The organism is Streptomyces sp. NBC_00076 (assembly GCF_045041235.1).
Taxonomy (GTDB): Bacteria; Actinomycetota; Actinomycetes; order Streptomycetales; family Streptomycetaceae; genus Streptomyces.
Window position 1 is genome coordinate 6561568 of the sequence record NZ_CP108242.1, and the last position, 113044, is coordinate 6674611.

General features: G+C 70.3%; 105 protein-coding genes (2 of these 105 running past the window's edge). 57 read left to right on the top strand and 48 right to left on the bottom strand.

Features of this window, described 5'->3' with window-relative positions; all coding sequences use genetic code 11:
* The 3 genes from OHA64_RS29965 to OHA64_RS29975 form a co-directional block, all read left to right on the top strand.
* Positions 1 to 991, top strand: partial view of a polymorphic toxin-type HINT domain-containing protein gene (locus tag OHA64_RS29965; RefSeq protein ID WP_405618248.1) — the final stretch only. 6305 nt of this gene lie to the left of the window's left edge; only the last 991 of its 7296 coding nucleotides appear in the window; its start codon lies beyond the left edge, outside the window; its stop codon occupies positions 989 to 991.
* A 94-nt stretch (positions 992 to 1085) separates the two neighbouring features.
* On the top strand, positions 1086 to 1547 hold the full coding sequence (locus OHA64_RS29970; protein ID WP_405618250.1) for a hypothetical protein: 462 nt from the start codon (positions 1086 to 1088) through the stop codon (positions 1545 to 1547).
* Positions 1548 to 2286: 739 nt separating this feature from the next.
* Entirely contained in the window at positions 2287 to 2637 is a 351-nt protein-coding gene (locus tag OHA64_RS29975; protein WP_405618252.1) for a hypothetical protein, read from the top strand.
* 769 nt (positions 2638 to 3406) lie between these two features.
* Here OHA64_RS29975 and OHA64_RS29980 read toward each other — a convergent pair.
* Positions 3407 to 4006, bottom strand: coding sequence for a lytic transglycosylase domain-containing protein (locus OHA64_RS29980; RefSeq protein WP_405618254.1), 600 nt, complete (start codon positions 4004 to 4006; stop codon positions 3407 to 3409).
* A 288-nt stretch (positions 4007 to 4294) separates the two neighbouring features.
* Positions 4295 to 5197 carry an alpha/beta hydrolase gene (locus OHA64_RS29985; protein ID WP_405624171.1) on the bottom strand — a complete coding sequence of 301 codons (903 nt, stop codon included), beginning with the start codon at positions 5195 to 5197 and terminating at the stop codon, positions 4295 to 4297.
* Between the two features lie 291 nt (positions 5198 to 5488).
* Between OHA64_RS29985 and OHA64_RS29990 the strand changes: the two genes are divergently transcribed.
* Entirely contained in the window at positions 5489 to 6106 is a 618-nt protein-coding gene (locus tag OHA64_RS29990) for a Uma2 family endonuclease (protein WP_405618257.1), read from the top strand.
* Between the two features lie 65 nt (positions 6107 to 6171).
* Here the strand turns inward: OHA64_RS29990 and OHA64_RS29995 are convergent, their stop codons facing one another.
* From OHA64_RS29995 to OHA64_RS30015, 5 genes are all read right to left on the bottom strand, one after another.
* Positions 6172 to 6951 carry a succinate dehydrogenase iron-sulfur subunit gene (locus tag OHA64_RS29995; RefSeq protein WP_356772996.1) on the bottom strand — a complete coding sequence of 260 codons (780 nt, stop codon included), beginning with the start codon at positions 6949 to 6951 and terminating at the stop codon, positions 6172 to 6174.
* Positions 6951 to 8705: a succinate dehydrogenase flavoprotein subunit gene (gene sdhA, locus OHA64_RS30000; RefSeq protein ID WP_405618259.1), complete on the bottom strand. Its 1755-nt coding sequence runs from the start codon at positions 8703 to 8705 to the stop codon at positions 6951 to 6953. Before sdhA ends, OHA64_RS29995 begins: the two co-directional genes overlap by 1 nt.
* A 19-nt stretch (positions 8706 to 8724) precedes the next feature.
* Positions 8725 to 9207, bottom strand: a complete 483-nt coding sequence (locus OHA64_RS30005) for a succinate dehydrogenase hydrophobic membrane anchor subunit (RefSeq protein ID WP_405618261.1) — start codon at positions 9205 to 9207, stop codon at positions 8725 to 8727.
* 5 nt (positions 9208 to 9212) lie between these two features.
* Positions 9213 to 9593, bottom strand: a complete 381-nt coding sequence (gene sdhC, locus OHA64_RS30010) for a succinate dehydrogenase, cytochrome b556 subunit (RefSeq protein ID WP_280887440.1) — start codon at positions 9591 to 9593, stop codon at positions 9213 to 9215.
* A 172-nt stretch (positions 9594 to 9765) separates the two neighbouring features.
* Entirely contained in the window at positions 9766 to 10362 is a 597-nt protein-coding gene (locus OHA64_RS30015; protein WP_405618263.1) for a 2-oxo-4-hydroxy-4-carboxy-5-ureidoimidazoline decarboxylase, read from the bottom strand.
* 273 nt (positions 10363 to 10635) lie between these two features.
* On the opposite strand from OHA64_RS30015, the gene OHA64_RS30020 reads away from it, so the two are divergent.
* The 7 genes from OHA64_RS30020 (at position 10636) to OHA64_RS30050 (ending at position 17822) form a co-directional block, all read left to right on the top strand.
* Complete coding sequence (locus OHA64_RS30020) at positions 10636 to 12195, top strand: beta-N-acetylhexosaminidase (protein ID WP_405624172.1); 1560 nt, start codon at positions 10636 to 10638, stop codon at positions 12193 to 12195.
* 193 nt (positions 12196 to 12388) lie between these two features.
* Entirely contained in the window at positions 12389 to 13120 is a 732-nt protein-coding gene (locus OHA64_RS30025) for a hypothetical protein (protein ID WP_405618265.1), read from the top strand.
* 129 nt (positions 13121 to 13249) lie between these two features.
* A complete protein-coding gene (locus tag OHA64_RS30030; protein WP_405618267.1) occupies positions 13250 to 13645 on the top strand; it encodes a hypothetical protein in 396 nt (131 codons plus the stop codon).
* A 185-nt stretch (positions 13646 to 13830) separates the two neighbouring features.
* Complete coding sequence (locus tag OHA64_RS30035) at positions 13831 to 14448, top strand: RNA polymerase sigma factor (protein WP_405618269.1); 618 nt, start codon at positions 13831 to 13833, stop codon at positions 14446 to 14448.
* Positions 14449 to 14581: 133 nt separating this feature from the next.
* Complete coding sequence (locus tag OHA64_RS30040) at positions 14582 to 15442, top strand: hypothetical protein (RefSeq protein ID WP_405618271.1); 861 nt, start codon at positions 14582 to 14584, stop codon at positions 15440 to 15442.
* A gap of 602 nt (positions 15443 to 16044) precedes the next feature.
* Positions 16045 to 16707 carry an RNA polymerase sigma factor gene (locus OHA64_RS30045; protein ID WP_405618273.1) on the top strand — a complete coding sequence of 221 codons (663 nt, stop codon included), beginning with the start codon at positions 16045 to 16047 and terminating at the stop codon, positions 16705 to 16707.
* Complete coding sequence (locus OHA64_RS30050) at positions 16707 to 17822, top strand: hypothetical protein (RefSeq protein ID WP_405618276.1); 1116 nt, start codon at positions 16707 to 16709, stop codon at positions 17820 to 17822. Before OHA64_RS30045 ends, OHA64_RS30050 begins: the two co-directional genes overlap by 1 nt.
* 254 nt (positions 17823 to 18076) lie before the next feature.
* On the opposite strand, the gene OHA64_RS30055 is transcribed toward OHA64_RS30050, so the two are convergent.
* Complete coding sequence (locus OHA64_RS30055) at positions 18077 to 19006, bottom strand: L,D-transpeptidase family protein (RefSeq protein ID WP_405618278.1); 930 nt, start codon at positions 19004 to 19006, stop codon at positions 18077 to 18079.
* A 178-nt stretch (positions 19007 to 19184) separates the two neighbouring features.
* On the opposite strand from OHA64_RS30055, the gene OHA64_RS30060 reads away from it, so the two are divergent.
* Positions 19185 to 20765, top strand: coding sequence for a methylmalonyl-CoA mutase (locus OHA64_RS30060; RefSeq protein WP_405618280.1), 1581 nt, complete (start codon positions 19185 to 19187; stop codon positions 20763 to 20765).
* 34 nt (positions 20766 to 20799) lie between these two features.
* Here OHA64_RS30060 and OHA64_RS30065 read toward each other — a convergent pair whose 3' ends face one another.
* Complete coding sequence (locus OHA64_RS30065) at positions 20800 to 21348, bottom strand: phenolic acid decarboxylase (protein WP_405618282.1); 549 nt, start codon at positions 21346 to 21348, stop codon at positions 20800 to 20802.
* Between the two features lie 70 nt (positions 21349 to 21418).
* Here OHA64_RS30065 and OHA64_RS30070 point away from each other — a divergent pair, with 70 nt between their 5' ends.
* A complete protein-coding gene (locus tag OHA64_RS30070) occupies positions 21419 to 21910 on the top strand; it encodes a MarR family winged helix-turn-helix transcriptional regulator (RefSeq protein WP_405618284.1) in 492 nt (163 codons plus the stop codon).
* Here the strand turns inward: OHA64_RS30070 and OHA64_RS30075 are convergent.
* Positions 21873 to 23306, bottom strand: coding sequence for an FAD-dependent oxidoreductase (locus OHA64_RS30075; protein ID WP_405618286.1), 1434 nt, complete (start codon positions 23304 to 23306; stop codon positions 21873 to 21875). The two genes, OHA64_RS30070 and OHA64_RS30075, sit on opposite strands and share 38 nt — an antisense overlap.
* 74 nt (positions 23307 to 23380) lie before the next feature.
* Between OHA64_RS30075 and OHA64_RS30080 the strand changes: the two genes are divergently transcribed.
* A complete protein-coding gene (locus OHA64_RS30080) occupies positions 23381 to 24031 on the top strand; it encodes a TetR/AcrR family transcriptional regulator (protein WP_405618288.1) in 651 nt (216 codons plus the stop codon).
* 74 nt (positions 24032 to 24105) lie between these two features.
* Here the strand turns inward: OHA64_RS30080 and OHA64_RS30085 are convergent, their stop codons facing one another.
* A complete protein-coding gene (locus OHA64_RS30085; protein WP_405624173.1) occupies positions 24106 to 25230 on the bottom strand; it encodes an acyltransferase family protein in 1125 nt (374 codons plus the stop codon).
* A 223-nt stretch (positions 25231 to 25453) separates the two neighbouring features.
* Between OHA64_RS30085 and OHA64_RS30090 the strand changes: the two genes are divergently transcribed.
* The 6 genes from OHA64_RS30090 (at position 25454) to OHA64_RS30115 (ending at position 33930) form a co-directional block, all read left to right on the top strand.
* Positions 25454 to 26920, top strand: coding sequence for a glycosyltransferase family 29 protein (locus tag OHA64_RS30090; RefSeq protein ID WP_405618290.1), 1467 nt, complete (start codon positions 25454 to 25456; stop codon positions 26918 to 26920).
* The gene (locus OHA64_RS30095; RefSeq protein ID WP_405618292.1) at positions 26917 to 29247 is read left to right on the top strand and encodes a glycosyltransferase; all 2331 of its coding nucleotides are present in this window, start codon (positions 26917 to 26919) and stop codon (positions 29245 to 29247) included. Before OHA64_RS30090 ends, OHA64_RS30095 begins: the two co-directional genes overlap by 4 nt.
* A 3-nt stretch (positions 29248 to 29250) precedes the next feature.
* A complete protein-coding gene (locus tag OHA64_RS30100) occupies positions 29251 to 31020 on the top strand; it encodes a hypothetical protein (protein ID WP_405618294.1) in 1770 nt (589 codons plus the stop codon).
* A gap of 852 nt (positions 31021 to 31872) precedes the next feature.
* A complete protein-coding gene (locus OHA64_RS30105) occupies positions 31873 to 32376 on the top strand; it encodes a hypothetical protein (RefSeq protein ID WP_405618298.1) in 504 nt (167 codons plus the stop codon).
* A 224-nt stretch (positions 32377 to 32600) separates the two neighbouring features.
* Complete coding sequence (locus tag OHA64_RS30110) at positions 32601 to 32897, top strand: peptidoglycan-binding protein (protein ID WP_405624174.1); 297 nt, start codon at positions 32601 to 32603, stop codon at positions 32895 to 32897.
* 190 nt (positions 32898 to 33087) lie between these two features.
* Positions 33088 to 33930 (top strand): IS5 family transposase, encoded by an 843-nt coding sequence (locus OHA64_RS30115; RefSeq protein ID WP_405618300.1) that lies wholly within the window; start codon positions 33088 to 33090, stop codon positions 33928 to 33930.
* Positions 33931 to 33934: 4 nt separating this feature from the next.
* On the opposite strand, the gene OHA64_RS30120 is transcribed toward OHA64_RS30115, so the two are convergent.
* Positions 33935 to 34648, bottom strand: coding sequence for an SDR family oxidoreductase (locus OHA64_RS30120; RefSeq protein WP_405618302.1), 714 nt, complete (start codon positions 34646 to 34648; stop codon positions 33935 to 33937).
* 71 nt (positions 34649 to 34719) lie between these two features.
* Here OHA64_RS30120 and OHA64_RS30125 point away from each other — a divergent pair, with 71 nt between their 5' ends.
* Positions 34720 to 35535, top strand: a complete 816-nt coding sequence (locus tag OHA64_RS30125) for a helix-turn-helix transcriptional regulator (RefSeq protein ID WP_405618304.1) — start codon at positions 34720 to 34722, stop codon at positions 35533 to 35535.
* Between the two features lie 350 nt (positions 35536 to 35885).
* On the opposite strand, the gene OHA64_RS30130 is transcribed toward OHA64_RS30125, so the two are convergent.
* Positions 35886 to 36425 (bottom strand): GNAT family N-acetyltransferase, encoded by a 540-nt coding sequence (locus OHA64_RS30130; protein ID WP_405618307.1) that lies wholly within the window; start codon positions 36423 to 36425, stop codon positions 35886 to 35888.
* On the bottom strand, positions 36410 to 37678 hold the full coding sequence (locus tag OHA64_RS30135) for an XRE family transcriptional regulator (RefSeq protein ID WP_405618309.1): 1269 nt from the start codon (positions 37676 to 37678) through the stop codon (positions 36410 to 36412). Before OHA64_RS30135 ends, OHA64_RS30130 begins: the two co-directional genes overlap by 16 nt.
* Positions 37679 to 37896: 218 nt before the next feature.
* Between OHA64_RS30135 and OHA64_RS30140 the strand changes: the two genes are divergently transcribed.
* Positions 37897 to 38319 carry an ATP-binding protein gene (locus OHA64_RS30140; protein WP_405618311.1) on the top strand — a complete coding sequence of 141 codons (423 nt, stop codon included), beginning with the start codon at positions 37897 to 37899 and terminating at the stop codon, positions 38317 to 38319.
* Here the strand turns inward: OHA64_RS30140 and OHA64_RS30145 are convergent.
* The 5 genes from OHA64_RS30145 to OHA64_RS30165 form a co-directional block, all read right to left on the bottom strand.
* Positions 38294 to 39568, bottom strand: coding sequence for an NAD(P)/FAD-dependent oxidoreductase (locus tag OHA64_RS30145; protein WP_405618313.1), 1275 nt, complete (start codon positions 39566 to 39568; stop codon positions 38294 to 38296). The two genes, OHA64_RS30140 and OHA64_RS30145, sit on opposite strands and share 26 nt — an antisense overlap.
* Positions 39565 to 39981 (bottom strand): GtrA family protein, encoded by a 417-nt coding sequence (locus tag OHA64_RS30150; RefSeq protein WP_405618315.1) that lies wholly within the window; start codon positions 39979 to 39981, stop codon positions 39565 to 39567. The genes OHA64_RS30145 and OHA64_RS30150 overlap by 4 nt, the downstream gene beginning before the upstream one ends.
* Entirely contained in the window at positions 39971 to 41008 is a 1038-nt protein-coding gene (locus tag OHA64_RS30155; protein ID WP_405618317.1) for a glycosyltransferase family 2 protein, read from the bottom strand. Before OHA64_RS30155 ends, OHA64_RS30150 begins: the two co-directional genes overlap by 11 nt.
* Before the next feature lie 203 nt (positions 41009 to 41211).
* On the bottom strand, positions 41212 to 42558 hold the full coding sequence (locus tag OHA64_RS30160) for an alpha-2,8-polysialyltransferase family protein (protein WP_405618319.1): 1347 nt from the start codon (positions 42556 to 42558) through the stop codon (positions 41212 to 41214).
* Complete coding sequence (locus OHA64_RS30165; protein WP_405618321.1) at positions 42558 to 43544, bottom strand: glycosyltransferase family 2 protein; 987 nt, start codon at positions 43542 to 43544, stop codon at positions 42558 to 42560. The genes OHA64_RS30160 and OHA64_RS30165 overlap by 1 nt, the downstream gene beginning before the upstream one ends.
* Before the next feature lie 198 nt (positions 43545 to 43742).
* Here OHA64_RS30165 and OHA64_RS30170 point away from each other — a divergent pair, with 198 nt between their 5' ends.
* From OHA64_RS30170 to OHA64_RS30185, 4 genes are all read left to right on the top strand, one after another.
* Positions 43743 to 45131 carry a DUF6716 putative glycosyltransferase gene (locus tag OHA64_RS30170; RefSeq protein ID WP_405618323.1) on the top strand — a complete coding sequence of 463 codons (1389 nt, stop codon included), beginning with the start codon at positions 43743 to 43745 and terminating at the stop codon, positions 45129 to 45131.
* Positions 45132 to 45154: 23 nt separating this feature from the next.
* Positions 45155 to 46399: a cytidylyltransferase domain-containing protein gene (locus OHA64_RS30175; protein WP_405618325.1), complete on the top strand. Its 1245-nt coding sequence runs from the start codon at positions 45155 to 45157 to the stop codon at positions 46397 to 46399.
* A gap of 11 nt (positions 46400 to 46410) precedes the next feature.
* Complete coding sequence (locus tag OHA64_RS30180; protein WP_405618327.1) at positions 46411 to 47349, top strand: N-acetylneuraminate synthase family protein; 939 nt, start codon at positions 46411 to 46413, stop codon at positions 47347 to 47349.
* A gap of 125 nt (positions 47350 to 47474) precedes the next feature.
* Positions 47475 to 48581, top strand: a complete 1107-nt coding sequence (locus OHA64_RS30185) for a hypothetical protein (protein ID WP_405618329.1) — start codon at positions 47475 to 47477, stop codon at positions 48579 to 48581.
* A gap of 143 nt (positions 48582 to 48724) precedes the next feature.
* On the opposite strand, the gene OHA64_RS30190 is transcribed toward OHA64_RS30185, so the two are convergent.
* Positions 48725 to 49384, bottom strand: coding sequence for a class I SAM-dependent DNA methyltransferase (locus OHA64_RS30190; RefSeq protein WP_405618331.1), 660 nt, complete (start codon positions 49382 to 49384; stop codon positions 48725 to 48727).
* A gap of 419 nt (positions 49385 to 49803) precedes the next feature.
* Between OHA64_RS30190 and OHA64_RS30195 the strand changes: the two genes are divergently transcribed.
* The 8 genes from OHA64_RS30195 (at position 49804) to OHA64_RS30230 (ending at position 58953) form a co-directional block, all read left to right on the top strand.
* Positions 49804 to 51027, top strand: coding sequence for a M20 family metallopeptidase (locus OHA64_RS30195; RefSeq protein ID WP_405618333.1), 1224 nt, complete (start codon positions 49804 to 49806; stop codon positions 51025 to 51027).
* 295 nt (positions 51028 to 51322) lie between these two features.
* A complete protein-coding gene (locus OHA64_RS30200; protein WP_405618335.1) occupies positions 51323 to 52384 on the top strand; it encodes a BMP family protein in 1062 nt (353 codons plus the stop codon).
* A 166-nt stretch (positions 52385 to 52550) separates the two neighbouring features.
* The gene (locus OHA64_RS30205) at positions 52551 to 54110 is read left to right on the top strand and encodes an ABC transporter ATP-binding protein (protein WP_405624175.1); all 1560 of its coding nucleotides are present in this window, start codon (positions 52551 to 52553) and stop codon (positions 54108 to 54110) included.
* A complete protein-coding gene (locus OHA64_RS30210; protein WP_405618337.1) occupies positions 54107 to 55234 on the top strand; it encodes an ABC transporter permease in 1128 nt (375 codons plus the stop codon). Before OHA64_RS30205 ends, OHA64_RS30210 begins: the two co-directional genes overlap by 4 nt.
* Positions 55231 to 56517, top strand: coding sequence for an ABC transporter permease (locus tag OHA64_RS30215; protein WP_405618340.1), 1287 nt, complete (start codon positions 55231 to 55233; stop codon positions 56515 to 56517). The genes OHA64_RS30210 and OHA64_RS30215 overlap by 4 nt, the downstream gene beginning before the upstream one ends.
* Positions 56514 to 56906, top strand: coding sequence for a cytidine deaminase (locus OHA64_RS30220; RefSeq protein WP_405618342.1), 393 nt, complete (start codon positions 56514 to 56516; stop codon positions 56904 to 56906). Before OHA64_RS30215 ends, OHA64_RS30220 begins: the two co-directional genes overlap by 4 nt.
* Before the next feature lie 102 nt (positions 56907 to 57008).
* Entirely contained in the window at positions 57009 to 58286 is a 1278-nt protein-coding gene (locus tag OHA64_RS30225; RefSeq protein ID WP_405624177.1) for a thymidine phosphorylase, read from the top strand.
* A gap of 76 nt (positions 58287 to 58362) precedes the next feature.
* Entirely contained in the window at positions 58363 to 58953 is a 591-nt protein-coding gene (locus OHA64_RS30230; protein ID WP_405618344.1) for a Uma2 family endonuclease, read from the top strand.
* A gap of 1 nt (position 58954) precedes the next feature.
* Here the strand turns inward: OHA64_RS30230 and OHA64_RS30235 are convergent, their stop codons facing one another.
* Positions 58955 to 59878: an AEC family transporter gene (locus OHA64_RS30235; protein WP_405618346.1), complete on the bottom strand. Its 924-nt coding sequence runs from the start codon at positions 59876 to 59878 to the stop codon at positions 58955 to 58957.
* Positions 59879 to 60030: 152 nt separating this feature from the next.
* Between OHA64_RS30235 and OHA64_RS30240 the strand changes: the two genes are divergently transcribed.
* Positions 60031 to 60417, top strand: coding sequence for an STAS domain-containing protein (locus OHA64_RS30240; protein ID WP_405618348.1), 387 nt, complete (start codon positions 60031 to 60033; stop codon positions 60415 to 60417).
* On the opposite strand, the gene OHA64_RS30245 is transcribed toward OHA64_RS30240, so the two are convergent.
* Both OHA64_RS30245 and OHA64_RS30250 read right to left on the bottom strand, forming a co-directional pair.
* A complete protein-coding gene (locus tag OHA64_RS30245) occupies positions 60301 to 61311 on the bottom strand; it encodes a sigma-70 family RNA polymerase sigma factor (RefSeq protein ID WP_405618351.1) in 1011 nt (336 codons plus the stop codon). The genes OHA64_RS30240 and OHA64_RS30245 overlap by 117 nt on opposite strands.
* Before the next feature lie 430 nt (positions 61312 to 61741).
* On the bottom strand, positions 61742 to 63019 hold the full coding sequence (locus tag OHA64_RS30250) for an MFS transporter (protein WP_405618353.1): 1278 nt from the start codon (positions 63017 to 63019) through the stop codon (positions 61742 to 61744).
* Between the two features lie 62 nt (positions 63020 to 63081).
* On the opposite strand from OHA64_RS30250, the gene OHA64_RS30255 reads away from it, so the two are divergent.
* Positions 63082 to 64044, top strand: coding sequence for a LysR substrate-binding domain-containing protein (locus OHA64_RS30255; RefSeq protein WP_405618355.1), 963 nt, complete (start codon positions 63082 to 63084; stop codon positions 64042 to 64044).
* Positions 64045 to 64138: 94 nt separating this feature from the next.
* On the opposite strand, the gene OHA64_RS30260 is transcribed toward OHA64_RS30255, so the two are convergent.
* Positions 64139 to 64897 carry an alpha/beta hydrolase gene (locus OHA64_RS30260; RefSeq protein ID WP_405618357.1) on the bottom strand — a complete coding sequence of 253 codons (759 nt, stop codon included), beginning with the start codon at positions 64895 to 64897 and terminating at the stop codon, positions 64139 to 64141.
* Positions 64898 to 65010: 113 nt separating this feature from the next.
* On the opposite strand from OHA64_RS30260, the gene OHA64_RS30265 reads away from it, so the two are divergent.
* Together OHA64_RS30265 and OHA64_RS30270 are read left to right on the top strand one after the other, a co-directional pair.
* Positions 65011 to 66174, top strand: a complete 1164-nt coding sequence (locus OHA64_RS30265; RefSeq protein WP_405618359.1) for an adenosine deaminase — start codon at positions 65011 to 65013, stop codon at positions 66172 to 66174.
* 138 nt (positions 66175 to 66312) lie between these two features.
* Positions 66313 to 66648, top strand: coding sequence for an ATP-binding protein (locus OHA64_RS30270; RefSeq protein ID WP_405618361.1), 336 nt, complete (start codon positions 66313 to 66315; stop codon positions 66646 to 66648).
* A gap of 73 nt (positions 66649 to 66721) precedes the next feature.
* On the opposite strand, the gene OHA64_RS30275 is transcribed toward OHA64_RS30270, so the two are convergent.
* From OHA64_RS30275 to afsQ1, 5 genes are all read right to left on the bottom strand, one after another.
* Positions 66722 to 66925 (bottom strand): PspC domain-containing protein, encoded by a 204-nt coding sequence (locus OHA64_RS30275; RefSeq protein WP_405618363.1) that lies wholly within the window; start codon positions 66923 to 66925, stop codon positions 66722 to 66724.
* 93 nt (positions 66926 to 67018) lie between these two features.
* Positions 67019 to 67570 (bottom strand): VanZ family protein, encoded by a 552-nt coding sequence (locus OHA64_RS30280; protein ID WP_405618365.1) that lies wholly within the window; start codon positions 67568 to 67570, stop codon positions 67019 to 67021.
* Between the two features lie 116 nt (positions 67571 to 67686).
* On the bottom strand, positions 67687 to 68289 hold the full coding sequence (locus OHA64_RS30285; RefSeq protein WP_405618367.1) for a hypothetical protein: 603 nt from the start codon (positions 68287 to 68289) through the stop codon (positions 67687 to 67689).
* Positions 68289 to 69857: an ATP-binding protein gene (locus tag OHA64_RS30290; protein ID WP_405618369.1), complete on the bottom strand. Its 1569-nt coding sequence runs from the start codon at positions 69855 to 69857 to the stop codon at positions 68289 to 68291. The genes OHA64_RS30285 and OHA64_RS30290 overlap by 1 nt, the downstream gene beginning before the upstream one ends.
* A complete protein-coding gene (gene afsQ1, locus OHA64_RS30295; protein WP_030682803.1) occupies positions 69854 to 70531 on the bottom strand; it encodes a two-component system response regulator AfsQ1 in 678 nt (225 codons plus the stop codon). Before afsQ1 ends, OHA64_RS30290 begins: the two co-directional genes overlap by 4 nt.
* Before the next feature lie 254 nt (positions 70532 to 70785).
* Here afsQ1 and OHA64_RS30300 point away from each other — a divergent pair, with 254 nt between their 5' ends.
* Positions 70786 to 71529 (top strand): SigE family RNA polymerase sigma factor, encoded by a 744-nt coding sequence (locus tag OHA64_RS30300; RefSeq protein WP_405618371.1) that lies wholly within the window; start codon positions 70786 to 70788, stop codon positions 71527 to 71529.
* A gap of 237 nt (positions 71530 to 71766) precedes the next feature.
* Here OHA64_RS30300 and OHA64_RS30305 read toward each other — a convergent pair whose 3' ends face one another.
* Entirely contained in the window at positions 71767 to 72402 is a 636-nt protein-coding gene (locus OHA64_RS30305) for a uridine kinase (RefSeq protein WP_405618374.1), read from the bottom strand.
* 127 nt (positions 72403 to 72529) lie between these two features.
* Between OHA64_RS30305 and OHA64_RS30310 the strand changes: the two genes are divergently transcribed.
* Entirely contained in the window at positions 72530 to 72934 is a 405-nt protein-coding gene (locus OHA64_RS30310; protein WP_405618376.1) for a hypothetical protein, read from the top strand.
* Positions 72935 to 73009: 75 nt separating this feature from the next.
* On the opposite strand, the gene OHA64_RS30315 is transcribed toward OHA64_RS30310, so the two are convergent.
* The 3 genes from OHA64_RS30315 to deoC are packed head-to-tail and all read right to left on the bottom strand — an operon-like array spanning position 73010 to position 76342.
* Positions 73010 to 73930, bottom strand: a complete 921-nt coding sequence (locus OHA64_RS30315) for an aldehyde dehydrogenase family protein (protein ID WP_405618378.1) — start codon at positions 73928 to 73930, stop codon at positions 73010 to 73012.
* Positions 73923 to 75383 (bottom strand): aldehyde dehydrogenase family protein, encoded by a 1461-nt coding sequence (locus OHA64_RS30320; RefSeq protein ID WP_405618380.1) that lies wholly within the window; start codon positions 75381 to 75383, stop codon positions 73923 to 73925. The genes OHA64_RS30315 and OHA64_RS30320 overlap by 8 nt, the downstream gene beginning before the upstream one ends.
* A gap of 5 nt (positions 75384 to 75388) precedes the next feature.
* Positions 75389 to 76342 carry a deoxyribose-phosphate aldolase gene (gene deoC / locus OHA64_RS30325; protein WP_405624178.1) on the bottom strand — a complete coding sequence of 318 codons (954 nt, stop codon included), beginning with the start codon at positions 76340 to 76342 and terminating at the stop codon, positions 75389 to 75391.
* Between the two features lie 220 nt (positions 76343 to 76562).
* Here deoC and OHA64_RS30330 point away from each other — a divergent pair, with 220 nt between their 5' ends.
* On the top strand, positions 76563 to 77270 hold the full coding sequence (locus OHA64_RS30330) for a PH domain-containing protein (protein WP_405618382.1): 708 nt from the start codon (positions 76563 to 76565) through the stop codon (positions 77268 to 77270).
* A gap of 69 nt (positions 77271 to 77339) precedes the next feature.
* On the opposite strand, the gene OHA64_RS30335 is transcribed toward OHA64_RS30330, so the two are convergent.
* The 4 genes from OHA64_RS30335 to OHA64_RS30350 all read right to left on the bottom strand — a co-directional run bounded on the left by OHA64_RS30335 (position 77340) and on the right by OHA64_RS30350 (position 82339).
* Positions 77340 to 78551, bottom strand: coding sequence for a hypothetical protein (locus tag OHA64_RS30335; protein ID WP_405618384.1), 1212 nt, complete (start codon positions 78549 to 78551; stop codon positions 77340 to 77342).
* Positions 78552 to 78787: 236 nt separating this feature from the next.
* Complete coding sequence (locus OHA64_RS30340) at positions 78788 to 80464, bottom strand: phospho-sugar mutase (RefSeq protein ID WP_405618386.1); 1677 nt, start codon at positions 80462 to 80464, stop codon at positions 78788 to 78790.
* 515 nt (positions 80465 to 80979) lie between these two features.
* Positions 80980 to 81804 carry a purine-nucleoside phosphorylase gene (locus tag OHA64_RS30345; RefSeq protein ID WP_405618388.1) on the bottom strand — a complete coding sequence of 275 codons (825 nt, stop codon included), beginning with the start codon at positions 81802 to 81804 and terminating at the stop codon, positions 80980 to 80982.
* A gap of 97 nt (positions 81805 to 81901) precedes the next feature.
* Positions 81902 to 82339: a gamma-glutamylcyclotransferase gene (locus OHA64_RS30350; protein ID WP_405618390.1), complete on the bottom strand. Its 438-nt coding sequence runs from the start codon at positions 82337 to 82339 to the stop codon at positions 81902 to 81904.
* Positions 82340 to 82490: 151 nt separating this feature from the next.
* On the opposite strand from OHA64_RS30350, the gene OHA64_RS30355 reads away from it, so the two are divergent.
* Positions 82491 to 83939, top strand: a complete 1449-nt coding sequence (locus OHA64_RS30355; protein ID WP_405618392.1) for an NAD(P)H-quinone dehydrogenase — start codon at positions 82491 to 82493, stop codon at positions 83937 to 83939.
* 175 nt (positions 83940 to 84114) lie between these two features.
* Positions 84115 to 85080 carry a DeoR/GlpR family DNA-binding transcription regulator gene (locus tag OHA64_RS30360; protein WP_405618394.1) on the top strand — a complete coding sequence of 322 codons (966 nt, stop codon included), beginning with the start codon at positions 84115 to 84117 and terminating at the stop codon, positions 85078 to 85080.
* Between the two features lie 543 nt (positions 85081 to 85623).
* Here the strand turns inward: OHA64_RS30360 and OHA64_RS30365 are convergent.
* Positions 85624 to 87396 carry an acetyl/propionyl/methylcrotonyl-CoA carboxylase subunit alpha gene (locus OHA64_RS30365; RefSeq protein WP_405618397.1) on the bottom strand — a complete coding sequence of 591 codons (1773 nt, stop codon included), beginning with the start codon at positions 87394 to 87396 and terminating at the stop codon, positions 85624 to 85626.
* 340 nt (positions 87397 to 87736) lie between these two features.
* On the opposite strand from OHA64_RS30365, the gene OHA64_RS30370 reads away from it, so the two are divergent.
* On the top strand, positions 87737 to 88273 hold the full coding sequence (locus OHA64_RS30370) for a hypothetical protein (protein WP_405618399.1): 537 nt from the start codon (positions 87737 to 87739) through the stop codon (positions 88271 to 88273).
* Between the two features lie 24 nt (positions 88274 to 88297).
* On the opposite strand, the gene OHA64_RS30375 is transcribed toward OHA64_RS30370, so the two are convergent.
* The 4 genes from OHA64_RS30375 to OHA64_RS30390 form a co-directional block, all read right to left on the bottom strand.
* Positions 88298 to 88918 (bottom strand): Maf family protein, encoded by a 621-nt coding sequence (locus OHA64_RS30375; protein WP_405618401.1) that lies wholly within the window; start codon positions 88916 to 88918, stop codon positions 88298 to 88300.
* 36 nt (positions 88919 to 88954) lie between these two features.
* Positions 88955 to 89083: a morphogenic membrane protein MmpB gene (gene mmpB / locus OHA64_RS30380; protein ID WP_010045609.1), complete on the bottom strand. Its 129-nt coding sequence runs from the start codon at positions 89081 to 89083 to the stop codon at positions 88955 to 88957.
* A gap of 161 nt (positions 89084 to 89244) precedes the next feature.
* Positions 89245 to 89454 carry an acyl-CoA carboxylase epsilon subunit gene (locus OHA64_RS30385; RefSeq protein WP_405618403.1) on the bottom strand — a complete coding sequence of 70 codons (210 nt, stop codon included), beginning with the start codon at positions 89452 to 89454 and terminating at the stop codon, positions 89245 to 89247.
* Between the two features lie 17 nt (positions 89455 to 89471).
* Positions 89472 to 91082 carry an acyl-CoA carboxylase subunit beta gene (locus OHA64_RS30390; protein ID WP_405618405.1) on the bottom strand — a complete coding sequence of 537 codons (1611 nt, stop codon included), beginning with the start codon at positions 91080 to 91082 and terminating at the stop codon, positions 89472 to 89474.
* A 110-nt stretch (positions 91083 to 91192) separates the two neighbouring features.
* On the opposite strand from OHA64_RS30390, the gene OHA64_RS30395 reads away from it, so the two are divergent.
* Both OHA64_RS30395 and OHA64_RS30400 read left to right on the top strand, forming a co-directional pair.
* Positions 91193 to 92059: a biotin--[acetyl-CoA-carboxylase] ligase gene (locus OHA64_RS30395; protein ID WP_405618407.1), complete on the top strand. Its 867-nt coding sequence runs from the start codon at positions 91193 to 91195 to the stop codon at positions 92057 to 92059.
* Between the two features lie 214 nt (positions 92060 to 92273).
* Complete coding sequence (locus OHA64_RS30400; protein ID WP_405618409.1) at positions 92274 to 93473, top strand: adenylate/guanylate cyclase domain-containing protein; 1200 nt, start codon at positions 92274 to 92276, stop codon at positions 93471 to 93473.
* Between the two features lie 112 nt (positions 93474 to 93585).
* On the opposite strand, the gene OHA64_RS30405 is transcribed toward OHA64_RS30400, so the two are convergent.
* Positions 93586 to 94365: a hypothetical protein gene (locus OHA64_RS30405; protein WP_405618412.1), complete on the bottom strand. Its 780-nt coding sequence runs from the start codon at positions 94363 to 94365 to the stop codon at positions 93586 to 93588.
* A 226-nt stretch (positions 94366 to 94591) separates the two neighbouring features.
* On the opposite strand from OHA64_RS30405, the gene OHA64_RS30410 reads away from it, so the two are divergent.
* From OHA64_RS30410 to hutH, 3 genes are all read left to right on the top strand, one after another.
* A complete protein-coding gene (locus OHA64_RS30410) occupies positions 94592 to 95392 on the top strand; it encodes an enoyl-CoA hydratase/isomerase family protein (RefSeq protein WP_405618414.1) in 801 nt (266 codons plus the stop codon).
* A 268-nt stretch (positions 95393 to 95660) separates the two neighbouring features.
* Positions 95661 to 96806 carry a diguanylate cyclase domain-containing protein gene (locus tag OHA64_RS30415; RefSeq protein WP_405618416.1) on the top strand — a complete coding sequence of 382 codons (1146 nt, stop codon included), beginning with the start codon at positions 95661 to 95663 and terminating at the stop codon, positions 96804 to 96806.
* A 127-nt stretch (positions 96807 to 96933) separates the two neighbouring features.
* A complete protein-coding gene (hutH, locus tag OHA64_RS30420) occupies positions 96934 to 98472 on the top strand; it encodes a histidine ammonia-lyase (protein ID WP_405624179.1) in 1539 nt (512 codons plus the stop codon).
* A 67-nt stretch (positions 98473 to 98539) separates the two neighbouring features.
* On the opposite strand, the gene OHA64_RS30425 is transcribed toward hutH, so the two are convergent.
* Together OHA64_RS30425 and OHA64_RS30430 are read right to left on the bottom strand one after the other, a co-directional pair.
* Positions 98540 to 99343 carry a hypothetical protein gene (locus OHA64_RS30425; RefSeq protein WP_405618418.1) on the bottom strand — a complete coding sequence of 268 codons (804 nt, stop codon included), beginning with the start codon at positions 99341 to 99343 and terminating at the stop codon, positions 98540 to 98542.
* A gap of 42 nt (positions 99344 to 99385) precedes the next feature.
* Positions 99386 to 99700 carry an LAETG motif-containing sortase-dependent surface protein gene (locus OHA64_RS30430; protein WP_405618420.1) on the bottom strand — a complete coding sequence of 105 codons (315 nt, stop codon included), beginning with the start codon at positions 99698 to 99700 and terminating at the stop codon, positions 99386 to 99388.
* 109 nt (positions 99701 to 99809) lie between these two features.
* Here OHA64_RS30430 and OHA64_RS30435 point away from each other — a divergent pair, with 109 nt between their 5' ends.
* The 7 genes from OHA64_RS30435 to OHA64_RS30465 all read left to right on the top strand — a co-directional run bounded on the left by OHA64_RS30435 (position 99810) and on the right by OHA64_RS30465 (position 109014).
* Entirely contained in the window at positions 99810 to 100160 is a 351-nt protein-coding gene (locus OHA64_RS30435; RefSeq protein WP_405618422.1) for a hypothetical protein, read from the top strand.
* A 205-nt stretch (positions 100161 to 100365) separates the two neighbouring features.
* Complete coding sequence (locus OHA64_RS30440; RefSeq protein WP_405618425.1) at positions 100366 to 101631, top strand: Ig-like domain-containing protein; 1266 nt, start codon at positions 100366 to 100368, stop codon at positions 101629 to 101631.
* A gap of 135 nt (positions 101632 to 101766) precedes the next feature.
* Positions 101767 to 103239 carry an ABC transporter permease gene (locus OHA64_RS30445; RefSeq protein ID WP_405618427.1) on the top strand — a complete coding sequence of 491 codons (1473 nt, stop codon included), beginning with the start codon at positions 101767 to 101769 and terminating at the stop codon, positions 103237 to 103239.
* 133 nt (positions 103240 to 103372) lie between these two features.
* Complete coding sequence (locus tag OHA64_RS30450) at positions 103373 to 104056, top strand: ABC transporter ATP-binding protein (RefSeq protein ID WP_405618429.1); 684 nt, start codon at positions 103373 to 103375, stop codon at positions 104054 to 104056.
* 321 nt (positions 104057 to 104377) lie between these two features.
* Positions 104378 to 107623, top strand: coding sequence for a S8 family serine peptidase (locus OHA64_RS30455; RefSeq protein ID WP_405624181.1), 3246 nt, complete (start codon positions 104378 to 104380; stop codon positions 107621 to 107623).
* 101 nt (positions 107624 to 107724) lie between these two features.
* On the top strand, positions 107725 to 108495 hold the full coding sequence (locus OHA64_RS30460; RefSeq protein ID WP_405618431.1) for a group II truncated hemoglobin: 771 nt from the start codon (positions 107725 to 107727) through the stop codon (positions 108493 to 108495).
* A gap of 99 nt (positions 108496 to 108594) precedes the next feature.
* A complete protein-coding gene (locus OHA64_RS30465) occupies positions 108595 to 109014 on the top strand; it encodes a hypothetical protein (protein ID WP_405618433.1) in 420 nt (139 codons plus the stop codon).
* 72 nt (positions 109015 to 109086) lie between these two features.
* Here OHA64_RS30465 and OHA64_RS30470 read toward each other — a convergent pair whose 3' ends face one another.
* Positions 109087 to 110019 (bottom strand): helix-turn-helix domain-containing protein, encoded by a 933-nt coding sequence (locus OHA64_RS30470; RefSeq protein WP_405618435.1) that lies wholly within the window; start codon positions 110017 to 110019, stop codon positions 109087 to 109089.
* A gap of 172 nt (positions 110020 to 110191) precedes the next feature.
* Between OHA64_RS30470 and OHA64_RS30475 the strand changes: the two genes are divergently transcribed.
* On the top strand, positions 110192 to 111232 hold the full coding sequence (locus OHA64_RS30475; protein ID WP_405618437.1) for an NAD(P)-dependent alcohol dehydrogenase: 1041 nt from the start codon (positions 110192 to 110194) through the stop codon (positions 111230 to 111232).
* 53 nt (positions 111233 to 111285) lie between these two features.
* Here OHA64_RS30475 and OHA64_RS30480 read toward each other — a convergent pair whose 3' ends face one another.
* On the bottom strand, positions 111286 to 112269 hold the full coding sequence (locus tag OHA64_RS30480) for a FecCD family ABC transporter permease (RefSeq protein WP_405624182.1): 984 nt from the start codon (positions 112267 to 112269) through the stop codon (positions 111286 to 111288).
* Positions 112270 to 112472: 203 nt separating this feature from the next.
* Positions 112473 to 113044, bottom strand: the 3' portion of a protein-coding gene (locus OHA64_RS30485; RefSeq protein ID WP_405618439.1) for a FecCD family ABC transporter permease. The gene runs 442 nt beyond the window's last position; only the last 572 of its 1014 coding nucleotides appear in the window; its start codon lies beyond the right edge, outside the window; its stop codon occupies positions 112473 to 112475.

The window sequence follows — 113044 nt, forward strand, 5'->3', positions numbered from 1 at the left end:
GGAGCTCTACTTCCGTGAGCGGTGCAGCTTCAGCTTCACGGACGGGTGCGGTGAACTCCGCAAGTTCTATGACGGTTGGAAGCATGTCGACAGCATTGACGCCGTTGACACCTGCCCCATATGCGGAAATGTTGGCTTCCAATTCATCATGGACCGCCTCGGTGCGGGCAGAGCTGGGAAAGTCAGATGGGGTTCTCCTTGCGCCCAGTGCTTCCTGGCCGGCACGGACGTCCTCATGGCCGACGGCACCACCAAGGACATCGAGAACATCAGAGTCGGCGACAAGGTCCAGGCCACTGACCCCAAAACAGGCGAGTCGGGCCCCAGGAATGTCACCCGCCTCATCATCACCGAGGACGACAAGCACTTCAACGAGCTGTCCATCGCAACAGAGGACGGCATCGAGAAGCTGACAGCCACGCACGAGCACCCGTTCTGGTCCCCATCAGAGCGACGCTGGGTCGAAGCGCAAGCCCTGAAGCCGGGCATGACTCTGCTCACCGACGAGGGCACGACCGTCGTCATCACGGACAATCGCCCGTTCATCAGGCACGCACGGACTTACAACCTCACGGTCGATGACCTCCACACGTACTATGTGCTGGCGGGAGCGACCCCGGTCCTGGTTCACAATTCAAACTGCTCCAGTAACGCTAAGATTCTTGGCGAAAACCTCGAAGCTTCTGGAGTAACCCGGCCTGCGGAGACTGCTGCACATCACATTGTGGCCAGTACCTCTCCGAAGGCGGCAGCGGCGAGGCAGCAGCTTGCGAGATTTGGAATCGACATCAACGACGCGAGTAATGGTGTTTTCTTGCCGCGCGGGTCAGCGTCGGTTAACCCATCAGGCGCATCAGTACATTCGCGAATCCATACGAATGACTACTATGCCAATGTCAACAACCTGATTGGCGGCGCGAGAAATGCCAGTGAAGCCCGAGATGTTCTAGAGCATCTACGAAGGCAATTGCAAGGTGGGTACTGGCCGTAGGTGAGTGTGTAACCTTGCCGTGGTGCGGCCGCGCCTCTGCGGCCGCACCACGGCAAGGTGGTAGGGATCTTGAAGCGAGTTAGGGAGACAAGCGGTGAGGCGACCGATCGACTCTGCGCTTAGCGTGGCGCAAGGCGTTGTTGACCAGCTGGGATCGAGTCGAGAGGTTCCAACTGTCGAGGAAGTTATGGCGGCCGTCAACAACTTCGAGCGGGTTGAGTTCGATGTCCCGAGCGGAGCCGACTCCGATGGATTCCTTTTTCAGTATGGCGAAGTGAACTGGTTTCCCGAGCCGACATTCACGGTGGGCTTCGTGCGTCAAATGGAACTCGTTGATGCCGAGGGGGAGCATGAAGGGTACTCGCAGGTGCAGCTTGAGTACCGATATCTAGTTGATGCTGACCTGCGGTCGCTTAAAAGCCATAACTCCTGGTGGTTCCGTGGCGATGGGACGCCGTTCGAGGAATGGCTCAAATTGGTGAAGCGGGATCCCGTTTGGCGAGTCATTCGAGAGAAAGCTCCTATGGAATTTTGTATCTCGCAGGAGTTGGCCTGAATTCGATAGTTCAGTGAATTGCTGCGCTTACGCATCGCATTTTGTGGCTGAATTCGAGATCGCCTCACGCGGCAAAGCAATGGACCCCTTCTGGAGATCCTAATTGATGGGGAATTTAAGGTCCTTGGTCGGCAGCGTCAGTGGGCGGAGGCGGTGCAGGGTGCCGAGTGTGTAGATGGCGTCTCGCAGAGACGGAGTCCGGCCGCTGTCTACTGATTTTCATGAGAAGTCGCGTCGCCTGGTCGTGGGGCTTGCGCCTGTTCGTGAACACGCCGTGGCATCTTCGGAATGGGGTGGAAATTTCGCTCTAGGTCGACTTCTGCCAGGTCGGTTCGGTCACGTGGTCTTCTCTAGATGTCTCGGGCGATGTGGTGGATGAGGTCGCAGGATGCGATGGGCCTCAGCGCGACTCGCGATAGTTCCCCTGGTGCGATCCGTCACCACGATATAAAGGCGAACTCGACGATAAAAAACTGAGAGAGAATGCGCTTTCAGTGGACCGGGCGGTCTGCGCGGTGCAGCGTGGGCCGGGGCGTCGTGCTCTAATCCAGGCTACGGCGCTGGGGTCAGGGTCAGCGAATTAATGGGGGAATGAGAAGTGGCTGTGCGGATCGTGCGTATCGCCGTGATGCTTACGATGATAGTGGCTGTGCCGTTGACCGGCTGCGGCAGCAGCGGTTCCGGGAGTGAGGGCCGAATAACGTCTGCGGTAGAGGCAGCCCGGCGATATCAGCAGGCCATGCTGGACAAGGAATGGAAGGTGGCCTGCGAGGCGCGGACCGAGCGCCTACGGGGAGGGACTGTCGCCGCGTGTATCAAGGAAACCGACGTGCCCCGTTTTAACAAGTACCCGGACGCTCGGGTGATCACTGGTGAGCCGTTCGAGATGAAGGCCGGTGGTGCCCACGTGGCGGGGGTGGGGCTGCGAGTATCCGTGGAGCTCGATCCGACGACGGGTCTGCGGATAGACAGCGCCCTCCGACTCGTACCCGGAGAAGACGAAGATTGGCTCGTCGATCAAGCGGTCAACCTCGACGAATCCACGGGTACAGACCCAGATGCTGTCCGCGCCGCGCTGCAACGCAGGTAGCCGAGCCGGGAGAACGGGCGGTCGGTCGGCCCGTCTCGAACATCCTGGGGAAGCTCGGTGTCTCCGGCCGGGGCGAAGCGGCGGCGGTGGCCCATGCACGGAGCAAGACCCGCCGGGCAGACCCTGGACGACGCCTCAAGTGTCGCCAACAGGACCACGTCCCAGCCGTTCCGTCCCAGCGGCCCCGCTTGAGCGGTACGCCGATGTGGGCGTGGTCCAGATGTTGTTCTGGTCACGGCGAGTCGATGGAGTGCTGGAGCTTGAGGGCGGATATCAGTGCTCCGAACTGTCGGGGACTGATCGCTAGGGTCAGCCGTCTGGAGCAGACCAGGGACGTTGATCACATGTGCCACCCGCAGGGCCGTGGCGTGATGCTCGACCTCGGTCAGATCCAGTACGCGCGGGGACAGGGTGTCCCGGTACTCCTCCCCCCCCCGGGCGCCAAGCCCCAGACGGGGGTGGGTACTTCTTTCCAGCACCAGCCGCCCGACCCCTGTCGGCAGTAGCGACGTGTTCGCACCCGCACAGAGGACTGGCGACCGCCGCCCCCTGATGTCTGACCGTCACGCGCAGGAACCCAGGAACGCGTCGTCCACCCACCCTGCCAAGGCAGTTGGCGAGAGTGCCGTCGTCCGCCTGCATCGGCGAGAACGGAGAACACTCGTAGCCGGGCGCCGCACCGGATCGGTGAGGACACGACACGCTCGTAACCGGGGCGCAGCGGCACGGGATCGGTGAGGCCGCCGAAACCACCCACGACCGCGACAGCTCAACCAGCCACGGCATCACGGGGCTTGCCGCAGTCCGCCAGGATCTCGGCGGCCCGGCTCCGGTGTTCGCGGAAACGGCGCAGGTACGACCGCGCGAGGGGGCCCGGCGGGACCCCGCGGGCGAAGGCTCGCATGTTGCGTTCGCCCGCGTTGTAGCCGAGGGCGAGGAGTTCGTCGCGGGTGTAGCGGTGCACGTGCCGCTGGGGAAGGCTCCGGTCGAGGTCCTTCAGGTGCAAGGCCGCCGCGTGGACGGCGAAGGCGGGATCGTCGCGAAGGTCCTGCCACCGCTGCGACAGGCCGTGCGTGCGCCGAACCTCCTCGAACGCCGCGCGGTGCATGTTGGCCACGCCGAAGGACGCCCCGGGCTTCCACCACTGCCACAGCCGCTCCAGCAGCGGATGGTGCGGCTTGTACGCCTCATTGTGGAGCACGGTCATCACGAGCAGGGGCGACACTCCTGCCTCCTCCGCGCTGCGCACCACATGCGTGGCGTAGTCGGCCGGGTCGTAGCCGCCAGGACGCAACGGGGGCGTCCGCACGTCCCCGCGGTCCGCCGGTTGTGACCGTTGCTTCCCCGCCGCCGTCGACCGCTCAGCCATCCCCACGCACCTCTCCGTTGCCGCCCGCCCCGCCTGGACAGCAGGGCGTCCACCATCCCGAGGTCCGCATGCCCGCGCGGACCGGCCTCAATCCGAGCGCCGGACCCGCCGTTCCGCATCCCGCTCCGGGCTCGGAACGGAGTACGGCTGGAAGGGTCCGCCCCCGTAGTCCTGGTGTCCGGTCTGGTCGCAGTGTCGGGCGCACCCTGCCGAGCACGGCCTGGTGGGAGTCGGGGGCGAGGGCGTCGAGCGGCCGAGAAATGTACGGCCTTCAAGGATGTTGACCGGTCATTCGGCGGCACGGACCACGGCTTCGCCTTCGGCGACGTCCGCGGCACACCCGTCCGGGCGATCATCCGACCGCCACAACCAGCGCAAGGCGTCAGGGAGCAGGACTCCGCCGTGGTTGGGGTTGTGGCCGCCGTCGCCCAGAACCAGGCGGAAGTCGTATCCGGCTTCCGCGAGCGCGGCCGCGACACGCAAGTTGTTGGCGAGCCAGTTCGCTTCGGGCTCGTTCCAGCGCAGGTCACGATGGCCCGCTTGCAGGAAGACGCGCAGTGGCTTGCGGGGAACGCCGGGGATCAGTTCGGGGTAGGGGTTGCCGCCCGGCATCTGCGTGAAGCTGGACAGGTACCCGATGACGCGGCGGAACCTGTCCGGGCGCAGCCACGCCGCGGTGAAGGCGCAGTTGCCGCCGCTGCTGCCACCGCAGATGCCCCACCGGTCAGGGTCCTCGGCGATCGTGTACCGCTGGGTGACCTCGGGGATGATCTCGTCCAGGAGGAAACTGACGTACCGGTCGTCGAATGCGTCGTACTCGGTGTTGCGGTTCTTCGGGTCCTCGGCGTCGGGGAAGACGCCGGGGGCGACGAACACGCCGATGGTGACCGGGATGTCGCCGCGGTGGACGAGGTTGTCCAGGACGATCGCGCCGCGCACCTCTCCTTCCGGGTCCAGGTACCACCATCCGTCCTGGAACACCATCAGCGACGCCGGCTGTGCGGGGTCGTACCGGGCGGGCACGTGAACCCAGAACTTGCGGAACGTGCCCGGGTAGATCGCACTCTCGTTCCAGTCGAACTCGATTGTCCTGCCTACAGGCACGCCGGGCTGGACAGCCGAGTCGGGGCCGTGGGCGTAGCGAACGTCCGACTGGTCACGCGGAAGCGACTGGTAGGGCACCTCGATCATCACGCGGCCAACCTAGGAGAGATCCGGAACCCTCTCAAAGGGATTCTCTGCGGGCAAGCCTGGGATGTCGATCACGTGCGCCACCCACAGAGCGGTGGCGTGATGCTCGCCCTGGGTCAGGTCGAGTACACCGAGCTGCTCGACCTCGGTCAGATCCAGCACACGGGGGCCAGGATGTCCCGGTCGTGACCGGAGGCGACCGTCTGATGATCACTCGTTGAGGTGAGGCGGCTGTCATTCCCCCTGGGTACGCTGAGCCCACAGGCGAGACTCCGTCGCATGGGAGCACTGATGAGCGCCGCATCCGAGAACGGGCTCGACGACGAGCCGGCGTACCGGTGGCCGATCCCGCCCCCCGAGGGCTGGACCGCGGACGACCTCGACCGGATTCCGGGCCTCCCGCCGCACACGGAGTTGATCGACGGGAGTCTCGTCTTCATGAGTCCGCAGACCCGGTTTCACCTGCGCTGCATGCGCCTGCTGGAGTACAGCCTGCTGAGTCAGGCACCGGATCACATGGATGTAGACCGCGAATTCACAGTGCGGCTGGATGACAAGAACCGGCTGGAGCCGGACCTACTTGTGATTCCCGCCGAGGCGGCCACCGGCCCGTCCCAGACCTGGCACAGACCGGAGGACGTCATCCTCGCGGTCGAGGTCGTCTCGCCGGACTCCCGTGAACGTGACCGCGAGGTCAAGCCCCGCAAATACGCGGCAGCTGGGGTGCCGCATTTCTGGCGTGTCGAGCAGGACGACGACAAGGGCTTCCCCGTCGTCTACGTCTACGAACTCGACCCGGCCACCAAGGCCTACGCCCTCGCCGGCATCTTCCACGATCGGCTGAAGATCTCCGTGCCCTTCGACGTCGAGATCGATCTGACCGCCATCAACCGGCGTCCAGGCGCATAACGGCGCGAGGGCCCCGCATCCAGAAAAGGAAACGGGGCCCTCACACACGTACGGAAGACGACGTGTCAGAAGCGGCGCGTGATCAGCGCCCGCTTCACCTCCTGGATCGCCTTCGTGACCTCGATGCCTCGCGGGCACGCGTCCGTGCAGTTGAACGTCGTGCGGCAGCGCCACACGCCGTCACGGTCGTTGAGGATCTCCAGGCGCTGTTCGCCCGCCTCGTCGCGGCTGTCGAAGATGAAGCGGTGGGCGTTCACGATCGCGGCCGGGCCGAAGTACTGGCCGTCGTTCCAGAAGACCGGGCACGACGAGGTGCAGGCGGCGCAGAGGATGCACTTCGTGGTGTCGTCGAAGCGCTCGCGGTCCTCGGCGGTCTGCAGGCGCTCGCGGGTCGGCTCGTTCGTGTCCTTCGTGATGAGGAAGGGCATGACGTCGCGGTACGCCTGGAAGAACGGGTCCATGTCGACCACGAGGTCCTTCAGGACCGTCAGGCCCTTTATGGCCTCGACCGTGATCGGCTTCTCGGGGTTGATGTCCTTGATCAGCGTCTTGCACGCGAGGCGGTTCTTGCCGTTGATCCGCATGGCGTCGGAGCCGCAGATGCCGTGGGCGCAGGAGCGGCGGAAGGTCAGGGTGCCGTCCAGTTCCCACTTGATCTTGTGGAGGGCGTCGAGGACACGCTCCTTCGGGTCGATCTCCAACTGGAAGTCTTCCCAGGTCGCCTCGGCGGAGACCTCCGGGTTGAAGCGGCGCACCCGGAAGGTGGCGGTGATGTAGGGCGAGTCGGCGAAGCCGGGCTCGGGCGTGCCGGCCGCGTCCGCCTTGTCCAGGGTCGGGGTTGCCATCAGTACTTACGCTCCATCGGCTGGTAGCGGGTCTGGACGACCGGCTTGTAGTCCAGGCGGACGGTCTCGCTGCCGTCGTCGCCCACCTCGCGGTACGCCATGGTGTGGCGCATGAAGTTGACGTCGTCGCGGTTCGGGTAGTCCTCGCGGTAGTGACCGCCGCGTGACTCCTTGCGGGCCAGCGCGGACAACGCCATGACCTCGGCCAGGTCGAGCAGGTTGCCCAGCTCGACGGCCTCCAGCAGGTCCGTGTTGAACCGCTTGCCCTTGTCCTGGATCGAGACGTTCAGGTAGCGCTCGCGCAGCTCCGCGATCTTCTCGACCGCTGTCTTGATCGTCTGCTCCGTGCGGAACACCATGACGTTCGCGTCCATGGTCTCCTGCAGCTCGCGCCGCAGCACCGAGACCCGCTCGGTGCCGGTGGCGTCGCGCAGGCGCTCCACCTGGGCGACTACCAGCTCCGCGGGGTTCTCCGGCAGCTCGACGAAGTCGGCCTTCTGGGAGTACTCGGCGGCGGCGATGCCCGCGCGCTTGCCGAACACGTTGATGTCCAGGAGGGAGTTCGTGCCCAGGCGGTTCGCGCCGTGCACCGACACACAGGCGACCTCGCCGGCGGCGTACAGGCCGGGCACGACCGTCGTGTTGTCCGCCAGGACCTCGCCCTCGACGTTCGTCGGGATGCCGCCCATCGCGTAGTGCGCGGTGGGCTGGATCGGGATCGGGTCCGTGTACGGCTCGATGCCCAGGTAGGTGCGCGCGAACTCGGTGATGTCCGGGAGCTTGGCGTCGAGCTGCTCCGGCGGGAGGTGGGTGAGGTCCAGGTAGACGTGGTCGCCTTCCGGCCCGCAGCCTCGGCCTTCCCGGATCTCCGTGTAGATGGACCTCGATACGACGTCTCGCGACGCCAGGTCCTTCATCACCGGCGCGTACTTCTCCATGAAGCGCTCGCCGTCCTTGTTGCGGAGGATGCCGCCCTCACCACGGGCGCCCTCCGTCAGCAGGATGCCCATGCGCCAGATGCCGGTCGGGTGGAACTGGAAGAACTCCATGTCCTCCAGGGGCAGGCCCCGGCGGTAGACCGCGGCCTGGCCGTCACCGGTCAGCGTGTGCGCGTTCGACGTCACCTTGAAGAACTTGCCGCAGCCGCCGGACGCGTAGATCACGGCCTTCGCCTGGAAGACGTGGATCTCGCCGGTCGCCAGTTCGTAGGCGACGACACCGGCCGACCGCTTCACGCCGTCGACCTCGGTGATCAGCTGGTCCAGGACGTAGAACTCGTTGAAGAACTCCACGCCCTCCTTGACGCAGTTCTGGTACAGCGTCTGGAGGATCATGTGGCCGGTGCGGTCGGCCGCGTAGCAGGAGCGGCGGACCGGGGCCTCGCCGTGGTTCCGGCTGTGACCGCCGAAGCGGCGCTGGTCGATCGTCCCGTTGGGCGTCCGGTTGAACGGCAGGCCCATCTTCTCCAGGTCGAGGACCGAGTCGATGGCCTCCTTCGCCAGGATCTCGGCGGCGTCCTGGTCGACCAGGTAGTCACCGCCCTTGACCGTGTCGAAGGTGTGCCACTCCCAGTTGTCCTCCTCCACGTTGGCCAGCGCTGCGGCCATGCCGCCCTGCGCGGCGCCCGTGTGGGAGCGGGTGGGGTAGAGCTTGGTGAGCACCGCGGTGCGGCTGCGCTTCGTCGACTCGATGGCCGCGCGCATGCCCGCACCACCGGCGCCGACGATGACGGTGTCGTACTTGTGGATCTTCATGATTCTCGCAGCCCCGTGCCTAGCGGATGTTCGGGTCGAAGGTGAAGATCACCAGCGTGCCCAGCAGGATGGTGAACACCGTGGCCGTGTAGAGCAGGCCCTTCAGCCACAGCCGGGTGTTCGCGCGCTCCGCGTAGTCGTTGATGATCGTGCGCAGGCCGTTGGCGCCGTGCAGCATCGCGAGCCACAGCATCAGCAGGTCCCAGACCTGCCAGAACGGGGACGCCCAGCGGCCCGCCACGAAGGCGAAGCCGATCTTGGAGACGCCGCCGTCGAGCACGAGCTGGATCAGCAGGTGGCCGATGACCAGGACGACCAGCACGATGCCGGACAGGCGCATGAACAGCCAGGCGGCCATCTCGAAGTTGCCCCGTGTGGTCTTCGGGGTCTTCTTGGTGCGCTGACGCGGGGCCTCGATGAACGGGGCGGGGTTGTCGACGCTGTAGAGGGACTGGCCCTCGACGGGGCCGATACCGGCCGCGGTCTTCTCAGTGGTGGACATGGGGGTCAGCTCCCGAACAGTTCACGAGCGGCGTGGCCGAGGACGGGGTAGATGGCCCCGAGCATCAGCACGACCCACACGCCGGCGACGGCCCAGAACATCTGCTTCTGGTAGCGCGGGCCCTTCGACCAGAAGTCGACGGCGATGACGCGCAGGCCGTTGAGAGCGTGGAACAGGATGGCGGCGACGAGGCCGTACTCCAGGCACGCGACGAGCGGGGTCTTGTAGGTGGCCACGACCTTGTCGTAGTCCTCTGGGGAGACACGGACGAGCGCGGTGTCCAGGACGTGAACGAACAGGAAGAAGAAGATGAGGACGCCGGTGACTCGATGAGCCACCCAGGACCACATTCCTTCCCGGCCGCGGTACAGCGTTCCAGCCGGCACGGAAGAACCCTCCGGGAGCGGGGATTGGGGGGCCGGCCGGCTTCGGTGTCGGACGGGCCCGGCCGGGTACGGTCCACCGGCCCCCAGCATCGTAGCGACGCGCTGCCGCTGGGCTTACGCCGGGCCTGACGGTGTGATCAAAGTGGCACGCGTATGGGTGAGCGTTCGCGGGTTATGGGGTGGAGTGTTCTGTTATCTGCCGGGTGGCGCCGTGGGGGCTGGTCGCGCCGTTGCCCGCGCCCCTGAGGTGGGCCACCAGTCGTCCTCGCGCGAGGCGCCGGAGTTCCTCTGCCGTGACCACCCGTTCTTCGTCCGCATCGTTTGCCAATCGTGACCGGATGGCTGCCATGAGGTGGTCGGCGAACTCCGAGGCGGGAACTCCGTCCAGGCATATGGCGAACGTGTGTCCGAATCGGATCTCGTAGGCCGCTCGAGCCGCTTCCAATGCCATGTGGGCGGCCGAATGCGCACTCTCGGGCAGTGTCGGCGGTGATTCTCCGGCCAGGGCCTCGGCCAGATCCCCCGGCGTCAGGTCGTACGCCGCCTCGTCGGACGCGGCCAGCAGGGCGTCCAGGGTCGGGTACGGGCGGTGGGCGCTGATGCGGTGGGCCCAGCGGGGGCTGCGGAGGCAGTCGGCGAGGAAGGGTTCCAGCTCGTCGGCGGGGGCGGTGTTGAACTGCTCCAGTGGGGAACGCGGGCCGGGTGTGTCCCGGGTCTGCGCGGGCAGCGACGGTATGGCTACTTGGCCAGGGAGGTGTGTGGGCGTCACGTGTGTTTCGGCAGATGATGGCGTGAGGTGATGTGAGAGATGTGACGTCACGGTATCGAGAGCGGTCATCGCGTGTCCGACGGATGCCCGAATTTCATCCGAACGGGAGAGTTTCAGAACGTGTGGTGGACACATGCGGATGTCCCTAGGGCCTAGGTTGGCGCCGTGAGTGGGCACAGGCGCCGGACGCGGGCGAAGAGCGCGTTGAAGCAGACGTGGGTGCTGATCGTCGCGGTGATTGTCGTGACGGTCGCGGCCGGCGTGAGTCTCGGGATGTGGGCCACCAGCGGGGACGGCGGTGACAGCGGGCCCACGGTGTCGGCGCAGCGGCAGCCCTCCCAGAGCGCCTCCGCCTGCTCCTCGGCCGACGGCTCGACGGCCCCGAGTCCCACGCCCACCGGCTCGTACCCGCTGTCGAACGCGCCGCGCACCATCCCCGCCGTCCGTGCGCACACCCCCGCGCGCGGCCCCGGCTGGAAGCCGGCGAAGGGACTGCGGGTCGTGGTGAGCGACCGGGAGCTGGCCGACGAGGGCCGGCTGGTCGCCGGTGAGCTGGGGCTGGCGTACGGGGGCGAGCGGGACGACGTGTGCGCCGGGGACGTACGACTGGCGCTGAACGACGACGAGGGCGCGGACCCGGAGTCGTACGCCATGACCGTGCGCGGCGGGCGGGTGACCATCAGCGGGCCGGACGAGGCCGGGGTGTTCTACGGGACCCGCACGCTCAAGCAGGAGGTGCGCGGCGGGGGCGCGGCGCCGGAGGGCGCGGTGCGTGACGAGCCGGCCAAGCCGGTGCGCGGGCTCATGCTGGACATCGCGCGCAAGCACTTCACGGCGGACTGGATCGAGGACCGCGTCCGGGAGCTCGGCGATCTCAAGTTCAACCAGCTGGGGCTGCACTTCTCGGACGACCAGGGATTCCGGATCGAGTCCGACTCGCACCCCGAGATCGTCTCCCAGCAGCACCTGACGAAGGCAGAGGTCAAGAAGATCGTCGACCTCGCTGCCAGTCGGCACATCACGGTCGTGCCGGAGATCGACTCGCCGGGGCATCTGGGCGCCGTGATCGCCGCGCACCCGGACCTCCAGCTGCGCAACGCGCAGGGCGTGGCGACGCGGGGCGCGGTCGACATCTCCGATCCCGAGGCCGGGGAGATCGTCGACGACCTGCTGAACGAGTACGCAGGTCTCTTCCCCGGCACACCGTGGCATCTCGGCGGCGACGAGTACCAGGCGCTGACGGTGTCCGACCCGCAGGCGTCCTACCCGCAGCTGGCCAGTGCCGCCGCCGAGGCCTACGGCTCCGGCGCGACCGTCGCCGACCTCACCACGGGCTGGCTCAACGACCGGGCCGACACGGTCCGCGCCCACGACAAGAGCCCCCGCGCCTGGAACGACGGCTTCTTCCGCGGTACGTCCGTGCAGCCCGACAAGGACATCCAGGTGGCCTACTGGACGGGCAAGGAGATCGGGGCGCGGCAGCCGTTGGAGTATCTGCGCGAGGGACGGAAGATCGTCAACTACAACGACGAGTTCCTGTACTACGTCCTCGGGGAGCCGCTGAGCTTCGTCTATCCGACCGGGCAGCGGATCTACGAGCAGTGGACACCGCTCGTCGTGCGCGGCACGCAGCCGGTGCCCGCGAAGTACGACGACCAGATCCTCGGCGGGTCCTTCGCGGTCTGGTGCGACCTGGCGAACTCCCAGACCCAGGCGCAGGTCGCGGACGGGATCCGGATGCCGCTGAGGGCGACCGTGCAGAAGCTGTGGGACCCGGGGAAGCCGGAGCTGTCCTGGACGGAGTTCAAGGCGCTCGCCGACCGGCTGGGCTGAGGCTGGGCTGAGCTGGGAGGTACGGCGGGTGTGCCTCCGCCGTGAACGGGGGTGGGCCGAGTTGGCCGAAACCCCTTCTTCCGGTTGCTCGACCGGCTCGGCGTGCTCCCCCTGTGACACTCCCGGTCCGTCGCACGCAGTAAGGGGCAATGCGGGTTCCGTTAGGGATGACCGCCCGGCGTGGGAGGCGCGGATGAGCCTGGTGGAACTGATCGCTCAGGCCGACGAGCGCGGACTGGCCGCGAGTGGGCTGGCTTGTTTGGACCGATGTCTGCCCTTGCTGGGCGCCGACGACGAGATCCTGCGGCCGCTGTGGGCCGGGCTCGCGGACGAGGTGGACGCCGACGACTGGAGCGAACGGCTCGAGCAGGTGCGCGGTCGGCTCGGCCCCGCCCTCGCGAGCACTGCGGTGACGACCTTGGGCGGGGAGGCCGCCGGCAGATGGTTCGGTGGTGGCGGCGGCTCCGGGCCGGTCGGTAGGACGTTCGTGGGCGGGGAACGCGGTGGCGGGAAGCCCGGCGGCAGGGAGTCGGGAGGCGGGGAGCCCGTCGATGGGGAAGCCGTCGACGGGGAGGCCGTGCTGCTCGCCCGTCGGATGCTCGCAGCCACCCCGTCCGCGCCCGGCGCCGCCGAGGTTCGGTTGTGGGCCGACGCCTGCTCGGTCGCCGCGCTCCGGATTCACCGGCTCCTCGAGGGCGCGGCACCCGAGGACGCCGACGTCGCGTCGGTCGGCGCCCGCCGGGAGGGCCGTACGGAGGGCATGTCACCGCTCGTCGCCGCCGAGCTGCGCCGCCAGGTCGCCGTACTGGAGCTGCTCTCCGAACACGGCGCGGGCGGACTGCGCCGGGCGCTGGAGGTGTCGACGGAGGGTCGGCGTGTGCTGCGCGCGGTGGTGTCGCGCCGGGCCCGGGGGAAGCGGGGCTGAGCGGCGCAAACCTCGGCGCTGGGCGAGTCCTGTGACTGTCGTGCGGTGGAGGTGGGGCGGTCCTGCACCGGTCCCGGGCACCCCCCGGATCCGGGTGACGAATCCCTGTGCCGAGGCGCTTTCCGGGGTGTGACGACCTACCAGGAAACCAGGCCCTCAGCCGCCGCGAAGCCCGTGCGGTGGGCGGCGGACGCGGTGGCGACGATGCGCGAGGGGGCGCGACTGCGGCTCGACTACTCGGCGCAGAGTCTGTGGCGCGTCGACCGGATGATCGACGGACTGCGCCGGGAGGAGACGCCGTACGCCGCCGTGGACAGCGTCCTGCGCGGCTTCGGCGCGTACGCCGGTGAGGTGATCGCCCGCCAGTCGGGCGCGGAGTGGTGGGCGACCGGCGGCGACCACTGGATCCGCACCCCGGACGGCAGGCTGTGGGACCCGATCGACGAGGCGCGCCGCTGCTTCACGGGAGACGGATCGCTGCGGCTGCTGTGCCGCGACGCGACCCACGGGGCGGCGCTGCGGTAGCTCCGCGCTCTCGCGGTCGCCAGGCAGCGGCGGCCGGTTCGGTCGGACGCGTGAGCCCGGCGGCCGAGGGCCCGAGGTGACACTTCTGCCGGTTCCGGCGCTGTTGAGCGTGGGGGGCGGAGGCAGACGGCGGCTGTGCCGGGGGCCGCGGATCCGCACGGACTCGGTACGAACGAGGACAGTTCTTGGGCCAGGGAGGCGTACCCCGCCGCGCGCAGGCGCACGACGGGGAACTGGGCGCGGCCGTCGCGCGGGCCCAGCAGGGTGACGAGGCGGCCTTCGCGGTCGCCTACCGGATCGTGCAGCCCGGACTGCTCGGGTATCTGCGCGGGATCGTCGGTGACGACGCCGAGGACGTGGCCTCCGACGCCTGGCTGGAGATCGCCCGGGACCTCGGGAGGTTCAAGGGCGACGGCGCGGGGTTCCGTGGCTGGAGCGCGACCATCGCCCGGCACCGTGCGCTGGACCATCTGCGTCGGCAGAAGGTGCGGCCGCGGCCGACGACGCTCGAACAGGACGTACTGGAGCTGCCCGGGACCGGCAGCACGTACGACCAGGCGCTGGAGTCCATCTCCACGGAGCACGCCCTCGCCCTGGTCCGGGGTCTGCCCCGCGACCAGGCGGAGGCGGTGCTGCTGCGGGTGGTCGTGGGCCTGGACGGCCCCGCCGCCGCGCGCGTCCTCGGCAAGCGGCCCGGCGCGGTGCGGACGGCCGCGTACCGGGGTCTGAAGCGGCTGGCCGACCAGCTGGGCGGCGAGGGTGTGACGGATGACGGCCCCCGGACGCTGGGGGAGTCGACATGACAGGCGACGGTCGCGGGACGCCGACCGGCCGGGTGGGCCGTCGGACGACCGAACGATGCGGGACGAACGGGGCCGGCCAGGGGCGGACAGAGACGGACAGAGACGGACAGAGACGGACAGGGACGGACACGGCATGGGTGAGCGACACAACGGCAACCGGACACCGGGCCGTCAGCGTGTGCACCGCGCCTCCGACACCGCGCCCGGGTCCGCCCCCACCGTGGAGCTGGAGGACCTGCTCGGCGCCGCCCTGCGCGGGGGTCGGGTCGATGACGAGGGCGAGTCGCGGGCCGTGGCCGCCTTCCGGACCGCACGGGACGCGGGGGCGCACCGGACGCGGACCCGGCGCCGGGACGACTGGCGGCCCCGGGAGCGGCGGCGGGGTGCCTGGTCGGTGCGGGCGACGCTCTCCGTGGTTCTCGCGAGCCTCACGCTGGGCGGTGTCGCGTTCGCGGCGATCGGTACGGCAGGCGGCGACACGCACGGCGCGGGGGACGGGGCCGCCCGTCCGCATCCGCCGACGAGCACCGAGTCCCGGCCGAGCGCCCCGCACTCTCCCCCGCACCCGGACTCCCGCACCGTCACCGCGCCCTCGGACCGGCCGGGCACCGCGAAGGACACCCTGGCCCACTGTCGGGCGTACGCGAAGGTCGAGACCCAGGGCAAGGCGCTCGACTCGACGGCCTGGCAGCGGCTCGTCACGGCAGCGGATGGCGAGGCGAACGTCCGCGCCTACTGCGCGCAGCGACTGGCGGAGGCGACGTCCCAGGCCAAGGGCGACAGCAAGGACAAGGCGGACCTCAAGGGCAAGGCCGAACCGAAGGTCGATCCCAAGGCCGAATCCACCGCCGGCCCCAACGCCGGACCCAACGCCGAACCCAAGGCCGACTCCTCACCCGGATCCAGCGCGGAACCCAAGGCCGAATCCACAGCCGGACCCAACGCAGAACCCACAAACGGGCTCAACGCCGATCCCAAGGCTGGGAAGAAGTAGTCGTACGGCCTCGTGGGCGGGTGGCCAAGGCAACGTCCGGAGCGGCCGGTCTTCTGACCGGGCGAGTCCGATTGCCTGCGGTTGGGCCGCGCGGGGGCCTGGACTTCCAGCACCGCGCACGCCGACTGCGCTAGATGTGGTCGGGTTGGGCGGGCCTCCAGGTGTGGCGCACCGCTGCCAGGTATCGGATTTCGCCGGGTCTATGGTCACCGGCGGTTCACAGGTTCCGTGCCTCGTCGCAGGTCAGAGGTCGAAAACCACGGAGACGGCCGGGGCCGCCACCCCCCACAGGAGAGGCCCCGGCCGTCGCGCGGTACGGGTCGCGCGGCGGCCCGTACTTCCTACAGCGCCTGGGCTGCGTTTTCTGTCACACCGATCCTGGGCATCCCCCGTGCCACTCGCCACATCACGAGGTAGTTGCATCGTGGACGGACATGGACGAGCAGTGGTTTCAGGTCGTAACGTGCCTTTCGCGCCGGACGTGAAGTTGCATGATCATCGCAACTATCGCGGTCGAAGGCGGCGCGAAGCCAGCCGTGAAGCCGGCCCGGAAGCCGGCTCGAAGCGACCATCGACTCGACCATCTCTTGAGGTAAGCACGGGTGCTGGGGGACGACGCGGAGCTGACCGTCGCGGTGCTCGCGGCACAGGGTGGGGACGAGACCGCGTTCCGGACCGTGTACCGCGCCGTGCACCCGCGGCTGCTCGGGTACGTCCGGACACTGGTCGGAGACCCGGACGCCGAGGACGTGACCTCCGAGGCCTGGCTGCAGATAGCCCGTGACCTGGAGCGGTTCAGCGGCGACGGAGACCGGTTCCGCGGCTGGGCCGCCCGGATAGCCCGCAACCGCGCCCTGGACCACATCCGCATGCGTGGGCGCCGCCCCGCGACGGTCGGCGACGAGACCGAGCTGACCGGCAAGCCCGCCGAGTCCGACACCGCGGGTGAGGCCATCGAGTCCCTCGCCACCGACACCACGCTGTCCCTCATCGCCCGGCTGCCGCAGGATCAGGCGGAGGCCGTCGTGCTGCGCGTGGTCGTGGGCCTCGACGCGAAGAGCGCGGCCGAGACGCTCGGCAAGCGCCCGGGCGCCGTACGGACGGCCGCGCACCGCGGTCTGAAGCGGCTCGCCGAACTGCTCGACGAGGATCCGGAATCGGCCGGGGTGCTCGACGCCCTGCCGCCCCCGCGAGAACCGCGCGGAGGTGCGGTGACGTCCGCTGGTGTGACGCATACGCGCGCGCGGACGCAGAGGGACATGTGATGGCCGACGAGCAGTACAGGTGGCTGGACCGCGAAACGGCGGAGCGTTTGCTGAGCGGAGAGTCCCTCGAAGCCGTCGACGTGACCGACCGCGACCGGGCCGAGAGGCTCGCCAAAACCCTGGACGCGCTGTCCGTGGAAACCGCACCCACCAGCGCCGAACTCCCCGGTGAGGCCGCCGCGTTGGCCGCTTTCCGCACGGCGCGCACGGCGCGCACGGCCCGCGCGGAAAGCCTGCCCGAGGGGTCAGCCGAGCAACGGACCGGCGGGCGGACCGGCCTCGGCGAGCGCGCTCGCGGCGGTGCCCCGGCCACCCCCGACATCGGTGTCGTGCGCATCGGCGGACCTGGCCGGGGCGACCCGCGCCCCCGCCGGGGCCGAACGATCCGCCTGGGACTGGCCGCCGCGCTGGCTGTCGGCATGGTCGGCTCAGCAGCCGCCGTCGCGGTCGGAACCGGAGTCCTGCCATCGCCGTTCGGCCGGGCCGAACCGGATCCCGGTTCCTCGGCCTCCGCCCCGGTGACACCGAACCGCCCGCTCGTCCCACCGTCGCCCGGGGCCTCCCGGAGCGAGCCCTCGCCCGGCGGCGCCACCGGCTCCGGCCAGGGCTCCTCGCGCGACACCGCACGAGAGGGGTCCACCCCGGACCCCGGCACGAGCGCCGGCTCCGACGGCCGGGTCGGTCGCCCGGGGAACGCCTCGCGCGGCTCCCTCTCGGCCTGCCGTGACATGCGTGACGGCAAGGGGCTGACCGCCGACCGCAGGAACGCCCTGGAGGGCGCGGCGGGCGGCTCCTCGCACGTGAAGAAGTACTGCAAGGCGATGCTGGCCGACAGCGCGTCCGCTGACAACGACGTCAAGAACGGCAAGAACGGCAAGAACGGCAAGAAGGACCGCGAGGAGCGCACGAAGAAGGCCGGCCAGGGCGACAAGGACGACGACGGCCACGGTGACGGCAGAGGCCAACGGGGCAGAGGTGCGGGCGGTACCGGAAGCCTGGGCGGCGAGCACGGCGAGAGCGGCAAGCACGGGGACAGAGGCGGCGACGGGCCGCACTGGGGCTCCGGCGGCAACCGTCACGACCCCGATGCCGGCACCCGCACCCGCATCGTTTGAGCGTCACACCCTTCTGACCTGCGGTTTCTCAAGTGGTGAAAATTCCTGCGGGCGGGGTGTGACGTTTCTGGGGGCCGGGGCGCAGTAATGAGTGTGCCGACTGGTCATCGGCCGTCGCACTGAGCCGGGGTTCCCCCCGTACTCACGGCTCGTGCACCTGGCGCGGGCGGGACACGTTCCCCCGGTCCCGCCCGCGCCCCATACGTCTCCCGCTCGGCAACCACACGTCTCCCGCTCGGGGAGCGCCACGGGACTCACCAGTACACGACGACCTTGTCGCCGTTCCGCACCCGCCCGAACAGGTCCGCGATCGCCGCCTCGTCCCGTACGTTGACGCAGCCGTGCGAGCCGCCGGAGTAGCCACGGGCGGCGAAGTCGTACGAGTAGTGCACGGCTTGGCCGCCGCTGAAGAACATGGCGTACGGCATCGGTGAGTCGTAGAGCGTCGACACATGGTGCCGGGACTTCCAGTAGACGCTGAACACACCCTCGCGGGTGGGTGTGTACTGCGAGCCGAAGCGGACCGGCAGGGTCATGAGTGTGCGGCCGTCGACCATCCAGCGCAGGGTGCGGCTGGACTTGCTGACACAGAGCACCCGGCCGGTCAAGCAGCGCGGGTCCGGCGCGGCGGCCGGCTGTCCGCCCATCAGGTACAGCTCCCACTTGCCCGGCTCGTGCGTCATCCCGAGCAGCCGCTGCCAGGTGACGCTGTCCGTCCGCCCCGTCTTCGGCAGCCCGCGCTTGCCCTGGAAGCCCTCCACCGCCTGCTCGGTCAGGTCGTCGTACGTCCCCGTCGGCCCGTCGTACAGCCAGGCGACCTGCCGCAGCCGGGCCTGGAGCTCGCGGATGTCCTGTCCGCTGTCGCCCCGCGACCACAGGACGACGGGCGCGGGCGAGGCGGGCGCGGGCGAGGCGGGCGTCGCGCTCGGCTCGCCGCCCTTCGTGTCCTCGCCGGAGTCGGTGTCCCTGCCGGTACCGGTGCTCTCATCCGTACCGGCATCCGTGCCGGCGTCCGCACCTGCGTCCGTGTCGGCGGAGGCCTTGGGAGGGGTGCTGCCGGAGACGTCGATGTGCACCGGCGAGCGGGACTTCCCGTCCTCGTCGGAGGGTTGCACCGTGCAGCCGCACACCGTGGCCAGCGCCAGCAGCGCGACGATCGTTCTCCCCACGCCCGTAGTACGCATCCCAACCCCCGTCGTCTCACCGATCTGCCCGGGGCAACCGAACGTGCCGCCGAACCAGCCACCGAAGATGCTCCCCCCGAATCTCCCCCCGAATGACGGCTCGCGAACGGCACGGCATTGTTGTTTCAGGAACTGGCGAGTGACTGGCGAGTGACTGCTCAGACGGAGGCAACAGACCATGACGCGCGAGTCGGAGTCCGGACTGCCCATCGAGCCGGCCTACGGGCCTGAGGACCTGGCGGGCTGGGACCCGGCCGAGAAGCTGGGCGAACCGGGGGCGTACCCGTACACCCGCGGCGTCTACCCGTCGATGTACACCGGCCGCCCCTGGACCATGCGCCAGTACGCCGGCTTCGGTACGGCGACGGAGTCCAACGCCCGCTACCGCCGGCTGATCGCCCACGGCACGACGGGCCTGTCGGTCGCCTTCGACCTGCCGACCCAGATGGGCCACGACTCGGACGCGCCGATCGCGAGCGGCGAGGTCGGCAAGGTCGGCGTGGCCATCGACTCGATCGACGACATGCGGGTGCTGTTCGGCGGGATCCCGCTGGACCAGGTCTCGACGTCGATGACGATCAACGCGCCCGCCGCCCTTCTCCTGCTCCTGTACCAACTGGTCGCCGAGGAGCAGGGCGTGAGCGCCGACAAGCTCACCGGCACGATCCAGAACGACGTACTGAAGGAGTACATCGCGCGCGGGACGTACATCTTCCCGCCGAAGCCGTCGCTGCGGCTGATCGCGGACATCTTCAAGTACTGCGGGGCCGAGATCCCGAAGTGGAACACGATCTCGATCTCCGGCTATCACATGGCGGAGGCGGGGGCCTCCCCGGCGCAGGAGATCGCGTTCACCCTCGCGGACGGCATCGAGTACGTACGGACGGCGGTCGCGGCCGGCATGGACGTCGACGACTTCGCCCCGCGCCTGTCGTTCTTCTTCGTCGCCCGAACGACGCTCCTGGAAGAGGTCGCCAAGTTCCGAGCCGCCCGCAGGATCTGGGCGCGGGTGATGAAGGAGGAGTTCGGCGCGAAGAACCCCAAGTCGCTGATGCTGCGCTTCCACACGCAGACGGCGGGCGTGCAGCTGACCGCCCAGCAGCCGGAGGTGAACCTGGTCCGGGTGGCGGTGCAGGGGCTCGCCGCGGTCCTCGGCGGCACCCAGTCGCTGCACACGAACTCCTTCGACGAGGCGATCGCCCTGCCGACGGACAAGTCCGCGCGGCTGGCGCTGCGCACGCAGCAGGTGCTGGCCTACGAGACGGACGTGACCGCGACCGTCGACCCCTTCGCCGGCTCGTATGTCATCGAGAGGATGACCGACGACGTCGAGGCGGCGGCCGTCGAGCTGATGACGAGGGTCGAGGAACTCGGCGGCGCGGTCGACGCGATCGAGCACGGCTTCCAGAAGGGCGAGATCGAGCGCTCCGCCTACCGGATCGCCCAGGAGACGGACTCCGGCGAGCGGGTCGTGGTCGGGGTCAACCGCTACCAGCTCGACGAGGAGGAGCCGTACGAGCCGCTCCGGGTGGACCCGGCGATCGAGGCCCAGCAGGCGGAGCGCCTCGCGAAGCTGCGGGCCGAGCGGGACCGGGCGGCGGTGGACTCCGCCCTGGACGCCCTGAAGAAGGCGGCCGAGGGCGAGGACAACGTCCTGTACCCGATGAAGGACGCGTTGCGGGCCCGGGCGACGGTGGGCGAGGTGTGCAACGCGTTGCGGGGGGTCTGGGGGACGTACGTGCCCTCGGACACCTTCTGAGTGGCGTGCCGCGAGGGCGAGCGGCTCCCCGAGGTCAGTTCGCGCGGTCCGACCAGCCCGTCGGCAGGTCGCCCGGCGCCACCGACACCACGTCCTCGTCGTCCTCGCCGACGTACTCGAAGAGCGTGATCCGGGCGAACTCCGGGACGACGTAGATCGGGTAGGTCGGGCCCTCGTCGCGGTAGCCGCGCATCTCGTCGAGGTGGTCGTTCTGGAAGAGGACGGTCCGCTCGCCGTGGGTGCGGATCCACTCCGGGAAGAAGATCACCCCGTGCAGCACCCGCTCGGCGGGCAGCACGTTCACCGACACCGACGTGCCGGTCGGCTCGGTCCAGGAGACCTTGTAGATGCCCTCGGTGAGCGCGACCAGATCGACTTCCTGGTCCTTCACCCAGCGGCCGCCCACATGGCCGGAGTGGATGCGGTAGTCGATGGTCGTCGCGTTCTTGACGTACATCTCGTACTGCCAGCCGTTGGCATACGTGTAGATGAAGCGGTGTCCGACGATGCCGGAGAGGTCCTGGTGGGGGACCGGGTCGGTGACTGTGGTCTGGTGCCTCGTGGTCGTGTGCGTCGTACTCATGCATTTCATTTTGCCACAAAATAATTTTGTGGCAAAACCGCTAGGTCGGAGGGGCGGGCAGAATGGGCGCATGGACAGCACGGCCGACCGCGACCCGCAGGATGTCGCCCACGAACTCGGGCGGCTGCTCGGCCCGTTGCGCCGCGCGGTGCTCCGGGCGACCCGCACGACCGAAGGGCTGCCCGAGCTGCCCGAGGCGCAGATCGAGCTGCTGCGCGTGCTGACCGGCGACGGTCCGCTCGCACCGCGCGAGGCGGCGGCCCGGCTGCGGGTGGCGCCGTCCACGGTGAGCAACCTCGTGAAGGCGCTGGCGGCGGCCGGTCTGGTCGAGCGCACGGCCGATCCCGACGACGCCCGGGCCGTCGTACTGACCCCCTCGGCCCGGGCCCTCGACCTGCTCGCCCGCTACGACCGTGCCAGCACCTCGGCCCTGGCCGCGGCCGTGGCCGGCCTCCCGCCCGCCGACCGGGCGACCCTGGCCGCCGCGCTGCCGGTGCTCGACGGACTGGTGCCCGCCCTGGAGGTCAGGGCCGGTGGTCCCGGCCCGGCCCGAACCGCGTGAGGTACTCCGCCGACCCCGCCGCCGTGTCCCCGGCCCAGCCGACGTAACCGTCCGGGCGGACGAGGAACAGGCCCGCCCCGTACGTCTTGTGCGCGGGCCCGCGCACGACACGGACCGGCGCTCCGGGTTCCGGCGCCTCGGTGTCCAGGGCGAGCAGCGTCCAGTGCGGCCCCCGGAACGCGTCGAAGAGGCGGACGCCGGCGACCGTGGCGTCCGGGGCGCGGTCACCGGCCCGGAGCCCGTCCGCCGTCGGCCGGGTCTCCCGTGTGAGCGTCGACTCCCGGTATCCCAGGCCGAGTTGCCGGGTCGCCCCGCCCCGCCTGGTCTCGCCGCGATGGACGCTCGTCGACAGTCCGAGCACCTCCGCGGCGACGGGACGCCGCTCCTCCTCGTAGGTGTCCAGCAGGGCCGCCGGTGCTCCGTCCCGCAGGACCGCGCCCAGTTTCCAGCCCAGGTTGTAGGCGTCCTGGACGCTGGTGTTCAGGCCCTGGCCGCCGGCGGGGGAGTGGATGTGGGCCGCGTCCCCGGCGAGGAAGACCCGCCCGGCGCGGAAGCGGTCCGCGAGAGCCGCCCGGGGGCGGAAGTCCGAGGCCCAGCGCACCTCGGTGACGTCCTCGGGGGCCAGGTGGGAGCGGGTCGCGACGACCTTGCGGATGGCGTCGAGCGAGAGGTCCACCGAGGTCCCCTCCGGGAACTGGGCGACCATCTGGAAGTCCTCCGTGCCGGCCAGCGGGCAGATCGCGAGGTAGCCCTCGGCTTCCCCGCCCGGCGGGAAGGCGTGCCAGTGGTCGCGGTCCAGGCCGGCGATCCGGACGTCCGCCACCAGCAGGGGGTTCGGGTCGACGGTCTCCCCGGTCATGCCGATGCCCAGCGCGCGGCGCACGGTCGAGCGGCCGCCGTCGGCGGCGACCACGTAGCGCGCGCGGAGGCTGTCCCCCGCCCCGGATCGCGCGGTCGCGCCGAACCGTACGGTCACGCCGTCCTCGTCCTGGTCGAGCCCGGTGACCTCCCGGCCGAAGGCGACCCGCCCGCCGAGCTCCGTCAGCCGGGCGAACAGGATCTCCTGGGTGCGCCACTGCGGCACCATCAGCGGCTCGGTGTACGGCGCGTCCTCACTGACCTCCACCGGTTCGAACATCCGGTGCTCGCCCACCCGCCGTCCGTCCTGCCAGATCATCTGGACCGGGTAGCCGCCCCCGGCCTCGCGGATCGCGTCGAGCACGCCGAGGTCGTCGAAGACCTCCATCGTGCGCGGCTGGATGCCCTTGCCGCGTGAACCGGGGAACAGCGTGTCCGCACGCTCCACCACCAGCGCGGCCACGCCCTGCCGGGCGAGGTCGATCCCCAGGGCGAGCCCGGTCGGGCCCGCACCCACGATCAAGACGTCCGTATCCATGGCGCCCACCTTCCTTAACGTTGTTAAGTTCCGTCGGCCATGACGATGCCCTTAACGTTGTTAAGCTGTCAAGCGTGAACACGGAACGACGAGCCCCACTCGACCGCCGACGAGTCGCGGACGCCGCACTGACGCTCCTGAACGAGGTGGGTCTGGACGGACTGACCCTGCGCGCCATCGCCAAGGAGCTGGACGTCAAGGCGCCCGCCCTGTACTGGCACTTCAAGGACAAGCAGGAGCTGCTCGACGAGATGGCGACGGAGATGTACCGCCGGATGGTCGCGGGGACGCCCCTGGCCCCCGGCGACAGCTGGCGGGAGCGGTTGCTGAAGTCCAACCGCGGACTGCGTGCGGCGCTGCTCGGCTACCGGGACGGCGCGAAGGTCTTCAGCGGCTCACGCTTCACCGGCATCGTCCACGCCGAGCAGATGGAGGACAACCTGCGCCTGTTCACGGGCGCCGGCCTCAGCCTCGCGCAGGCCGTGCGCGCGACCGGGACGACGCACGTCTACACCCTCGGTTTCGTCACCGAGGAACAGGGAGTCCAGCCGCTGCCCGGCGAGCGCCGCGAGGGCTACGACATCGAGGAACGCGCCCGCCTCATGGCCGACTTCCCGCTGTCGGCCCGGGCGGGCGCGGAGCTGTTCCAGGACTACGACCAGCACTTCGAGGAGGGGCTCGCGCTGGTGATCGCGGGGATCGGGGCGCAGTACGGGATCGAGTAGGCGGAACGGCGCCGGAGCGAGAGACACACACGGCAGCCGGGGAACGAGCCCGAGCCACGGACCCGAGTGAGCCGTCAGCGCACCTTCGCCAGTGCCGCCCGCAGCCTCGGCGTCAGCGGCTTCTCGACGTACCGGTTCAGCAGCCAGGCCAGCAGCAGCATCGACAGGACCGTCAGGACGAAGGTCGCCGCCGACGGCAGGCCCAGGCTGACGTGCAGGGCGCGCACCACGACCCAGCCGAGGTGCTCGTGGACCAGGTAGAACGGGTACGTCAGCGCCCCGGCCACCGTCAGCCAGCGCCAGTCGGCCCAGCCGAACCAGCCGAGCGCGATGGCCGCGACCGCGACGAAACCGAAGGCGACTACGAGGACGATCCCGAGCGAGGTGCGGTGGGCGAAGGCGTTCGGGTCCGCGGCGTTCCACAGGCTGCGCACCGCGTAGTGCTGCCCGATGAGGAAGCTCACGGCCACGATGCCCCAGGCGTAGACGTCCTTGCGGTCGCGGTGGACGAGGTAGAGGCCGACGCCGCCGATGAAGAACGGGGCGTACTCCGGCATGAACACGATGTCGAGCAGCGGCTGGTGCGCGCCCTGGGTGATCGCCGCCGCGAGGGTCCAGCCCGCGCAGAACATGATCACGCGCCGGCGTGAGGCCCCGGGCAGCACGACGCACAGCGCGAACAGGGCGTAGAAGCGGACCTCCGCCCACAGCGTCCAGCACACGCCCAGCACCCGGTCCACGCCCAGCGGGTACTGGAGCATCGTCAGGTTCACCAGCGTGTCGCTCGGCGACAGCGCCTTGTAGGTGACCATCGGCAGCGCGAACACCGCCGTCACCAGCAGGACGGCCGCCCAGTAGGCGGGCAGCAGCCGGGAGGCGCGGGAGGCGAAGAACGACTTCAGGGGTCGGCCCCAGCCGCTCATGCAGATCACGAATCCGCTGATCACGAAAAAGATTTGGACGCCGAGACAGCCGTACGCGAAATAGGTGTGCAGCGTGGGGAACTGTTTGTCCGGCGAACTTCCCCAGGCGTGGGTGATCTCGCCGCCCCGGCCGCCGTAGTGATAGGCGGCCACCATCAGCGCGGCGACGAGCCGCAGTCCGTCGAGGGCGCGCAGCCGGGGCTTTCGCCGGGCGCCGGTCCGTTCCGCCGGGGGCAGCACGGGCGCGGACGCGTCGGGCACCGGCCGGACGGTCATGCTGGTCACGAAATTCCCCTCGACGGGCGTTCCTTCGGGTGCTTGCCAGCACGTTAGTCCGAATCGCAGGGAGGTCCGTGTCGACCGGTCAACGATTAGCCGCCTGGTCCCGGTGAGTTCACCTGAATGTCGTTTTGACTTCCTAAGTTTCCCCAGAATCCCCCCACGCAGCGGTAAACCCAAGAACACAGCTAAAGCTGGGTAAAAAGAACACAGGAGTGCCATGACGACGGTCCAGAAGAGACGTGCACGTGCGCGTGGAGGGGAGCTGGACGACTGCCTGCGTGCCTGTGCCGCACACAGCGGGAAACTCGTCGGCAGCATCGACCGCCGCCGCGTCGAACTCGCCGAACAGCTGCGCAAGCTGCTCGTCGTGTGGGGCACGACCTCTGTCACCGCCCCCGTGCCCGCCCCGGCCGGCGGGGCCGCCGCCCTGCTCAAGCGGGCCGTCAAGGGCCCCGCGACCCCGTCGGTGAGCATCGGCAACGACCTGCTTGACGCCCTGCTGGCCGTCGCCAACAAGGCCCTGGAGTGCGGCTACGACGACGAGTTGAACCTCGCCCTCGTCATCAGCGACACCGTCCTGGCCCAGCGCAAGAACTCCCGCGCCGGCTGGCGGCTGCGCGCGCGTCTCCTGGAGGCCCTCGGCGAGGAGACCGAGGCACTGGAGGCGTACGAGCGCTACCTCGCCCTCACCGACGACGACGGCTTCGGCGTCCGCGCCCGGATCGACGGCCTGAAGATCGCGGCGGACAAGGAGCGGGAGCTGTTCGCCCTCCTCGGCCGCCAGGTGCCGCGCGCCCAGGACTTCACGCGTCGCCCCGCCACCGACGTATGGGCCGAGGGCCTCGCCGCGCACGCCGTGGGCGACTGGACTCAGGCCGAACCCCGCCTCGTGGGAGCGCTCCTAACGCTGGCCGCCGAGGACGCCCCGGTGCAGGACCGGCAGGAGCTGCTCAGCCAGTACCTCGACCTGCGCACCGCCGTCCCCGGCGTCGACCTGCCCGCGCTCACCGAGGCCGTCGCCCTCTACGCCGAACAGCGCCGCAGCCGGATGCGCGGCCCGGTCACCGACCCGACCGTCGGCGGAGTGCGGTGGATCACCCTGGGCGAGTTCCGCAACCAGATCGCCGGCAAGTCGATCTGCCTGATCGCCAACTCCGGTCGGGTCGGCGCCAGTTCGATGGGCGCCGAGATCGACGCGTACGACCTGGTGGTGCGCTTCAACTCGTACCGGATCGACCCGAAGCACACCGGCGGCCGCACCGACATCCACGCCACCATCCACAAGCACGGCTTCAACTGGGACCAGCGGGTCACCACCCGGCTCGTCTTCGGCGGCGTGTCCGGCGACTGGAAGTACTCGCTGCGCAACCGCCTGGTGCCCGGCGCCCAGGCCCACCTCGGCGACGAGTCGCTGCGCTGGCCCGTGCGCAACATCGGCAAGCTCGGCAACGACGTCTGGTCGGGCATTCCGACCACCGGCTTCAACATGCTGTGGCTGCTGGACTTCCTGGACGTCAGCCCCACCCTGGACCTGATCGGCTTCGACTTCTACGAGAGCGGCGCCTACCGCGTCCCGGAGGCCATGAAGCTGGCCATCACGTCCGTGCACGAATACACCAGCGAGAAGGACTGGGTCATGCAGCGGGCCCAGAGCGTGACCGACACGAGGATATCCCTGCGATGACCATGACCTTCCCGGCCACGGCCGCCCCCCTGGCCCCGGCGACCGACGCGCACGCGCTCACCGGCAAGCGCCGCATCGCCTTCGCCAGTTACGTCGACGAGAACTACCTGCCCGGCTTCCTCGTGCTGCTGCGCAGCCTCGCCCTGTCCAACCCGGGCGTGTGCGAGGACTTCGTCGTCCTCTACGACGACCTGCGCCCCGGCTCGATCGCCCAGATCCGCGCCCTGCACCCGCGAATCGTGCTGCACCGGGTGAACGACGCCCACTACGACTCGTACAAGAAGGGCGACCAGGACAACTACCTGGTCCGCAAGGCGTACTTCATCCTCGACGTCTTCCGGCTGCGCGAGTACGACACCGTCATCACGCTCGACACCGACATGGTCGTCCTCGGCGACCTGGGCGAACTGCTGCGACTGCGCGAGGGACTGGCAGCCGTCTCGCAGTTCTTCTACGGCCAGCACAAGCTCAACTCGGGTCTGCTGGTCATCCAGCGCGAGTACCTGTCCGACGCGTTCTGCGCCAAGCTCGACGCCACCGGCCGCAGCGGCGACTACGAACTCGACAAGCACGACCAGGGCATCCTCAACGCCGTCCTGGACGGCGACTTCGTCCGCCTCGACCCGCGCTACAACTTCGTCAAGCGGCGGCTGTCCGGCGACCTGCCCGTCCCCGACGACACGGCGATCCTGCACTTCACCGGCCGCCACAAGCCCTGGCAGGGCGGCGAGGCCGGCTACAGCCAGGCCGAGGCCCGCTGGCGCGAGTTCGACCTGTCCGACGCCGACTTCCACGCCGCCTACCTCGCCGGACAGGGCGGCCTCCACCACGACCTGCTGGTCCACTACGGCACCCCGCACGTCGCCCGCACCGCGGACGTGGACGTGGCCCGCAAGGTGGCTGCCGCGCACATCTCCGCCGGCGACTACCAGGACGCCGTCGACGTCCTCAGCAGCGTCCGCATCCCGCTCGACGAGGCCTGGCCGCACGAGGTGTACGGGCACGCCCTGATGAGCGTCTCCCGCTACGACGAGGCGAAGACGCAGCTGCTGCTGGCCACGGCCGCCCCCAACCGGGCCGCCACCGCCTACGCCCGCCTCGCCCAGATGGCCTGGGTGCACGGCGACAACAACGAGGCCCTGACGTACGCGACGGCCGGCATGGCCGTCGACCCGACCCACCGCTCCAGCCGGCTGTGGGCGCAGCGCGCGGCCGCCGTACCCGCCCAGGAACCGGGCGCCGCCGAGGACCAGCTCGCGCACGTCGCGTTCTACATGGACCGCCAGGGCAACGCGGGCGACAAGCTGCTGCCTCAGAGCGTCCGTTCCGCCTTCGGGCCGGACACCACCTCCCGCCGCTGGCACTCCGTGCACGCCCACCGGTTGTTCGACGAGGCCGCCCTGCAGCGGGTCAACCGCCGCCGGGGCCTGGTCATCGGCGGTGGCGGGCTGTTCATCCCGGACACCATGCCGAACGGCAACAGCGCCTGGCAGTGGAACGTCCCCGACGAACTGCTGAACCGCATCGACGTCCCCATAGCGGTCTTCGCCGTCGGCTTCAACGCCTTCGACGGCCAGTCCTACCGGGCCAACCGGTTCCGCGAGTCGCTGCGTCAACTCGTCGAGCAGTCCTCCTTCTTCGGGCTGCGCAATCACGGCTCGATCGAGAAGGTGCGGGCCATGATCCCGGCCCACCTGCACGACAAGGTGCGCTTCCAGCCGTGCCCGACGACGGTCACCCGCCAACTGGTGCCGGGCTGGCGGGACCCGGTGAAGCGCGACGACACCATCCTGATCAACGCCGCCTACGACCGGGCGGGCCTGCGCTTCGGCCACGACTACGGCTACTTCCTGGACCAGATGGCGCGGGCCGTGCGGGACCTGGGCGAGCTGGCCGAGGTGCGGTGCGTGGCGCACTCGCTCGACGACGAGAAGATCGTCTTCGACCTGCGCCGCGAGCACGGCATCTCGCTGCCGGTCATCCCGATGTACGACTTCGAGAACGACCAGATCACGGACCTGTACGCCCGCACCAAGCTGGTGATCGGCATGCGCGGCCACGCGGGCATGATCCCGTTCGGCTGCGGCACGCCCATCATCAGCCTGATCTCGCACCCCAAGATGGCGTACTTCCTGCGGGACATCGAGCGCCCCGAGTGGGGTGTCTCGGTGCACGACCGGCACCTCGCCGCGCGCCTGGTGGAGCGGTCGGGGGAACTGCTCGCCGACCACGACGCGACGGTCGCGGACGTGCACGGACGGCAGCAGGAACTGTGGAAGGTCACCGAGGCGAACGCGGCCGACCTCCGGGTCATCCTGGGCGGCTGACGAATGGCGACCGCCCTGGCCGACGACACCTCCGCCGAGGCACGGTCGCGTGCGGACGGCCGCCGGTCACCCCTGTGGTGGCCGGTGGTCGCCCTGCCCGCCGTGGTGGCCGTGGTGTACACCGCGGCCACCCGCCGCCTCACCGGTGACCTGCACTACGTCCTCGGTGCCCTGCGCACGGGCGCCAAGGCCGGCCACTCGCCGTCGGAGGTCTTCACCCACCGGCCGTACTTCTACCGGTGGTTCGTCGCCGGCCTCGACCGGGTCTCCTTCGGCGGTACGCCGGCGGCCCGCGAGGCCGTGATCGGGGCGACGGGCATCCTGCTCGCCGCCGCATCGGCCTACGCCCTCCACCTGGCGCTGACCCGCCGGGTCACCGGACGTGAGGCGGCCCTCACCGCGGGCGCCACCGGCCTCGCCCTGATCCTGGCGCCCCGCAACGACTTCCTGCAGCCGGAGTGGGCGGCGGTGGTGCTGACGGTGGTCGCCGTCGCCGCCGCGCTCGGCCCGTCCCGGCCGTGGCCGGCGGCCCTGCTCGCCGCGCTGCCACTGGGCCTCGCGGTGATGATGAAGTACTCCACCGCCGCCACGGCCGCCATCGGCGTGCTCCTCGTGTACGCCGTCGACCGGGGCCGGGCCGTACGCCTCGCGCTGGTCGGGGTGCCCGCGGCGGTGGTCCTGTTCGGGCTGAGCGTGCTCGGCGGGTCCCACGAGTGGCAGTGGACCGAGGACATGCCGCGGATCAACCAGTCGGCGATCGGCCGCACCGGCATCCACCCCGGCTTCATCCTGGACCGCACGGTGGGCTTCCTGGCCGACCGGGCGGTGGAGAGCCCGGTGCTGCTCCTCCTCCCGGGGGCACTGATGCTGGTGCTGGCCCGGGTGCCCGGCCGGGGCCGACGCATCGAACTGGCCCTGGTGGCACTCACCATCGGCCTGGGCGCACAGGCGGTCGTGGTCGTCCAGGGCAACTGGTTCCTGTACCACGGCGCCCAGATGCCGGTGCTCGCCGCCGCCCTGTGGGGCATCGCCGTGGGCGGCGCCCGCCGCTCGCCGCCCTGGTGCTTCGGCGTCGTGTCCCTGCTGTACGGCGCGCTGCCGGTGCTGTACGCCGGAGCGGACGGATCACTGCAACGTCCGTCCCTGGTCTGGGCGTTGGGGTTCCTCGCCCTGATCGCGGCCGTGCTGGACGTGATGCTGGAGGCCCGAGCCCGAGCCATGGACCGAGCCCGAGCCCGGGCTCGGGCGACGGAACGCCGCCCCGCGCGCGGAATCCGGCCCGCCGCCCTGGTCACCCTCGCCCTCACCGGAGTCGTCTGCCTGGCCGCGAGCATGTGGCCCGGCTCCCCGCACCTGGTGCAGTTCGGCAAGGTCCGGATGACCAACGCCGGATACCTGAGCGGGATGCGCGACACCGAGGCGGAGGCCGACCGGCTCCGTTCCCGGATGCCCGCCGACGCCCCGGTCCTCTACCTGGCCTTCGGCGACACGACGTACTACGTCGACCACCCCGCCCGGTGCCGCTACCCGATCGCCACGTTCCTCCAGCGCACCCGCTACCTCCCTGACGTCACCCAGCTGAAGTCGTTCCGCGAGAACGAGAACTGCGTCGACCACGACCCGGCCCCCTACGCCATCCTGGACCGCACCTGGTTCCGCCCCGCCAGGGTCGACAAGGAACTGTGGCGGCGCGTCACCGCCGTGTACGACTGCCCGCGTTCGACGGGCGGCCTGTCGACAGTGCTCTGCGTGCGCAGAACGGAAGCTCCCTGAGCTTGTCACCAGAGCTGAGCCGACCCCGCCGTGGAGTTGACGGGATCAGACTCACGGGGCTGGCTCCGTCGGGACGAGCATCGCTATCGACACGTCCTCACCGTGAGACTCACGGGGCCAGAAGGTCTTCCGTCAGCTTGACGTCGCCAGGGCCGAGAGGATCTGTTCGGTCCTGGGAAAAGTGGGGAATGAGGAATTCGACAAGGCGCTGGGCTGCGTCAGCGCGCTTGCGGAGCAAAGGTAGAGATCGCCATGGCCAGTGCACGAATCGATCTCTCAAGATGCGCCCGGCCCGGTGGAAGCGCACGATGATTCAAGGGCAATCATCAGTGAGTCGAACTGCGAGGTGGAGCTATGTGCTGGACTCCTCCAGCCAAAGGTGTTCCTACCGGCACATCTATGCTTGCCTCATGGGCCACAGCGGCCCCCGCCCTCACCCAGGTCGACATTCAAATTTAATCTCCCTCAGCTGAGTTGGCAACCCGTTCAAGGAAGCTGCCCGGCGACATCAGCCTCACTCAGGCCAAGGAGATCGTCGAAGCGAAGGGCTACCACCCGTATGAGCAGGGCGATGAAGGCGGCTGGGTAAATTACACTCTCCGCGTCCTCTCTGTGGACTGGGGTAATGCTGTGCCACTCGAACCGATCCCAAAGGGCGACTGGTCGCGCGCTGTGAGGGTCCAAATTAAAGAGTCACCTGAGTAGAGAAGACGTCTGCCCACGGAGGTATGGACCATGCGACGTCTAGTTGCGACGGCTGCCCTTGCAGTCCCTCTCGCCTTGGCAGGAACTACCGCCACCGCGGCGTCACCTGGGAACTTCCAGACAGCTACCCGCACGCCGCCTACCGCAGTGCAAGCCGGAACCGCCACCACGCAAAAATCGGTCCAGATCACCGAGCAGCCACAACAGGAAGCGTCGGCCCTCAATGATCTCCTTGATCGCAGTGCTGAACAACGCCGGAGAGTTGCCGCACTCACGGGACAGGTCAGCAGGTGCGAGAGTCTCTCCTCGGCCAGTCAAGAGCTCCAAGACCTGGCCACAGACCGGCAGGATCTCGTTGACGAGCTGGATCAGATGGACATCTCGGACCTACCCGGTAGCCAGACGCTGACCGTTGACCTTGAAGACGCGTTGGATGCATCACGCGATTCTGACCGCAACTACGCCGACTGGGCCGACGAGGCCGGCGACGCCGGATGCCCGAGGGGAGGCCCAGCTCCGCATACCGCCGCCTACCGAGCCGCTCAGTCCACCGACCAGTTGGCCACCGAAAGCAAGGAAGATTTTGTGGACCTATGGAATCCGATAGCCTCCAGCTACGGGTTTCCTGAGCGCAGCGCGCGCGAGATTTAACCGGCCCGTACGTGAAAAATGGCACGGTTAGTCAGAGTCGGGCCCTCAAGAGCGGCGCCTGTGGGAGTTACGTTATAGGCGCGGCGAAACTTGGTGCGATGGAGTGTTTCATGAGAAGGCGAATAGTCATCGCTGCAACGCTAGCAGTCCCCCTTGTGTTTGCAGGCGGCACCGCCACTGCGACACCCGAAAGCCACTTGCCTGCGCGGGGCGCCTCGATAGCTATGTCGCTGCCCGGCAGTGCTGTGGGGCATGGGAGCGTCGATGTCTGCAACTACACAAAGCTGCGCCCCAACCTGCGTCTCGATTCTTCAGGGTCAGCGGTGCAGCAAGCTCAGTGTTATCTGAACAATTCCATGACAGACACAAACTTGGCGGAAGACGGCGACTTCGGATCACAGACGGACGCGGCGGTGAGGCAGTTCCAGCAGTGCGCCGGCATTGTTGTGGACGGACTCATCGGGTCCCAGACATGGTCGTTCCTCGTCTTCTGGGCCAACTCGAACACGTCTGTCTGCTGATCGGCAGAACGGGGCTGAAAACGGCGGCGGCCCAACCGTTCGCTGAATCGACGCCCTTGCGGGCGATGCGCTTGCCGCGTATCCACTTAGAGGTCGCGCGGATAGGTGCGGTTGGGGACCCCGGCAACAGAACGGGCACAGGTCCTGGTGATCATGGAGTTGCGACGCTCTGTGACCACTGAGGAGACCTGTGCCCGCGTTGCCATCATGGCTCACCGAACCGCTCTGGGACCAATTCGTAGCTCTGCTGCCCGAGCGGCCGGAGTTCCATCCGGACCATCCACTCGGCTGTCACCGCCGGCGCATCAGTGACCGGAGCATCTTCGACAAGATGCTGCAGCTGCTGCGCTTCGGCTGCTCCTACGAGGCGATCGCCGACACGACCTGCTCGGCCACCACGATCCGCAGCCGCCGCGATGAGTGGATACAACTCGGCGTGTTCGCCCAGATCAAGCAGATCGCGCTGGACTCCTACGACCGGATCGTCGGCCTCGTCCTCGATCAGATCGCCGTGGACGGATCCATCACCAAGGCGCCCGGAGGCGGCGAGGTGGCCGGTCGCTCACCGGTCGACCGCGGCAAACAGGGCCTGAAACGCTCGGGCATGACGGACGGGTACGGCATTCCACTGGGTCGTGTCCTGGCCGGTGCCAACCGCCACGACTCCCCGTTGCTCGCCCCGACCCTGGATCGTCTGAACGACCTGGGGCCGTTACCCGACAACATCACCGTGCACCTGGACGCCGGCTACGACTCGGACAGGACCCGCGCACTGCTCAACGAACGCGGCCTGCACGGACGCATCGCGCACAAGGGGGAGAAGGCGCCCATCCAGGCCAGTCGGCGTTGGCATGTCGAACGCACCCACGCCTGGCAGAACGCCTTCTACCGGCTCGCCCGCTGCTACGAGCGGCGCACCACCGTCATCGACGCCTTCTTCGACCTCGCCGACACGATCATCACCGTGCGCAGTCTGATCCGGCAGGCATGGACCACACACCGCTGGGACACCCGTCCTCGACGCCGCCCATGACTGATCACCAGGGCACGGGCGTTCCGTCCCACGAGAAGAAGCCACCGGTGGGGCCGTCGTCCGGCAGCAGGGCCAGGCGGAGGGCACCCTGCGCGGCCTCGGCCGGGTCGCCGCCGGCAGCGGCGGCCCGGGGGTTGAGATCAGTGGCCCGCAAGCCGGGGGCGAGCGCGTTGACCTTGAAGCCGTCCTCGGCCAGCGTCTGGGCGTAGAGGACGGTGAGGGCGTTGAGGGCGGCCTTGGACGACCGGTAGGCGCCGCCGCCGCTTCCCGGGGTGAACTGGGGGTTGGGGGTGGTGCTCCAGGTCAGCGACGCGGTGCCACTGGAGATGTTGACTATGCGCGGGCGCGGGGACCGGCGCAGGGCGGGCAGGAAAGCATTGGTCACCGCCACTACCCCGAACACATTGGTCTCGTATGTGCGCCGGTACTCCTCGACGCCGGTGTGGGTCGGCGGGGCGAGTGACGGCGAGATGCCGGCGTTGTTGACCAGCACGTCCAAGCGGTCCATCTGAGCCGCGGCCTGTGCGACGCCGTCGGGATCTGTCACGTCGAGGACCAGCAGACGGGCCCCGGCTCCGATCTCCTCGACGGCCCGCTGCCCGCGCCCGGGGTCACGGGAGCCCACGTACACGGTGAGGCCCTCGGCGGCGAGCAGCCGGGCGATATGCTTGCCGATGCCCTTGTTGGCACCAGTGACCAGAGCTGTGCGTTCGTTCATGGCAGCCACACTTCCCTGGTCGCGGGTGCCCTGCCAGGGACAGCCTGTACCAGGCAGTGGGAGGAGGCGACATGGCGCGGCAGGAGCTGGCCCACTACCTGCGGGACCGCCGGGCGGCCCTGCGTCCGCACGAGATCGGCCTGGCCGCGACGGGCACCGACCGCCGCACACCGGGTCTGCGCCGCGAAGAGGTGGCGGAGCTCGCCCACATGTCGGTCGACTACTACACGCGGCTGGAGCAGGCCCGGGGGCCGCGGCCATCGGCCCGGATCCTGGACGCGCTGGCCCGCGCGCTGCGGCTCACGCCGGCCGAGCGCAGCCATCTGTTCCGCCTGGCGGGTTCGAGCGCGCCGCCTGGCATCAGCGCCGTGCGGCGGGTGCGCCCGCACGTGGCCCGGATGCTGGAGCGGCTGCCGGAGACCGGTGCCGTCGTCACTGACGCGGCGTACGACGTCGTCGCCTGGAACCCCCTGGCCCGGGCACTGCTCGGCACCGACCTTGGAGGCGGGACGACGAACCTGGCCCGACGCCGCTTCCTGGGCCAGGGGCGGACGTGCGAGAGCTCCAGCGCCGAGGAATTCGGGCACATCGTGGTGGCGCGACTGCGCCGGGCCGCGGACCGCTACCCGCATGACCCGCACCTGGCCGCGCTGCTGGCCGAACTGCACGCCGGCAGTGAGGAGTTCCGGCAGATCTGGGAGACACGTCCGGTCCATGCTCCCGGGCATCGCACCAAGACCCTGAACCATCCGGAGGCCGGTGCGCTGCGGTTGAACTGCGACGTCCTGCTCGTGCCCGAGGATGACCAGGAGGTTGTCCTGATGACGGCCGACCCAGGATCACCTGCCGTGCGGGCCCTGCGCAGGCTGGCCACGCAGGCGACCTGAAACGAAGGATACGCACAGGTCTCGCCAACGGTCACAGAGCGTCGCAACTCAATATTCACTCGGGCCTGCGCCCACCTTGATGCCGAGGCTTTCCACGCCGCCTATCTGCGCGCGCTCTTAGTAGCTCGGGGATGACGTAGGCATCGTCGACATGCAGGCGTGGGGCTTGAAGTAGCGCCCGTTTATGGGGGTTGTGCCCCTGTTTGGCGGCCATCGACTATGGGCTTCAGCCTGTCGTGGACGTTCTTGGCGGAGACAGCGATGACCCCAGGGGGGTGTCCGTTCGCGTCCGACAGGACGTGCATTCGGAACCCGGCTTGCCCCTCTCCACGAGGCTCCGCCCGAACGCCTCATCCCAACGGCAGCTCCGCGAGCATGACGGCATAGACCGGGGAGTCCGGGAAGGGTTGGCGGTCCCCGACCTTCTGGAAGCCCCAGGACTCGTACATGGCCTGGACCCGCGGGTGTTCAAGGTCGACCAGCAGGACTACCAAGTCCTCGTCCCGGCCCTCCAGGAGCGCCCGGGTCACCAGCTCCGCCGTCCCGGTCTTGCGCCATGTCGTGCGGACTGCCAGTTCGGAGAACGAGAAGGTCCGGTGCCTCTCCGGAGCGGGCTTCACGTGCTCCCGCCACCACTCCCGCTTCGGGGTGGCTGGAGCCCCGTAGGCGAAGGCCACCGGCTCGCCTCCGTCGAAGGCGATCACGCAGGTGAAGTCCGGGTTACCGCCCCAATGATCCACGAACCAGGGGAAGCGCTGGTTGAACTCGTCATCCATCGCATCGGCGTAGGCGTCGGAGTGCACGTCGATCAGGGCCTGGCGGATCTGCGGGAGGTCGTCGTGGGTGAAGCGACGAACGTCCAGGTCGGTGGCGCTCAAGCTCGCCTCCATTCGGTTCGGTAGCGGTCTCCCCACTCTTGTGCGACCGTCGCGTCCGGCGCAAGAGTGATCAAGTCCCGGTAGTAGTCGCCCAGGAGGGAACGCATCCGGCCGGGAATCGGAGAGCCGTTCATCAGCTCGAAGACGCTGGAGGCCGTGGAGCAGGCCTGGTCGATGTCCCGCTGGTGGAGCTGGGCCAGGGCGAGCCGTGCAGTGGCCAGGGCCCGGTTTCTGCGGAACTGCCCGGGGATCGTCCCGAGGGCTTTGTGGGAGGCCGCCTCAGCCTCGGCGGAGTCCCCGATCCGGTCCCGGACGATCGCGGTCATGGCGGTCAGCTCAGCCGGCCCGTAGAAGGCGATCCAGCTCGGACGGGGCTGGTCCGGGTCCGCCTTGCCCAGAGCCTCCTGGGCGTGCCCCAGGGAACGGATGGCGGCCTGGCGGTCGCCGAGGTTCGAGTGGCCGATGGCCGTGCGGGCGTGGGCCAGGGAAGCGAAGAGGGGGTCCCGCTTGGTGATCGAGGCGGATTGGGCGGCCCAGGCGGAGTCGACAGCCTTCACGTGCTCCCCGCGCTGGTGGGCCAGCATCGCGTAGGAGTTCCAGACCCTCAGCTCCGCCACGGGGTCCTGACCCATCCCGGCCAGGTACAGAGCCTTGCTCAGCAGGGTGTACGCGCGGTTCGGCTGACGGGCGTCCAGGGCGCTCCAGGCGGCCGTGGCGGTGTAGTCGGCGGCCACCGAGAACAGCCGGAGCCGGACTCGTTGGGTAGCCCCGAGCTTCTGCTTCTGCAGGGCCTCGGCGGCTCCGGCCAACGCGGCCTGCTCCAGGCCCTCGTGACCTCCCCTGGTGTCGTCCAGGGCCATCAGGGAGTCCAGGCCACTGCGAAGCCGGATGACGTCGGAGGTGCCCACCCGGGGAGGGGCGCCGACGAAGGGGACCGCGACGGAGGCCGTCGTGCCGCTGGCGGCTGTGAGGAAGTTCCTGCGCCTCACGGAGTCCTCCGCAGGGGACGAGGGGTGTCGTTGTCTCGCCGGTGGCGGGCTGAAGCCCAGTTCCTCGGCGGTACAGCCGAATACTGCCTCTAACGCCTTGCGCTGCCTGGGGTGGGGCCACCTCGTTTTTCCGGTCAGCCAGTTGCGGACGGTGCGGTCGCTGACCGTGCCTTCGTGCCCGGCACAGATCAGGTGAGTGTTCACCTTGTCGGTCAACTCGACCTGGGTGAGCCCGCTCTCCCGCATGGCGCTGTTGAGGCTTTCGTTCCCCTCCACATACCCACGGTAGTGACTGAGTCCCCGTCAGTGAGCGCGGCGCAGGAAATTTCCGGTCGGGGCGGATGTGGAGCGGGCGGGTTTTTCCTGCCTTCGGACGGTCCGGCGCCGTTCACTCGGGTGAGGCCAGATCGCACCACACCCCCGAGGTCCTGATGACTGTGATGGCAACGCCACGCCCCACGGGGCACCCCGGATACTCCGAGACGCTCGATCGTGTGCCCGAGAGCGCGGCCGTCGCTCGCAGGCTCGTCCGTACGGCCCTGACCGCTTGGGGCCTGGAGGACCTGATCGAGGACGCCACCCTGGTCATCACCGAGTTGGTCTCCAACGCCGTGGACCACGGCTGCCTCCCCTCGATCCGCGTGATCGTCTCCCGCCCCATCGAGAACGGGGTCCGCCTCGGCGTCGTCGACCGCTCGAAGGTCATCCCGAGGTTGCGGACCGACTCCAACGGCGACCAGATCCGGGGCCGTGGTCTCCTCTTGGTCGACGCCGTCACGGAGCGCTGGGGCACCGACCTGTACCGCTGGGGCAAGCAGGTCTGGGGGGAGCTGGAGCGCGAGCCGGCCCAGTTCCCCGAGCAGCAGGAACCGCACCCCCGCCGACTGGGTCCTAGCGCAACCCCAGTGACCCGCTGACCTCGCGGGCCAACGCCACCGAGTAGCTCTGCCCCCGGTCCTGGGGGTAGATCTGGGCCATCGTCACCAGCGTGACGCGGCTCATCGGGGTCTCGTGGGGCGGGATCAGGGCGCGGTACTCGGGGGTCACCACCGGCTGGGCGAAGCCTGCCTTCGAGAAATGCCAGTCCTTGATCCAGGACTCGTCGAAGTCCGGGTTCACACGGCGCAGGTAGGGCAGGAACTTCGCCAGCAGTTCGGCCGGTTCGGTGGTGAAACGCCAGTCCTCGCGCTCGACGTAGTTGCCGACGTAGAGGATGTGCCGGCCGCCGTACACGGACGGGTCGATCATGCGGGTGTGTTCGACCACCGCGAGGAACGGGAAGCCCGGCTCGTTGATGTTGAGCCAGTAGTACGGGATCACGCTGCGGTCCAGCTCCAGCACGAAGCAGGTCGCGCCCAGGTACTGGTTCTTCCACGCCGTGTGGTCGGCGGGCAGTCCGGCCGCCTTGGCGAAGGCGGGCTGCGGCGTGGTCACGATCAGCCGCTCGAACTCGTACGTCGAGCCGTCCGCGCAGGTCACCACGGCGGGCGCGGCGTCGTCCTCGGCGTCCTGTCGGATCGACTCCACCGCCTTGCCGAACTCGACCTTTCCGCCACGCTCCTCGATCCCGTCCCGCAGCGCCGTGTACACCCGCTCGAACCCGCCGTCCACATAGCCGAGTTCGAACGTCCGGCAGTGGATCCGGGCCCACAGCCAGGCCATCGACACCCGTTCGGCTCGGTCTCCGAACTTGCCCCGCAGCAGCGGCTCCCAGATCGCCGCGGTGGCCTTCTTGCCGGCCCAGCGGCGCAACCAGGCGAGAGCGGTCAGGTCGTTGAAACGCTCTCCGCCCCGGACCGCCTTCAGCAGCGCCGACGAACCGGCGAAGCGGACCGCGTCCACCGGGGAGAACTCCGGGAAGCGCAGCATGTCCAACGGGGTGGTGAAGTCGATGAGTTCGCCGCCCCGGTAGATGCCCGTGGTCGGCTTGTGGAAGCGCAGCGCGTCCCCGAGCCCCAGCTCCTCGATCAGGGCGATCATCGCCTTGTCGCTGCGGAAGATGTGGTGGTAGTAGCGCTCCAGCGGGACCCCGCCCACCTCCAACGAGGCCGCCAGACCGCCCAGTTCGGAGGCCGCCTCCAGCAGGGTCACCTGGTGGCCCGCCCGTACGGCGTCCCAGGCGGCGGTCAGGCCCGTGGCACCCGCGCCGATGATGCCGAGGTTCATGCGAAACTCCATTTTTTGTTGAGCACGAACTGGAGCGCCAGGACCAGCGGCAGTGAACCCGCCTTGACCAGGTTGGCGTCGATCCCCAGCCCGTCGGTGAAGACGAGGAAGAGCAGGTACGTCAGGGCGATGCCGGTCAGACCCACGGCGTAGAAGCGCAGGAAGCGCAGGACGATCCGGTCGCGCCGCTCGAAGGTGAACCGGGCGTTCAGGACGAAGTTGTTGGCGATGCCGAGGGTCGTGCTGAGCACGTTGGCGAGCTGCTCGTCCATCCCGGCGAGGTTGTGCAGCAGCAGGAACACCACGAGGTCCAGGGCGACCCCGCTGCCGCCGATCAGGGTGTACCGGACCAGCTGGCGCAGGGTCCGCGGCGCGGGCGCGGTCGCCGGTGGTGCCGCGGTCTCAGCGGTCATCGTCACCGCCCCGCCCGTCCCCGTCGGCGCGGAGCACCTCGCGCACCAGGTACAGCGGCCGCCCCTGAGCCTCGCTGTAGATGCGCCCTATGTACGCGCCGATCACACCCAGCGACAGCATCTGCGTGCCGCCCAGGAAGAGCACGACACACATCAGCATCGTCCAGCCGGACACCGTGATGTCGGGCCGGAAGAACTTCATGGCCAGCGCGTAGACGATCCCGACCAGGGAGAGTGCCAGCACCACGAAGCCCAGCCGCGTGATCATCTTCAGGGGGGCCGTGGAGAAGCTGGTGACGCCGTCGACCGCTAGGCGGGCCATCTTGCGCAGCGGGTACTTCGTCTCGCCCGCGAACCGTTCGTCGCGGTCGAAGGACACCTCCCGCTGCCGGTAGCCCATCGAGGCGACGATGCCGCGCACGAAGCGGCTGCGTTCGCGGTACCTGCGCAGCTCGTCGGCGACCTTGCGGTCCAGCAGCCTGAAGTCCCCGGTGTCCAGCGGGATGTCCACGTCGGTGGAGGCGCGCAGGACGCGGTAGTAGGCGTGCGCGGTGGCACGCTTGAACGCGCTGTCCTGCCGGCTGCGGCGGCGCGCGTGCACGATGTCGGCACCCTCGCGCCAGGCGTCGACCAGCTCCAGGCTGACCTTCGGCGGGTCCTGGAGGTCGGTGTCCATCACGATCACCGCGTCGCCCTCGGCGTGGTCGAGGCCCGCGGTGATGGCGATCTGGTGCCCGAAGTTACGGGCGAAGTCGACGACCCGGACCCGCGGATCCTGCTCGGCGAGGTCCTTGAGGATCGCGAGCGAGCCGTCGGTGGAGCCGTCGTTGACGTACACCAGCTCCGCGTCGAGTTCCGGGCGGGTGGCGAGGGCGGCGGCCAGCTCGGCGTGGAAGGCCGCGATGCCGTCCTGCTCGTTGTAGACCGGGAGGACGTACGAGATGAGCGGCCGCCGCGCGGGCCCCGGCTCCACCGCCGTGAGGACGACGGGTGCCGGGGCGGGCGGTCGTATGTCCTGCTGGGTCATATCGACCCGGCCGAGGAATCGAACGGGATTGACCCGAAAACTGTCTGACGCATTGGGGGAAGCTATGGAGCCTTTGTGAACCCCGGCCGAACAGATTCCGTCCGGCAGTCGACTTCCCTGTTTCTCTTCGCTCCCGGTGTTATCGGAAGGATCAATTCCGAGGAGTGGCGAGCGAAGTGGACAACAGATTCAGGTTGATCCGCTCAGCGGCGTACGGCCTTCTTCAGGGCCCGCGCCCGCCGCACCACCCGCCGTGCCGTGGCGTTGCGGGGCAGGAACGCCAGCCGCTTCGGGACACCGCCCGGCAGCCCCAGCGCGGTAAGCCGCTTGCGCTTGAAATAGCGCCGGGTACGCGGCCTGAAGCGCTTCGAGAGATAGTTTTCCGCGGCCGGCCGCAGGGACGGGTAGATCTTCGGCTGCATGCTGAAACCGACCGCGGTGACCAGGCCTCCCAGTTCGTCGGCCGGGACCGCGTCCTCGCCCTGCCCGTCCTCCAGGTCCGGCAGTACGGCGTCGGCCAGCAGAGCGGGCACCCGGTTGCTGTTCTGGTAGGGCGTGAGCCGCTCCAGCAGCGGCTCGGTGCCGATGCGGGCGACCGGCAGGTCGTAGAACGTGGCCGCGGTGAACAGCGCGGTGGAGAAGCAGCCGACGACCAGCGCGGGCCGGGCCTTCTCGAACAGCACCTCGGCCAGAACGGGCGTGTCCAGGACGGTGAGGTCCACCCCGAGCTTCTCGGCCTCGGTCTCCAGGGCGCGGCTGTAGCGGGCCGGTGCGGTGGGATGCGGCTTGAAGACGACGGACCGGTGCCCGCGCCGCACCGCCCCGCGCATCATCCGCACATGCAGGTCCTCCTCCTCGGCGGGGGAGAGTATGTTCAGCGCGGACAGGTACTGGCCAAGCAGCAGCGCGGCGTCGTCCGGCGGGACCGGCAACTCGTCCACGGAGGCCGTGAGTTCGCCCATCACCTTCAGGAAGGCGTCCGTCGGCACCAGGTGCGCGGGCACGTCGAACTCGGTCAGCAGCATCGGCGTCAGGCCCGGCACCAGGTCCAGGTGCAGCAGCCGGCGCACCCGGGTGCCGACCAGCGGGTCGAGCTTGTTGCGGGTCGGTCCGTAGCTCATCAGGCCGTCGGCGTAGACGTCGACGGGGGCGTCGGTGAACAGCTGTGCCACCGCGAGGGCCGGGGTGACCTGGATGGACTCCAGGACCAGCTCGACCCGGTCGTCGCCCAGCCCCCACAGCAGCCGCAGATAGCGCTCCAACAGCGGGACGTCGTCGGGGCGCGGGGACCAGGCCCCCGGGTGGAAGGGGCGGATGGCCTCGTTCCACGACAGCACCTCGTCGAAGTGCCTGCGCAGCGGCTCGAAGCCCGGCATGGTGTCGAGCGCCGGCGTGGTCTCCGGGGTGGTGGAGTTGTTGAAGACCAGCAGCACCCGGCGGTCCGGCTCCGCGAACAGGTCGGAGTCGATCGCGGCGGCCAGGGTGGCGGCCCCGTACAGGGTCGAGGCGCAGAGGATCTGGGTGGTGCCACGAGGGCTGGTACGGGGCATCAGGCGGCCGCCTTCGCTGTGGTGACCCGGCGCCGCAGCCGCCGCAGTGTGGAGGAGCGGCGCATGTCCATGGTCTCGAGTACGTCACCGAGCGCGTCCTGCGGCATGCGCTGTATCGCCGCCGCGCTCATCGCCCGCAGCTGCTTGGCCACGGCCGGTTCCCACTTGGACTCGTCGGACAGATGGTGGGCGATGATCGCGCAGTAGGTGCGCACCGCCTTCGGCAGCAGCCGGTCGGCGTCCGGGTCGCCGGCCGTCTCCTCGATCACCTGGTCGAAGGCGCGGATGAAGTCGAGCTGGCGGGCATCGCCGATCTGGGTCAGCGACGAGGCGACCCCACGCCGGTAGAACACGCCCAGCAGGCTCACCACCGCGAACGACTCCGCCTCGCGGTGCAGCTTCCAGATCCACGGCCGGTCCTCGGCCGTACGCAGGCCGTCGGTGAAGTGCAACAGGCCCCTGTCCAGCAGGCGACGGTGGTAGGCGCCGGCCCAGGCGAAGGCGTAGTCCACGGAGGTGGTGCGGTCGGCGGGCAGGATCGCCTCGCGCGGGTTCAGTACCTCGTAACGGCGGCCGACCGGGGCCCGGTGCACGGTCCGGGCGCGGGCGGTGGCCTGCACATGGTCGGTGCGGACGAAGTCGACGTCCAGCTCCTCGATGGTCGACACCAGTTCGGAGAGGTAGCCGGGGGCCAGCCAGTCGTCCCCGTCCAGGAACGTCAGGTACTCGCCCTGTGCCGCGTCCAGGCCGGTGTTGCGCGCGGTGGCGAGCCCCCCGTTCTCGTCGTGGCGGACGAGACGCACCTGGGCGACGTCCGACAACTCATCGGCCGCCCGTTCGAGAATGGCCGGGGTCTCGTCCTTGGATTTGTCGTCGACCAGCACGAACTCGAAGTCCGGCCGGGCGTTCAGTCGGAGGCTTCTGAGGGTGTCCGGGGCGAATTGCTGCACGTTGTAGAACGGCACGATCACGGAAAGCTTTGGCACCTGCAAAACCCTAGGAGGCTGCCCGGCTGCGGAACTTTCCGGTGCGCGTACAGGGGGTGAACTCAATGTGTCGGAACGGTGCATCCAGAGCGCTTTCCGCTCCTCGGCGGGCCAGTTCGGCTTCCGGTGGGCTGTTGTTAACTTTTCGTTGAGTCGCGGTTGGGCCGGACCTAGAAATTGCTTCCTAGCGTCTTAGTCGTGCCGTCAAGTACAACGAACCCCCCGAGAATCGCCGTCCTCGCGGACTCGGACACCCGCTGGAAATGGGGTGCGCTGACCGCGGACCGCATCGCTCCCGATCCGTCCATGGAAACCGCACCGCGCGAGGACGCGCAAGTCCGCCCCGCGCTGAGCGGATTCCTGCTGCGCGGACGCGCCACGCCCACCCCCCGTCAGCTGGAGGAAGTGGGGGTGCGCGCCGAGTCCCTGCGGGAGGTGACGGCCGTCGAGTTCCTGCGCGCCATGGCCGAGGAGCCGTACGACCTCGTCGTGCTCGCCCTCGTCGGCGGCGGGGTGCAGGCGATGCTGCACGGACTCAAGCGTGTGTGGGAGGACCGTGAGAAGCGGCCCGTCGTCGTCACCGGCTATGTCGGCGTCGTCTACGAGAAGCTCGCCGACGGCCTGCTGCTGCGCCACGGCGCCGACCTGGTCCTCGCCAACTCCCGCCAGGACGCGGAGCGTTTCCGCGCCGTGTACGAGGGGGTGGGCGCCGACGCCTCCGCGGTGACCGAGGTGGCGCTGCCGTTCCTCGGCGGAGCCGCGTACGAGGGCGCACACGACACCCCGGCCCTTCCCGAACCGTCCGCGGAGCAGGGGCGCAGGCCCTACACCGTGGTGTTCGCCGTGCAGCCGTCCGTGCCGGACAGCCGCCGGGACCGCACGTACCTGCTGAAACGGCTGATCCAGCACGCCCGGCTGCACCCCGAGCGCGAGGTGCTGCTCAAGCTGCGCTCCAGGCCGGGCGAACACACCACGCACATCGAGGAGCAGCCCTACCAGAAGCTGGTCCAGCGGCTCGATCCGCCGGCCAACTTCCGCCTGGTGTACGGGAACATGGGCGAGGTCCTCGACCGGACCGACCTGCTGGTCACCATCAGCTCGACGGCCGCGCTGGAGTCCCTGCACCGGCGCATCCCGACGGTCGTCCTCACCGACCTGGGCGTGCGCGAGGTCCTCGGCAACCACCACTTCGTCGGCTCCGGGTGCCTCGCCTCCTGGGACCAGCTGGACGCCGGGCACCGTCCGGCGCCCGACGAGGAGTGGGTGGCCCGGCAGGGCGTCGCCGCGGACGGCTCGTACGCGACCGCCTTCGACGCGGCCCGCGAACGCATCGCCAAGCTGCTCGGCCGCCCCGGCGGCCTCGCGCCCCTGAACCCGTACTACACACCGGCGACCGCCCCCGGCTATCTGCCCGGCATCCTCGCCCGCCACCACCTCGGCCCCGACGGCAGCCCGCTGCCCGGCGCCCCCGCCGCCGACAAGGACCCCGGCCCGGTCCGGCAGATCGTGCGCCGGGCGGCGCGCGGCGCCTACCGGCACGGCGTGCAGCGGGTCGCGCCCGTCATCCGGCGGATGGGCGAACTGTGACCTCTCTCCAAGGAGTAGACCCCATGTCCAACCCGGCAGCGGGCCCAGGCGCTTCGGTGCGCCGGGTGCTCGCGGTGATCCCCGCGCGCGGCGGCTCCAAGGGCGTGCCCGCGAAGAACCTCGCCCCCGTCGGCGGCGTCCCGCTGGTGGCGCGGGCGGTGCGCGAGTGCCGGGCCACCCGGCTGGTGACGGACGTCGTGGTGTCCACCGACGACCAGGCCATCGCGGCCGCGGCCCGCCAGGCCGGCGCGGAGGTCGTGCTGCGGCCCGCCGCCATCGCCGGCGACCTGGCGACCTCCGAGGCCGCGGTCCTGCACGCCATGGACGCCCACGAGGCCCTGCACGGGGCGCCCGTCGACGCCGTCCTGCTCGTCCAGTGCACCAGCCCCTTCATCCTCCGTGAGGACATCGACGGGGTGGCCGGCGCGGTCGTCGAGAACGGCGCCGACACCGCGGTGACCGTGGCGCCCTTCCACGGCTTCATCTGGCGGGACGCGGAAGACGGCGTCAACTCCGCTGACGACACCGGCGGTTACGGCGTCAACCACGACAAGTCCTTCCGCCCCCGCCGCCAGGACCGCCCCCAGGACCTCCTGGAGACCGGCGCCGCCTACGCGATGGAGGCGACGGGCTTCCGCAAGCACCAGCACCGCTTCTTCGGCCACACGGAACTCGTCCGCACGGACCCGGCCCGTGTGCTGGAGATCGACGACCCGCACGAGCTGGCCCGCGCCCGCGCGCTGGCCCCCCTCTTCGACGCGAACCGCCCCGGTTCGCTGCCGACCGCCGACGACATCGACGCGGTCGTACTGGACTTCGACGGCACCCAGACCGACGACCGGGTGCTGATCGACGCCGATGGAAAGGAGTTCGTCTCCGTGCACCGCGGAGACGGCCTCGGCATCGCCGCCCTGCGCAGAAGCGGTCTCGGCATGCTGATCCTCTCCACGGAGCAGAACCCGGTCGTCGCCGCCCGGGCCCGGAAGCTCAAGATCCCGGTCCTGCACGGCATCGACCGCAAGGACCTCGCACTGAAGCAGTGGTGCGAGGAGCAGGGCATCGCGCCTGAGCGCGTGCTCTACGTCGGCAACGACGTCAACGACCTCCCGTGCTTCGCCCTCGTGGGCTGGCCCGTGGCGGTCGCGAGCGCCCACGACGTCGTGCGCGGCGCCGCACGCGCGGTCACCACCGTCCCCGGTGGCGACGGCGCGATCCGAGAGATCGCCAGCTGGATCCTCGGCCCCTCTCTCGACTCCCTCAACAAGTAAGGAACGTCCCCATGAGCACCAACTCCCGTCTGCGCACCTTCGGTTCGAAGACCGCCGGCCCGGGCCACCCCGTCTACGTCGTCGGCGAGATCGGCATCAACCACAACGGCGAGCTCGAGAACGCCTTCAAGCTGATCGACGCCGCCGCCGACGCCGGCTGCGACGCCGTCAAGTTCCAGAAGCGCACCCCGGAGATCTGCACCCCGCGCGACCAGTGGGACATCGAGCGCGACACCCCCTGGGGCCGCATGACCTACATCGACTACCGCCACCGGGTGGAGTTCGGCGAGGACGAGTACCGCCAGATCGACGAGTACGCCAAGAGCAAGAACATCGCCTGGTTCGCCTCCCCGTGGGACAACGAGGCCGTCGCCTTCCTGGAGAAGTTCGACGTCCCCGCCCACAAGGTCGCCTCCGCCTCGCTGACCGACGACGAGCTGCTGCGCGAGCTCCGCGCCACCGGCCGCACGGTCATCCTCTCCACCGGCATGTCGACGCCGAAGCAGATCCGCCACGCGGTCGAGGTCCTCGGCAGCGACAACATCCTGCTCTGCCACGCCACGTCGACCTACCCGGCCAAGGCCGAGGAGCTCAACCTCCGCGTGATCAACACCCTCCAGGCCGAGTACCCCAACGTCCCGATCGGCTACTCCGGCCACGAGACGGGCCTGCAGACCACCCTCGCGGCGGTCGCCCTCGGCGCCACCTTCGTAGAGCGCCACATCACCCTGGACCGCGCCATGTGGGGCTCCGACCAGGCCGCCTCCGTCGAGCCGCAGGGCCTCACCCGCCTGGTGCGCGACATCCGCACCATCGAGGCATCCCTCGGTGACGGCGTCAAGAAGGTCTACGAGTCCGAGCTCGGCCCGATGAAGAAGCTGCGCCGCGTCTCCGGCGTCGTCGCCGAGGCGGAGATCGCGGCGGCGGCGGGCGAGCCGGTCTCGGTCTGATCCCCACCCCTTGAGAACCACCCTCTGAGAAGCACCCTCTGAGAACCGCCGCAGAGGCACCTCAGAGAAGCACCTCAGACAAGCAACCCCCTGAGAATCACTCACGACGGGACGGTCGTCCGTAGATGAGCCCCCGCGCCGGGTCCGCCGGCCCCCGCACTCTCGCCTTCGTGGAGAGTCCGGTACAGCTGCTGAACGTGCTGGAGTGGGCGCACGAGCACGCGCTCGCGCGGGAACACGAGCACGCGCCCGGCGCGGGGCTCACCCTCGTCGTCCTGTCCCCGATGGACCCCATGACCCGCGGCCAGCTGCGCCGCATGGCCGAACTCGCCCGCGATGGCGGTCACGCGGTCCGCTGGGAGGAGGCGCGGGGCGGCCCGATGGCCCCGTTCCAGACAGTCGGCGGCCTGACCAAAATGCTCCGGCGGGCCGACCGGATCGTCCTGGGGGACCCCTTCTCCCGCTACGTACAACTGCTGCTGACCATCACCCGGGCCCGCGACCTGGTCGTGGTCGACGACGGCACGGCGACCATGGAGTTCGTCGCCCAGCTGGCCAGCGGTGAGCGTCTGGTGCGCTGGCATCGCAAGGGCGGCCGCCCCGGACCCCGGGACCTGGTCTTCGCGCCGGTGTCCTCCGTGGCCCGCAGGCGGCTGACGCCCAGCGAGAAGCGCCGGGTGGAGATCTTCTCCTCCATGCCGATGGCAGATCCCCCGGCCGGTGTCACGGTCACCGCGAACACCTTCGCCTGGACCCGCGCCCGCTTCGGCCCGCCCCGCATCACCAAGGGCGCGGACATGGTCGGCACCTCCCTGGTGGAGACGGGAGTCGTCGACGCGGACCGTTACCTGTCGGCGGTCCAGAACCTGGCCAAGGCCCACGGGGCGACCCGCTACTTCGCCCACCGCCGCGAGAGCACCGAGAAACTCCACCGGCTGGCCGTGGAGTCGGGGCTGGAGATCGTCCGCCCGGACCTCCCGCTGGAGCTGATCGCCCGCCGCGGCCCGGTCGGCCGGACGATCCTCAGCTTCCCCTCGACCGTCGTCCACACCCTCCCGTTGGCCCTGTCCGGCACGGAGGTACGGGTCGCGGTCTGCGACATCGACCCCGCATGGCTCACCGAGAACGCCTCACCGCGCGCCCAGGGGTTCCTGTCCGGGGTCACGGGAACGGCCCGGGACGTGCACCGGCTGTCGGCGGTCACGGCAGCCACGGCGGTCACCGCGGTCTGAGCGCCCCTGGAGCTTCCGCAGGCACGTTGACTCCGCCACCGTTCTCCGGGTTCCTCCACCACCGTTCCAACGGCTCCTCCGCAGCCCTTTCACCGGCTCCGCCGCCGCGCTCTCCCGCGCCTGCGCCGCCGCTCCTCCGGCTCCTACGCCGGCTTCCTCGCCAGGAGGAAGGCGCGCGGCCGGGTCTCGTCCTCCTCCGGCTCACGCAGCACCCGGGCCTGGATACGCAGGCCGGCCCTGGTGAGGTGACCCGCCACGGTTTCCGGTGTGCGCCAGTAGCAGTCGAGCGAGACCGCCTGGCCGAAGCGCTCGGAGAGGCGCGACCGGTCGTCCTCGTCCCCGGACTGGAAGGCGAGCAGAACATGCCCACCGGGCTCCAGGACACGGTGGAACCCGGCGAACGTCTCCGTGAGGTACTCGTCGGGGACGTGGATGATCGAGTACAGGGCGGCGATCCCGCCGAGGGAGCCGTCCGGCAGGTCGAGGGACGTCAGGGACCCCACGTGGAACCGCAGCCCGGGGTGGGACCGGCGGGCCAGCTCCACCGTCCGGGGCGAGACGTCGACCCCGAAGACCGGCACACCGAGGGCGTGCAGCCGGGCGGTGACATACCCGGGCCCGCTGCCGAGGTCGGCCACCGGCGCGGTTCCCCCGGCCCGCACCAGCTCGGCGAACGCGGTGAGCAGCCCGCGCTCCAGCGGTCTGTCGCCCAGACCGTCGGGATGGCGCTCGCGGTAGGGGCCGGCGATGGCGTCGTACGAGCTTCGAGCGGCCGCTATGAACTCCGGATCCTGTGCACTCACGCTGCCGCACCCTAGCGGCGCGCCGACAGCGCCACCCCCCTCTTCGGAGGAGCGGTGGTGGAGTGTGGTCTCGTACACACTGCCTCTCGGCGGGACGAGCCGCCATATCTACCTGAAACGACCGTTTGAACTGGGGTTTTCCCGAGGTGAAGGGGGTGAGATCAGCCCTTCCCGGCGACCACCCCCGCCCGTCCGACAGGTGAACAGACCGGTCTCATTCCCGTCAGGCGTGGTATCCGTGAAGAGAGGGATGGATGCCGTACGGCAGCCGCTCGGCCGGAAATCCGGCGAGTGTACCCATCCCGAACGGTACATATGCGTCCGGCGATCAGATTTTCTTCCCCTAAGGGGCTGAACTTTGTTGATCGAGGGTCAGTCGACCGGTCGGGCGTCCTACCCTTCAGAGGGTGAAGCAATTGATGCCGCTAGAGTCCGAGGTCGATCTTCCCGGGGAAGCACTGCTTCCCGGAGCGCTTCCCGAGGCGCTCCGTGCCGAGCTCGTCGCGTTCCGTCGCGACCTGCACATGCACCCCGAGCTCGGCAACCAGGAGTTCCGCACGACCGCGGCGATCAAGGAGCGGCTCGAGCGCGCCGGCCTGGAACCGCGGGTGCTCGCCGTCGGGACCGGGCTCGTGTGTGACATCGGCGAGTCGGACGGGGGCACGCCCATGCTCGCCCTCCGCGCCGACATCGACGGCCTGCCCATCCCGGACATGAAGACGGAGTGCGCGTACCGCTCCACCGTGCCGGACCGCGCCCACGCCTGCGGCCACGACGTGCACACGACCGTCGTGCTCGGCGCCGGCCTGGTGCTCGCCGAGCTGAACCGGCAGGGCCTGCTGCCCCGGCCGGTGCGGCTGATCTTCCAGCCCGCCGAAGAGGTGCTGCCCGGCGGCGCCGCCGACGCCATCGACTGCGGGGTGCTCGAAGGTGTCGGGCGGATGATCGCGGTGCACTGCGACCCCCGCGTCGACGCCGGGCGGATCGGGTTGCGCGAGGGCGCCATCACCTCCGCCTGTGACCGGCTGGAGATCGCCCTCGACGGTCCCGGCGGCCACACCGCCCGCCCCCATCTGACGACCGACCTCGTCACGGCCGCCGCCCGGGTCGTCACCGACGTGCCCGCGCTGGTCGGCCGCCGCGTCGACACCCGTGCGGGACTGGCCGTCACCTGGGGCCGGATCGAGTCGGGCCACGCCCCGAACGTCATCCCCCAGCACGCCGAGCTCTCCGGGACCGTGCGCTGCCTGGACATCGACGCCTGGCGGCAGGCACCCGACATCGTGGTCGCCGCGATCGACGAGGTCGCCAACCTGCACCGGGCCAAGTCGGAGATCAACTACATCCGAGGCGTCCCGCCCGTGGTCAACGACTCCGAGGCGACCGCGCTCCTCCGCGACGCCATGACGGCCCGCCGGGGTGCCGACTCCGTCGAGAGCACCGAGCAGAGCCTCGGCGGCGAGGACTTCTCCTGGTACCTCCAGCACGTCCCCGGCGCGATGGCCCGCCTCGGTGTCCGCACCCCCGGCGAGCGCACCGTGCGTGACCTCCACCAGGGCGACTTCGACGCCGACGAGTCGGCGATCACGGTGGGCGTGGAACTGTTCACGGCGGCGGCTCTGCTGGACGCGGCCGAGCGTTGACGCGGCGGGAGTGCCGGGCGGACGGCCCTTTCGAGGGCCGCCGTCCCGCCGTCCGCAACAGGGTCGTAAGCCAATCGTGAACTGCCCGCAACGTACGGTGCGGAGCCGCAAGACCCTGAGTTCAGACGCCGTTTGCCTCGATCCGATAACGGCTTTGGAAGAGGTCTTTTTCTGACATCTACGCGCGTTACGATGCCGCGAAGCCGACGCCGCAGGGGCGTCCAGGCCGAGCACTGACAAGGTGCTCACACGAAGCGCCGAATCCGGCGCTCAGGTCAGGTGTAAGGAGCCCCCCGTGCGCCGGGTAGCAAAGCTTTCCGCTGCGTGTATCGCATCCGCAGCACTCGCACTGACTGCCACTGCCTGTGGCAGCACCTCCTCCGAAAAGGCCGAGGGCAAGGGTTCCTCGGCCTCCTCCGGCGGCGACGGCGTCAAGATCGGTCTCGCCTTCGACGTCGGCGGTCGCGGTGACCGTTCCTTCAACGACTCCGCCGCGCGCGGAGCCGACAAGGCCAAGACCGAGTTCGGCGGCTCGATCAAGGAGCTGACCGCCAAGACCTCCGACACCGAGGCCGACCGCGAGCAGCGCCTGACAGACCTGGCCGACGCCGGTTACAACCCGATCGTCGGTGTCGGTTTCTCCTACGCCACGTCGATGGGCAAGATCGCCGCGAAGTACCCGAAGGTCAGCTTCGGCATCGTCGACTCGGTGGTGGACGCCAAGAACGTCGACAGCATCACCTTCACCGAGGAGCAGGGCTCCTACCTGGCCGGTGTGGCCGCGGCGCTGAAGACGAAGAAGGACCACGTCGGCTTCATCGGCGGCGTCGACACCCCGCTGATCAAGAAGTTCGAGGCGGGCTACGTCCAGGGGGTCAAGGACACCAAGTCGAAGGTCAAGGTCGACGTCCAGTACCTGACCCACGGGTCCGACCTCTCCGGCTTCTCCAGCCCCGACAAGGGCAAGGAGGCCGCGTCGGGCATGCTCGACAACGGCGCCGACGTCGTCTACGCGGCGGCCGGCTCCTCCGGCAACGGCGCGATCGAGGCCGTCTCCGGCGCCAAGGGCACCTGGGCGATAGGCGTGGACTCGGACCAGTACAACATCCCCGGTCTGGCCAAGTACAAGAACTCGATCCTGACCTCGATGGTCAAGAACGTCGACGTCGGTGTCTACGACTTCATCAAGTCCGTCAACGACAGCAAGCCGCTGACGGGCCAGAACAACTACACGCTCGCCAAGAACGGTGTCTCGCTGGCCACCAGCGGTGGCTTCATCGACGACATCAAGGCGCAGCTGGACGCGGCCAAGAAGAAGATCGTCGACGGCACCATCAAGGTCAAGACCACCCCGTGACCTGACGGTTCCCGCCGGACCGGGCTCGGCGAGGGGGCGTGCGAAAACCTCCTCGTCGGGCCATAACAATGTGTCAACTCTACGCGTGTAGCATGGAGTTGCCGCGCTAGCGTCGCCGACGCCTGCCCTCCCCTATGCAGCCCCTTTCCCCCCAGGAGAGTGCGCCATCAACGCGTCCAGCCCTCCCGCTGCCGTCGAACTGCGCGGCATCACCAAGCGATTCCCCGGCGTCGTCGCCAACCGTGACATCGACATCACCGTCCGCACGGGTACCGTCCACGCCCTGTGCGGTGAGAACGGCGCCGGCAAGTCCACCCTGATGAAGATCCTCTACGGCATGCAGCAGCCGGACGAGGGCACCATCACCGTGAACGGCGAGCGGGTCACCTTCCACAACCCCGCCGACGCCATCGCGCGCGGTATCGGCATGGTGCACCAGCACTTCATGCTCGCCGACAACCTCACCGTCCTGGAGAACGTCGTCCTGGGCGCGGAGAAACTGCACGGCATCGGCGCGAGAGCACGTGCGAGGATCAAGGAGATCTCCGACGCGTACGGGCTGAACGTCCGGCCCGACGTCCTCCTGGAGGAACTCGGCGTCGCCGACCGCCAGCGCGTGGAGATCCTCAAGGTCCTCTACCGCGGCGCCAAGACCCTCATCCTGGACGAGCCCACCGCCGTCCTGGTGCCGCAGGAGGTGGAGGCCCTCTTCGACAACCTGCGCGAGCTGAAGGCCGAGGGCCTCACCGTCATCTTCATCTCCCACAAGCTGGGCGAAGTCCTGTCCGTGGCGGACGAGATCACCGTCATCCGGCGCGGCACCACCGTCGGCACGGTCGAGCCGGCGGCTACCACCCCCAGGCAGCTCGCCGAGCTGATGGTCGGCAGCGAACTGCCCACGCCGGAGACCGAGGAGTCCACGGTCACGGACGTCCCGCTGCTCAAGGTGGACAAGCTGCACCTGAGCCAGACGGACCTCGACGGCGTCGAGCGGATCATCCTCGACGCGATCTCCTTCACCATCCACAAGGGCGAGGTCCTCGGCATCGCCGGCGTGGAGGGCAACGGCCAGTCCGAGCTGGTCGAGGCGATCATGGGCATCCGCGACCCCGACGCCGGCGCCATCACCCTCGACGGCACCGACATATCGCACGCCCCCACCCGCCGGCGCCGCGAGGCCGGCGTCGGCTACATCCCCGAGGACCGCCACCGCCACGGTCTGCTCCTCGAGGCACCGCTGTGGGAGAACCGCATCCTCGGCCATGTCAGCGAGCGGCCCAACTCCCGCGGCCAGCTGCTCGACATCAAGGCCGCCCGCACCGACACCGAGCGCATCATCAAGGCTTACGACGTCCGCACGCCCGGTATCGAGGTGACGGCCGCCTCGCTGTCCGGCGGCAACCAGCAGAAGCTGATCGTCGGCCGCGAGATGAGCCACGCGCCCAAGCTGCTGATCGCCGCCCACCCCACCCGCGGCGTGGACGTGGGCGCGCAGGCCGCGATCTGGGACCACATACGCGAGGCCCGCCGCGAGGGTCTGGCCGTGCTGCTGATCTCCGCCGACCTGGACGAGCTCATCGGGCTCTCCGACACCCTGCGGGTGATGTACCGCGGCCGCCTGGTCGCCGACGCCGACCCCGCCACGATCACCCCCGAGGAGCTGGGCTCCGCCATGACGGGTGCGGCCACCGGCCACCTGGAGCACGCAGAGGACGACGACCGATGAAGAAGCTGACCCAACGCATCGACAGGGAGCGGCTGCTCCTCGGCATCGCGGCGCCGCTGCTGGCGATCGTCGCCGCGCTCGTCGTCACCGCCCTGGTCATCCTCGCCACCGGCAAGAACCCGGGCTCCGCCTTCAGCGACATGCTGACCTACGGCTCCGCCAGCGACAGCCAGGTCTACATCCTGAACAAGGCGACGACGTACTACCTGGCGGGTGTCGCGGTGGCCATCGGCTTCCGCATGAACCTGTTCAACATCGGCGTCGACGGCCAGTACCGGATAGCCGCGTTCTTCGCGGCCGTCCTCGGCGGCGCGCTGACCGTCCCCGGCTGGATCGCCATCCCGCTGATCATCCTGTGCGCCATGGCGACCGGCGCCCTGTGGGCGGCCATCGCGGGCGTCCTGAAGGTGACCCGCGGCGTCAGCGAGGTCATCTCGACGATCATGCTGAACTCGATCGCCACCGCGATCATCGGCTTCCTGCTCCAGCCGGGGAAGCTCGCCGAACTCCAGAGCGGCGGCACGGTCATCTCCACCAAGCCGCTGCCGGAGTCCTCGTACTTCTTCAGCATCGACACGGGCCCGGCCGGCGTGCTGTGGGGCTTCGTCGTCATCGCCGTGCTCGTCGGTGTCGCGTACTGGTTCGTGCTCGGCCGCACCAAGTTCGGCTTCGATCTGCGCACCGTCGGCCAGTCCGAGAGCGCGGCCACCGCGAGTGGTGTCTCGGTGAAGAAGATGGTCGCCACCAGCATGGTCATCTCGGGCGCCGTGGCCGGTCTGATCGGCATGCCGACCCTGCTCAACGACAGCCACCAGTTCAGCAACGACTTCCCGTCGGGCATCGGCTTCACCGGTATCGCCATCGCCCTGCTCGGCCGCAACAACCCGGTCGGCATCGCGCTCGGCGCGCTCCTGTGGGGCTTCCTGGAGCGCACCACCAACCACCTCGAGTTCGAGGGGTACGACAAGGAAATCCTCGGCGTCATCCAGGGCGTCATCGTCCTGTGCGTCGTCATCGCCTACGAGCTCGTCCGCCGCTACGGCCTGAAGCGCCAGCAGCAGCGGGTCGGCGCCGAGCTCGCCGCCCAGGCCGCCGCGATCCAGAAGCAGGAGGTGGCGCGATGACTGCCACGATGACCGACACGCCGCCCCCCGCGGCACCCAAGGCGGACAACGGCCGCGGTCGGTCGAGCCGCTCGCTCGGCCAGATCCTCATGATCGTCGCGGGCGCGCTGCTGCTCGTCGCCGCGGTCCGCGTCATCACCGGCTCCGACCAGCTCACCTCCGAGGGCCAGGTCTCCGCCGCCCTGGGGCTCGCCGTGCCCATCGGCCTCGCCGGTCTGGCCGGTCTGTGGTCCGAGCGGTCCGGCGTGGTCAACATCGGCCTCGAGGGCATGATGATCCTCGGCACCTTCGGCGCCGGCTGGATCGGCTGGCAGTCCAACCCCTGGTTCGGCCTGCTGTGCGGCATCGGCTTCGGTGTCCTCGGCGGCCTGGTGCACGCGGTCGCGACCATCACCTTCGGCGTCGACCACATCGTCTCCGGTGTCGCGGTCAACCTGCTCGCGCTCGGCACCACCCAGTACCTCGCCAAGCTCTTCTTCTCGGAGGGCAAGGCGGCGGACGCGGGCGGCAACCCCAAGCAGTCCCCGCCGGTGGACTCGCTGCCCACCATCGACGTGCCCGGCCTCTCGAGCGGCCTCAAGTCTCTCGAGAACCACCACTGGTTCCTGGTCTCCGACATCGCCGGCATCCTCGGGGGCCTGGTCACCGACCTGTCCGTGGTGACGCTCTTCGCCATCCTGCTGTTCGTCGGCAGCTGGTGGCTGCTGTGGCGCACCCCGTTCGGCCTCAGGCTGCGCTCCTGCGGCGAGAACCCGATCGCCGCGGAGTCCCTCGGCGTCAATGTCTACAAGTACAAGTACGTGGCCGTGGCCGTCTCCGGCGGCCTCGCGGGCCTCGGCGGCGCCTTCCTCGCGCTGGTCACCTCGCACACCTACCTGGAGAACCAGACCGGCGGGCGCGGCTACATCGGCCTCGCGGCCATGATCTTCGGCAACTGGCGCCCCGGAGGCCTCGCCATGGGCGCGGGCCTGTTCGGCTACTCCGACGCGCTGCAGCTGCGCAACGGCGGCGAGACCGTCCACGCGCTGCTGCTCCTGCTGGTCGTGCTCCTCGTGGGGCTGGCCGGGTGGAAGCTGTACCGCAAGGCGCACTGGCAGGCCGGGATCAGCCTCTTCGTCGGCGCGCTCGTCCTGCTGTGGTACCTGTTCACGGACGAGGTGCCGAGCGACTTCGTGGGCGCCACCCCGTACGTCGTCACGCTGCTGGTGCTGTCGCTGTCGGCGCAGCGCCTGCGGATGCCGAAGGCGGACGGTATGCGGTACCGGAAGGGACAGGGCAAGTGACCGACGCCGACTGGGAGCAGTTGCGTGCCGTGGCCCGGGACGCCATGTCGCGGGCCTACGCCCCGTACTCCGGGTACCCGGTCGGCGTGGCGGCCCTGGTCGACGACGGGCGTACGGTCTCCGGCTGCAACGTCGAGAACGCCTCGTACGGTCTCGGCCTGTGCGCCGAGTGCGGACTGGTCTCCCAGCTGCAGAACACGGGCGGCGGTCGCCTCACGCACTTCACCTGTGTGAACGGCCGGGGGGAGATCCTGGTCCCGTGCGGCCGCTGTCGCCAGCTGCTGTACGAGTTCGGCGGGCCCGACCTTCTGCTGGAGACCCCGGCGGGCATCCTGCCGCTCTCCGAGATGCTGCCGCAGGCCTTCGGACCGGACCATCTCGCCAAGTAACTCCCGTACGGCCCCTCTGAGTTGCTCACCTCGGCCACTCGGGGGGCCGCGCGGTTTCTGCATGCTTTTCGGAAGGAAGGCCACACCATGACGCTGTTGTCGATGGACGTCATCTCCGTCATCCGCACCAAGCGGGACCGCGGTGAGCTCAGTGACGAGCAGATCGACTGGGTCATAGACGCGTACACCCGCGGGGAGGTCGCCGACGAGCAGATGTCCGCGCTCGCGATGGCCATCCTGCTCAACGGCATGAACCGCCGGGAGATCGCCCGCTGGACGGCCGCGATGATCGCCTCCGGCGAGCGCATGGACTTCTCCTCCCTGTCCCGCCCGACGGCCGACAAGCACTCCACGGGCGGTGTCGGCGACAAGATCACACTCCCGCTGGCGCCCCTCGTCGCCGCGTGCGGCGCGGCGGTCCCGCAGCTGTCGGGCCGCGGCCTCGGCCACACCGGCGGCACCCTCGACAAGCTGGAGTCGATCCCGGGCTGGCGGGCGTTGCTGTCCAACGAGGAGATGCTGTCCGTGCTGGACGGCTCCGGCGCGGTGATCTGCGCGGCCGGCGACGGCCTGGCCCCGGCCGACAAGAAGCTGTACGCGCTGCGGGACGTGACGGGAACGGTCGAGGCGATCCCCCTGATCGCGTCGTCGATCATGTCGAAGAAGATCGCCGAGGGGACGGGCTCGCTCGTCCTGGACGTGAAGGTCGGTACCGGCGCCTTCATGAAGACCATCGAGGACGCCCGCGAGCTGGCCTCGACGATGGTGGGTCTGGGCACGGACCACGGCGTGAAGACGGTCGCGCTGCTCACCGGCATGTCGACCCCGCTCGGCCTCACCGCCGGCAACGCGCTGGAGGTCCGCGAGTCCGTGGAGGTCCTGGCCGGCGGCGGCCCGTCGGACGTGGTCGAGCTGACGCTGGCCCTGGCCCGCGAGATGCTGGACGCGGCCGGTGTGAAGGACGCCGACCCGGCGAAGGCCCTGGCCGACGGCTCCGCGATGGACGTGTGGCGCCGCATGATCGCGGCCCAGGGCGGCGACCCGGACGCGGAGCTGCCGGTGGCCCGCGAGCAGCACGTCATCAAGGCGGGCGCCTCGGGCGTCCTGACCCGCCTCGACGCCTACGACATCGGCGTCGCCGCCTGGCGCCTCGGCGCGGGCCGCGCCCGCAAGGAGGACCCGGTCCAGGCGGGCGCGGGCGTGGAGATGCACGCCAAGCCGGGCGACACGGTGACGGAGGGCCAGCCGCTGCTGACCCTGCACACGGACACGCCCGAGCGCTTCGAGTACGCGCTCCAGGCGGTGGAGGGTTCGTACGACATCGGGGCGGCGGGGACGGAGTTCTCGGCCTCGCCGGTGGTGCTGGAACGCATCGCCTGACCTGGAGTCCCCTCGTCCGGGTGAAACGGGACCGGTGGACCGCCACCGGTCCCGTTCGGCGTGTTCGGCTGTCCACGTGGATGTGATCGACGGCGACTACATCAGGGCCGACAGCGAGTGGGACGAACTCGTCTGGGTCTGGGGGCAGACGGACGCCCCCAAGGGCTGCAAGGTCGAGATCATCGAGGGGCTCGTCATTGTGACACCCCTGTCCGTCGCCGCACACCGCGCCATCCCCGAGCGCATGACGCGGCGCCTCTACGAGGTGATTCCGCAGGACTGGGGCGTCTACCAGCGGCTGGCCCTGGCCACGCCCTCTCGGCTCGGCCTCTATGTGCCGGACCTCGCCGTGGTGCCGCGCCTGGAGCTGCGGACGGGCGACGACAGTTTCGTCCCCGCCGGTGAAGCCGAACTCGTCGTGGAGATCACGTCGAGGCACACCGCGAGCAACGACCGGGTCCACAAGGCCGCCGGTTACGCCGAAGCCGGTGTCCCGCTCTACCTCCTCATCGACCCGCTCGCCCCCGGCGGCCCCACCAGCACGCTGTACGGCGAACCGAAGGGCGGCGGCTACCGCCCGCTGAGCGTCGCCAAGTTCGGTGAACTCCTCACCCTTCCCGCGCCCTTCGACCTCATCATCGACACCGGCGAGTTCCCGGAGACGTGAGTCACCCGAGCAGCGCCGCGACCACCACCAGCACCGGCACCGCCAACACCGTCGACACCAGGATCGAGTCGCGCGCCAACCGCTCGCCCACCCCGTAGCGCGACGCGTAGGTGAAGAGGTTCTGCGCGGCCGGGAGGGCCGACGTCACCACCACGTCGAGGAGTCGGGCCCCGTGCAGACCGAACACCCCCGCCGCCAGGGCCCAGGCCACCGCCGGCTGGCCCACCGACTTCAGCGCGACCGACAGCAGCACGAGGTGCCGGTCGGGGCCCCGGCCCGGCATCGTGCTGCCGCACAGGGAGATGCCGAACGCGAGCAGGACCGCCGGGACGGACATGTTGCCGATCAGGGTCACGGGGTCCATGACGGCCGCCGGCACGCGCAGGCCGGACGCCGAGACCGCGACCCCGGCCAGTGAGCCCAGCGCGATCGGGTTGCGCAAGGGGGTGAGCAGCCGTTGCCACAGAGGGCCCTGCTCGCCGTCCCTGCCCGACAGGTCCAGGATCGTCAGGGCGACCGGCGTGACCAGCAGCAACTGGAACAGCAGCACCGGCGCCACCAGCGAGGCATCGCCCAGGACGTACACGGCGATCGGGATGCCGAGGTTGCCCGAGTTGACGTAGCTGGAGCACAGCGCGCCGATCGTCGTACGGCCCACACCCCAGCCGCGTACGACACCCACCGCGACGAACACCCCCGCCGCCGCCGCGGTGCTCAGCGCGGTCACCAGCAGCCGGCTGGAGAAGATCACCGACAGGTCGGCCCGGGCGAGCGTGGTGAACAGCAGGGCCGGGGACGCCACGTGGAAGGCCAGCTTGCTCAGTACCTCGCGGCCGTGCGCACCGAGATGGCCGCCCCGCCCGATGAGATAGCCGACCCCGATCACCACCGCGATGACCGCGAACCCGGTCAGCACCCCCTGCACGGGACCTCCGCAACGGTGCTCAGAGCGTGCGGTATCCAGGGCGGTGCTGATGCGTGGAACATACAGCCAACCTTCCGGGGAAGGAGAGCCGCAGGTCAATGTGATCTCGGTCGGTGGGCAGTCCGCCGCCGCAGCCGAGGTCGCGGGCCGCGATGAGTTACGCCCGCCTGCCCGGTCTACCGATCGTGGACGCCATGACACCCGCTGTACTCACGCTGGTCGGCCCCGTCACCCGCGACGAGGTGACCGGGTTGTGCGACGACGTGCGGAGGCTGCTGGACGCCACCGGCACCGGAGCGGTGGTGTGCGATGTCGCGGGGCTGGGACCGCCGGGGCTCGAAGCCGTCGACCTGCTGGCGCGCCTTGAGCTCGCCGCAAGACGGGCCGGGGGCCGGATCAGGCTGCGCGACCCAGCCCCCGCGCTACACGCCCTCCTCGACCTGGTCGGCCTCCGCTTCGAGGTGGAGGGGCAGCCCGAACAGCGGGAACCAGCGCTGGGTGTCGAGGAAGCAGTGGAACCCGGTGATCCGGCCGTCTGAGATCTCGAGCACCTGGACAGCCCAAGGAAGGAAGCCGCCCTTCTCCGGATCCGGCTTGTACTGGGCGAACCCGGGCAGGCCGTTGACCTGGACCGGCAGCAGGCGGGAGCCCGCGCAGGGGGCGCCGAGCGTCGTCATGAAGCCCGTGATGTCGTCGTGGCCGGTGAGCCACAGGTCGAACGGCGGCATCGTCATGATGGCGTCCTCGTGCAGCAGAGCCGTCAGCGCCGTCATGTCGTAGCCCTCGAACGCCGCCACATAGCGGTCCAGGAGCTTTTGCTGTTCCTCGTCCAGTGGGTCGGACACGGACGCGTCGGCGCCGTGTTCCTCCCGCTCCGCGAGGGTCGCGCGGGCCCGCTGCAGCGCGCTGTTGACCGACGCGACCGACGTACCCAGCAGCTCCGCGACCTCGCTCGCCTTCCAGGCCAGCACCTCGCGCAGGATCAGCACCGCGCGCTGCTTGGGCGGAAGCTGTTGCAGGGCCGCCATGAAGGCGAGTCGCACCGACTCCTTGGCGATGGCCCGCTCCGCAGGGTCCTCGGTCGTGGGCAGCACGCGCGCGTCCGGCATGGGCTCCAGCCAGGTGTGGTCCGGGCGGGGGGAGAGGGCGGCCTGGGCCAGGGGAGTGGACTCGGTGAGGTCCATCGGCCGGGCGCGCTTGTTGCCGGCGGTCAGCATGTCCAGGCACACGTTCGTCGCGATGCGGTAGAGCCAGGAGCGGAGGCTGGAGCGGCCCTCGAACTTCTCGTAGCTGCGCCATGCCCGGACCATGGTGTCCTGCACCGCGTCCTCGGCCTCGAAGGAGGAGCCGAGCATGCGATAGCAGTACCCGGTGAGCTCGGTCCGGTGTTTTTCCAGCCTGACGTCGAGGTCCGTCGTCATTGTGTCGCTCATCGTCCACCCACCCCTGGGGCCGTTCCACTCCGCGCGCCATTGCGCCCAGCACTTGGAAGCTACCGAACACTTGCCCAGTGCTCCACTTTTCAGGGTGGAGGTGTGGGACTTTCTGCCCGTAGTGGCCCCGAGGGCGCAGCGGCATGGCTAAGATCGCCTTGTCCGACAACGGAGTTGTGGGACCTACCGCCGGACGGGCGGGAAGTCAGGCCTGCGGAGGCCGTGTAAGACCGACCCTCACCGGTCGGCGGTGGCCTGTGAAACAGGAACCCATGGTGGTACCGCGTAGCGGTACGGACCGGAATCTTCTGCCCTCGGGCAGGAGAGGGCGTCAACGCAGGGGTCTGACAACGGCCCGGCGAGCGGGGAAAAGTGCAGGTCATATGTTAGGTGCGGTGCCGTGGGCGGCGGCGTCAGGGGGCGGGCGACCCTACGCCGCCACTGGCTCCCGCCGCGCGGCGACCCGTGCCGCCCGCGTACCGAACACCGTGATCGTCACGACGCCCAGCACCGCCAGCAGACCGACGGTCACCGTCCCGGACCAGCCGCCCGCGTGGAACGCCAGCGCACCCACCGTGCTGCCCGCGCTGGAGCCGATGTAGTACGCCGACTGATACAGCGCCGACGCCTGCGCCCGCCCCCGGGTCGCCGTCTTGCTGACGGCCGAGGAGGCGACCGCGTGCCCCGCGAAGAAACCCCCGGTGATCAGGACCAGCCCGAGGAGGACGAGGGGAAGGGAGTCGGCCAGGGACAGCAGCAGGCCCGTCGCCGTCGTACCGCCCGCCGCGTACAGCGCCCCCCGGCGGCCCAGGCGGCCCACCAGCCGGCCGGCCGTCGACGCGGACACCGTGCCCACCAGGTAGACCAGGAAGATCGAGCCGACGATGCCCTGGGGGAGGCCGAAGGGGGCCTCGGTCAGGCGGTAGCCGATGACCGTGTACACACCGCCGAACACCGTCATGAACAGCGCGCCGATCGCGTACAGGCGGCGCAGCAGCGGGTTGGACAGGTGGTCGCGGACCGTGCGGGCCAGCACCCGCGGTCGCAGCGAGCCCGCCGCGAAGTGCTTCGGCGTGGGCAGCAGCACCCGGAAGGCCACCGCGCAGGCCACGGCGATCGCGCCGATCACACCGACCGCGACCCGCCAGCCCCACTCCTGCGCGACCCAGCCGGTGATGACCCGGCCGCTCATCCCGCCGACGCTGTTGCCGGCGACGAACAGACCGATCGCGGTGACCAGCGCCTTCGGCGTGACCTCCTCCGCGAGGTATGCCGTCGCGGAGGCGGGCAGTCCGGCCAGCGCCGCGCCCTGGACGGCCCGCAGCACCACCAGCGCGGTCAGCGACGGCGCGAAGGGCACCAGCAGCCCGACGGTCACCGCGACCGCCAGCGAGGCCGTCATCACCGTACGGCGTCCGAAACGCTCCGACAGGGCGCTCATCGGCAGGACGAACACCGCCAGCCCGCCGGTCGCGGCCGCCACCGTCCAGCTCGCCTCGCTCGCCGCCACCCCGAACTCGCCGGAGATCAGCGGCAGCAGCGCCTGGGTGGAGTAGAGAAGGGCGAACGTCGCGACACCGGCGAGGAAGAGGGCGAAGCTCATCCGGCGGTAGCCGGGGCCGCCCGGGGCCATCCGGGAGTCGTCGACGACAGGAGCAGAGGGTGCGGCGGCCACGACGGTGGACGCCCCGGTACTGGCGGGAGACATGCTTCGAAGTTACGTACGCCCCGGTCATCCGTCCAATGCATGGAATCGTCATAATCGTTCCCATGGTGCATCAGCAGAGGTCACAGGAGCGTCTGTCACCGTCCAGTGACACAGAAGACATGGCGGACATGTCGAGGCTGCTCGCTCCCCGCCTCGCCCACTTCGCCGGTGTCGCCCGTACCGAGCACGTCACCCGTGCCGCCCAGGAGATGCAGGTCCCGCAGTCGACCCTGTCCCGGGCGATGGTCCGGCTCGAACAGGACCTGGGCGTCGATCTGTTCGCCCGCCACGGCCGCACCGTCTCCCTCACCCCGGCCGGCCGCACCTTTCTCACCTCCGTCGAGCGTGCTCTCGCCGAGATCGAGCGCGCCGTCGAGGAGGTCCGTGCCGACGCCGACCCGGCCACCGGCAAGGTCGCCTTCGGCTTCCTGCACACCATGGGCGCCGAGACCGTCCCGGGCCTCCTGCACGCCTTCCGCGCCGATCACCCCCGGGTCCGCTTCAGCCTCGTCCAGAACTACGGCGAGGCGATGATCGAGCGCCTGCGCGCGGGCGAACTGGACCTCTGTCTGACCTCCCCCGTCCCGGACGCCCCCGACCTGGTCGCCCTCCGCCTCGACGAACAGAAGCTCCGCCTGGTCGTTCCGGCCGACCACCGCCTCGCCGCCCGCCGCCGGATCCGGCTCGCGGAGGCCGCCGACGAAACGTTCGTCACCCTGGAACCCGGCTACGGCCTCCGCCGCATCACCGACGACCTGTGTCAGGAAGCCGGTTTCCGGCCCCGTATCGCCTTCGAGGGCGAGGAGGCCGAAACCCTCAGGGGCCTGGTGGCAGCGGGCCTGGGGGTGGCCCTCCTGCCCCCACCCGTCTTCCCTCGCCCGGGAGTTGTGGAACTGACGGTCACCGCTCCGCGGGCCGCTCGCGAGATCGGCGTGGCCTGGCTCGACGGCCACCCGGACACACCTCCGGTAGCAGCCTTCAAAAAGTTCCTGCTCTCCAAACGAGGCAACCTGCTGCCGACCTGAGGGGTGCGGGGCCGTATCGCTGTACGGCTCCGCCGCGCGGGCGCGACCAGCCCGCTACAAGCCGTACCCCGAACACCCCGCAAGGTCCCCGGACCTACCGCCTGGCCTGCCCGAAGCCGGAGGCGAGCGGCATCCGAAGTCCCAGCGGAGGCGGAGCCGCGAGCGCGTCCTGCACCGGCCGCGACAACGCCCTCCCGAACAACGCCCCCATCACGAAGTCCTCGGTCAGCGCGTGCACTTCGTCCCGATGCTGATGCAACCCGTGTCCGTCGGAGTGCACTTCGAACCGGCACACCTCACGGTTCGCCTTCTTCGCCCGCGCCGCCAGCCGGAACGACAACTCCGGATCCGTACGCGCGTCGTTCGTGCCGTGCACGATCAGCACCCGCCGCCCGGCCAGCTGCCGCACCGGCTCGGGGGACGCGGCCACGTCCTCCTCCGGCAGCCAAGGGGCCAGTGCCACCACGGAGTTGACGGCCTCGTGCCCGCCTGCGTGCAGAGCCGCCCGGCCGCCCATGTCGAATCCGGCGAGGCACACGGGGACGTCGCCGTACCGTCGTACGGCCTCATCGGTCGCCCAGCTCGCGTCCTGTGCCAGATGTGCCGCGCTGCCGTTCCAGCCGCGATAGCGGTAGTGGACCACGTGGGTCGCCAGTCCCGCGACGCGTCCCGCGCGGGAGATCCGGCGGCCCAGGGTGCGTACGGACGCGGCTGCCACCATGGCGGACGGTCTGCGGCGGGAGACCTCGTCACCTCCGGGGAGCAGCAGCACCACTCCACTCACGGCTGTCGGCTCCGGACCGAGCGCCCGCCCCAGGCGGGCCGTGCGAACCGGTGTCGCTTGCTGTCCCATGACAGAACAGTGTCAGAAGCGTGGGTGTACGACACGGGGCCGTGCGGTCACCGTTACGTATCGACGGATTCGTAAACCGGGTGATCTACGCGCGTAGGAGTTAGAGTGCGGAAATGACGAGCCAGACTGACCGGATGGGGAACACCCCGAGCTCGGACCAGATCCGCCGAGCGCCCAAGGTTCTGCTGCACGACCATCTCGACGGCGGGCTGCGCCCCGGCACCATGGTCGACCTCGCCCGGGAATCCGGGTACTCCCATCTCCCCGAGACCGACCCGGACAAGCTCGGCGTCTGGTTCCGCGAGGCCGCCGACTCCGGTTCCCTGGAACGGTACTTGGAGACCTTCTCGCACACCGTCGGCGTGATGCAGACCCGGGACGCGCTGGTCCGGGTCGCCGCCGAGTGCGCCGAGGACCTCGCCGAGGACGGGGTCGTCTACGCCGAGGTGCGCTACGCCCCCGAGCAGCACCTCGACGGCGGGCTCAGCCTCGAAGAGGTCGTCGAGGCCGTCAACGAGGGCTTCCGGGAAGGGGAGCGGCTGGCCCGTGCGAACGGCCACCGGATCCGGGTCGGCGCCCTGCTCACCGCGATGCGGCACGCGGCCCGCGCCCTGGAGATCGCCGAGCTCGCCAACCGGTACCGCGACCTGGGCGTCGTCGGCTTCGACATCGCGGGCGCGGAGGCGGGTTACCCGCCCACCCGGCACCTCGACGCCTTCGAGTACCTCAAGCGGGAGAACAACCACTTCACCATCCACGCCGGAGAGGCCTTCGGGCTGCCGTCCATCTGGCAGGCCCTCCAGTGGTGCGGCGCCGACCGGCTCGGCCACGGGGTGCGCATCATCGACGACATCCAGGTCCACGAGGACGGCACGGTCAAGCTCGGGCGGCTCGCCTCGTACGTGCGGGACAAGCGGATCCCGTTGGAGCTGTGCCCCAGCTCCAACCTCCAGACGGGGGCCGCGGCCTCGTACGCCGAGCACCCGATCGGGCTGCTGCGCCGGCTGCACTTCCGGGCCACCGTGAACACGGACAACCGATTGATGTCCGGCACCAGCATGAGCCGAGAATTCGAGCACCTTGTCGAGGTGTTCGGGTACACGCTCGACGACATGCAGTGGTTCTCCGTCAATGCGATGAAATCAGCATTCATTCCTTTCGATGAACGACTCGCGATGATCAATGACGTCATCAAGCCCGGATATGCCGAGTTGAAGTCCGAATGGCTGTTCCAACAGACCGCGTCTACCAGCGGTTCTGTGGACTCGGAGGACTGATCCGACGGAATTCGACAGTGCGGAACGCGGGCGGGCATTCGCCATTCTTCGCGTTTCGATGTTTGCGGCGGGCGCCTCGGCATGTTTACGGTCATGAACCGCCCACTTCCCCGTAACTCCATGTCGAGGACGCATTTCATGAAGCAGTCTGCTGTCAAGACCCTCGGTGTCGCCGCTCTCGGTGCCGCCTTCGCCGTCACCGCCGCTGGTGCCGCCAGCGCCGCCCCGGTCGTCCCGGACGCCGCTCAGGCGCTGAACGGTGTCTCCCGGACCCTGCCGGCCGAGAACGTCACCAAGTCGCTGCCGGGTGCCGGTGAGGCGCTGGGCCAGGCGCAGTCGGCGCTCCCCGCGGCGCAGCCGGTCGCCGAGAAGGCGCTCGCCGACGGCCCCGCCGACAAGGTCACCGGCCTGATCGGCGGTCTGGCTGCCGGCAAGGGCCTGCCCGCCGGCCTGAACAACATCTCGCTGGGCTGATCCGCGCCGCATACGCACGCGCCGGTGGGGCGCACCCTCGGACAGGGGGTGCGCCCCACCGGCGTACGCGTGGTCACCAGGCGGTGCTCGCGACCTTCCCCTCCGAGGGGAACAGGATCCACAGCGCGATGTAGAGCAGGAACTGCGGGCCCGGCAGCAGGCAGGAGACCACGAAGATGACGCGCATCGTCGTCGCGGAGGTGCCGAAGCGCCGTGCCAGCGCGGCACACACTCCGCCGATCATGCGGCCGTTGGTGGGGCGGGCGAGGCGGGACATTGCGGCTCCTTCGTGAGCGTCTGTCGGAGGCTGTCCGGGTGACCGCCTCGTCTGACTTCAAAGCTACGCACACGAAGGGGACGAAACATCGCTCTATGGTGCGATCCCGACCCTGGGAATCGTCGGGGTCAGACCCTGAGCGGGGTCCTCCTGGCGGACGGAGTGCCGGTGGGCGCGCTCGTTCCTGCGACGGAGCCAGGAGCGGGTCGCCGGTACCAGGAGCGCGTGCGTGAGCGTCACGCCCGCCGTGTTCAGGAGCAGCGAGTCGATGTCCACGCGCTGCCCGGGCACCCCGGTCTGCAGCAGCTCGATGCCGAGCGAGATCAGGGCGCCGGCAGCGGTCGTACGCAGCAGGGAGGCGAGCGGCGAGACGGTGAGCCTGCCGTGGACCAGGGGGAACAGCACACCCAGCGGGGCCAGCAGCCCGAGCCCGCCCACGATGCGCCGGGTCGCCTCCTGCCAGCCCAGGGCCAGATCGGATCGGATGCTGGCCAGCGGATGGAAATTGGCGGGCATCACCCAGGGAACGTCCAGCGGACGGAGCGCGAACCAGGCGACGAACGCGAGGTGTGCGACAAGGACGACACCCCCTGCCACACGGACGCTGATCGCGGCGCTGCCGCCGATGGAGCCTTCACGCTGCACGCATCCCAAGACGCGGCCTCCGGCACGATCGGTTCCGGGATACCCACGGGTACGTGGATGAGGCATGCGCCACACCCCGTGCGCGGGGCGTGGTTCGCCCCGGCGACGCGCCCGCGTCAGCCTTCGGCCACCTCGCTCGACGGCGGCTGGTTACTGCCGGGGCGGCTACGGACCTCGTCCGTGCACGCGTAGCGGCGCAGCGGGTCGGTGTTCGGGCCCCCGAGGACGACCGAGCCGTCTCCCTCCGCCGCTGCCGAGTCGGAGAACGTGCAGACCACCTGGGCCAGGGCGTACGAGGTGAGGTCCCCGGGCCGACTGCTCAGCCTGAGCGCGTCCGCCGGGTCCCCGGGCCTCGGGCCCCGCACCGTCATGCCGCCGCGTACGTCGGTGGTGTACCCGGCCTCCTTCTCCGCGGCCGACGGAGTCGCGGCGAGTTCGTCCAGCAGCCCCTGCGCGACCAGCATCCGTCGCTCGTTGTCCGCCGTGCCGTCCGCGACGCGCAGCGTGCGGTCGACGGCCACCAGCGACGAACCGCACAGCAGGAACGCCTGCACCGGCAGCCCGCGCGAGGCCTGCGTCGAGACGTCCGGCTCGGCGAGCGAACACCGCACCCGGGAGGGCGCGGGCCCGAACTCGGTCGGCACCTCGGTGGCCCGGATCCCGCACCCGGTGAGCAGCGCGGCCAGCACCGGGAGCGCCAGCGCTCGGCGTACGTTCATCAGGCGTCCCCCTCGGCCTTCTCGCCGTCGCCGTCGTCGGGGTCCTCCGTGAGCGGCGCCGAGTCCTGCGGCAGCCGCAGCGTGAACACCGCGCCGCCCTCGGCGGAGTTGGCGGCGGTGATCTCACCGCCGTGGATGTGCGCGTTCTCCAGGGCGATCGACAGGCCCAGGCCGCTGCCCTCGGAACGAGGCCGGGAGGCGCTCGCCTTGTAGAAGCGGTCGAAGACGTGCGGCAGGACGTCCTCGGGGATGCCGGGCCCGTGGTCCCGGACCTCGATGACCACCGCCTCGGCGGTGCCCCGCACCGCGACCCGCACCGGCGAACCCCCGTGCTTGAGCGCGTTGCCGATGAGGTTGGCCATGATCACGTCCAGGCGGCGCGGGTCGAGCCGGGCGTGGATGCCGCGCTCGGCGTCCAGATCCACCGCGTCCAGCCAGGCCCGGGCGTCGATGCACGCGGTGATCTGGTCGACGACATCCACGTCGTCCACCACCAGCCGCGCGGTGCCCGCGTCGAACCGGGTGACCTCCATGAGGTTCTCGACCAGGTCGTTCAGCCGCCGCGTCTCGCTCACGACGAGCCGTACGGCGGGCTCGATCATCGGATCGACGCTGCCGGACCCCATCTCCAGCTCGTCCTCCAGCACCTCCGTCACGGCGGTGATGGCCGTCAGCGGAGTCCGGAGTTCATGGGACATGTCGGCCACGAACCGGCGGGAGGCGTCGTCGCGCGCGGCCATGTCGGCCACCCGTTTCTCCAGCGCCTCGGCGGCGTTGTTGAACGTCCGGGAGAGATCCGCGAGTTCGTCCGTCCCCGACACCCGCAGCCGGGTGTCCAGCTTCCCCTCGCCGAGCCGGCGCGCGGCCACCCCGAGCCGCTGCACCGGCTTCAGCACGGTCGTCGCGGCGGCCTGTGCGAGCAGCGCGGAGCCGACCAGCCCGAGTCCGGTGGCGATACCGAGCGACCAGGCCAGCGAGTTGAGGTCCTTCGCCTCCGGCTCCAGCGACTTGAGCATGTAACCGGTCGGCCCGCCGCCGATCACCTTCGTGCCGGCCACCAGACAGGGGGACCCGTTCATGGTCACCCGCTGCCAGTAGAGGTGGTACGGGTACTTGTTGGCGGCGGTGACCGGCTGCCGCCTGCTCACCGCCGCGCGCAGCGACGACGGCACGTCCTGCACCGTGAAGCCGTTCAGGGCACCGGAGTTGCCGTACACGGTCTTGCCGCTCGCGTCCGCGGCGACCAGCACCACGCTGAAGCGCTGGCTGCTGTTGGCCATCTGGCCGGCGGTGTGCTGCAGTTCGTCCTGTGAGGGGTTCTCGGGCAGCGCGCCCGCCCGGTTCTGCATCTCCTGTTCGAAGTCGCGCAGCACCGCGTCCTGGGTGCGTGTGAGCACCGCCTCACGGTTGAGCCAGTACGCGATTCCGGACGCGGACACCGCGGCGGTCAGTGCCACCAGCCCGAACACGACCACCAGCCGGAGCCGCAGACTGGTGAGCCGCAGCCGCGACCACATTCCCTTGCGATCCGCGGCCCAGCCGCGGATCCCCCCGTGCGCTTGGGTCACTGAGGAGTGTCCAGCCGGTAGCCGACACCACGGACCGTACGGATCAGCGTCGGCGACGACGGCACGTCCTCGACCTTGGCCCGCAGTCGCTGCACACAGGCGTCCACCAGCCGTGAGTCGCCCAGGTAGTCGTGTTCCCACACCAGCCGCAGCAACTGCTGCCGGGACAGCGCCTGGCCCGGCCGCCGGCTCAGTTCGAGCAGCAGACGGAGCTCGGTCGGGGTGAGCTGGAGGTCCTCGCCGTTCTTCGTCACGGTCATGGCCGCGCGGTCGATGACGAGCGAACCGAACGACGCCGCGTCGTTCGCCTCCCGCTCCCCGCGCCGCAGCACGGCCCGGATCCGGGCGTCCAGCACCCGCCCCTGCACCGGCTTGACCACATAGTCGTCGGCGCCGGACTCCAGTCCGACGACCACGTCGATGTCGTCGCTGCGCGCGGTCAGCAGGATGATCGGCAGCTGGTCCGTGCGCCGGATGCGCCGGCACACCTCGAACCCGTCGATACCGGGCAGCATCACGTCCAGCACGATCAGGTCGGGCCGCTGCTCCCGCAGCAGCTTCAGGCCGTCCTCGCCGGTGGCAGCGGTGGCAACCCGGTGACCCTGGCGCGTAAGAGACAGCTCCAGGGCCGTACGGATGGCGTCGTCGTCCTCGATCAGCAACAGGGAAGGCACGGGCTCATTCTGGCCCATGGCGGGGTGGGGCTGCGACACCTGTCCCCACATGGGCCGCCGGCGGTATCTGTACGGGCCGGTAGCGCTCCTGTCTGTGCGGGCCCTGTGCCACGTCTGGGAGCGACATCCGAGGGGGCCCCTGTGACAGCTCTGTGACAGTCGGCGGACACGGCCATGAAGTGGCCCCGGCAAAGTTCTCGGCACAGGCAAGGAAGCAGGGCGAAACACCGGAAGTCCACGACGGGGGGCGCGAGATGAACACGCTGTATGGCAACAGCACCAGCGCGGTGATCACGCGTCTGCACGACGTGAACGGGGGCCGGGGTTTCGAGAAGTCTGGTGCCGTGAGCGGGCGGGGGTGCGCTCGCGGCACCGGGCGTCAGCACACCACGTACATGTCGGTGGTTGACGCTCACACGGGGGAAGCTCACGGGGGAGCCGCGTACGGGGAGGACTCGGGGGAGCGTCGTTCGCTGTCGGAGGTGGAGTTCACCGCCTACGTCCAGGAGCGCCGCGCCTCCCTGTACGCAACCGCCTACCACCTGACCGGTGACCGCTTCGAGGCCGAGGACCTGCTGCAGAGCGCACTGTTCTCGACGTACCGGGCGTGGGACCGGATCAGTGACAAGGCGGCCGTCGGTGGATACCTCCGCCGCACCATGACCAACCTGCACATCAGCGCGTGGCGCCGCCGCAAGCTGAACGAGTACCCGACCGAGGAACTGCCGGAGACGCCCGGCGACACGGACGCGATGCGCGGCACCGAACTGCGCGCGGTCCTGTGGCAGGCGCTGGCCCGGCTGCCCGAACTCCAGCGCACCATGCTGGTCCTTCGTTACTACGAGGGCCGCACGGACCCGGAGATCGCGGAGATCCTCGACATCAGTGTCGGCACGGTGAAGTCCAGCATCTGGCGGTCGCTCCGCCGGCTGCGCGAGGACGAGGTCCTCAGCTTCGGCCGTGACGAGGAGAACGCCTTCGGGGAGCTCGTCGCCTGAAGGTCCGGGGGGAGCAAGTAACGGGGGAGCGGTAAAAGGGGGGAACCAACGGGGGTCACGGGGGACCAACGGGGGAAGCACGGGGGAGCACACGAGCGGGACTGGAGGGCCGGGGGGTCCATCCAGTCCCGCTTTCGTGTGGGCGTCGGGGGCGCGTGGCCTCTCCATGGTTTTCCGGCCTGCGGTTTTTCCGGCCTGGGACGCAGAAGGGGGCCGTGCTCTCTCAGCTGGACTCTCTCAGCTCGCCGGAGCGGCTGCCGGGCGGCGTCCCACAGCGGCGGCGGCGAGGCGGCCGAGGGCCTCGTCCCGGTCGCAGGCGTATGCGCCCAGGGTCGTCTGGCGGGCCACGATGGAGCGTTCGGCGCGCATCAGCCGCCAGCCGCGACGCAGCAGGAACGGCACGGACTTCCGGCCCTCCTTCAGATCGCGCAGGAAGCGGCGGCGGAACGTGCGGACCGGGCCGCGGCTCAGACACAACGCGTCGGCCAGCACGCCGAGTTCACGGCAGCGCGTGATGATCTCGGCGGCGAAGATGCCCTCCGCTATGAACAGCGGGGTCCGCCCCACGTCGACGGACTCCTCGCCGGTGCGGGCGCTCAAGGAGATGTCGTAGACGGGGACCTTGGTACGGCCGGTGCGGCACAGGTCCAGGATCGCGGCGATCGCGGTGTCCGAGTCCCACGAGTCCGGGTGGTCCCAGTCGATGTCGGAGCTTCCGGTCACCAGGGGCAGCGTGGGGTCCGCGCCCTCCTTGTAGAAGTCGTCGAGGCGCAGCACGGGAAGCCCGGAACGGGCGCCGACCAGGGACTTGCCCGAGCCCGAAGGGCCGCAGAGCAGCACGACACGGGCGGATGGCGGGGGAAGGATGCTCACGGGACACCAGTTTGACGCATTCCGTACGCCCTGCCGACCCCACGGGCCGGCTTTGAAGCGCGCGTCACACGTCAACTACCCTTCGTGCCGACACGGTTACCCAGTGCTGTAGAAGGTGGCAGAAGCGATGACCCGACACGCGTCCTCCCAGAATCCGACCGCCCAGCGCGCCCTGGCCGCCCTCGCGACCGCCGGTGTCGCCCTGGGGGCAGGCGCGGCGACGGCGTCCGCGGCCACCGGGCCGGTCGCCGACGTGACGCGCTCCCACCCCGCCTCGCTCGGTCACGTCGACCCGCAGGCCGGTCTCCAGGCCCTCACCGGCGCGGTCGGCCACGCCACCGGCCCGGTCGCCGGCCTCAAGCCCAACCCGCTCGCCGGCACCGGCGTCGACCCGCTCGACAACGGCGTCGGCACCCAGCTCGCCGACTTCCAGCCGGTCAACTCCCAGGCGCTGACCGGCCCGGTGGCTCAGGCGGAGTCGATCGGCGGCCTGCCGGTGGCGGGGCGGGTGGCCGGGCTGCCCGGCCGCTGAGGGGCGGGAACGCGGCAGAGGGCCGCGCCTTCCCCGGACGGTGGGGAAGGCGCGGCCCAGCGGTCCTGCGGGTTCTCAGTACGCCGAGCCGGACGCGCCCAGCGAACCCGTCGGGTGCCAGACCGTCTTCGTCTCCAGGAACGCCGTCATGCGGTCGATGCCGGGAGTCGCCGACCAGTCGTCCACAGGCTGTGGACGAAGGGCGCGCTTCAGGTTGTCCGCCGCCGCGATCTCCAGTTCCTTCGCCAGGCCGTCGTCGGCGCCGGCCAGGTCGATCGCGTTGACGTCCTGGTGCGCGGCCAGGGGCGCCGCGATCTCCGCCGTACGGCCCGAGAGGACGTTGACGACACCGCCGGGCAGGTCGGAGGTGGCCAGCACCTCGCCGAGGGAGAGGGCGGGGAGCGGGGACTTCTCGGACGCCACCACGACCGCGGTGTTGCCCGTCGCGATCACCGGGGCGACGACCGAGACCAGACCGAGGAACGACGACTCCTGCGGGGCCAGGACGGCGACCACGCCCGTCGGCTCCGGGGACGACAGGTTGAAGTACGGGCCCGCCACCGGGTTGCCGCCGCCCACCACCTGGGCGATCTTGTCGGTCCAGCCCGCGTACCAGACCCAGCGGTCGATCGTCGCGTCCACGACTGCCGCCGCCCTGGACTTCGACAGGCCCTCGGCGTCGGCGACCTCGTGGACGAACTGGGCCTTGCGGCCCTCCAGCATCTCCGCGACGCGGTAGAGGACCTGGCCCCGGTTGTACGCCGTCGCGCCGGACCAGCCGCCGAACGCCTTTCGGGCGGCGACCACCGCGTCACGGGCGTCCTTGCGGGAGGACAGGGGCGCGTTCGCCAGCCACTTGCCCTTGGAGTCGGTCACCTCGAACACCCGGCCGCTCTCGGAACGCGGGAACTTCCCGCCGACGTACAGCTTGTAGGTCTTGAAGACGCTGAGTCGCTGCTGCTCGGTCTTGTCGGTCTTGTCCGTCTTCTCAGACATCGAGGTACGCCTCCAGGCCGTGGCGACCGCCCTCGCGGCCGAAGCCCGACTCCTTGTAACCGCCGAACGGCGACGTCGGGTCGAACTTGTTGAACGTGTTGGACCAGATCACGCCCGCGCGGAGCTTGTTCGCCACCGCGAGGATGCGGGAGCCCTTCTCCGTCCAGATGCCCGCCGAGAGGCCGTACGGGGTGTTGTTGGCCTTGGCGACGGCCTCGTCCGGGGTGCGGAAGGTGAGGACGGACAGCACCGGGCCGAAGATCTCGTCACGGGCGACGGTGTGCGCCTGCGTGACGTTCGTGAACAGCGTCGGGGCGAACCAGTAACCGGAGGACGGGAGTTCGCAGGCCGGGGACCAGCGCTCGGCGCCCTCCGCCTCGCCCTGTTCGACGAGCGCGGTGATCCGGGAGAGCTGCTCCTCGGAGTTGATCGCGCCGATGTCCGTGTTCTTGTCCAGCGGGTCACCCAGACGCAGGGTGGACAGGCGGCGCTTGAGGGAGTCGAGGAGCTCGTCGTGGATCGACTCCTGGACCAGCAGCCGGCTCCCGGCGCAGCAGACCTGGCCCTGGTTGAAGAAGATGCCGTTCACGATGCCCTCGACGGCCTGGTCGATCGGGGCGTCGTCGAAGACGATGTTGGCGCCCTTGCCGCCGAGTTCGAGAGTGAGCTTCTTGCGGCTGCCCGCGACCGTGCGCGCGATCTGCTTGCCGACGGCGGTGGAGCCGGTGAAGGCGACCTTGTCGACGCCCGGGTGCGCGACCAGCGCGGCGCCCGTGTCGCCGTATCCCGGAAGGATGTTGACGACGCCGTTCGGGAGCCCGGCCTGGCGGCAGATGTCCGCGAAGAAGAGGGCCGAGAGGGGGGTTGTCTCGGCGGGCTTGAGCACCACCGTGTTGCCGGTCGCGAGCGCCGGGGCGATCTTCCACGCCAGCATCAGGAGGGGGAAGTTCCACGGGATGACCTGGCCGGCCACGCCCAGGGGGCGCGGGTTCCGGCCGAACCCGGCGTGGTCGAGCTTGTCGGCCCAGCCCGCGTAGTAGAAGAAGTGGGCGGCGACCAGGGGGAGGTCGGCGTCGCGGGTCTCCTTGATCGGCTTGCCGTTGTCGAGGGTCTCCAGGACGGCGAGCTCGCGGCTGCGCTCCTGGATGATCCGGGCGATGCGGAACAGGTACTTGGCTCGCTCGGAACCCGGCAGCGCCGACCACTTCTCGAAGGCCTTGCGGGCCGCCCCGACCGCGCGGTCGACGTCCTCGGGGCCGGCCTGGGCGACCTCGGCGAGGACCTCCTCGCTGGCGGGGCTGACCGTCTTGAAGACCTTGCCGTCGGCGGCCTCGGTGAACTCGCCGTTGATGAACAGGCCGTACGAGGGCGCGATGTCGACGATCGCGCGGGACTCCGGCGCCGGGGCGTACTCGAATGCGGAGGACCGCTTGTTCGTGTTTTCCGTGGTCATGGTGATCAGTCCACCGTCACGTAGTCGGGGCCGGAGTAGCGGCCGGTGGCCAGCTTCTGACGCTGCATCAGCAGATCGTTCAGGAGCGAGGAGGCGCCGAAGCGGAACCAGTGGTTGTCCAGCCAGTCGTCGCCCACGGTCTCGTTGACCAGGACGAGGAACTTGATCGCGTCCTTGGAGGTGCGGATGCCGCCGGCCGGCTTCACGCCCACCTGTACCCCGGTCTGCGCCCGGAAGTCGCGGACGGCCTCCAGCATCAGCAGGGTGTTCGCGGGGGTGGCGTTCACCGCCACCTTGCCGGTCGACGTCTTGATGAAGTCCGCGCCGGCCAGCATGCCGAGCCAGCTCGCGCGGCGGATGTTGTCGTACGTCGACAGCTCGCCCGTCTCGAAGATGACCTTCAGGCGGGCGTCCGTCGCGCAGGCCTCCCGCACGGCGACGATCTGGTCGTACACCTTCAGATAGTCGCCCGCGAGGAACGCGCCGCGGTCGATGACCATGTCGATCTCGTCGGCGCCGGCCGCGACGGCCTCGCGGACGTCCGCCAGCTTCACGGCGATCGGGACGCGGCCCGCCGGGAAGGCGGTGGCCACCGAGGCGACCTTGACGCCGGAGCCGGCGACCGCCGCCTTGGCGGTGGCCACCATGTCGGGGTAGACGCAGACGGCCGCGGTCGCCGGTGCCGTCCGGTCGGTCGGGTCGGGGCGGACCGCCTTGGCGCCGAGCGCCCGGACCTTGCCCGGGGTGTCCGCGCCTTCCAGCGTCGTCAGGTCGACCATCGAGATGGCGAGGTCGATGGCGTAGGCCTTCGCGGTCGTCTTGATGGAACGGGTGCCGAGCGAGGCGGCGCGCGCCTCCAGTCCGACCGCGTCGACGCCGGGCAGCCCGTGGAGGAAGCGGCGCAGCGTGCTGTCGGACGCGGTGACGTCGGCGAGAGCGTGGGGTGCAGCAGTGGACATGGTCACCAGACGAGCATATCTACGCGCGTAGCGGCTGTACAGCCAAGCGTACGTATCCGGGGCTTGTGATGTGGGGCGGGGCGTGGTCGTCGTGTGGGGTGGCGCTTGCTCGTGGCGCGGGGGGCGGCGCGTGGCTCGTGTTGGGTGGTGGCGCGTGTGGTCGTCGTGCGGGGCGGCACCGCGTACCAGGGCGCCGGGCGCGTCGGGCAGAATCGGGACCATGACGACCCCGGACCCCCAGTCACCCGCGCCGCAGCCCTCGGTCCCCGAGTACAAGGAACGGGTGCACCGGTCAGGCGCGGGCATCGCCGGCGGTGTCCTGCTGCTCGGCATCGCCTGCTGGCTCGGTATCGACGCGATCGTCGCCGGGAAGGGCAGCACGCCCTGGCGGGCGCTCGCCGCCCTGCTGTTCACGGTGCCGCTCGTCATCGCCTTCACGCTGCGGCCCGCGGTGTACGTGGGCGACGACCGGCTGCGCATCCGCAACCCGTTCCGGATCGTCGTGCTCCCCTGGGGACAGATCGAGGCGCTGCGCTCCGGCTACTCGAACGAGGTCCTCACCAAGGCCGACGGCACGTTCCAGCTGTGGGCCGTTCCCGTCTCGTTGCGGGCCCGCAACAAGGCGGCGCGGCGGGACGCCCGGCGGACCGCGCAGGAGAGCGGGCTGATGGGCTCCGGGGGCGGCGGCCGGCTCGGCGGCGGGCTCGGTGGATTGCGAGGTGGCTTGTCCGGTGGGCGCGGGGCGGTGTCGGAGGGGCCCGCACGGGCGGAGAGCGACCAGGTCATGGACGACCTGCGCGAGCTGGTGGAGAGCCGGGCAGCGGCCCGGTCGGCGCAGGGCGAGGTGACCGTGCGCTGGGCCTACGAGGTGATGGGGCCCGCGGTGGCCGGAGCCGTGCTGTTGGTGATCCTGATCGCGATCGGCTGAGACAGGGCGGCCCCGGCTCCCGGTGAAGGCCGCCCCGCTCCTGGTGAAGGCCGCCCCGCTCCTGGTGAATCAGGGCGCCCCCGGCCACACCAGTGCCATGTACGCCCCCCAGTACGCCGAGCCCAGCACCGCCGTCGCCAGTGCGAGGGCACGGAAGCGTCGGGAGGCGCGGGCCAGGTGCAGGGCCAGGGGCAGCAGCAGCGGGAAGCCCGGTAGCAGGAAGCGGGCGCGAGGGTGATAGACCCCGCCGCTGACCAGGACGATCGTCAGCAGTGCGGCGGTGAAGACCAGCAGCGGAACGGGTTGCCGGTCCCACACGGTCAGGGCGAACAGTGCCGCCGACGCGATCAGCGTGAGCGTCACCGACACCAGGAACAGCGCGGGCGTCACATCGTGGGCCAGCAGGTCCCGGAACAGGCGCAGAGTCTCCCGACCGCCGTCCAGTTCGTTGTGCCACAGCTTCTGGACGGCGAAGTATCCGTCCCAGCGACCCAGCCGCAGGCCCACCCAGCCGACGTAGGCGCACCAGCCGAGCGGGGCGAGGACCGCGGCCGTGAGGGCGCGTGGGGAGAAGCGGCGGCGCAGTGAGAGCAGGGCCGAGACGGTGATCGCGGCCGCCACCGCGATACCCGTCGGACGGGTCAGACCGGCCAGGGAGGCGAGCCAGGCCGCGGTGAGCGGTCGGTCGGTCAGCACCGCGTACAGCGCCCAGGCGGCGAAGGCCGTGAACAGGGACTCGGTGTAGCCCATCCACTGCACCAGGCCGACCGGGAGGGCGGCCCAGAGGACGGTGAGCAGGATGCCGACGCAGCGGCCGTGCAGCCGGTCACCGACGGCGAACACGCCCCAGGCCGCGACGAACGAGGCGACCACGGCGATCCCGAGACCGGTGCCGGCCCGGGTGCCCGGGGTGACGGCCGCGACGGCCTTGACCAGCATCGGGTAGAGCGGGAAGAAGGCCAGGTTGTTGGCGCTGATCGCGGTGCCGAGCTCGCGGGCGTAGCCGTGGTCGGCGATGCCGAGGTACCAGTCGGCGTCCCACCGTGTCGCCAGGATCGGCCAGACGCCGCGGTGCCGCCGGTGCGCCCATGCGGTCAGAACGAGCAGGACCGTGCCGCGTACGGCCAGGTAACCGAGGAGAGCGGGGGCCGCGTGGCGCAGGGCGCGCACGGCCCGGGCCGGTGGGGAGTCGGCGCGGGGAGCTGTGGTGACAGGGGTGTGGGGGCGCCGGGTGACTGGAACGCGGCTGCTGGGGCGGGTTTCGCGAGCGGTCGAGGACACGGCGGCAGCTCCAGTACTCGGCAGGCGGTACGGCGGCGGTGAGGCGGTACCGGCCAACCGTTGCCCCTGGGAGGAGACGGGCCGTGCAGTGGTCGTCGGCTGTCGCGCGGAAATCACTCGATGGGGTGCCTCCGAGCGGGGGCACCCCAGATGCAAGCGGGGGCACCCCAGATGCAGGGGTCAGGACGTACGCGGCGGCGTGTACGGGTCGGAACGTACGGGGCAGCGCGTACGGGTCAGATGCCCGCCGCTGCCGACAGGTCCCGTTTGATGGTCGTCAGGAGGTCCACCGCCTTCGTGCGGGCGGCCGGGAGGTCGGCGTGCGTCGCGACCGGGACGACCACCTCCAGGTAGCACTTCAGCTTCGGCTCCGTACCGCTGGGGCGGACGATGACCCGGGCGCCGTCGAGGGTGTAGCGCAGGCCGTCGGTGGGCGGCAGCCGGTCGGTGCCCCGGGTGAGGTCGTCGGTGCGGGTGATCGGCAGGCCCGCCAGCTTCGTAGGGGGGTGCTCGCGCAGGCGCCCCATCGCGTCGGCGATCAGGGAGAGGTCCTCGACGCGGACCGAGAGCTGGTCGGTGGCGTGCAGGCCGTGCTCGACCGCGATGTCGTCCAGGAGGTCGAGGAGGGTGCGGCCCTCCTCCTTGAGGCCGGAGGCGAGCTCCGTGATCAGCAGGGCCGCCGTGATGCCGTCCTTGTCCCGTACGCCGTCAGGGTCCACGCAGTACCCGAGGGCCTCCTCGTAGCCGTAACGGAGGCCCTCCACACGGGCGATCCACTTGAATCCGGTGAGGGTCTCCTCGTAGGGGAGGCCCGCCTTCTCCGCGATCCGGCCGAGCAGGGAGGAGGACACGATCGATTCGGCGAAGGTGCCCTGGGCTCCGCGGCCGACCAGGTGGGTGGCGAGGAGGGCGCCGACCTCGTCGCCCCGGAGCATGCGCCAGTCTCCGCGCGCGCCGCTTTCGCCGCTCTCGTCGCTCTCGTCGTTTTCTTCGCGCTCCTTGACCGCCACGGCGCAGCGGTCCGCGTCCGGGTCGTTGGCGATGATCAGGTCGGGGTTCGTCTCGCGGGCCTTCGCGAAGGCGAGGTCCATCGCGCCGGGCTCTTCCGGGTTGGGGAAGGCGACGGTGGGGAAGTCCGGGTCCGGGTCGGCCTGTTCGGTGACCAGGGCGGGGGTCGGGAAGCCGGCGCGGGCGAACGCGGCGAGGAGGGTTTCCCTGCCGACGCCGTGCATCGCCGTGTAGACGGTGCGGGCGGTGCGGGGGGAGCCGGCGGCGAGGACGGCGTCCGTGCGGGCGAGGTAGGCGTCGAGGACGGAGTCGTCGAGGGTGTCCCAGCCGGTGGTGGGGCGGGGGACGGTGGCGAGGGTGGTGACGGCGGCGATCTCGGCGGCGATCTCGGCGTCCGCCGGGGGGACGATCTGGGAGCCGTCGCCGAGGTAGACCTTGTAGCCGTTGTCGCGGGGCGGGTTGTGGCTGGCGGTGACCTCCACGCCGGCGACCGCGCCGAGATGCCTTATGGCGTAGGCGAGGACGGGCGTCGGGAGGGGGCGGGGGAGGACGGCCGCGCGCAGGCCCGCGCCGGTCATGACGGCGGCGGTGTCCTGTGCGAAGTCGGCGGACTTGTGGCGGGCGTCGTAGCCGATGACGACGAGGCCGCCGGTGTGGCCCTTGGCGTTGAGGTACGCGGCGAGTCCGGCGGCGGCTCGGATGACGACCGCGCGGTTCATGCGCATCGGGCCCGCGCCGAGTTCGCCGCGTAGGCCCGCGGTGCCGAACTGGAGGGTGCCGGTGAAGCGTGCGGTGAGCTCTGTGACGTCCTCGGTGTTGATGAGCTTGGCGAGTTCGTCACGGGTTTCCGTGTCGGGGTCCTCGGCCAGCCATGCCTTGGCTCGTGCGATGAGATCGTCGTGCACGTTCGGTCAACCTCTCGTTTCGGTTCGCTTGCGGCTTGCGGTTCGTGGGGGCGGGTTGTTGCGCCCCCGCCGCCCTTACCCGTTCCCATCCCCAGGGGCGTTGCCCCTTCGACCCCACCAGGGGCTCCGTCCCTGGACCCCGGCGGGGACTGCGTCCCCGGCACCCCTTGCGGGGTCTCGGCCCCCCCCCGGGCCTCCGCGGGGACTGCGTCCCCTGCACCCCTCGCGGGGGTGGCGTCCCCTGGACCCCGGCGGGGACTGCGTCCCCTGCACCCCTCGCGGGGGTGGCGTCCCCCGGGCCCCGGCGGGGACTGCGTCCCCCGCTCCCCGCTGGGCTCCGACGGACTGCGTCCCCCGCGCCCTCGCGAGGACGCCGTCCCCGGGCCCCCAACGGGGACGCCGTCCCCTGTGATCGCCCCGGCGCCCCCGGCGGGGACTTCGGCCCCGCCCACTTCGCGGGGCCGGCTCCGCCGGAGTCGGCGGGGAGTTCGTTTCCTGTCCCGGTCGCGGGTGGGCTACAGCCGGCCGAGCAGTTGGGTGAGTAGTGAGCCCATGCGGGTTGCGGAGTCGCGGCCTGCCTGGAGGACCTCCTCGTGGTTGAGGGGCTCGCCTGTCATGCCTGCCGCGAGGTTGGTCACCAGGGAGATGCCCAGTACCTCCGCACCCGCCTCGCGTGCGGCGATGGCTTCCAGGACCGTCGACATGCCGACCAGGTCCGCGCCGATGACGCGGGCCATGCGGATCTCGGCCGGGGTCTCGTAGTGCGGGCCGGGGAACTGGGCGTAGACGCCCTCCTCCAGCGTCGGGTCGACCTCCTTGCACAGGGCGCGCAGGCGGGGGGAGTAGAGGTCGGTGAGGTCGACGAAGTTGGCGCCGATGATGGGGCTGGTGGCCGTCAGGTTGATGTGGTCGCTGATCAGGACCGGCTGGCCGGGGCGCATGCCCTCGCGGAGGCCTCCGCAGCCGTTGGTCAGGATGATCGTCTTGCTGCCGGCGGCGACGGCGGTGCGGACCCCGTGGGCCACGGCGGCCACGCCTCGGCCCTCGTAGAAGTGCGTACGCCCCAGGAAGACCAGGGCACGCTTCTCGCCAATCGTGTACGAGCGGATCTTGCCTCCGTGGCCCTCCACCGCCGGCGGCGGGAACCCGGGCAGCTCGGTGACCGGGAACTCGGCATCGGGAGCACCGAGGGCATCCACGGCCGGCGCCCAGCCGGAGCCCATGACGAGGGCGACGTCGTGGGTCTCGGCACCGGTCAGTTCGCGCAGGCGCGCGGCGGCGGCGTCGGCTGCGGCGTGGGGGTCGCCCTGGAGGTCGTCCGGAAGAAGAGATGCGTTCACGCGCCTGAGAGTAGCCGGTCTGGGCCTACGCGCGTAGATGAGAGAGCTCGCGGGACGGCGATCGTTGTCTTGTCGTTTCCAACCAGGGGCGGCCCCGTCAGCAGGGACGCTTGCGCAGCTCCATCACGTAGTCGTGCGGCGCTCCCGCCGACTCGGCGGCATCGGCGATCTCCCCGAGGTAGCGGGCCGAGGGCAGGCCGCCCTCGTACCCGTTGAGGACGTAGACCCAGGCGGGTTCCTGGCCCTCCAGGGTGTGCACGCGCATCCGCATCCGGCGGTAGATGTCCAGGCCCACGCCCTCCCAGCGGTCCATGGAGTCCTCGTCCATGGGCGCGAGGTCGTACAGCGCGACGAAGACCTGCGCGCCGGGGGCCTCCACGATCGTCGCCAGGGCGCCCTCCCAGCCCATGTGCTCGCCGCCGAAGGTCAGCCGCCAGTCGTTCAGCCAGCCCGTCGCGCGCAGCGGAGAGTGCGGGGCGCGGCGCGTCATCAGACGCGGGTCGAGGTTGCCCGCGTACGCGGCATAGAGCGACATGGGTCGAGGGTACGGCAGGTGGGCTCGGGTGCCTCAGTCGTCCCGTCCGTGGCTTTGGTACCCGGGCGTATCTGCCGTGGCAGCCCCCGCCACCTGGGGTGGTCGTCCCGTCGGGGCCCCGGGGCGGTGGCGTGCCGGGGCGTGCGGGACAATGGAGCATGTGACTCGGATCGTGATCATCGGTGGCGGACCCGGCGGATACGAAGCGGCGCTCGTGGCCGCTCAGCTCGGCGCGGAGGTGACCGTCGTCGACTGCGACGGTCTGGGCGGGGCGTCGGTCCTCACGGACTGCGTGCCGTCGAAGACCCTGATCGCCACGGCCGAGGTGATGACCACCTTCGACTCGTCGTACGAGGAACTGGGGATCATCGTCGCCGACGACACCCCGCCCATGGAGCAGGCCGCTCGGGTGGTGGGGGTCGATCTGGGGAAGGTCAACCGGCGTGTGAAGCGGCTCGCGCTGGCTCAGTCGCACGACATCGCGGCGTCGGTGACGCGGGCCGGCGCCCGGGTGCTGCGGGGCCGCGGACGGCTGGAGGGCATGCAGGCCCTCGACGGATCGCGGAAGGTGATCGTGCGGGCCGCCGACGGGAGCGAGGAGACGCTCACCGCGGACGCCGTGCTCGTCGCCACCGGCGGGCACCCTCGCGAGCTGCCCGACGCCCAGCCCGACGGCGAGCGGATCCTGAACTGGACCCAGGTGTACGACCTGACCGAGCTGCCCGAGGAGCTCATCGTGGTCGGCTCCGGTGTCACCGGTGCCGAGTTCGCCGGGGCCTACCAGGCGCTCGGGTCGAAGGTCACGCTGGTGTCGTCGCGGGACCGGGTGCTGCCGGGCGAGGACCCGGACGCCGCGGCCGTGCTGGAGGACGTCTTCCGGCGCCGGGGCATGAACGTCCTGGCGCGCTCCCGGGCCCAGTCCGCGAAGCGGGTCGGGGACCGCGTCGAGGTCACGCTGGCGGACGGCCGGGTCATCAGCGGCTCGCACTGTCTGATGGCCGTCGGCGCCATTCCGAACAGTGCCGGGATGGGGCTTGAGGAGGCCGGGGTCAGGCTGCGGGAGTCCGGTCACATCTGGACCGACAAGGTCTCCCGGACCACGGCTCCCGGGGTGTACGCGGCCGGTGACGTGACCGGGGTGTTCGCGCTCGCCTCGGTGGCGGCCATGCAGGGGCGTATCGCCATGTACCACTACCTGGGCGACGCGGTGGCGCCGCTGAACCTGAAGACCGTCTCGTCCAACGTCTTCACCGACCCCGAGATCGCCACCGTCGGCTACAGCCAGGCCGACGTCGACGGCGGGAAGATCGACGCCCGGGGGGTGAAGTTGCCGCTGCTGCGCAACCCGCGGGCGAAGATGCAGGGCATCCGGGACGGCTTCGTCAAGATCTTCTGCCGGCCCGGCACCGGGATCGTGGTGGGCGGTGTCGTCGTGTCGCCCCGCGCCTCGGAGCTGATCCACCCCATCTCGCTCGCCGTCGACAACAATCTGACCGTCGAGCAGATCGCGAACGCCTTCACCGTCTATCCCTCCCTTTCGGGCTCGATCGCCGAGGTCGCCCGCCAGTTGCACACCCGCAAGGCGGACGACGGAGGCTGACCGCCACGACGACCGAAAGTGATTCCTCGCTGGTCACGGGGAGTTGTCGAGCATGCGTGCGGCATAGGCGGGTGGAATGGGCCCTATACCACTTCCCGTCCTGCTGTACGAACAACTTCTGCTATTCGGCGCAAACTGCTGAAAGCAGACGGTCGTTGGGGTTACTGTCAGTTTCGTGTTCGCTGCAGAACGTCGCCAATTGATCCTCGAAATGGTGCGAGCCAACGGAGCCGTGTCGCTCCGTGAACTCGCCCGCGTCGTCCAGACCTCCGAAGTGACCGTACGGCGGGACGTGCGCGCACTGGAGGCAGAAGGACTCCTCGACCGCCGGCATGGCGGTGCGGTATTACCGGGCGGATTCACGCGGGAGTCCGGCTTTCCGCAGAAATCCCATCTCGCGACCGCCGAGAAGACGGCCATCGCCGATCTCGCCGCGAGCTTCGTCGAAGAGGGCGAGGCCATCGTGGTCGGGGCGGGTACCACCACGCAGGAGCTGGCCCGCCGGCTCGCGCGGGTGCCCGGGCTGACCGTCGTCACCAACTCCCTCCTGGTGGCCCAGGCCTTGGCCCATGCCAACCGGGTGGAGGTCGTGATGACCGGCGGCACCCTGCGTGGCTCCAACTACGCCCTCGTGGGCAGCGGTGCCGAGCAGTCCCTCCAAGGGCTCAGGGTCTCCCGGGCCTTCCTGTCCGGGAGCGGGCTGACCGCCGAGCGCGGGCTGTCCACGTCCAACATGCTGTCGGCGTCCGTGGACCGGGCGTTGGTGCAGGCCGCCGCCGAGGTCGTCGTCCTCGCCGACCACACCAAGCTCGGCACCGACACCATGTTCCAGACCGTGCCGACCGATTTCATCACCCGCCTCGTCACGGACGAACCGCCCGCCCACGACGACCGTGCGGCCACCGAGCTCCAGGCCCTCGCCGACCAGGGGGTGCAGATCGCCGTGGCCGGGGCGTCGGAGAACCCGGGGGGTGATCAGGTCCCGGCGCGCCGCGGCCAGCGTCGGGACGTGCCCGTTCCGGGCCCGCGCCGCGGTCAGGTCCCCGGCGGCGGACCGGGGTTGCGCCCGGCCGCGGCCCTCGGAGAGCAGACCCCCGGCACGGAACGGGCGGCGCGGGTCGCGGACCTCCGCCGCCGCTGACCAGGCGGTCGGCTCCGAAGGACCGGCGGGCGCGGTGCGCTCCGCGGGTCGGCCGGCTGCAGGGCGCCGGTGAGATCGGTGGGTCGGCCGGCTGCACGGGGCCGGTGGGCTCTGCGGGCTCGGTGCCGTACGGCTGGGCTTCAGGTTGTCAGTCGGGTCAGTGCCCCGCCGGGGTGCCGGCCGCCGAACCGTCGTCAGTCCGTGCCCGAGCGAGTGCCCGTGTCCGAGCCCGAGCCAGCGCCCGTGCGCCAGGTCCCGTGCCCGAGCCGGTGCCCGAGCCGGTGCCCGTGCCCGAGCCGGTGCCCGCGAGGCCACCCCGTCGAGTTGCTCCACCGCCCCGACGACGCACCGCGCCCCGTGGCCGACGGCCCGCGCAAAAGCGTGGCGTGCACACACGTGTCGGGGACACGCGTGGCGGGGGCACCCAGCCACCACCGTCTCTGCCTCGCCGCGAAGTCGCCCGGACGGCACGGCCCCGCTCAAACGAAAGCGCCCGGCGGACTGAGGAAGTCAGTCCGCCGGGCGCCTCGGCACACCCGGGTGTCAGTCCTTGATCTCGCAGATCGCCGCGCCGGACGTGAGGGACGCGCCGACGTCAGCGGACAGGCCCTTGATGGTGCCGGACTTGTGCGCGTTCAGAGGCTGTTCCATCTTCATCGCTTCGAGGACGACGACCAGGTCGCCCTCCTTGACCTCCTGGCCCTCCTCGACGGCGACCTTGACGATGGTGCCCTGCATCGGGGAGGCGAGGGTGTCGCCGGAGGCGGCGGGGCCGGACTTCTTGGCCGCGCGGCGCTTGGGCTTGGCGCCCGCCGCCAGGCCGGTGCGGGCCAGCGACATGCCGAGCGAGACCGGCAGGGAGACCTCGAGGCGCTTGCCGCCGACCTCGACGACGACCGTCTCGCGGCCCGCCTCCTCGTCCGTGTCCGCGTCGGCGGGGGCGGCGAAGGGCTTGATCTCGTTGACGAACTCGGTCTCGATCCAGCGGGTGTGGACCGTGAACGGGTCGGCGGAACCGGTCAGTTCGGGAGCGAACGCAGGGTCCTGGACGACCGCGCGGTGGAACGGGATGGCGGTGGCCATGCCCTCGACCTGGAACTCCTCCAGGGCGCGGGCGGCGCGCTGGAGGGCCTGCGCGCGGGTCGCGCCGGTGACGATCAGCTTGGCCAGCAGCGAGTCCCAGGCCGGACCGATGACCGAGCCGGACTCGACACCCGCGTCCAGACGCACACCCGGGCCGGACGGCGCCGCGAACGTGGTGACCGTGCCGGGGGCCGGGAGGAAGCCGCGGCCGGGGTCCTCGCCGTTGATGCGGAACTCGAAGGAGTGGCCGCGCAGCTCGGGGTCGCCGTAGCCCAGTTCCTCGCCGTCGGCGATACGGAACATCTCGCGGACGAGGTCGATGCCGGCGACCTCCTCGGTGACCGGGTGCTCGACCTGGAGCCGGGTGTTGACCTCCAGGAACGAGATCGTGCCGTCGAGACCGACCAGGAACTCGACGGTGCCGGCGCCGACGTAGCCGGCCTCTTTCAGGATGGCCTTCGAGGAGGAGTACAGCTCGGCGACCTGCGCCTCGGACAGGAACGGCGCCGGGGCCTCCTCGACCAGCTTCTGGTGACGGCGCTGCAGCGAGCAGTCACGGGTGGAGACGACGACCACGTTGCCGTGCTGGTCGGCCAGGCACTGGGTCTCCACGTGCCGGGGCTTGTCCAGGTAGCGCTCGACGAAGCACTCGCCCCGGCCGAAGGCGGCGACCGCCTCACGGACGGCCGAGTCGTAGAGCTCGGGGACTTCTTCCAGCGTCCGGGCGACCTTCAGACCGCGGCCGCCACCGCCGAAGGCGGCCTTGATCGCGATCGGCAGGCCGTGCTCCCGGGCGAAGGCGACGACCTCGTCGGAACCGGACACCGGGTCGGGCGTGCCGGCGACCAGAGGCGCGCCGGCACGCTGGGCGATGTGCCGGGCGGCGACCTTGTCGCCGAGGTCGCGGATGGCCTGCGGCGGCGGGCCGATCCAGATCAGGTCCGCGTCCAGGACCGCCTGCGCGAACTCGGCGTTCTCCGAGAGGAAGCCGTATCCGGGATGGATGGCGTCGGCGCCGGACTCGCGCGCGGCGTTCAGCACCTTCTCGATGTCGAGGTAGCTGGTCGCGGGAGTGTCACCGCCCAGCGCGAACGCCTCATCCGCGGCGCGGACATGCAGAGCGTCCCGGTCCGGGTCGGCGTATACGGCCACGCTCGCGATACCGGCATCCCGGCAGGCCCGGGCCACGCGGACAGCGATTTCGCCACGGTTGGCGATGAGCACCTTGCGCACGATTGAGGCTCCCTCCTTGAAACAAGCCGAGTTTAGGGACTGCCGACACGACACTTCGACCCGTCCCCTTTGGTGAGCTTGCCCACACGGAGCGTTATACGAGGCTTGCTCGACCGGGGAAATCCCTTGTCACACCTTGGTACGCGGGACTCCTCCCGGAAACCCTAGCCCTCACATGTGGTCAAGGTCTCTGTGGTGGCGTGCTGCGGCCCACTCTGTTTCTTTGTGGAGTCCCTACGAATGGCCCAATGATTCTTTGCCCGCCGCCGGACTCTTGTCCCCACGTTTACCGGTTAGTAGCGTTCACGCTGTCTCGAACGTACTTCAGGCCACAGCAGCCATGCTCGGGTCTCAGTCGAAGGTGGGTGGACCAGTGGTGGTGCGCAGGCCGGTGGCGTGGATCGTGGCGGTCGTGCTCTTCGCGGAGGCGCTCGGCGTCGCCGCGTTGAACTGGTTCCTCGGGATCGTCGTCGACCGGCAGGACATGTCCCTGGCCGGCCTCGACCCCGACATGATGTCCACCTCGTCGAAGATCGGCGGGATCGTCTTCGGTCTCTACTTCGGCTTCTGCGGCCTGGTCGCGCTGCTGGTGGCCCTGCGCGACCGTGCGCCCGCCGGCCTCGGACGCGTCCTGCTGATCAGCGTGGCCGTGGTGCACGGGCTGCTGGGCGCGTTCGCCTGGGGGCTGCTGGGCTGGCCCCAGTTCCTGTTCATGGTCCTGGTGCTGGTCCTGATCGTGCTGCTGCTGATGACGTACGACAGCCCGGGCGTGCCCGCACCCGCGCCGGCCGACGCGCCGGCCCCCGGCGGTACTCCGAACGGAGCCAAGGGCGACGGCGGCTCCCCGATCACACCGCCGGCGCCCAGCACGCCCTGACGACGTCCAGCCCGGCCGCGCCGGTCACTTCTCCGGCGGCGCCCACAGCTCCGTGATTCCGACGCCCAGTTCGGCCAGCAGCCGGCGAACGAGGGGCAGGCTGATGCCGATCACGTTGCCGTGGTCGCCGTCGATGCCGTCGATGAACGGGGCCGAGCGACCGTCCAAGGTGAACGCCCCCGCGACGTACAGCGGTTCGCCCGAGGCGACGTACGCGGCGACCTCGTCGTCGGTCGGCTCACCGAAGTGGACGACGGTGGAGGCGGTGGCGGAGGCGTAGCGCCCGTTGCCCGTGTCGTAGACGCAGTGACCCGTCTGGAGGGTTCCGGCGCGTCCGCGCATCGCCTTCCAGCGGGCGGTGGCCTCCTCGGCGTCCGCCGGTTTGCCGAGCGCCTGACCGTCCAGGTCGAGCACCGAGTCGCAGCCGATCACCAGGGCGCCCCGGACCTCGGGCTTCGCCGCGACCACGGAGGCCTTCGCCTCGGCCAGGGCGAGCGCCAGCTCGGCGGGGGTCGGGGCGGTGACGGCGTCCTCGTCGACACCGCTCACGATCACCTCGGGGTCGAGTCCTGCCTGACGCAGCAGTCCGAGCCGGGCGGGGGACTGGGAGGCGAGGACGAGTCGGCGGCGTGGCTGAGCAGTCATACGGTCAGGGTATCGGCGGCCCGGCGCCCGGAGGTCTCATCGCACCCCGATGACGATCATCGCCAGCACCATGGCCAGTGCCATGAGAACCCCCAGCCGCCGCAGCATGTCCTGCGTGTCACGCAGTTCCTTGGGCGGCTCGTTCTCGGGGTCGGACCACAGCATGCCTACCAGCGTGCGGCGAGTTCGTGGAGGGCGCCTGAGTACGCGTACTCAAGTTGCGGTCCGCGGCCGTCGTGTGATTCCGCCGCGGGCCGGTGGGGCTTGTCGCGCCCGCCCCGCGGAGCCGCATGTCGCGGCCCCGCGCGCCCCTACGGACGTACCACTCAGCCCGGCCAGTAGGTGCGGGCCCAGGACGCCGTCCCCGGCTGGGGCAGGCGATGGGCGGCGATCCTGGCCGGGTCGGACCAGGAGTCCCTGTCCCGCGCCGCACGCGGCGGTACCGAGGCCGCCGCCGCGGCGCGGGCTCGGACCACCGCCAGGGCGGCGGCCAGCTCCTCGGGGGTCGGATTGCCCCGTACGACCTTGATGTTCATGACGGCTCCCTGTCGGGCTAGAGGGGGATGTTGCCGTGCTTCTTGGGCGGCAGCGACTCGCGCTTGGTACGCAGCTGACGCAGACCCCGTACGACATGCCGACGGGTGTCCGACGGCATGATCACGGCATCGACGTAACCGCGCTCGGCCGCGATGTAGGGGTTGAGGAGGGCGTCCTCGTACTCCTGGATGAGCCGGGCCCGGGTCGCCTCCAGTTCGCCCGCGGCCGACGCCTCGGCGATCGTGCGGCGGTGCAGGATGTTGACCGAGCCCTGGGCGCCCATCACGGCGATCTGGGCGGTGGGCCAGGCGACGTTGAGGTCGGCGCCCAGGTGCTTGGAGCCCATGACGTCGTAGGCGCCGCCGAAGGCCTTGCGGGTGATGACGGTGATGAGCGGGACGGTGGCCTCGGCGTAGGCGTAGATCAGCTTGGCGCCGCGGCGGATGATGCCGTCGTGCTCCTGGTCGACGCCGGGCAGGAAGCCGGGGACGTCCACGAAGGTGATCACCGGGATGTTGAAGGCGTCGCAGGTCCGCACGAAGCGGGCCGCCTTCTCGCTGGCCTTGATGTCGAGGCAGCCCGCGAACTGCATCGGCTGGTTGGCGACGATGCCGACCGGGTGGCCCTCGACCCGCCCGTACCCGGTGAGGATGTTCGGCGCGTACAGCGGCTGGGTCTCGAAGAACTCGGAGTCGTCCAGGACGTGCTCGATCACCGTGTGCATGTCGTACGGCTGGTTCGCGCTGTCCGGGACGATCGCGTCCAGCTCGCGGTCCTCGTCGGTGACGGCGAGGTCCGCCTCCTCCGGGAAGGCCGGGGCCTCGGAGAGGTTGTTGGACGGCAGGAACGACAGCAGCTGCTTGATGTACTCGACCGCGTCCTTCTCGTCCCCGGCCATGTGGTGGGCCACGCCGGAGGTGGAGTTGTGGGTGCGGGCGCCGCCGAGCTCCTCCATCCCGACGTCCTCGCCGGTGACCGTCTTGATGACGTCCGGGCCGGTGATGAACATGTGCGAGGTCTGGTCGACCATGACCGTGAAGTCGGTGATGGCGGGCGAGTAGACCGCGCCGCCCGCGCACGGACCGACGACCAGGCTGATCTGCGGGATCACCCCGGAGGCGTGGGTGTTGCGGCGGAAGATCTCGCCGTACGCGCCGAGGGAGGCCACGCCCTCCTGGATGCGGGCACCGCCGGAGTCGTTGATGCCGATGACCGGACAGCCGGTCTTCAGCGCGAAGTCCATCACCTTGACGATCTTCTGGCCGTAGACCTCGCCGAGCGCGCCGCCGAAGACCGTGAAGTCCTGGGAGAACACCGCGACCGGACGGCCGTCGACGGTGCCGTACCCGGTGACGACGCCGTCCCCGTAGGGGCGGTTGCTGTCCAGGCCGAAGTTGGTGGAGCGGTGTCGGGCGAACTCGTCGAGCTCGACGAACGATCCCTCGTCGAGCAGCAGGTCGATCCGCTCGCGTGCGGTCAACTTGCCCTTGGCGTGTTGCTTCTCGACGGCGCGTGCGGAGCCGGCGTGCGTCGCTTCCTCGATACGGCGCTGGAGATCCGCGAGCTTGCCCGCGGTGGTGTGGATGTCGATCCCTGGGATCTCTTGACGCTCTTCCGGCTCGGACATCGGGATGGGGCTCCCTGCCTGCTCAAAAGGGGGGACGGTTACTCATCCGTAGAGTAGTGGGGTGCCCCTCGTTCGGCAGTGCGGCGTTTACCACACCTAGGGTGGGTTGCATGACGCCGCGAGATGGTTCTGACGCGAACGACAGCCGGTGGGCGGATCTGGACCGGCCGCCCCTCAACAGTGCCGCGCTGCGGCGCGGGCTGGTGCGGGAAGGCGCCTTGTGGTCGGCGGTGGACGTGGTGCCGCGGACCGGCTCCACCAACTCCGACCTGGTGGCTCTCGCGGCAGCCGGCAAGGCGACCGAGGGCGCCGTCCTGGTCGCCGAGGAGCAGTCGGCCGGGCGGGGCCGCCTCGACCGGCAGTGGACGGCGCCGGCCCGCTCGGGGTTGTTCTTCTCCGTTCTGCTGCGGCCCAGCGAGGTCCCGGTGGCGCGCTGGGGCTGGCTGCCGCTGTTGACCGGGGTGGCGGTGGCGACCGGTCTGTCCCGGGCGGCCGGTGTGGACACGGCACTGAAATGGCCCAACGACGTGCTGGTCACCGTCGGCGGCGAGGAACGCAAGGCCGGCGGGATCCTCGCGGAGCGGGCCGGGGACGACGGGGTCGTCGTAGGCGTCGGCATCAACGTCACCCTGCGCGCGGAGGAGCTGCCGGTGCCGCAGGCGGGGTCCCTGGCGCTGGCCGGGGCGGTGAGCACGGACCGGGATCCGCTGCTGCGGGGCGTGCTCCGCTCCGTGGAGCAGTGGTACGGGACGTGGCGGGAGGCGGGCGGTGACCCGGGCCTCAGCGGCTTGCAGGAGGCGTACGCGGCGGGCTGTGCGACGCTCGGCCGGACGGTTCGGGCTCAGCTGCCGGGGGACCGGTCGATCGTGGGCGAGGCGGTGGCGGTCGACGGGGACGGCAGACTCGTGATCGCGACGGGGGAGGGCGTGCAGCAGCCGGTTGGTGCGGGAGACATCGTGCACCTGCGACCGGCGTGAGGACCACGGCCCGTCCGGCGTCCGGGACCAGGTGGTTCAGGCCGACGCGGGGGTCCGGGTCGGCGGCCTCGAGGCAGGAACAACCCGACGTCGACCACGGACGAGACGGCGGCACCGAACCGTCATCCAACCTGACGGAGTGAGCTGGCGCACACCTACCGTAAAGTGAAGGCCGGTCGATACCTGACCGTGGCAGATCGGAAGGGCAGCAGGCGTGACCGTCGACGACACGGGCTCCGGCGCGGACGCGGACGGCCCGGTGGACCCTCCCCCGTACGCGGACGTGGACGGCCCGGTGGACCCTCCCCCGTACTCGACTTCGTTCGAGCGGGGAGACCCCGACGCCTCCGACCCCGGCGGGAACCCGCTCGCCCTGCGCCTCGAACACCTCATCCTCGGTGCCGAGCGGCGCTACACGCCCTTCCAGGCGGCCCGCAGCGCGGGTGTCTCCATGGAGCTGGCCTCGCGTTTCTGGCGGGCGATGGGCTTCGCCGACATCGGCCAGGCCAAGGCGCTCACCGAGGCGGACGTGCTGGCCCTGCGCCGGCTCGCCGGTCTCGTCGAGGCCGGACTGCTGAGCGAGGCGATGGCCGTGCAGGTGGCCCGGTCCACCGGCCAGACCACGGCCCGGCTGGCCGAGTGGCAGATGGACTCCTTCCTGGAGGGGCTGACCGAGCCGCCCGAGCCGGGGATGACACGCACCGAGGTGACGTACCCCATCGTCGAGCTGCTCCTGCCCGAGCTGGAGGAGTTCCTCGTCTACGTCTGGCGCCGCCAGCTCGCCGCCTCGGCCGGCCGGGTCGTCCAGGCCGCCGACGACGAGGAGATGGTCGACCGGCGCCTCGCCGTCGGCTTCGCCGACCTCGTCGGGTTCACGCGGCTGACCCGGCGTATGGAGGAGGAGGAACTCGGCGAGCTCGTCGAGGCCTTCGAGACCACCGCCGCCGACCTGGTCGCGGCGAACGGCGGACGGCTCATCAAGACGCTCGGCGACGAGGTGCTGTACGCCGCCGACGACGCGGGTGTGGCCGCGGAGATCGCGCTGCGCCTCATCGAGACCATGGCGAACGACGAGACCATGCCCGAGCTGCGGGTCGGCATCGCCTTCGGCACGGTGACCACTCGCATGGGCGATGTCTTCGGTACGACGGTGAACCTCGCCTCCCGGCTGACGTCGATAGCTCCGCGTGACGCCGTCCTCGTCGACAGTGCCCTCGCGGAGGAGCTGATCCGTACCGCTGAGGCCCCGGTCTCCGAGGCGGAGGCGGCCGAGGCCGCGGCGACCGCCGAGAAGGAGGGCGAGGAGCCCCCGACGTACCGCTTCGCGTTGCAGCCGATGTGGCAGCGGCCGGTGCGCGGGCTCGGCGTGGTGGAGCCGTGGCTGCTCACGCGCCGGGACGGGACGACGTCCTGACCGCGCCGCCCTTCGGCGGCGCTGCGGCCTCTTCTCCGGGGCTCTGAGGCCCGGCAGGGTCTGCGGTGGCCCGTGGGGCCTGCGGGGATCTGTGGGGCCTGTGCGGGCTGTCTCAGTGGTTCAGCGGGTCGACGCACACGCCGATGATCGGCACGCACAGGCCCGGCCGGTGGGTCCGCCCGGGCTGCTGGGGCGCGGGGGTCGGTGCGGCAGAGGTGCGGCTCGGGGGCGAGGTCGGCGTCACGGCCGGGGGCGGGGTCGGGGTGGGCGTCCGCGTCGGTCGTGGGGCGGTGGTGTCGGCGAGGGCCGGCGGTCGGGGAGTGTTGGCCCCCGCCGGGGCTCCGGGCAGGTTCGGGGCGTCCGGGATGGTCGTGGTGTCCGGCGCGGGTGTCGGCGGTGCGGCGGTCCTGGACGACGTGCGGGCCAGGGGCACCCCGCGGAACGGGGTCGCGCTCGACCCGCCCACGGCGGCGGTCGCCGCGGGGCTCACCTCGGGGAGGGCCCCGACGGTCGCGGCGGCGCTGGTCGCCAGGTCTGTGGCAGTGGCGGTGGTGGGGCTGTCCGGCCGGGGTTCGGCCTCCGCGGTGCCCAGCCCGGCGACCCCCGACTCCGGCGTCATCCGTACGAGACCCAGCACACCGGCGGCCAGCGCCATGCCTCCCGCGGCGAGCAGCACCTTGCGGGGGCGGGGCCTGCGGTGACGGCCTCGGGGGGCCCAGAGCCGGGGGCCGGGGCCGGTACCTGCACCCGTGCCCGCACCGGTGTCGGTTCCGGCGTGGTCGTAGTCGTCGGTGTCGTACGACCCGGGTGGGCCGGTGGCGGCCTGTGGCGCGGTGGCGGCCCGTGGTGCGGTGGCTCTCTCCGGCCCGGCCGGCCGGTACGTCGTCGTCATCGCGATCCTCCCCATGCGCTCTCGCCCCCGGTGCGCCGTGGCGGACGCACGTTATGCGCTCTCGTGGGCGGTGCGTCGGGGGTTGCGAGGGATGTTCACTCGAACGGGGTGTCGGGCGCGGTCGCGGGAAGCTGCGCCCGCGTCCGCTCTTTCCCCCGGGAGGCCGGGCTGCGATGATCGGAGCGCGGGATGTTAACCGTCGTTAACCAATGGCCGGGAGGGTGTCATGAGCGAGGAACGGTTCGGGGAGTTCGTGCTGGTGCGGCGGCATGAGCAGGGGCATGTCGCGGAGCTGGCCCTGGACCGGCCCAAGGCCATGAACGCGGTCTCGACCGGGATGGCCCGGTCCCTCACGGAGGCCTGTACGGCACTGGGCGAGGACCGCGACGTACGGGTGGTCGTGCTGACCTCGACCCATGAGCGGGCGTTCTGTGTCGGCGCCGACCTGAAGGAGCGCAACTCCTTCTCCGATGCCGATCTGGTACGGCAGCGGCCGGTGACCCGGGGCGCGTACACCGGTGTCCTCCAGCTGCCGGTGCCGACGATCGCGGCGGTGCACGGGTTCGCGCTGGGCGGCGGCTTCGAGCTGGCCCTGGCCTGCGACCTGATCGTGGCGGACCGCACGGCCGTGGTGGGGCTGCCTGAGGTGTCGGTCGGGGTGATTCCGGGCGGCGGTGGCACGCAACTGCTGCCGCGGCGGGTGGGGGCGGCCCGGGCGGCGGAGCTGATCTTCACGGCCCGGCGGGTGGAGGCCGCGGAGGCGCGCGAGTTGGGGCTGGTGGACCAGCTGGTGGAGGCGGGGCAGGACCGGGAGGAGGCGTTGGCGACGGCGGGGCGGATCGCGGCGAACTCCCCGGTGGGTCTGCGGGCGGCGAAGCGGGCGCTGCGACTGGGGCACGGGCTGGATCTGCGGGCCGGCCTGGAGGTGGAGGACGCGGCATGGCGATCGGTGGCGTTCTCGGGGGACCGGGCGGAGGGAGTGGCGGCGTTCAACGAGAAGCGGAAGCCGCAGTGGCCGGGGGAGTGAGCCGCGGGGGCCGGGGGAGTTGCGGGGCGTCCCGTGGCAGCGGGGAGCGGAGGTCGTGTGGCGGGGGAGCGGCAGGTCGTCTTGCGGCAATGGGAAGCGGTGGTCGCGGTGGCGGGGAGCGACGGGCCGTCCCGCGGCAACGGCGAGCGGAGGCGGAGGCCGTGTGGGCGGGAGCGGGGCCAGTCGCCCCGTGATGGCCCCTGGGCCTCGGTCACCCCACCGCCGCATCAACTGACCTGTTCGTCCCGAACCTCCCTAGCCTGGAGTGATGGGTGAGGACACTCGGCTCACGGGCATCGTCGCGTTGGCGCAGGGCATGGCCGCGGCGCACAGCTCGCGGGAGGTGTGGCGGGCCGCCGCGAACGGCGGATGCCGCGCCCTCGGCGGGAGTTTCGCCGCGCTGTCGGTGTGGGAGCGGGAGCGCGGACGGCTGCGGGTGCTTGTGAACGTCGGGGAGCGGGCCGAGGACGAGGAGGAGTTCCCGGAGACTGAGGCCTACCCGGTGAACCAGTTCGCCGAGATCACCGAGTTCCTGCACGAGCGGTGGGCCGGAGGCGGTGAGCCCAACGCGTGGGTGGAGACCGCGGAGGGGCCCGCCGCCGGGCGCCGGCCCGGTTACGTCCACCAGCGCGTCGCCGCCCTGCGCCGCCGAGGCCGCGGCTGCTGCGTCGTCGCGCCGATCGTGCTGCACGGGCTGGCGTGGGGCGAGCTGTATGTGGCCCGCCCGGTCGGCGCTCCCGTCTTCGACCGCGGTGACGCCGACTTCGCCACCGTCCTGGCCTCCGTCGTCGCCGCCGGTATCGCCCAGACCGAGCGGCTGGAGGAGGTGCGGCGACTGGCGTTCACCGACGCCCTCACCGGCCTCGCCAACCGCCGCGCGGTCGACGCCCGCCTGGACGAGGCGGTCGAACGGCACCGTACGGAAGGGATCGTCGTCAGTCTTGTCGTCTGTGATCTGAACGGGCTCAAGCGCGTCAACGACACCCGCGGGCACGCCGTCGGTGACCGGCTCCTCGAACGCTTCGGATCCGTCCTGTCGCTGTGCGGCGCCATGCTGCCCGGTGCCCTCGCCGCGCGCCTCGGCGGGGACGAGTTCTGTCTGCTCGCGGTCGGGCCGCCCGCCGACGAGGTGGTCGAGGCGGCCGGAGAACTCTGCCGCCGGGCCGCCGAGTTGGAGCTGGGCGAGGGGGTGGCCTGCGGGGTCGCGTCCACCGAGGACCCCATCGGGCCCGTACTGTCCGCCCGCCGGCTGTTCCGGCTCGCCGACGCGGCCCAGTACCGGGCCAAGGCGGAGCGGGCCACCTGGCCGGTGGTCGCCGGGCGCGGGGGCCCCGACGATCCGGTCGTACGACTGGCCGACCAGCCCGCCGCCGAGCGGACCACCGAACGACGCCGGTTCCGGGGGCGCCCCTGACACGGGTATCGGCGCGGCGGGGACCCGGGCGCCGGGCGTCGCCGGAATGTGACGCATCGGTAAGGGGTGAACCCCGCCTCCACTGGTGACATCATCGAATTCACTGCGTACGCTCCTGAATATGGATATGCACACTGTGGTGGTGGGGACGTCCGGGGTGACCGCGTCCGACGTTCTCGCCGTGGCGCGCGGCGGCGCCCGGATCGAGCTCTCCGAGAAGGCGGTCGCGGCCCTCGCCGCCGCTCGCGGGATCGTGGACCGGCTCGCGGCCAAGCCCGACCCCGTCTACGGCGTGAGCACCGGCTTCGGGGCTCTGGCGACCCGGCACATCAGCCCGGAGCTGCGGGCCCAGTTGCAGCGCAACATCGTCCGCTCGCACGCCGCCGGGATGGGGCCGCGGGTCGAGCGCGAGGTCGTACGCGCGCTGATGTTCCTGCGGCTGAAAACCGTCTGCTCCGGACACACCGGCGTCCGCCCCGAGGTCGCCCGGACCATGGCAGACGTCCTCAACGCCGGCATCACCCCGGTCGTCCACGAGTACGGCTCCCTCGGCTGCTCCGGCGACCTGGCCCCGCTGTCCCACTGCGCCCTGACCCTGCTGGGGGAGGGCGACGCCGAGGGCCCGGACGGTGTCGTGCGCCCCGCCGGTGAGCTGCTCGCCGAGCACGGCATCGCCCCCGTCGAACTGCGCGAGAAGGAGGGCCTCGCCCTCCTCAACGGCACCGACGGCATGCTCGGCATGCTGGTCATGGCCCTCGCCGACCTGGACACGCTCTACAAGTCCGCCGACATCACCGCGGCGCTGTCGCTGGAGGCCCTCCTCGGCACCGACAAGGTCCTCGCCCCCGAGCTGCACGCCATCCGCCCGCACCCCGGGCAGGCCGCGGCCGCAGCCAACATGCTGGCCGTGCTGGAGGGTTCGGAGCTCACCGGCCACCATCAGGACGACGCCCCCCGCGTCCAGGACGCCTACTCCGTGCGCTGCGCCCCGCAGGTCGCCGGCGCCGGACGGGACACCATGGCCCACGCCCGCCTGGTCGCCGAGCGCGAGCTGGCCTCGGCGGTCGACAACCCGGTGGTCCTCCCCGACGGTCGCGTCGAGTCCAACGGCAACTTCCACGGCGCCCCGGTGGCCTACGTCCTCGACTTCCTCGCCATCGCGGCCGCCGACCTCGCCTCCATCGCCGAGCGCCGCACCGACCGGCTGCTCGACAAGAACCGCAGCCACGGTCTGCCGCCGTTCCTCGCCGACGACCCGGGCGTGGACTCCGGGCTGATGATCGCCCAGTACACGCAGGCTGCCCTGGTCAGCGAGCTGAAGCGGCTGGCCGTACCGGCATCGGCGGACTCGATCCCGTCCTCCGCGATGCAGGAGGACCACGTCTCCATGGGCTGGTCGGCCGCCCGCAAGCTGCGCACCGCCGTCGACAACCTCACCCGGGTCGTCGCCGTCGAGCTGTACGCCGCCACGCGCGCCGTGGAGCTGCGCGAGGGACTGGCCCCGGCGCCGGCCTCCCGGGCGGTCATCGAGGCCGCACGGAAGGCGGGAGTGCGCGGTCCCGGCCCCGACCGGTTCCTGGCGCCCGACCTGGCCGCGGCGGACGCGTTCGTGCGGGACGGACGGCTGGTCGCGGCGGCGGAGACGGTCACCGGGCCGCTGCGGTAGGGGCCCGCGGGGAGTCGTACCAAGGGGCCCTGCCAAACCGACGGCAGGGCCCCGAACGATCAGCGGGTCACTTCAGTTTGGCCACCTGGGCGTCGATCATGGCTGCCGGGACCTCGGCCGCCTTGCCGCCGGACGCGAGCGTGCCGAAGTCCACCGTGTAGTACGTGCTGACGGTGTTGCCGACGCGCACCACCTCGGTGTTCAGGGTGCCCGTCCCCTCGCCGTCCATGTCGGAGTCCACGGAGAACGCCACCGACTCGTCACCGCTGCCGGAGGCCTTGCCCGGCGAGACCTTGGTGATCTTCTGCTTCTCGCCCTCGGCCGTGATGAGGAACCCGCCGGAGCAGGCCTTCACCCCGTCGGAGACGGCCTTGACGGCATTCTGGGCTCCGTCGCCCTCGTACGAGGAAAGGCCCACGAAGGTCACGTTGACCTTGAAGGCGCTCTCGAAGTCCTCCTCGGTGATGTCCTCGGGAGCCTTGGACGCGGCGTCCGCCGCGGTCTCCTCCGTGAGGCTGTTGCTCGCGTTCGAGTCGGTGTCGCCCGGCGCGAGAGCGGCCATGGCGTGGGCGAGCGGCGCGCACTCGGCCTTGTCGACCTTCACCTGGCTCGTGGACTTCGGCAGGGTGTCGTCGCCCGAGTCGACCTTGTAGCCCTTGATGTCGCCCTGCGTCAGCAGGAGCTTCTCCAACTCGGCCGCGCTCAGCGTCTTCGCGGCCGTGGTCGGCGAGGAGGCGGGCTTGTCGGAACCCGTGGAGGTGTCCGTGTTGTCCGGGGCATCCGAACCCCCGCCGCAACCGGTGATGAGGGCGACAGACAGCACGCTCACGGTCGCCGTGGCGGCTATCCGGGCCCTCGATGATCTCTTCATGTGCGGACTATGAAGGTTTTGCCAAAAAAACGTCAAGTGGTATCAAAAACCGTGACGTTCTCGCCTCACGGAGTACGCGACGAACGCGGCGCCCAGGGCGAGGGAGGCCGCGCCGCCGACGACGTAGGGCGTGGTGTCGAAGCTGCCGGTGTCGGCGAGTTGGGTGCCCTCGCCGGTGGTCGACGAGGTCTCGGTCGCCGCCCGCGCCTGGGTGGTGACCTGGACGCTCGGCGTCGCCGAAGGCTCCGTTCTGGCCGGGAGGTCGTCTGTCGCGTTGGCGGACGGGACGAACCAGAGGGCACCCAGCAGGGTCCCCGCGGCGGTGGCGGTCAGCAACGGACGGCGAACGGATGACACGGAATATCGATCCCCTTGTGGTGCTGGCGAATTGGCCGTGTGGAGCGATGTTAGTGAAAGTCGCGGGTCACGGGAAAGTCACGGGAGGATTGAGTCGTACTCTCCGGGCATGAGCACTGCAGAGACATCACGCTTTGTCCGCCTTCGGGTGGAACTCGTCCTCGAGGTCGGCGACGCGGGCGCCGTCGCCGGAGCCGCTCTGGGGCGGATCGCGGGCGACTCCGACCTGCCGGCCGAGGAGCGGGCGCATGCCGAGAGCGCTGTGACGGAAGACACCGCGGAGGCCCTCGCCTATCTCGTGGACCCGTTCGACCTGGTCAAGGAGGTGCCGGGAGTGGAACTCGCGCAGGCCTCCTGGTCCAGTGAGGAGATCGACTACGACCCCGATTCGCCGGACTGGGACCTCGACGAGGATGATGGTCACGAGGACGAGGACGAGGACGAAGAGGCGGCAGGCTGAACGCGCTTGGGGAAACTTGGCTCCGGGCGGCAACCGCCGTCCGGGGTTTCCTCGTCTCAAGGGGCGCACGGACCGACACCCGCACCAACTGCTACGGCAGACGTGGTGTGCCCCACACATATGAGGAATGTGGAACGGGACGAACCGGTCGTAGCGTTGAAGTTTGATTGACGGGGACTCTCGGGGTTCAGGGGATTCGGCAACGATGGAGAAGCGTGTGATGACGGTCAGCAAGCGGCGCAGGGGCCTGACGGTGGCGTCCGCACTGCTCGGCGGAGTGCTCGTGCTCTCGGCGTGTTCCAGTGGCGGCGACGACGCCTCCGGAAACGACGGCGGCGACAGTTCGCAGTCCAAGGTCGACGAGGCGGCGGCGAAGAAGACGTCCGAGGCCCAGATCGCCATCACACCCAAGGACGGCTCGGACAACGCGTCCATCAACAACTCCGCCGCCGTCACTGTGAGCAAGGGCACGCTCACCGATGTGGCGATGACGACCTCCGAGGGCACCGCGGTCAGCGGCCAGATATCAGCGGACAAGAAGAGCTGGAAGCCCAGCACCCAGCTGGAGCGGTCCACCACCTACAAGCTGACGGCGGAGGCGAAGGACTCCGACGGGCGCGTCGCCCACGAGAACGCCTCCTTCACCACGGTCTCGCCGAAGAACAGCTTCATCGGCACGTACACCCCGGACGACGGCACCACCGTCGGCGTCGGCATGCCCGTGTCGATCAACTTCGACAAGGCGATCACCAACAAGGCGGCCGTCCAGAAGGGCATCACCGTCTCCACCACCAGCGGCCAGGAAGTCGTCTGCCACTGGTTCAACGCCCAGCGCATGGACTGCCGGCCCGACGAGTACTGGAAGGAGAACTCCACCGTCACGCTGAAGCTCGCGCTCGACGGCGTGGAGGGCGCCTCCGGTGTCTACGGCGTCCAGCAGAAGACGGTCACCTTCAAGATCGGCCGCAACCAGGTCTCGTACGTCGACGCGAAGACCAAGCAGATGAAGATCACGCAGGATGGCAAGACCGTCAAGACCATCCCGATCTCCGCCGGTTCGCCCGACAACAAGACCTACGAAGGCATCATGGTGATGTCGGAGAAGTTCAAGGAGACGCGCATGAACGGCGCGACCGTGGGCTTCACCGACGACGACGGCAAGGGCGAGTACGACATCAAGGACGTCCCGCACGCCGTCCGTCTGACGAGTTCCGGCACCTTCCTGCACGGCAACTACTGGGGCGCGAAGTCCATCTTCGGCAGCGTGAACACCAGCCACGGCTGTGTGGGTCTGTCGGACACCAAGGGCGCCAACGACCCGAACACGCCCGCCGCGTGGGTGTACAACAACTCGCTCATCGGTGACGTCGTGGTCGTCCAGAACACCGGCGACAAGACGGTCGCTCCGGACAACGGCCTCAACGGCTGGAACATGAGCTGGGCCGACTGGAAGGCCGGTTCCGAGGCCTGACCGACCCGCAGTTCACAGCATTCCGATGCCGCCCCCAGGGGCGGCATCGGTGTTTCCGGGGTCGATCGCAGCGTTCTCATCCTTCTCTTATGTCCGCCTTATCCAGTCATCACGCGGTGTACCTACCTTGCGGCCATGTTCTTCACCTACCTGAGGCGCGAGCTGCGCCGCCGCAGAAAAGCGGCCCTCGTCGTCGCCTCCGGACTCGCGCTGGGTATCGCGCTGGTCATCGTCGTCAACTCCGTGTCGTCCGGCATGGGGAAGGCCCAGGACAAGGTCCTCCAGTCGCTGTACGGACTGGGCACGGACATGACGGTCACCAAGGCCGCCCAGCCGCAGGCGAGCGCCTCCGACCGGCCGCGCTTCCGGTTCGACGCGCAGGACAACGACTCCGGCTCCGAGCAGAGCACCGACCGCGTGATGGTGCAGGGCTTCCAGACCCTGTCGACGGCGACCGTCACCAAGGTCGGCAAGCAGAGCGGGGTCTCGGACGCGGTCGGCGGCCTGAGCCTCCAGGTCGTCAAGGTCAGCGGCCAGTTCACCCGCGGCCAGTTCCAGCAGAACGGCGAGGGCGGCGAACGGCAGGGCGGTACGCGGGGTACCGACGGCGGTGGTCAGCCGCAGGGCGAGGTACGGGGCGGCGGCGCCGACTTCGACGTCAACAGCTACTCCGTCTACGGCACCGACGTCACCAAGCCGGCCCTCGGCCCCCTGACCTCCTCCAAGATCACCAGCGGTCGTACGTTCACGTCGAGCGAGACGAACGCCAAGGTCGCCGTGCTCGACTCGGCCTACGCCAAGGAGAAGAAGCTCAAGGTCGGCAGCACGCTCACCGCCAAGAGCGTCAAGTACAAGGTCATCGGCATCGCCACCGCCGACAGCGGGGACTCGGCCGCGAACGTCTATCTCCCGCTCCAGCAGGCGCAGACGCTCAGCGACTCGAAGAACAAGGTCACCACCATCTATGTGCAGGCGACCGACTCGCAGCGGATCGACAGCGTCAAGTCCGAGATCCAGAAGAACATCTCGGGTACGACCGTGACGACCTCGGCGGATCTCGCGGACACGGTCTCCGGGTCGCTGTCCACGGCGTCCTCGCTGGCGACGAGCGTGGGCAAGTGGCTTTCCATCGCCGTGCTGATCGCCGCGTTCCTGGTCGCCGGGCTGCTCACCTCCTCGGCGGTGTCGCGCCGGGTGCGGGAGTTCGGCACATTGAAGGCGCTGGGCTGGAAGTCCGGCCGGGTGACCCGGCAGGTCGTCGGTGAGGCGATGGTCAACGGGCTGCTGGGCGGCGCGCTGGGCATCGCGCTGGGCCTGGCGGGCGCCTATGTGGTGACGGCCATCAGCCCCACGCTGCAGGCGCAGTTGGGCGGGGGTGGCGCAGGCGGCACCGGCGGTGGAGGCGGTTTCGGTGGCGGCGGCTTCGGCGGTCCCGGCCGCCGGGTGGCGGCGAAGACCCTCGACGTGGCCCTGACCGCACCGGTGAACACCACGACGGTGGCGATCGCGGTGGGCCTGGCGGTCGCGGGCGGCCTGATCGCGGGCGCGTTCGGCGGCTGGCGCGCGTCACGCCTGCGCCCGGCGGACGCTCTGCGGCGAGTGGAGTAGCGGCACTCACCGGCCGAGGGGGCCGCACCCCCTGAAGGGAACCGCATCCACCTGAAGGGGACGCGACCAGCTGGCACCCCGCGCAGCCGTACAACCGTCCCCGCCACCCCGACCCTCCCCAGGAGCCACCACCATGTACGAACTCAGAAGCGTCACGAAGCGCTACACCCGAGGAAAGGAGACCGTCGACGCCCTCGACGGCGTCGACCTGACCATCGCCGACGGCGACCGCCTCGTCATCCAGGGCCCCACCGGCGGCGGCAAGTCCACCCTCCTCCAGATGCTCGGCGGCCTGGACCGGCCGACCTCCGGCGAAGTCGTCCTCGACGGCACCGACATGGCCAGGCTCTCCGAGGCCCGCCTCACCAAGGTCCGCAGCGAGAACATCGGCTTCGTCTTCCAGAGCTTCAACCTGATCCCGACGCTCACCGCGCAGGAGAACGTCGAGACCGCCCTCGTACCTCTCGGTGTGAAGGGCAAGGAGCGGCGTGAGAGGGCCGCCGAGGCGCTCAGGTCGGTCGGGCTCGGCGAACGGCTCGGGCATCTGCCCGGCGAGATGTCCGGCGGCCAGCAGCAGCGCGTCGCCATCGCCCGCGCGTTGGTCAAGCAGCCGAAGGTGCTGCTCGCCGACGAACCCACGGGCAACCTCGACGAGTCGATGCGCGACGAGATCATGGAGGTGCTCGAACGGATGTGGAAGGAGCTGGGGCTGACCTTCGTCATGGTCACCCACGATTCCTCGATCGCGAAGAAGGCCCCCCGCGTGGCCACGATCCGGAAGGGACGGATCACGGTCAAGGAGAACGCCACCCCCTGAACACCTCTCCTGAACTCCTCTCCTCGTAAGGGAGTTCATACGGGAGTTCAGGCAGGCCCGTTTCTTGTGGCCGAGGACGTTCGCTTTCCCGTCGATCGTGTAACAGAGCGTTCCTGTCGACCACTTGTGTATTGAGCCGTGTGATCGCCCCCCGGCATACTGCGTCGGGGGGCGTACGCGCATGCGTGCGAGCTTGCCCCCGCCCGGGTGAATCGGGGAATTCACCCGGACCTTCTGCAAGGGGGAATCTTGCACAGACACGTCAAAAGAGCGTGCGCGGCCTCGGTCGCCACGGCCGCGGCCGTCGCTCTCGCCGCGGGCATGACCAGCCCGGCGGCGGCGAAGGCAGAGCAGACGAGCGGTGCCGTGAAGGCCCAGCTCACGTCGAAGCACCGTCTCACCCTGATCACCGGTGACCGGGTCGTCCTGGACGCCAAGGGCCGTGTCGTCGGTCTGGAGCCCGCCAAGGGACGCGAGCACATACCCGTCCAGACCCGCAAGGCCGACGGCCACACCTACGTGGTGCCGACCGACGTCGCCCGGCTGGTCGCGAGCGGCAAGCTCGACCAGCGGCTCTTCGACGTCACCGAGCTCAACAAGGCCGCCTCCCGCAAGTCCCAGAAGCACGGCCTGAAGGTCATCGTCGGCTACCGCGGCACCGCCGCGGCAACCAAGGCCGACGTCCGGGACGCGGGCAAGCTCCGCACGAACCTCAAGTCGCTGAACGCGGACGCGATCCAGACGCCGCAGAAGGACGCGCCCGAACTGTGGGACGCGGTCACCAACGGCGACCAGACGGCCTCCGGCATCGCGCACGTCTGGCTCGACGGCGTCCGCAAGGCGACCCTCGACAAGTCCGTGCCGCAGATCGGCGCCCCCAAGGCGTGGGCGGCCGGCTACGACGGCAAGGGCGTCAAGATCGCCGTCCTGGACACCGGTGTCGACGCGACCCACCCGGACCTGAAGTCCCAGGTGATCGAGTCCAAGAACTTCTCAACGGCCGCCGACGCCAACGACCACTTCGGCCACGGCACCCACGTCGCGTCCATCGCGGCGGGCACCGGAGCCAAGTCGGGCGGAAAGTACAAGGGCGTCGCGCCCGGCGCGCGGATCCTCAACGGCAAGGTCCTCGACGACACCGGCTCCGGTGACGACTCCGGCATCCTCGCCGGCATGGAGTGGGCGGCCGCGCAGGGCGCCGACGTCGTCAACCTCAGCCTCGGCGGCGGGGACACTCCGGAGATCGACCCGCTGGAGGCGGCGGTCGACAAGCTGTCCGCCGAGAAGGGGATCCTCTTCGCGATCGCGGCGGGCAACTCCGGCCCCGAGTCGGTCGGTTCGCCGGGCAGCGCGGACTCCGCGCTCACCGTCGGCGCGGTCGACGACAAGGACAAGCTCGCCGGGTTCTCCTCGACCGGCCCGCGGCTCGGCGACGGCGCGATCAAGCCGGACGTCACCGCGCCGGGCGTGGACATCACGGCCGCGTCCGCCAAGGGCAGCGTGATCGAGCAGGAGGTCGGCGAGAAGCCGGCCGGCTATCTGACCATCTCCGGTACGTCGATGGCGACCCCGCATGTCGCGGGCGCCGCGGCGATCCTCAAGCAGGAGCACCCGGACTGGACGTACGCCGAGCTCAAGGGTGCGCTGACCGGCTCGACCAAGGGCGGCAAGTACACGCCGTTCGAGCAGGGTTCGGGCCGTATCCAGGTGGACAAGGCCATCAAGCAGACCGTGATCGCCGACCCGGTGTCGGTGAGCTTCGGCACGCAGCAGTGGCCGCACACCGACGACAAGCCGGCCACCAAGGCGCTGACGTACCGCAACCTCGGTACCAAGGACGTCACGCTCACCCTGGCCGCGACCGCCACCAACCCCAAGGGGCAGGCGGCTCCCGCGGGCTTCTTCAAGCTCGCCGCGACCAAGGTGACCGTCCCGGCGGGCGGCAAGGCGTCAGTGGACGTCACCGTCAACACCAAGCTGGGCGGCACACTCGACGGCGCCTACTCCGCGTACGTGACCGCGACGGGCGGCGGCCAGACCGTGCGCACGGCGGCCGCGGTGCAGCGCGAGGTCGAGTCCTACGACGTCACGCTGAAGTTCCTCGACCGTGACGGCAAGCCGGCCCCGTACTACAGCGCCTTCCTCGCCGGCGTCTCCGGCGCCGCCAAGGACAGGTTCTACTCTCCGTACGAGGAGGACGGCACCGTCACCGTCCGCGTTCCTCGCGGCGGCTACGTCCTGGACTCCTCGGTCTTCGTGGACCCGGAGGACGGCACCAAGGGCATCGACTGGCTCGCCCGGCCGAAGCTGAGCGTCACCAAGAACACCACGGTCACGCTGGACGCGCGGACCGCGAAGCCGGTCGACATCACCGTGCCCGACGCTGCCGCCAAGTCCGAGTTCGCGTCGCCGGGATACACGGTCGACACGGCCGACTCCGGCTTCGGCTTCGGCTGGTTCCTGGACACGTACGCCAACTTCCGCTCCGCGCACGTGGGTCCGCAGATCACCGACGGTTCGCTGAGCCAGCAGTGGGACGGTCACTGGAGCAGTGGTGCAGACAAGGAGTACGACACCACGACCGGCGCCGTGGTCAAGCAGCTCGCCACCGGTTACACCAAGCACTACAAGGCGAGCGAGCTGGCCAAGGTGAAGGTCGGTATGGGCGCCGCGGCCGGCGGCAAGAAGGGCGCGATCCAGGCCGTGGGCTGGCTGCCGGTCAGCAACGGCGCCTCCTCCATCGGCATCTCGCAGACCCTGCCCGGCACCCGGACCCTGTACCTGTCCACTTCGGACGGCGTGAAGTGGGGGCTGGAATTCGAGCAGTACGGCGGCGTCGACTCGGACGGCTTCCCGATCTCCGAGGCGGGCTACACGCTCGGTGCCGAGCAGACCTTCAAGGCCGGCCAGACCTACTCGAAGACCTTCAACACGGCCGTGTTCGGACCGCACCTCAACGCGGACTTCGGTGTCTACCGTGACGGCAACAGCATCTCCGGCGTCATCCCGCTGTTCGCCGACGGGAAGACCCACGCGGGCTCCTCGCTCTTCACCTCGGTCGCCACGACCCTCTACCGCAACGGCACCAAGGTCGGCTCCAACGACGACCCGCTGTTCGGTGAGAGTGAGTTCAAGGTCCCGGCCGGCGACGCCGAGTACAAGCTGGCGACGTCGGTCAAGCGCAGCGTGAAGGTCGCCGCGGCCTCCACCCGCATCGACACGAGCTTCACGTTCCGCTCGAAGAAGACCACGAACAGGGCGAAGCTGCCCGTGTCCACGGCCCGCTTCGCGGCGACCACCGGCCTGGACAGCAAGGTCGAGGCCGGCAAGACGGTCAAGATCCCGGTGACCGTCGAGGGCGCGGCCAAGGGCAGCAACCTCAAGTCGCTCGCGGTGTACGTGTCGTACGACTACGGCCAGACCTGGAAGAAGGTCACGGTCACGGGCGGCAAGATCACCGTGAAGAACCCGGCGAAGGGGAAGGCCATCTCCTTCCACGCCAAGATCGCGGACAAGAAGGGCAACAAGTCGACGGTCTCGATCTACAACGCGTACTACGGGAAGTAGATCGCGTAGTACGGCAAGTAGATCGCAGGCTCGTTGAGCGCTGAGCGAAAGGCCCGCCGGAGGTACAGCCTCCGGCGGGCCTCTCGTGTTTCTGTGGGCGCATGACGACTCAGACGGTCGAGTACATCCGGTACCGCATCCCCGAAGAGCAGTCGGCGGAGTTCCTGTCCGCCTACACCCGGGCCGCGGCCCTGCTGGCGGCGGCGCCGCAATGCGTCGACTACGAACTGGCACGCTGCGAGGAGGACTTCGAGCACTACGTTCTGCGCATCACCTGGACCTCCACCGAGGACCACCTCGAAGGCTTCCGGAAGTCGGAGCTGTTCGAGGACTTCCTCGCCGAGATCCGGCCGTTCATCCCGTCCATAGAGGAGATGCGGCACTACAAGCCGACCACGGTCCGCGGCACGGGCTCCGCCGTGCCCACGCTGTACGCGTGGGCGGGCGGCGCGGAGGCCTTCGCCCGGCTGACGACGGTCTTCTACGAGAAGGTCCTCGCGGACGAGCTCCTCGCGCCCGTCTTCGCGGGGTTGGACCCCGAGCATGCCGAGCACGTGGCCCTGTGGCTCGCCGAGGTCTTCGGCGGCCCGCCCGGCTACTCCGAGACACAGGGCGGTCACGGTCACATGGTCGCCAAACACATGGGCCGGAACATCACCGAGGCCCAGCGCCGCCGCTGGGTGAACCTGATCCAGGACGCGGCGGACGAGGCGGACCTGCCGACGGACGCCGAGTTCCGCTCGGCCTTCCTCGCCTACGTGGAGTGGGGCACCCGCCTGGCGGTGTACTTCTCCGGCCCGGACGCCAAGCCGCCGGCGGAACAGCCGGTACCGAAGTGGACGTGGGGGGCGGCACCGCCGTACCAGGGCTGACGGCCGGCCCGTGTCCGCGGCACCCTGACACCTCTCAGGATGTGTCCGGATCCGTTCGATGCCAGGGTCGGTGACCTCGGCGATCGAATGGAGAAACCGATGCTGACGTCACGACTGTTCCGGTCCCGGCGCGGGTCGGCGGCCGGCGCGGGGGCCGCCGCCGCCCTGCTCACCTCCGTCGCGCTGGTCGCGGCCGCGCCCGCCCAGGCCGCTCCGCGCGCGTGCCCCGGAGCCGACTCGAGCGACCCGGCACGCTGCGCCCAGGTCATCGGCATCAACGCGGGCTCGGCCCTGGTGATGCGCACCGCACCGCGCTACAGCGCGGCCCCGGTGGCCCGGTACGGCAACGGGCAGTGGCTGGAGGTCGAGTGCTGGACCACCGGTGACCCGGACGCGGACGGCCACGGCTACCGCTACTGGATGCGGGTCTCCACGGGCAGCGCCTGGGGTTACGTCAACGACTGGTACCTCGACACCGGCGGCCCCGGCACCTGGAAGTCCATCCTTCACCAGTGCTGATTCCGTCGCGTCCGCCAGTGCGGTGGCAGGGGAGGGCGGGCCGCGGCGCACGGTGACCCGGGCGCCGCGGCCTCAGGGCGACGGTGCCGACGTCCCCGTACCCGCCCGTGTCGCGTCCGCGCCCCAGCTGGCCAGCAGGCGCAGGGCCTCCGCGGAGGGGGACCCCGGTTCCGCGTGGTACGTCACCAGCGACTGCTCGTGGTCGTCGACGAGGCGGAACGACTCGAACTCGAGGTCGAGGTGGCCGACCAGCGGATGCCGCAGCCGCTTCAGCCCGTGACTCTTCTCCTTGACGTCATGCGTGGCCCACAGCCGCCTGAACTCCTCGCTCTTCACGGACAGCTCACCCACCAGCGCGGACAGCCGGGGGTCGTCCGGATGGCGGCCGGCGTCCATCCGCAGCGCGCAGACGATGTCGATCGCCTTCTGCTCCCAGTCCACGTACAGATCGCGGTACGCGGGCCGCAGGAACACCAGCCGAGCCCAGTTCCGCTCCGCCGGCGGCAGCTCCGCCCAGTCACCGAAGACCGCCGCGGCCATCCGGTTCCAGGCCAGGACGTCCGAGCGTCGCCCCACGACGTACGCCGGGACGCCGTCCATCGAGTCCAGCAGTGTCTGCAGCGCGCCCCGGACCTGCTGGGGGCGGGCGGCCGGCTTCTTCTTGTGCTGCTTCGGCTTCGCCAGATGCGTGAGGTGCGCGTGCTCGGCGTCGGTCAGCCGCAGCGCGCGGGCGATGGCGTCGAGGACCTCCGCCGAAACGTTCCGTCCGTTTCCCTGCTCCAGGCGTGTGTAATACGCCACAGAGACCCCGGCCAGCTGCGCCAGCTCCTCCCGGCGCAGCCCCGGCACCCGGCGGTGGCGCCCGAAGTCCGGCAGCCCCACGTCCTCCGGCTTCAGCCGGGCCCGCCGGGTCCGCAGGAACTCGCTGAGCTCGGCACGCCGGTCCAGCGCCCCGCCGGGCGTCCCGCCGACGGGCTCCGGAACGGGTTCGGGGTGATTGTCCATGCCTCAAGTATTCCCGGTCGTACGCACACCAGCCTGACCCCGTCAGTAGTAGGACCACTGGACGTACGCAAAGCGGAGGCCTGGGTGGATGCCGCGCAGTCGGGCACTCTGGACACCGTGCCCGGCCGGAAAGCAGCCGGGCGCGAACCACTCGCAAGGAGAGAATCCCCGCATGACCACTGTTGCTGCGTACGCCGCCCCCGCCTCCAAGGCTCCGCTGGAGCGCACCACCATCGAGCGTCGCGCGGTCCGCGAGTTCGACGTCCTGATCGACATCAAGTTCGCCGGTATATGTCACTCCGACATCCACCAGGCCAGGGAGGGCTGGGGCGAGGCGATCTTCCCGATGGTCCCGGGCCACGAGATCGCGGGCATCGTCTCCGAGGTCGGCCCCGGCGTCACCCGGTTCAAGGTCGGCGACCGCGTGGGCGTCGGCTGTCTCGTCGACTCCTGCCGTGAGTGCGACAACTGCAAGGCCGGCCTGGAGCAGCACTGCACCGGCGGTTCGGTCGGCACGTACAACGCCATCGGCAAGGACGGCGAGCCCACCTACGGCGGCTACGCCGAGAAGGTCGTCGTCGACGAGAACTTCGTCGTCCGCGTCCCCGAGGGCCTGGCCCTCGACGAGGCCGCCCCGCTCCTGTGCGCCGGCATCACCACGTACTCCCCGCTCAAGCAGTGGGGCGCGGGTCCCGGCAAGAAGGTCGCCGTGATCGGCCTGGGCGGCCTCGGCCACATGGGCGTCAAGATCGCGCACGCGCTGGGCGCCGAGGTCACCGTCCTCTCCCAGTCCCTGCGCAAGAAGGACGACGGCCTGAAGCTGGGCGCCGACCACTACTACGCCACCAGCGACCCGAAGACCTTCGAGGAGCTCGCCGGCTCCTTCGACCTCATCGTCTCCACGGTCTCGGCGCCGCTGGACTTCGGCGCGTACCTGAGCCTGCTCAAGACGGGTGGCGCCCTGGTGAACGTGGGCGCCCCGGAGGAGCCCATCGCCCTCAACCTGTTCTCCCTCATCGGCGGCAACAAGACCCTCGCCGGTTCGATGATCGGCGGCATCGCCGAGACCCAGGAGATGCTGGACTTCTGCGCCGAGCACGGCATCGGCGCCGAGATCGAGCTGATCGCCGCGTCCGAGATCAACGAGGCGTACGAGCGGGTGCTGGCGAGCGACGTGCGGTACCGGTTCGTGATCGACACCGCGACGATCTGAGCCGTAGCCGACCGAGTAGCCGACTGAAGGGCCCCGGCCGTGCGCCGGGGCCTTCAGCGTGTCGCCGTACGCCGCCCCAGCAGCCAGAGCAGATACGGCCCACCGACCAGGGACGTCAGTGCCCCCACAGGGATCTCCAGTGGGGGCAGCAGTGTGCGGGCGGCGAGGTCGGCGGCGACCAAAACCGGCGCGCCGGTCAACGCCGAGCAGAGCAACGGCAGTTGGGGCGTGCGGGTGAGGCGCCGGGCCAGCTGGGGTGCGGTCAGCGCGACGAACCCGATGGGCCCGGCCGCGCCGGTCGCCGTCGCCGCCAGAACGACCCCGAGGACGGTGAGCCCGAGCCGGGCCCGGCCCACCCGTACGCCGAGCGCCGCAGCGGTGTCCGGGTCCAGCCCGAGCGGCCGTTCCGCCCGGCTCGCCCACACCAGCGCGGGCAGACACAGCAGCAGGACGACCGCGAGAGGCCCCGCCTGTTCCCAGCCGCGCCCGTTCAGGCTCCCGGTCAGCCACAGCTTGACCTGCTCGGCGGCCTCCAGCTCGCTGTCGGTCAGATACAGCTGGACGACGGCCGACAACGCGACGCCGATACCGACCCCGGTGAGCACGAACTGGGTCGGCTGCATACCGCGCCGCCACGCCAGCACGTACACGAGCGCCGCCGCCGCGAGCCCGCCCGCGACGGACACGGCCGGCGTCGCACCCGGCGAGCTGACGGCACCGGTGGCCAGCGCCAGCACGGTCGCGGCGGCCGCCCCGTGCCCGACCCCGATCACGTCGGGACTGGCGAGAGGGTTGCGGGTGACGGTCTGCACGAGCGCCCCGGCCAGTCCGAGCGCCGCTCCCACCAGCGCCCCCAGCACGATCCGTGGCACCCGCAACTCCCCGACGACCAGCTCGTACGGCCCGGATCCGGTCCGCATCGTGCGCCAGACCCCGGCCGGGGAGACGTACGTCTGTCCCAGACAGGCCGAGGCGAGCATGACGGCGGCGAGCAGCGCGAGGAGGATGACGCCGACGGCGGCGGAACGCCGGTGCAGGAGGAGGGAGACCGTCGGGCCGGGGCGGAGGACGGTGAGGCCGGCCGGTGTACGCGTGCGGGTGGCGCCGAGACTCCGTTCGGCCGTGCTCGTACGGGTGGCGGCGCGGCCCCCGTCGGTCGAACTGTTCGTGCTCGTCGTGTCGATCGTCCTCGTATCGGGCACGCCGCGGCTCCCTTTCTCGGTGCCGGTGCCGGTGCCGGTCACGCCGGGGCCCCCCGCCGCCGTACCAGCGCGACCAGCACCGGCACCCCCACCAGCGCCGTCATCACTCCGGCCGGCACCTCCGCGGGAGCCCTCACGACACGTCCCGCCACATCCGCGCCCACCAGCAGCGCCGCACCGAGCAGCGCGGACAGCGGCAGCACCGCGCGATGCCCGCCGGAGCCGGACCCGGAGCCGGACCCGGAGACCAGGCGCCTGGCCAGATGCGGGACCGCGAGCCCCACGAAGGCGATCGGCCCGGCCGCGGCGACCGCGGCGGCCGTCAGCAGGGTCGCGCCGAGGGCCGCCGTACCCCGTACCCACCGCACCCGATGCCCCAGTGCCCGCGCGGTGTCGTCCCCCAGCGCCAACGCGTCCAGCCCCCGCGCGCACGCCAGGACCAGCAGCACCCCCGCCGCCAGAAATGGCAGCATCCTGACGACCGTGTCGGCGTCCCGCCCGCTGAGCGCCCCCACCTGCCAGAACCGGAACTGGTCCAGCGTGGCCGAGCTGGAGGTCAGGACGACGGTCGTGGCACCCGCGGTCATCGCGGACAACGCCGTCCCCGCCA

What these genes read in the sequence shown, in the direction of transcription:
- OHA64_RS29975 (WP_405618252.1), top strand. Translation starts at nt 2,287, where the DNA reads ATGCTGGACAAGGAATGGAAGGTGGCCTGCGAGGCGCGGACCGAGCGC.
- OHA64_RS29980 (WP_405618254.1), bottom strand. Translation starts at nt 4,006, where the DNA reads ATGGCTGAGCGGTCGACGGCGGCGGGGAAGCAACGGTCACAACCGGCG.
- OHA64_RS29985 (WP_405624171.1), bottom strand. Translation starts at nt 5,197, where the DNA reads ATGATCGAGGTGCCCTACCAGTCGCTTCCGCGTGACCAGTCGGACGTT.
- OHA64_RS29990 (WP_405618257.1), top strand. Translation starts at nt 5,489, where the DNA reads ATGAGCGCCGCATCCGAGAACGGGCTCGACGACGAGCCGGCGTACCGG.
- OHA64_RS29995 (WP_356772996.1), bottom strand. Translation starts at nt 6,951, where the DNA reads ATGGCAACCCCGACCCTGGACAAGGCGGACGCGGCCGGCACGCCCGAG.
- sdhA (WP_405618259.1), bottom strand. Translation starts at nt 8,705, where the DNA reads ATGAAGATCCACAAGTACGACACCGTCATCGTCGGCGCCGGTGGTGCG.
- OHA64_RS30005 (WP_405618261.1), bottom strand. Translation starts at nt 9,207, where the DNA reads ATGTCCACCACTGAGAAGACCGCGGCCGGTATCGGCCCCGTCGAGGGC.
- OHA64_RS30020 (WP_405624172.1), top strand. Translation starts at nt 10,636, where the DNA reads ATGTGGGCCACCAGCGGGGACGGCGGTGACAGCGGGCCCACGGTGTCG.
- OHA64_RS30025 (WP_405618265.1), top strand. Translation starts at nt 12,389, where the DNA reads ATGAGCCTGGTGGAACTGATCGCTCAGGCCGACGAGCGCGGACTGGCC.
- OHA64_RS30040 (WP_405618271.1), top strand. Translation starts at nt 14,582, where the DNA reads ATGGGTGAGCGACACAACGGCAACCGGACACCGGGCCGTCAGCGTGTG.
- OHA64_RS30050 (WP_405618276.1), top strand. Translation starts at nt 16,707, where the DNA reads ATGGCCGACGAGCAGTACAGGTGGCTGGACCGCGAAACGGCGGAGCGT.
- OHA64_RS30055 (WP_405618278.1), bottom strand. Translation starts at nt 19,006, where the DNA reads ATGCGTACTACGGGCGTGGGGAGAACGATCGTCGCGCTGCTGGCGCTG.
- OHA64_RS30060 (WP_405618280.1), top strand. Translation starts at nt 19,185, where the DNA reads ATGACGCGCGAGTCGGAGTCCGGACTGCCCATCGAGCCGGCCTACGGG.
- OHA64_RS30065 (WP_405618282.1), bottom strand. Translation starts at nt 21,348, where the DNA reads ATGAGTACGACGCACACGACCACGAGGCACCAGACCACAGTCACCGAC.
- OHA64_RS30070 (WP_405618284.1), top strand. Translation starts at nt 21,419, where the DNA reads ATGGACAGCACGGCCGACCGCGACCCGCAGGATGTCGCCCACGAACTC.
- OHA64_RS30075 (WP_405618286.1), bottom strand. Translation starts at nt 23,306, where the DNA reads ATGGATACGGACGTCTTGATCGTGGGTGCGGGCCCGACCGGGCTCGCC.
- OHA64_RS30085 (WP_405624173.1), bottom strand. Translation starts at nt 25,230, where the DNA reads ATGACCGTCCGGCCGGTGCCCGACGCGTCCGCGCCCGTGCTGCCCCCG.
- OHA64_RS30090 (WP_405618290.1), top strand. Translation starts at nt 25,454, where the DNA reads ATGACGACGGTCCAGAAGAGACGTGCACGTGCGCGTGGAGGGGAGCTG.
- OHA64_RS30095 (WP_405618292.1), top strand. Translation starts at nt 26,917, where the DNA reads ATGACCATGACCTTCCCGGCCACGGCCGCCCCCCTGGCCCCGGCGACC.
- OHA64_RS30100 (WP_405618294.1), top strand. Translation starts at nt 29,251, where the DNA reads ATGGCGACCGCCCTGGCCGACGACACCTCCGCCGAGGCACGGTCGCGT.
- OHA64_RS30110 (WP_405624174.1), top strand. Translation starts at nt 32,601, where the DNA reads ATGTCGCTGCCCGGCAGTGCTGTGGGGCATGGGAGCGTCGATGTCTGC.
- OHA64_RS30120 (WP_405618302.1), bottom strand. Translation starts at nt 34,648, where the DNA reads ATGAACGAACGCACAGCTCTGGTCACTGGTGCCAACAAGGGCATCGGC.
- OHA64_RS30125 (WP_405618304.1), top strand. Translation starts at nt 34,720, where the DNA reads ATGGCGCGGCAGGAGCTGGCCCACTACCTGCGGGACCGCCGGGCGGCC.
- OHA64_RS30130 (WP_405618307.1), bottom strand. Translation starts at nt 36,425, where the DNA reads ATGGAGGCGAGCTTGAGCGCCACCGACCTGGACGTTCGTCGCTTCACC.
- OHA64_RS30145 (WP_405618313.1), bottom strand. Translation starts at nt 39,568, where the DNA reads ATGAACCTCGGCATCATCGGCGCGGGTGCCACGGGCCTGACCGCCGCC.
- OHA64_RS30150 (WP_405618315.1), bottom strand. Translation starts at nt 39,981, where the DNA reads ATGACCGCTGAGACCGCGGCACCACCGGCGACCGCGCCCGCGCCGCGG.
- OHA64_RS30155 (WP_405618317.1), bottom strand. Translation starts at nt 41,008, where the DNA reads ATGACCCAGCAGGACATACGACCGCCCGCCCCGGCACCCGTCGTCCTC.
- OHA64_RS30160 (WP_405618319.1), bottom strand. Translation starts at nt 42,558, where the DNA reads ATGCCCCGTACCAGCCCTCGTGGCACCACCCAGATCCTCTGCGCCTCG.
- OHA64_RS30175 (WP_405618325.1), top strand. Translation starts at nt 45,155, where the DNA reads ATGTCCAACCCGGCAGCGGGCCCAGGCGCTTCGGTGCGCCGGGTGCTC.
- OHA64_RS30180 (WP_405618327.1), top strand. Translation starts at nt 46,411, where the DNA reads ATGAGCACCAACTCCCGTCTGCGCACCTTCGGTTCGAAGACCGCCGGC.
- OHA64_RS30185 (WP_405618329.1), top strand. Translation starts at nt 47,475, where the DNA reads ATGAGCCCCCGCGCCGGGTCCGCCGGCCCCCGCACTCTCGCCTTCGTG.
- OHA64_RS30195 (WP_405618333.1), top strand. Translation starts at nt 49,804, where the DNA reads ATGCCGCTAGAGTCCGAGGTCGATCTTCCCGGGGAAGCACTGCTTCCC.
- OHA64_RS30210 (WP_405618337.1), top strand. Translation starts at nt 54,107, where the DNA reads ATGAAGAAGCTGACCCAACGCATCGACAGGGAGCGGCTGCTCCTCGGC.
- OHA64_RS30215 (WP_405618340.1), top strand. Translation starts at nt 55,231, where the DNA reads ATGACTGCCACGATGACCGACACGCCGCCCCCCGCGGCACCCAAGGCG.
- OHA64_RS30225 (WP_405624177.1), top strand. Translation starts at nt 57,009, where the DNA reads ATGGACGTCATCTCCGTCATCCGCACCAAGCGGGACCGCGGTGAGCTC.
- OHA64_RS30240 (WP_405618348.1), top strand. Translation starts at nt 60,031, where the DNA reads ATGAGTTACGCCCGCCTGCCCGGTCTACCGATCGTGGACGCCATGACA.
- OHA64_RS30245 (WP_405618351.1), bottom strand. Translation starts at nt 61,311, where the DNA reads ATGAGCGACACAATGACGACGGACCTCGACGTCAGGCTGGAAAAACAC.
- OHA64_RS30250 (WP_405618353.1), bottom strand. Translation starts at nt 63,019, where the DNA reads ATGTCTCCCGCCAGTACCGGGGCGTCCACCGTCGTGGCCGCCGCACCC.
- OHA64_RS30255 (WP_405618355.1), top strand. Translation starts at nt 63,082, where the DNA reads ATGGTGCATCAGCAGAGGTCACAGGAGCGTCTGTCACCGTCCAGTGAC.
- OHA64_RS30260 (WP_405618357.1), bottom strand. Translation starts at nt 64,897, where the DNA reads ATGGGACAGCAAGCGACACCGGTTCGCACGGCCCGCCTGGGGCGGGCG.
- OHA64_RS30265 (WP_405618359.1), top strand. Translation starts at nt 65,011, where the DNA reads ATGACGAGCCAGACTGACCGGATGGGGAACACCCCGAGCTCGGACCAG.
- OHA64_RS30270 (WP_405618361.1), top strand. Translation starts at nt 66,313, where the DNA reads ATGAAGCAGTCTGCTGTCAAGACCCTCGGTGTCGCCGCTCTCGGTGCC.
- OHA64_RS30275 (WP_405618363.1), bottom strand. Translation starts at nt 66,925, where the DNA reads ATGTCCCGCCTCGCCCGCCCCACCAACGGCCGCATGATCGGCGGAGTG.
- OHA64_RS30285 (WP_405618367.1), bottom strand. Translation starts at nt 68,289, where the DNA reads ATGAACGTACGCCGAGCGCTGGCGCTCCCGGTGCTGGCCGCGCTGCTC.
- OHA64_RS30300 (WP_405618371.1), top strand. Translation starts at nt 70,786, where the DNA reads ATGAACACGCTGTATGGCAACAGCACCAGCGCGGTGATCACGCGTCTG.
- OHA64_RS30310 (WP_405618376.1), top strand. Translation starts at nt 72,530, where the DNA reads ATGACCCGACACGCGTCCTCCCAGAATCCGACCGCCCAGCGCGCCCTG.
- OHA64_RS30315 (WP_405618378.1), bottom strand. Translation starts at nt 73,930, where the DNA reads ATGTCTGAGAAGACGGACAAGACCGACAAGACCGAGCAGCAGCGACTC.
- OHA64_RS30320 (WP_405618380.1), bottom strand. Translation starts at nt 75,383, where the DNA reads ATGACCACGGAAAACACGAACAAGCGGTCCTCCGCATTCGAGTACGCC.
- deoC (WP_405624178.1), bottom strand. Translation starts at nt 76,342, where the DNA reads ATGTCCACTGCTGCACCCCACGCTCTCGCCGACGTCACCGCGTCCGAC.
- OHA64_RS30330 (WP_405618382.1), top strand. Translation starts at nt 76,563, where the DNA reads ATGACGACCCCGGACCCCCAGTCACCCGCGCCGCAGCCCTCGGTCCCC.
- OHA64_RS30350 (WP_405618390.1), bottom strand. Translation starts at nt 82,339, where the DNA reads ATGTCGCTCTATGCCGCGTACGCGGGCAACCTCGACCCGCGTCTGATG.
- OHA64_RS30355 (WP_405618392.1), top strand. Translation starts at nt 82,491, where the DNA reads ATGGAGCATGTGACTCGGATCGTGATCATCGGTGGCGGACCCGGCGGA.
- OHA64_RS30370 (WP_405618399.1), top strand. Translation starts at nt 87,737, where the DNA reads ATGCTCGGGTCTCAGTCGAAGGTGGGTGGACCAGTGGTGGTGCGCAGG.
- OHA64_RS30375 (WP_405618401.1), bottom strand. Translation starts at nt 88,918, where the DNA reads ATGACTGCTCAGCCACGCCGCCGACTCGTCCTCGCCTCCCAGTCCCCC.
- mmpB (WP_010045609.1), bottom strand. Translation starts at nt 89,083, where the DNA reads ATGCTGTGGTCCGACCCCGAGAACGAGCCGCCCAAGGAACTGCGTGAC.
- OHA64_RS30385 (WP_405618403.1), bottom strand. Translation starts at nt 89,454, where the DNA reads ATGAACATCAAGGTCGTACGGGGCAATCCGACCCCCGAGGAGCTGGCC.
- OHA64_RS30390 (WP_405618405.1), bottom strand. Translation starts at nt 91,082, where the DNA reads ATGTCCGAGCCGGAAGAGCGTCAAGAGATCCCAGGGATCGACATCCAC.
- OHA64_RS30395 (WP_405618407.1), top strand. Translation starts at nt 91,193, where the DNA reads ATGACGCCGCGAGATGGTTCTGACGCGAACGACAGCCGGTGGGCGGAT.
- OHA64_RS30405 (WP_405618412.1), bottom strand. Translation starts at nt 94,365, where the DNA reads ATGACGACGACGTACCGGCCGGCCGGGCCGGAGAGAGCCACCGCACCA.
- OHA64_RS30410 (WP_405618414.1), top strand. Translation starts at nt 94,592, where the DNA reads ATGAGCGAGGAACGGTTCGGGGAGTTCGTGCTGGTGCGGCGGCATGAG.
- OHA64_RS30415 (WP_405618416.1), top strand. Translation starts at nt 95,661, where the DNA reads ATGGGTGAGGACACTCGGCTCACGGGCATCGTCGCGTTGGCGCAGGGC.
- hutH (WP_405624179.1), top strand. Translation starts at nt 96,934, where the DNA reads ATGCACACTGTGGTGGTGGGGACGTCCGGGGTGACCGCGTCCGACGTT.
- OHA64_RS30425 (WP_405618418.1), bottom strand. Translation starts at nt 99,343, where the DNA reads ATGAAGAGATCATCGAGGGCCCGGATAGCCGCCACGGCGACCGTGAGC.
- OHA64_RS30435 (WP_405618422.1), top strand. Translation starts at nt 99,810, where the DNA reads ATGAGCACTGCAGAGACATCACGCTTTGTCCGCCTTCGGGTGGAACTC.
- OHA64_RS30440 (WP_405618425.1), top strand. Translation starts at nt 100,366, where the DNA reads ATGGAGAAGCGTGTGATGACGGTCAGCAAGCGGCGCAGGGGCCTGACG.
- OHA64_RS30445 (WP_405618427.1), top strand. Translation starts at nt 101,767, where the DNA reads ATGTTCTTCACCTACCTGAGGCGCGAGCTGCGCCGCCGCAGAAAAGCG.
- OHA64_RS30450 (WP_405618429.1), top strand. Translation starts at nt 103,373, where the DNA reads ATGTACGAACTCAGAAGCGTCACGAAGCGCTACACCCGAGGAAAGGAG.
- OHA64_RS30455 (WP_405624181.1), top strand. Translation starts at nt 104,378, where the DNA reads ATGACCAGCCCGGCGGCGGCGAAGGCAGAGCAGACGAGCGGTGCCGTG.
- OHA64_RS30460 (WP_405618431.1), top strand. Translation starts at nt 107,725, where the DNA reads ATGACGACTCAGACGGTCGAGTACATCCGGTACCGCATCCCCGAAGAG.
- OHA64_RS30465 (WP_405618433.1), top strand. Translation starts at nt 108,595, where the DNA reads ATGCTGACGTCACGACTGTTCCGGTCCCGGCGCGGGTCGGCGGCCGGC.
- OHA64_RS30470 (WP_405618435.1), bottom strand. Translation starts at nt 110,019, where the DNA reads ATGGACAATCACCCCGAACCCGTTCCGGAGCCCGTCGGCGGGACGCCC.
- OHA64_RS30475 (WP_405618437.1), top strand. Translation starts at nt 110,192, where the DNA reads ATGACCACTGTTGCTGCGTACGCCGCCCCCGCCTCCAAGGCTCCGCTG.